General features: G+C 57.7%; 91 protein-coding genes and 1 pseudogene (2 of these 92 running past the window's edge). 48 read left to right on the forward strand and 44 right to left on the reverse strand.

Annotation, left to right across the window (positions count from 1 at the left end):
- The 3 genes in view from ACOYXH_RS12045 to ACOYXH_RS12055 are tightly spaced (at most 5 nt apart) and all read right to left on the reverse strand, a layout consistent with a single transcriptional unit that may run on beyond the window.
- Positions 1-1,648: the 5' portion of a hybrid sensor histidine kinase/response regulator gene (locus ACOYXH_RS12045; protein ID WP_460064682.1), read on the reverse strand. The gene continues 293 nt to the left of window position 1, outside the view; the window shows 1,648 of its 1,941 coding nt (coding positions 1-1,648); the start codon lies at positions 1,646-1,648; the stop codon falls past the left edge of the window.
- A 5-nt stretch (positions 1,649-1,653) separates the two neighbouring features.
- Positions 1,654-3,972: an ATP-dependent DNA helicase gene (locus tag ACOYXH_RS12050; RefSeq protein ID WP_095126050.1), complete on the reverse strand. Its 2,319-nt coding sequence runs from the start codon at positions 3,970-3,972 to the stop codon at positions 1,654-1,656.
- On the reverse strand, positions 3,969-5,621 hold the full coding sequence (locus ACOYXH_RS12055; protein ID WP_095126051.1) for a VRR-NUC domain-containing protein: 1,653 nt from the start codon (positions 5,619-5,621) through the stop codon (positions 3,969-3,971). Before ACOYXH_RS12055 ends, ACOYXH_RS12050 begins: the two co-directional genes overlap by 4 nt.
- A 194-nt stretch (positions 5,622-5,815) precedes the next feature.
- Here ACOYXH_RS12055 and ACOYXH_RS12060 point away from each other — a divergent pair, with 194 nt between their 5' ends.
- A complete protein-coding gene (locus ACOYXH_RS12060; protein WP_095049074.1) occupies positions 5,816-6,040 on the forward strand; it encodes a YgdI/YgdR family lipoprotein in 225 nt (74 codons plus the stop codon).
- 138 nt (positions 6,041-6,178) lie between these two features.
- Here the strand turns inward: ACOYXH_RS12060 and ACOYXH_RS12065 are convergent, their stop codons facing one another.
- From ACOYXH_RS12065 to ACOYXH_RS12135, 15 genes are all read right to left on the reverse strand, one after another.
- On the reverse strand, positions 6,179-6,553 hold the full coding sequence (locus tag ACOYXH_RS12065) for a hypothetical protein (protein WP_095049075.1): 375 nt from the start codon (positions 6,551-6,553) through the stop codon (positions 6,179-6,181).
- A 241-nt stretch (positions 6,554-6,794) separates the two neighbouring features.
- Positions 6,795-8,648 carry a polyurethane esterase gene (locus ACOYXH_RS12070; RefSeq protein ID WP_095049076.1) on the reverse strand — a complete coding sequence of 618 codons (1,854 nt, stop codon included), beginning with the start codon at positions 8,646-8,648 and terminating at the stop codon, positions 6,795-6,797.
- A 197-nt stretch (positions 8,649-8,845) separates the two neighbouring features.
- Entirely contained in the window at positions 8,846-10,534 is a 1,689-nt protein-coding gene (locus ACOYXH_RS12075) for a polyurethane esterase (RefSeq protein ID WP_460410749.1), read from the reverse strand.
- 55 nt (positions 10,535-10,589) lie between these two features.
- Positions 10,590-13,667: an autotransporter domain-containing protein gene (locus ACOYXH_RS12080; protein WP_460410750.1), complete on the reverse strand. Its 3,078-nt coding sequence runs from the start codon at positions 13,665-13,667 to the stop codon at positions 10,590-10,592.
- Positions 13,668-13,859: 192 nt separating this feature from the next.
- Positions 13,860-16,811, reverse strand: a complete 2,952-nt coding sequence (gene eprS, locus ACOYXH_RS12085; RefSeq protein ID WP_460410751.1) for an autotransporter serine peptidase EprS — start codon at positions 16,809-16,811, stop codon at positions 13,860-13,862.
- Between the two features lie 263 nt (positions 16,812-17,074).
- Positions 17,075-18,445, reverse strand: coding sequence for a TolC family outer membrane protein (locus ACOYXH_RS12090; RefSeq protein ID WP_095126057.1), 1,371 nt, complete (start codon positions 18,443-18,445; stop codon positions 17,075-17,077).
- Positions 18,446-18,447: 2 nt separating this feature from the next.
- Positions 18,448-19,797, reverse strand: a complete 1,350-nt coding sequence (locus tag ACOYXH_RS12095; RefSeq protein WP_460410752.1) for an HlyD family type I secretion periplasmic adaptor subunit — start codon at positions 19,795-19,797, stop codon at positions 18,448-18,450.
- The gene (locus ACOYXH_RS12100; RefSeq protein WP_095049081.1) at positions 19,794-21,569 is read right to left on the reverse strand and encodes a type I secretion system permease/ATPase; all 1,776 of its coding nucleotides are present in this window, start codon (positions 21,567-21,569) and stop codon (positions 19,794-19,796) included. The genes ACOYXH_RS12095 and ACOYXH_RS12100 overlap by 4 nt, the downstream gene beginning before the upstream one ends.
- 203 nt (positions 21,570-21,772) lie before the next feature.
- On the reverse strand, positions 21,773-22,201 hold the full coding sequence (locus ACOYXH_RS12105; RefSeq protein WP_460410754.1) for an AprI/Inh family metalloprotease inhibitor: 429 nt from the start codon (positions 22,199-22,201) through the stop codon (positions 21,773-21,775).
- Between the two features lie 93 nt (positions 22,202-22,294).
- The gene (locus ACOYXH_RS12110) at positions 22,295-23,740 is read right to left on the reverse strand and encodes a serralysin family metalloprotease (RefSeq protein WP_320413012.1); all 1,446 of its coding nucleotides are present in this window, start codon (positions 23,738-23,740) and stop codon (positions 22,295-22,297) included.
- Between the two features lie 455 nt (positions 23,741-24,195).
- The gene (locus ACOYXH_RS12115) at positions 24,196-24,615 is read right to left on the reverse strand and encodes a hypothetical protein (RefSeq protein ID WP_320413013.1); all 420 of its coding nucleotides are present in this window, start codon (positions 24,613-24,615) and stop codon (positions 24,196-24,198) included.
- A gap of 173 nt (positions 24,616-24,788) precedes the next feature.
- Positions 24,789-25,874 (reverse strand): polyamine ABC transporter substrate-binding protein, encoded by a 1,086-nt coding sequence (locus ACOYXH_RS12120; protein ID WP_258708275.1) that lies wholly within the window; start codon positions 25,872-25,874, stop codon positions 24,789-24,791.
- Between the two features lie 58 nt (positions 25,875-25,932).
- Positions 25,933-26,277, reverse strand: a complete 345-nt coding sequence (locus tag ACOYXH_RS12125) for a cupin domain-containing protein (protein WP_034154173.1) — start codon at positions 26,275-26,277, stop codon at positions 25,933-25,935.
- A 42-nt stretch (positions 26,278-26,319) separates the two neighbouring features.
- Positions 26,320-27,726 (reverse strand): NAD(P)/FAD-dependent oxidoreductase, encoded by a 1,407-nt coding sequence (locus tag ACOYXH_RS12130; RefSeq protein WP_095126060.1) that lies wholly within the window; start codon positions 27,724-27,726, stop codon positions 26,320-26,322.
- 52 nt (positions 27,727-27,778) lie between these two features.
- A complete protein-coding gene (locus tag ACOYXH_RS12135) occupies positions 27,779-28,594 on the reverse strand; it encodes a helix-turn-helix domain-containing protein (protein WP_095049085.1) in 816 nt (271 codons plus the stop codon).
- A gap of 263 nt (positions 28,595-28,857) precedes the next feature.
- Between ACOYXH_RS12135 and ACOYXH_RS12140 the strand changes: the two genes are divergently transcribed.
- A complete protein-coding gene (locus tag ACOYXH_RS12140) occupies positions 28,858-29,130 on the forward strand; it encodes a DUF1652 domain-containing protein (RefSeq protein ID WP_025109621.1) in 273 nt (90 codons plus the stop codon).
- A 49-nt stretch (positions 29,131-29,179) separates the two neighbouring features.
- On the opposite strand, the gene ACOYXH_RS12145 is transcribed toward ACOYXH_RS12140, so the two are convergent.
- The gene (locus tag ACOYXH_RS12145; protein WP_460410755.1) at positions 29,180-31,654 is read right to left on the reverse strand and encodes a UvrD-helicase domain-containing protein; all 2,475 of its coding nucleotides are present in this window, start codon (positions 31,652-31,654) and stop codon (positions 29,180-29,182) included.
- Between the two features lie 277 nt (positions 31,655-31,931).
- Between ACOYXH_RS12145 and ACOYXH_RS12150 the strand changes: the two genes are divergently transcribed.
- Positions 31,932-32,627, forward strand: coding sequence for a pirin family protein (locus tag ACOYXH_RS12150; RefSeq protein ID WP_258708277.1), 696 nt, complete (start codon positions 31,932-31,934; stop codon positions 32,625-32,627).
- 72 nt (positions 32,628-32,699) lie between these two features.
- Here ACOYXH_RS12150 and pgm read toward each other — a convergent pair whose 3' ends face one another.
- From pgm to ACOYXH_RS12170, 4 genes are all read right to left on the reverse strand, one after another.
- Positions 32,700-34,343 carry a phosphoglucomutase (alpha-D-glucose-1,6-bisphosphate-dependent) gene (pgm, locus tag ACOYXH_RS12155; RefSeq protein ID WP_095126062.1) on the reverse strand — a complete coding sequence of 548 codons (1,644 nt, stop codon included), beginning with the start codon at positions 34,341-34,343 and terminating at the stop codon, positions 32,700-32,702.
- A gap of 105 nt (positions 34,344-34,448) precedes the next feature.
- Complete coding sequence (locus tag ACOYXH_RS12160) at positions 34,449-35,849, reverse strand: aminotransferase-like domain-containing protein (protein WP_095050843.1); 1,401 nt, start codon at positions 35,847-35,849, stop codon at positions 34,449-34,451.
- 49 nt (positions 35,850-35,898) lie between these two features.
- Positions 35,899-37,365 (reverse strand): hypothetical protein, encoded by a 1,467-nt coding sequence (locus tag ACOYXH_RS12165; protein ID WP_460064706.1) that lies wholly within the window; start codon positions 37,363-37,365, stop codon positions 35,899-35,901.
- A gap of 547 nt (positions 37,366-37,912) precedes the next feature.
- Entirely contained in the window at positions 37,913-38,935 is a 1,023-nt protein-coding gene (locus ACOYXH_RS12170) for a zinc-dependent alcohol dehydrogenase family protein (protein ID WP_007914918.1), read from the reverse strand.
- A 270-nt stretch (positions 38,936-39,205) separates the two neighbouring features.
- Here ACOYXH_RS12170 and ACOYXH_RS12175 point away from each other — a divergent pair, with 270 nt between their 5' ends.
- The 8 genes from ACOYXH_RS12175 to ACOYXH_RS12210 all read left to right on the forward strand — a co-directional run bounded on the left by ACOYXH_RS12175 (position 39,206) and on the right by ACOYXH_RS12210 (position 50,328).
- On the forward strand, positions 39,206-40,120 hold the full coding sequence (locus tag ACOYXH_RS12175; RefSeq protein WP_093431295.1) for a LysR family transcriptional regulator: 915 nt from the start codon (positions 39,206-39,208) through the stop codon (positions 40,118-40,120).
- 338 nt (positions 40,121-40,458) lie between these two features.
- Entirely contained in the window at positions 40,459-40,956 is a 498-nt protein-coding gene (locus ACOYXH_RS12180; protein ID WP_007914923.1) for a PAAR domain-containing protein, read from the forward strand.
- A gap of 4 nt (positions 40,957-40,960) precedes the next feature.
- Positions 40,961-41,695, forward strand: coding sequence for an alpha/beta hydrolase family protein (locus ACOYXH_RS12185; protein WP_007914925.1), 735 nt, complete (start codon positions 40,961-40,963; stop codon positions 41,693-41,695).
- Complete coding sequence (locus ACOYXH_RS12190; protein WP_220556255.1) at positions 41,692-42,207, forward strand: hypothetical protein; 516 nt, start codon at positions 41,692-41,694, stop codon at positions 42,205-42,207. Before ACOYXH_RS12185 ends, ACOYXH_RS12190 begins: the two co-directional genes overlap by 4 nt.
- A gap of 242 nt (positions 42,208-42,449) precedes the next feature.
- Positions 42,450-44,189: a dipeptidase gene (locus ACOYXH_RS12195; protein ID WP_460410756.1), complete on the forward strand. Its 1,740-nt coding sequence runs from the start codon at positions 42,450-42,452 to the stop codon at positions 44,187-44,189.
- Positions 44,190-44,461: 272 nt separating this feature from the next.
- Positions 44,462-45,715, forward strand: a complete 1,254-nt coding sequence (gene mexE, locus ACOYXH_RS12200) for a multidrug efflux RND transporter periplasmic adaptor subunit MexE (RefSeq protein WP_077573018.1) — start codon at positions 44,462-44,464, stop codon at positions 45,713-45,715.
- Positions 45,716-45,730: 15 nt separating this feature from the next.
- On the forward strand, positions 45,731-48,910 hold the full coding sequence (locus tag ACOYXH_RS12205) for an efflux RND transporter permease subunit (protein ID WP_095126066.1): 3,180 nt from the start codon (positions 45,731-45,733) through the stop codon (positions 48,908-48,910).
- A complete protein-coding gene (locus tag ACOYXH_RS12210) occupies positions 48,907-50,328 on the forward strand; it encodes an efflux transporter outer membrane subunit (RefSeq protein WP_095126067.1) in 1,422 nt (473 codons plus the stop codon). The genes ACOYXH_RS12205 and ACOYXH_RS12210 overlap by 4 nt, the downstream gene beginning before the upstream one ends.
- Before the next feature lie 124 nt (positions 50,329-50,452).
- Here the strand turns inward: ACOYXH_RS12210 and ACOYXH_RS12215 are convergent, their stop codons facing one another.
- From ACOYXH_RS12215 to ACOYXH_RS12225, 3 genes are read right to left on the reverse strand one after another with little or no spacing between them, the layout of a single operon-like run.
- Entirely contained in the window at positions 50,453-51,397 is a 945-nt protein-coding gene (locus ACOYXH_RS12215; protein ID WP_095050848.1) for a biotin/lipoyl-binding protein, read from the reverse strand.
- A 4-nt stretch (positions 51,398-51,401) separates the two neighbouring features.
- A complete protein-coding gene (locus tag ACOYXH_RS12220) occupies positions 51,402-51,602 on the reverse strand; it encodes a DUF1656 domain-containing protein (RefSeq protein WP_007914938.1) in 201 nt (66 codons plus the stop codon).
- Entirely contained in the window at positions 51,592-53,727 is a 2,136-nt protein-coding gene (locus ACOYXH_RS12225; protein WP_258708282.1) for an FUSC family protein, read from the reverse strand. The genes ACOYXH_RS12220 and ACOYXH_RS12225 overlap by 11 nt, the downstream gene beginning before the upstream one ends.
- Before the next feature lie 170 nt (positions 53,728-53,897).
- On the opposite strand from ACOYXH_RS12225, the gene ACOYXH_RS12230 reads away from it, so the two are divergent.
- The 3 genes from ACOYXH_RS12230 to ACOYXH_RS12240 all read left to right on the forward strand — a co-directional run bounded on the left by ACOYXH_RS12230 (position 53,898) and on the right by ACOYXH_RS12240 (position 58,254).
- Positions 53,898-54,953, forward strand: coding sequence for a tetratricopeptide repeat protein (locus ACOYXH_RS12230; protein WP_220556259.1), 1,056 nt, complete (start codon positions 53,898-53,900; stop codon positions 54,951-54,953).
- Between the two features lie 131 nt (positions 54,954-55,084).
- Positions 55,085-56,587: an ATPase domain-containing protein gene (locus ACOYXH_RS12235; protein WP_093431272.1), complete on the forward strand. Its 1,503-nt coding sequence runs from the start codon at positions 55,085-55,087 to the stop codon at positions 56,585-56,587.
- On the forward strand, positions 56,584-58,254 hold the full coding sequence (locus ACOYXH_RS12240; protein ID WP_095050851.1) for an ATP-binding protein: 1,671 nt from the start codon (positions 56,584-56,586) through the stop codon (positions 58,252-58,254). The genes ACOYXH_RS12235 and ACOYXH_RS12240 overlap by 4 nt, the downstream gene beginning before the upstream one ends.
- Positions 58,255-58,355: 101 nt before the next feature.
- Here the strand turns inward: ACOYXH_RS12240 and ACOYXH_RS12245 are convergent, their stop codons facing one another.
- The 5 genes from ACOYXH_RS12245 to ACOYXH_RS12265 are packed head-to-tail and all read right to left on the reverse strand — an operon-like array spanning position 58,356 to position 64,900.
- Positions 58,356-58,733 carry a response regulator gene (locus ACOYXH_RS12245; RefSeq protein WP_003225116.1) on the reverse strand — a complete coding sequence of 126 codons (378 nt, stop codon included), beginning with the start codon at positions 58,731-58,733 and terminating at the stop codon, positions 58,356-58,358.
- A gap of 44 nt (positions 58,734-58,777) precedes the next feature.
- The gene (locus ACOYXH_RS12250) at positions 58,778-59,992 is read right to left on the reverse strand and encodes a hybrid sensor histidine kinase/response regulator (RefSeq protein WP_095050852.1); all 1,215 of its coding nucleotides are present in this window, start codon (positions 59,990-59,992) and stop codon (positions 58,778-58,780) included.
- A complete protein-coding gene (locus ACOYXH_RS12255; protein WP_220556262.1) occupies positions 59,986-60,579 on the reverse strand; it encodes a chemotaxis protein CheB in 594 nt (197 codons plus the stop codon). Before ACOYXH_RS12255 ends, ACOYXH_RS12250 begins: the two co-directional genes overlap by 7 nt.
- A complete protein-coding gene (locus tag ACOYXH_RS12260) occupies positions 60,576-61,409 on the reverse strand; it encodes a CheR family methyltransferase (protein WP_093431257.1) in 834 nt (277 codons plus the stop codon). The genes ACOYXH_RS12255 and ACOYXH_RS12260 overlap by 4 nt, the downstream gene beginning before the upstream one ends.
- Complete coding sequence (locus ACOYXH_RS12265; protein ID WP_095126069.1) at positions 61,409-64,900, reverse strand: response regulator; 3,492 nt, start codon at positions 64,898-64,900, stop codon at positions 61,409-61,411. Before ACOYXH_RS12265 ends, ACOYXH_RS12260 begins: the two co-directional genes overlap by 1 nt.
- A gap of 263 nt (positions 64,901-65,163) precedes the next feature.
- On the opposite strand from ACOYXH_RS12265, the gene ACOYXH_RS12270 reads away from it, so the two are divergent.
- Positions 65,164-65,523, forward strand: a complete 360-nt coding sequence (locus tag ACOYXH_RS12270; RefSeq protein WP_220556264.1) for a response regulator — start codon at positions 65,164-65,166, stop codon at positions 65,521-65,523.
- A gap of 192 nt (positions 65,524-65,715) precedes the next feature.
- Here ACOYXH_RS12270 and ACOYXH_RS12275 read toward each other — a convergent pair whose 3' ends face one another.
- Positions 65,716-68,055 (reverse strand): hypothetical protein, encoded by a 2,340-nt coding sequence (locus ACOYXH_RS12275; RefSeq protein WP_460410757.1) that lies wholly within the window; start codon positions 68,053-68,055, stop codon positions 65,716-65,718.
- Positions 68,056-68,326: 271 nt separating this feature from the next.
- On the opposite strand from ACOYXH_RS12275, the gene ACOYXH_RS12280 reads away from it, so the two are divergent.
- The 11 genes from ACOYXH_RS12280 (at position 68,327) to ACOYXH_RS12330 (ending at position 81,151) form a co-directional block, all read left to right on the forward strand.
- The gene (locus ACOYXH_RS12280) at positions 68,327-69,652 is read left to right on the forward strand and encodes a glycosyltransferase (protein WP_095050857.1); all 1,326 of its coding nucleotides are present in this window, start codon (positions 68,327-68,329) and stop codon (positions 69,650-69,652) included.
- A 103-nt stretch (positions 69,653-69,755) separates the two neighbouring features.
- The gene (locus ACOYXH_RS12285) at positions 69,756-70,640 is read left to right on the forward strand and encodes a PI-PLC domain-containing protein (RefSeq protein WP_095050858.1); all 885 of its coding nucleotides are present in this window, start codon (positions 69,756-69,758) and stop codon (positions 70,638-70,640) included.
- Positions 70,641-70,708: 68 nt separating this feature from the next.
- Positions 70,709-71,614, forward strand: coding sequence for an AraC family transcriptional regulator (locus ACOYXH_RS12290; protein ID WP_095050859.1), 906 nt, complete (start codon positions 70,709-70,711; stop codon positions 71,612-71,614).
- A gap of 346 nt (positions 71,615-71,960) precedes the next feature.
- Positions 71,961-73,271 (forward strand): ABC transporter substrate-binding protein, encoded by a 1,311-nt coding sequence (locus ACOYXH_RS12295; RefSeq protein WP_095050860.1) that lies wholly within the window; start codon positions 71,961-71,963, stop codon positions 73,269-73,271.
- Positions 73,272-73,425: 154 nt separating this feature from the next.
- Positions 73,426-74,352, forward strand: coding sequence for a carbohydrate ABC transporter permease (locus tag ACOYXH_RS12300; RefSeq protein ID WP_258708287.1), 927 nt, complete (start codon positions 73,426-73,428; stop codon positions 74,350-74,352).
- Between the two features lie 8 nt (positions 74,353-74,360).
- A complete protein-coding gene (locus ACOYXH_RS12305; RefSeq protein ID WP_034154211.1) occupies positions 74,361-75,191 on the forward strand; it encodes a carbohydrate ABC transporter permease in 831 nt (276 codons plus the stop codon).
- Positions 75,192-75,317: 126 nt separating this feature from the next.
- Positions 75,318-76,421, forward strand: coding sequence for an ABC transporter ATP-binding protein (locus tag ACOYXH_RS12310; RefSeq protein WP_095050861.1), 1,104 nt, complete (start codon positions 75,318-75,320; stop codon positions 76,419-76,421).
- Positions 76,422-76,436: 15 nt separating this feature from the next.
- Positions 76,437-77,912, forward strand: coding sequence for a mannitol dehydrogenase family protein (locus ACOYXH_RS12315; RefSeq protein ID WP_460410760.1), 1,476 nt, complete (start codon positions 76,437-76,439; stop codon positions 77,910-77,912).
- Between the two features lie 124 nt (positions 77,913-78,036).
- Entirely contained in the window at positions 78,037-79,533 is a 1,497-nt protein-coding gene (xylB, locus tag ACOYXH_RS12320) for a xylulokinase (RefSeq protein ID WP_320413023.1), read from the forward strand.
- Between the two features lie 13 nt (positions 79,534-79,546).
- On the forward strand, positions 79,547-80,485 hold the full coding sequence (locus ACOYXH_RS12325; protein WP_320413024.1) for a carbohydrate kinase family protein: 939 nt from the start codon (positions 79,547-79,549) through the stop codon (positions 80,483-80,485).
- 45 nt (positions 80,486-80,530) lie between these two features.
- Entirely contained in the window at positions 80,531-81,151 is a 621-nt protein-coding gene (locus ACOYXH_RS12330; RefSeq protein WP_007912129.1) for a transglycosylase SLT domain-containing protein, read from the forward strand.
- A gap of 143 nt (positions 81,152-81,294) precedes the next feature.
- Here the strand turns inward: ACOYXH_RS12330 and ACOYXH_RS12335 are convergent, their stop codons facing one another.
- Entirely contained in the window at positions 81,295-82,596 is a 1,302-nt protein-coding gene (locus ACOYXH_RS12335; RefSeq protein ID WP_095126077.1) for an OprD family porin, read from the reverse strand.
- Positions 82,597-82,970: 374 nt separating this feature from the next.
- Here ACOYXH_RS12335 and ACOYXH_RS12340 point away from each other — a divergent pair, with 374 nt between their 5' ends.
- The 9 genes from ACOYXH_RS12340 to ACOYXH_RS12380 all read left to right on the forward strand — a co-directional run bounded on the left by ACOYXH_RS12340 (position 82,971) and on the right by ACOYXH_RS12380 (position 93,170).
- On the forward strand, positions 82,971-85,262 hold the full coding sequence (locus ACOYXH_RS12340) for a type VI secretion system Vgr family protein (RefSeq protein WP_460410762.1): 2,292 nt from the start codon (positions 82,971-82,973) through the stop codon (positions 85,260-85,262).
- Positions 85,259-86,821 (forward strand): hypothetical protein, encoded by a 1,563-nt coding sequence (locus ACOYXH_RS12345; protein WP_460064734.1) that lies wholly within the window; start codon positions 85,259-85,261, stop codon positions 86,819-86,821. Before ACOYXH_RS12340 ends, ACOYXH_RS12345 begins: the two co-directional genes overlap by 4 nt.
- Positions 86,822-86,826: 5 nt before the next feature.
- Complete coding sequence (locus ACOYXH_RS12350) at positions 86,827-87,768, forward strand: PoNe immunity protein domain-containing protein (RefSeq protein WP_460064736.1); 942 nt, start codon at positions 86,827-86,829, stop codon at positions 87,766-87,768.
- 158 nt (positions 87,769-87,926) lie between these two features.
- On the forward strand, positions 87,927-88,868 hold the full coding sequence (locus ACOYXH_RS12355) for a PoNe immunity protein domain-containing protein (protein ID WP_460064739.1): 942 nt from the start codon (positions 87,927-87,929) through the stop codon (positions 88,866-88,868).
- Positions 88,869-88,873: 5 nt separating this feature from the next.
- Positions 88,874-89,653, forward strand: a complete 780-nt coding sequence (locus tag ACOYXH_RS12360) for a PoNe immunity protein domain-containing protein (RefSeq protein ID WP_460064741.1) — start codon at positions 88,874-88,876, stop codon at positions 89,651-89,653.
- A 200-nt stretch (positions 89,654-89,853) separates the two neighbouring features.
- Positions 89,854-90,627: a PoNe immunity protein domain-containing protein gene (locus ACOYXH_RS12365; protein ID WP_460410763.1), complete on the forward strand. Its 774-nt coding sequence runs from the start codon at positions 89,854-89,856 to the stop codon at positions 90,625-90,627.
- Between the two features lie 34 nt (positions 90,628-90,661).
- Complete coding sequence (locus ACOYXH_RS12370) at positions 90,662-91,453, forward strand: PoNe immunity protein domain-containing protein (RefSeq protein ID WP_460410764.1); 792 nt, start codon at positions 90,662-90,664, stop codon at positions 91,451-91,453.
- An 80-nt stretch (positions 91,454-91,533) separates the two neighbouring features.
- Positions 91,534-92,322, forward strand: coding sequence for a PoNe immunity protein domain-containing protein (locus ACOYXH_RS12375; protein WP_460410765.1), 789 nt, complete (start codon positions 91,534-91,536; stop codon positions 92,320-92,322).
- Positions 92,323-92,369: 47 nt separating this feature from the next.
- On the forward strand, positions 92,370-93,170 hold the full coding sequence (locus tag ACOYXH_RS12380) for a PoNe immunity protein domain-containing protein (protein ID WP_460410766.1): 801 nt from the start codon (positions 92,370-92,372) through the stop codon (positions 93,168-93,170).
- Positions 93,171-93,240: 70 nt separating this feature from the next.
- Here ACOYXH_RS12380 and ACOYXH_RS12385 read toward each other — a convergent pair whose 3' ends face one another.
- Together ACOYXH_RS12385 and ACOYXH_RS12390 are read right to left on the reverse strand one after the other, a co-directional pair.
- Positions 93,241-93,537 carry a hypothetical protein gene (locus ACOYXH_RS12385; protein ID WP_038368500.1) on the reverse strand — a complete coding sequence of 99 codons (297 nt, stop codon included), beginning with the start codon at positions 93,535-93,537 and terminating at the stop codon, positions 93,241-93,243.
- Positions 93,538-93,615: 78 nt separating this feature from the next.
- Positions 93,616-94,014, reverse strand: coding sequence for a hypothetical protein (locus ACOYXH_RS12390; protein WP_320413033.1), 399 nt, complete (start codon positions 94,012-94,014; stop codon positions 93,616-93,618).
- Positions 94,015-94,028: 14 nt separating this feature from the next.
- On the opposite strand from ACOYXH_RS12390, the gene ACOYXH_RS12395 reads away from it, so the two are divergent.
- Both ACOYXH_RS12395 and ACOYXH_RS12400 read left to right on the forward strand, forming a co-directional pair.
- A complete protein-coding gene (locus ACOYXH_RS12395) occupies positions 94,029-94,298 on the forward strand; it encodes a DUF2790 domain-containing protein (RefSeq protein WP_320413034.1) in 270 nt (89 codons plus the stop codon).
- 89 nt (positions 94,299-94,387) lie between these two features.
- Complete coding sequence (locus ACOYXH_RS12400) at positions 94,388-94,786, forward strand: hypothetical protein (RefSeq protein ID WP_095050875.1); 399 nt, start codon at positions 94,388-94,390, stop codon at positions 94,784-94,786.
- Here ACOYXH_RS12400 and ACOYXH_RS12405 read toward each other — a convergent pair.
- Positions 94,783-95,052 (reverse strand): DUF1652 domain-containing protein, encoded by a 270-nt coding sequence (locus tag ACOYXH_RS12405; protein WP_007912157.1) that lies wholly within the window; start codon positions 95,050-95,052, stop codon positions 94,783-94,785. The two genes, ACOYXH_RS12400 and ACOYXH_RS12405, sit on opposite strands and share 4 nt — an antisense overlap.
- Before the next feature lie 367 nt (positions 95,053-95,419).
- Between ACOYXH_RS12405 and eco the strand changes: the two genes are divergently transcribed.
- Together eco and ACOYXH_RS12415 are read left to right on the forward strand one after the other, a co-directional pair.
- Positions 95,420-95,905 carry a serine protease inhibitor ecotin gene (gene eco, locus ACOYXH_RS12410; RefSeq protein WP_460410767.1) on the forward strand — a complete coding sequence of 162 codons (486 nt, stop codon included), beginning with the start codon at positions 95,420-95,422 and terminating at the stop codon, positions 95,903-95,905.
- 21 nt (positions 95,906-95,926) lie between these two features.
- A complete protein-coding gene (locus ACOYXH_RS12415) occupies positions 95,927-96,232 on the forward strand; it encodes an NIPSNAP family protein (RefSeq protein WP_064362707.1) in 306 nt (101 codons plus the stop codon).
- A gap of 30 nt (positions 96,233-96,262) precedes the next feature.
- On the opposite strand, the pseudogene ilvA reads toward ACOYXH_RS12415, so the two are convergent.
- Positions 96,263-97,258: pseudogene (gene ilvA / locus ACOYXH_RS12420) on the reverse strand (threonine ammonia-lyase, biosynthetic); the annotation flags it as partial.
- Between the two features lie 389 nt (positions 97,259-97,647).
- Between ilvA and ACOYXH_RS12425 the strand changes: the two are divergent.
- The gene (locus ACOYXH_RS12425) at positions 97,648-97,986 is read left to right on the forward strand and encodes a DUF2834 domain-containing protein (RefSeq protein WP_095050878.1); all 339 of its coding nucleotides are present in this window, start codon (positions 97,648-97,650) and stop codon (positions 97,984-97,986) included.
- 120 nt (positions 97,987-98,106) lie between these two features.
- On the opposite strand, the gene ACOYXH_RS12430 is transcribed toward ACOYXH_RS12425, so the two are convergent.
- Positions 98,107-98,880 (reverse strand): class I SAM-dependent methyltransferase, encoded by a 774-nt coding sequence (locus ACOYXH_RS12430; RefSeq protein ID WP_460410768.1) that lies wholly within the window; start codon positions 98,878-98,880, stop codon positions 98,107-98,109.
- A 159-nt stretch (positions 98,881-99,039) separates the two neighbouring features.
- On the opposite strand from ACOYXH_RS12430, the gene ACOYXH_RS12435 reads away from it, so the two are divergent.
- The 4 genes from ACOYXH_RS12435 (at position 99,040) to pncA (ending at position 101,554) form a co-directional block, all read left to right on the forward strand.
- Positions 99,040-99,573 (forward strand): tetratricopeptide repeat protein, encoded by a 534-nt coding sequence (locus ACOYXH_RS12435; protein WP_460410769.1) that lies wholly within the window; start codon positions 99,040-99,042, stop codon positions 99,571-99,573.
- Positions 99,574-99,636: 63 nt separating this feature from the next.
- Complete coding sequence (locus tag ACOYXH_RS12440; RefSeq protein WP_460410874.1) at positions 99,637-100,122, forward strand: RNA polymerase sigma factor; 486 nt, start codon at positions 99,637-99,639, stop codon at positions 100,120-100,122.
- Positions 100,119-100,880 carry an anti-sigma factor family protein gene (locus ACOYXH_RS12445; RefSeq protein ID WP_460410770.1) on the forward strand — a complete coding sequence of 254 codons (762 nt, stop codon included), beginning with the start codon at positions 100,119-100,121 and terminating at the stop codon, positions 100,878-100,880. The genes ACOYXH_RS12440 and ACOYXH_RS12445 overlap by 4 nt, the downstream gene beginning before the upstream one ends.
- Positions 100,881-100,927: 47 nt before the next feature.
- Complete coding sequence (gene pncA, locus ACOYXH_RS12450) at positions 100,928-101,554, forward strand: bifunctional nicotinamidase/pyrazinamidase (protein WP_220556287.1); 627 nt, start codon at positions 100,928-100,930, stop codon at positions 101,552-101,554.
- A gap of 127 nt (positions 101,555-101,681) precedes the next feature.
- Here pncA and ACOYXH_RS12455 read toward each other — a convergent pair whose 3' ends face one another.
- The gene (locus ACOYXH_RS12455; RefSeq protein ID WP_460064760.1) at positions 101,682-102,983 is read right to left on the reverse strand and encodes an ATP-binding protein; all 1,302 of its coding nucleotides are present in this window, start codon (positions 102,981-102,983) and stop codon (positions 101,682-101,684) included.
- A 4-nt stretch (positions 102,984-102,987) separates the two neighbouring features.
- Positions 102,988-103,689 (reverse strand): response regulator, encoded by a 702-nt coding sequence (locus ACOYXH_RS12460; RefSeq protein WP_007912171.1) that lies wholly within the window; start codon positions 103,687-103,689, stop codon positions 102,988-102,990.
- Between the two features lie 266 nt (positions 103,690-103,955).
- On the opposite strand from ACOYXH_RS12460, the gene ACOYXH_RS12465 reads away from it, so the two are divergent.
- The 3 genes from ACOYXH_RS12465 (at position 103,956) to ACOYXH_RS12475 (ending at position 109,051) form a co-directional block, all read left to right on the forward strand.
- Positions 103,956-105,113 (forward strand): efflux RND transporter periplasmic adaptor subunit, encoded by a 1,158-nt coding sequence (locus tag ACOYXH_RS12465; RefSeq protein WP_095050885.1) that lies wholly within the window; start codon positions 103,956-103,958, stop codon positions 105,111-105,113.
- Positions 105,114-105,128: 15 nt separating this feature from the next.
- A complete protein-coding gene (locus ACOYXH_RS12470) occupies positions 105,129-108,227 on the forward strand; it encodes an efflux RND transporter permease subunit (protein WP_095050886.1) in 3,099 nt (1,032 codons plus the stop codon).
- 182 nt (positions 108,228-108,409) lie between these two features.
- Positions 108,410-109,051: a DUF1345 domain-containing protein gene (locus tag ACOYXH_RS12475; RefSeq protein ID WP_095050887.1), complete on the forward strand. Its 642-nt coding sequence runs from the start codon at positions 108,410-108,412 to the stop codon at positions 109,049-109,051.
- Here the strand turns inward: ACOYXH_RS12475 and ACOYXH_RS12480 are convergent.
- The gene (locus tag ACOYXH_RS12480) at positions 109,023-109,217 is read right to left on the reverse strand and encodes a hypothetical protein (protein ID WP_141231884.1); all 195 of its coding nucleotides are present in this window, start codon (positions 109,215-109,217) and stop codon (positions 109,023-109,025) included. The genes ACOYXH_RS12475 and ACOYXH_RS12480 overlap by 29 nt on opposite strands.
- Before the next feature lie 132 nt (positions 109,218-109,349).
- Between ACOYXH_RS12480 and ACOYXH_RS12485 the strand changes: the two genes are divergently transcribed.
- The gene (locus tag ACOYXH_RS12485; RefSeq protein ID WP_095126335.1) at positions 109,350-109,817 is read left to right on the forward strand and encodes a dimerization/docking domain-containing protein; all 468 of its coding nucleotides are present in this window, start codon (positions 109,350-109,352) and stop codon (positions 109,815-109,817) included.
- Between the two features lie 63 nt (positions 109,818-109,880).
- Here ACOYXH_RS12485 and ACOYXH_RS12490 read toward each other — a convergent pair whose 3' ends face one another.
- The 3 genes from ACOYXH_RS12490 to ACOYXH_RS12500 all read right to left on the reverse strand — a co-directional run.
- Positions 109,881-112,340, reverse strand: coding sequence for an autotransporter outer membrane beta-barrel domain-containing protein (locus ACOYXH_RS12490; RefSeq protein WP_460410771.1), 2,460 nt, complete (start codon positions 112,338-112,340; stop codon positions 109,881-109,883).
- 173 nt (positions 112,341-112,513) lie between these two features.
- Positions 112,514-114,661 (reverse strand): hypothetical protein, encoded by a 2,148-nt coding sequence (locus ACOYXH_RS12495; protein WP_320413043.1) that lies wholly within the window; start codon positions 114,659-114,661, stop codon positions 112,514-112,516.
- A 79-nt stretch (positions 114,662-114,740) separates the two neighbouring features.
- Positions 114,741-115,343: the 3' portion of a hypothetical protein gene (locus ACOYXH_RS12500; RefSeq protein ID WP_460410772.1), read on the reverse strand. Its footprint extends 204 nt past the window's final position; only the last 603 of its 807 coding nucleotides appear in the window; the start codon falls outside the window, past its right edge; the stop codon is at positions 114,741-114,743.

Below are 115,343 nucleotides of genomic sequence, written 5' to 3' on the forward strand. Positions count from 1 at the left end.
GGCCGAGGTCTTCGAGCAGTAGAATGGTGCTGTTCAATACCAGTGAGTCGTCATCCACCACCAGCACGCTGAGTCTTGGTACCACCACGGGCTCGGCGTGTGGCTGCAGCGAATTGCTGACGGTACCCTCGCCGGCCACCGGAATCCACAGTTCTGCCGTGGTGCCCTGGGCCTTTGCACTCTTGAGAATGAAACGGCCACCGAGTTGTTCCATTAAGCCGTGGACCATCGACAAGCCCAGCCCGGTGCCCTTGCCCAAGCCTTTAGTGGTGAAGAACGGATCTCTGGCCGACGCCAGCGTGTGATCATCCATGCCCTCCCCGGTATCGATTACGCTAAGGCAGACGTAACGCCCCGCAGGCAGGTCCGAATGCCCCAGTTCTAGCACCACTTGCGGTTCAGCGCTGATGCTCACCGTACCTCCATCGGGCATGGCGTCGCGGGCGTTGGTCGCCAGATTGAGCAAGGCCAATTCCAACTGATTGGTGTCCGCCAGCACCAGCTCGAGATCGTCGGGAAACCGCGTGTCGACACGGATACCCGGCCCGAGGGAGCTACGCAGCAAACCGCTGATGCCCTGAACCAATTGCGCGATATCGACCGACTCGGTCTTCAATTCCTGACGGCGGGCAAATGCCAGCATGCGCTGGGTCAGCGAGACGCCACGCAAGGCGCCTTGGGTGGCGTTTTCCAGCAGGCGGCTGATTTTCGCATCGTCGCCCACGCGCTTTTGCACGATCTCGAGGTTACCGAGAATCACCGTCAGCAGATTATTGAAGTCATGGGCGATGCCACCGCTGAGCTGACCGATGGCCTGCATCTTCTGCGCCTGGAACAGCGCTTCACGGGTTTTCTCCAGCGCCTGTTGCGCCTGGTGGGCTTCGGTGATGTCGCGGGTGATCTTGGCAAAACCGAGCAATGTGCCGGTGTCACCACGAATCGCATCGACCACCACATGAGCGAGAAACCGCGTGCCGTCCTTGCGCATGCGCCAGCTCTTGTTCTCGAAGCGGCCCTCGCGGGTGGCGATTTCCAGCGCCCGTTGCGGCTCGCCGAGTTCGCGGTCTTCGGGGGTATAGAACAGCGAAAAATGCTGACCGATGATTTCTTCCGGCAGATAGCCTTTGATCCGCTGTGCGCCCTGGTTCCAGTTGCTGACCCGGCCTTCGGGGCTGAGCATGTAGATCGCGTAGTCGGTGACGCCCTGCACCAGCAAGCGGAACTGCTGCTCGCTTTGCTTGAGGGTTTCTTCAGCCATTTTCCGGTCGGTCAGGTCGCGGGTGATCTTGGCGAAACCGAGCAATTTGCCGTCGGGATCAATGATCGGATCGATGACCACATGCGACCAGAAATTGGTGCCGTCCTTGCGCACCCGCCAGCCCTCGCCTTCGAAACGTCCCTCACGGATCGCCGTATCGAGCGCACGTTGCGGCAGACCGGCGGCGCGATCCTCAGCGGTATAGAAGCGGGAGAAATGTTCGCCGAGAATTTCCGCTTCTTCGTAGCCCTTGAAGCGTTTGGCGCCAGAGTTCCAACTGGTGATGATGCCGTCGGGATCGATCATGTAGATCGCATAGTCGACCACCGCATCGATCAGCAGACGAAAACGCATCTCTTCGATCGCCGCGGTCTTGTTTTTCTCGCTCATCACACTCACCAGCCATTGTCATGAGCAGAAGTATGCGGTAATCCGGCAAATTGGGAAGCGTCCGTCTCGTGATTGATTGCCCACCAGCGCGGCAGCAGCTGTTTGATCCGGCTCTCGGCAAAGCGATCGTCAATCAGCATCACCACGCCGCTATCCTCACGGGTGCGGATGACTCGCCCGGCGGCCTGTACCACTTTCTGCACGCCGGGGTACAGGTAGGTGTAGTCGTAACCGGCGCCGAAGATGGCGGCCATGCGGTGTTTAAGTTGTTCGTTGACCGGATTGAACTGCGCCAGCCCCAACGTGGCAATGAACGCCCCGATCAGCCGCGCACCGGGTAAATCGATGCCTTCGCCGAACGCACCGCCCAACACGGCAAAGCCGACGCCTTGGCTGTGCGCGGTGAACTGATCGAGAAAGGCCTGCCGCGCCCCTTCGAGCATGCCCCGCGATTGCTGCCACAGGGTGATGTGCGGGTAACGCTCAGCGAGTAACGACGCCACTTGTTGCAGATAATCGAAGCTGCTGAAAAACGCCAGATAGTTGCCCGGACGCTCGCTGAACTGCTGCGCGATCAATTCGACGATCGGCTCCAGCGAGGCCTGACGATGATTGAAGCGTGTCGAAATGCGGCTGACGATCTGCACCTGCAACTGCTCGGCGCAAAACGGCGATTCGACGTCGATCCACACGGTGTCGGCGGGCGTGCCAAGCAAATCGGCGTAATAGTGACGCGGGCTGAGGGTCGCGGAAAACAGCACGCTGCTGCGCGCCGCTTTCAGGCGCGGACCAATGAACGCGGCCGGCACCACGTTGCGCAGGCATAACTGCGACAGCGGCTTTTTGCGGTCGAGGTCGCGCTTGCTGATGTCGAACAGGTAATGCTCGTCGTACAGTTCGGCCACCCGGGCGAATTGCAGCAGGTCGAAATAGAAGTTCTGCACGGCGCTGTCGAGACCCTGCGGATGGTCATTGAGGTAATCGCCAATGGCCGCGCAACACAACGAGATCGCTTGCAGGAGTTTTTCCGGGGCCTTGTCGTAAGCCTGATACGCCGCCAGTTGCGGCGCATGCAGCGCGTTCCATTCACGGTTGATCCGTTGCAGGGAGTTTTTCAGCGGTGCCGGCGCGGTTTTGCGCACGCTGCCGAGGGTGAACTGATCAAGACTGGCGCTGTACATTTGCCGGCCGCGTTCGACCAGGTTGTGCGCCTCGTCCGCCAGCACCGCGACTTTCCATTGATTAAGCTGGGCCAGACCGAACAGCATGGCGCTGAAGTCGAAGTAATAGTTGTAGTCGGCGATCACCACGTCTACCCAACGGGCCATCTCCTGACTCAGGTAATACGGGCACACCGCGTGTTGCGCAGCGACCTCGCGCATGGCGGCTTGATCGAGCAGGCGGATTCGGCTGGCCGCTTCCCGCGCGGCCGGCAGGCGATCATAAAAGCCCTGGGCCAACGGGCAGGATTCGCCGTGACAGGCTTTGTCCGGATGTTCGCAGGCCTTGTCCCGGGCGACCATTTCCAGCACCCGCAAGGGCAAGGCTGGTGACTGATCGAACAACACCTGACTGGCATCCAGCGCCAGTTTGCGCCCCGGTGTCTTCGCGGTCAGGAAGAACACCTTGTCCAGTTGCTGCGGCGCCAGGGCCTTGAGCATCGGGAACAGCGTGCCGAGGGTTTTGCCGATGCCGGTCGGTGCCTGGGCCATCAGGCAACGGCCGGTGCTGACGGCTTTGAACACTGATTCCGCCAAGTGCCGCTGACCGGGACGAAAATCGGCATGGGGAAACGCCAGTTGCTGCGCGGCCAGATTGCGCGCCTCGCGATGGGCCATTTCCTGTTCGGCCCATTGCAGGAACAGCGTGCATTGCTGCTCGAAAAAGGCCTTGAGGGTTTCGGCGCTGAAGGCCTCGACCAGGCAGGTTTCCTTCTCGCTGACGATATCGAAATACACCAGCGCCAGATTGATTTGCTCAAGTTCGAGTTTGCGGCACATCAACCAGCCGTAGATCTTCGCCTGTGCCCAGTGCAACTGGCGGTGATTGGCCGGTTGCTTACTCAGGTCGCCACGGTAGGTTTTGACTTCTTCCAGGCAGGTTTGCGCCGGGTCGTAGCCGTCCGCCCTGCCCTTGACCTTCAACTGCAGAAACTCGCCTTCGAGCGCCACTTCGCTTTGATACTTTTCGCTGCGCCGCGAGGCCACAGTGCGGTGGCCGGCGATGCCTTCCAGCGCCGTGGGCGATGGGGTGAAGCGCAGGTCGAGGTCGCCGGTCTTGGCGGTGAACTCGCACAGTGCGCGCACGGCAATGCTGTAGCTCAAGCGCTCTGCTCCGCCCATTGCACGTAACACACCGCTACTGGCATCTGGTGTTGATGACAGAACTCCAGCCAGCGCAACTGGTTGTCCTGCAGGCGATCGCCGGGGCCTTTCACTTCAATCATTCGGTATGTTTTGTGCTGCGGCCAGAACTGGATCAGGTCGGGCATGCCGGCGCGGTTGGCCTTGATGTCGAGCAGCAAACGGTTGAACCAGTGCTTGAGATGTTCGGCGGGCAGACAGGCCAATGCCTGCTCAAGCAATAGTTCATTCACCGCGCCCCAGAATACGAATGGCGACTGGACACCCCATTTGTCGACAAAGCGCTGGCGAATGGTCGCGGCATAGCGGCCGTCGTCGAGTTCGCTCAGGCACGCCTGGAACAGCTCGGCGCGGCGTTGCTGGAAATCTTCGTTGAGCAGGTCCACCGGGCCGCGCTGGAACGGGTGAAAGAATGCCCCGGGCAATGGCGCGAAGATCGCCGGCCAGCACAACAAACCGAACAGCGAGTTGATCAGGCTGTTTTCCACGTAATGCACGGGGCCATCGTCATCGTGCAGATGCGCCTGCACGTAAAACTCCACGGACAAGGCTGGGTCGGTGCGCGGCAATTGCAGATCCAGCCGCTCGACCGGTCTGGCCGTTGTGCGCTTGAGTGGCGGGCCGCCGAGTTTGCGCCGCAGCCTTGGCAATATCCGTTGCAGGCCTTGCTGCTCGGCAGCGCTTTCCGGCGCCTGCTCCGCCAGCGTGGCGAGCTCCAGCGCCAACGAGTATTCGCCGCTGCGCTCCAGCACGCGGATCATGCGTAAACGGGCGCCGGGATAGGCGCAGTCGCGATAAATGCTCAGGGCCAGGGCAAACTCGCTGATGCGCTCGCAATACTGGCCGATCTGGAACAGCACCTTGCCACGCCGGCGTTGCAGCCACGGGTTGTCGAAGTGCAAGGCGCTGACCTGCGCAACAATGGTGTCCAGTGGCTCACCGGCCTCGAAACGCAATTGACAGTTGTGCAGGAACAGGCACGCATCGACGTCATCGCGACTGCGCAGGCCCCGCGAGTCGGCGCAGAATTCGACTTTTTCATAAGTGAAGATGCCAAGGTCGGCGAGGACGAATTCCGACCAGTCCTGATACAGGTTGCCGAAGAACATCAGCCGCAAGCGATCGCACAGGTCCATGATGGTCAGGCTGAACAAGCGATCATCGAGCAGCGGAGCCCAGTCGCGCAGGCTGCGAGCGTCTGCAAACTGCTCGGCGAGGAGCGGCAGCCAATCGTCCTTGCGGCCCTTGGGTTGCTCGATAAAGGCTGCGAACGCTTGCAGGATCTCGGCCTTGAGCAACACATCGAACAACTCGGCGAGGACCAGCGGCGCGTGTTCGTCGATCCAGCCGTGCTCCAACAAGGGCTGCGCGGCCTCGGCGATGTCACCGATTTCCACGTAATTGAGTTTGCCGGCACGAAAATGCACACCCTTGCGCATCACCATCCGCACCAGCAGCCCCTGACTCGGGCGGGGCAACGCGTTGAAGTCGCGGATGAATGCGTGTTCCGGCTCGCTCATTACATCGGCATAACGAAGCTCAAGCCAATCAAGCACTTGCCGAAAGTTGTTAAGGTAATAGAACGGGTCGTCGAGGGGATTGGCAGTCACGGGAATTCTGGGCCATGGCAAGCGAGTACTGGTTATGCGTACAGATACCAGCTGTGCCCCACCCGGTGCAAACGGAAAATGATCAATGGCATTTTTTCGCCGGGCTATCGAACTTTTCCCCCGGGGATGGCACCAACCGCGTTAGAGGGCCGACAATGCTCGGCATCACATCGAATGAGGATTTAGAGGTGGGTATGAAAATCAAAGCACTGGGCATCCCTTTCGCCATCGCCGCCGCGCTGGCACTGGCCGGTTGCTCGACCCCGACGGTGGTCACCCTGCAGAACGGCACCCAGTACCTGACCAAGGACATGCCGAAGACCAAAACCAAGGACGGCTTCTATGAGTTCGAGGATATTTCCGGGGCCAAGGTGAAGGTTCGCGCTGATGAAGTGGCCACAGTGCGCGAGGAAGACTGACTCACGGCGATCGATCGTTCCCACGCTCTGCGTGGGAATGCAGCCCGGGTCGCTCCGCGTCCCATCCAGAGCCGAACGCGGAGCGTCCGTTGAGGCATTCCCACGCGGAGCGTGGGAACGATCATCAAAGCAGCTTTTTTATTCGAAGGTAGGCATACCCGGAATGCTGCCGTCGCAAGGCATGTACGTGCCACCCCGCTTGACCACTTCCCCCTGCAAGCGCCGGCAGCGTTCCAGATCCTGCTGCGCCATGCGATCAATGCTCAGATTGCCGGTGGTTTGCGGCGGCTTGCCGTCACCCAGGCGCAGGGTCACGAACGGTTGTTCGGGCTGAATCTGAAAGCGGCTCTTCTCTTCGACCGGTTCGACCTCCGCGGTTTTCGGCGGGCTCGGCAGTTGGTCGGTGGTGACGCCGTAACGGCTCAGAATCGAGCTTTGAGGCAGATCGGCGCAGGCATTGGCCGAACACAGCGCCAGTGCGACGAACCCGACATACCCCTTGAAACCTTTCACGTTTGAATCTCCTGTACTCAATGGCGGCTAGCTATAGAACGTGTGCTCACGTGCTGGCTTTAGGCCGCATTTCCTGTTTTCGCAGGGGTTTGAGTCAGGGAGTGGCTGTCGAGTCACTTTTGAAACCGAGTTATCGTTCTTCGCGAGCAGGCTCGCCCCCACAGGGGATTTATAAACGACACAGATCCAGTGTGGGAGCCAGCCTGCTGGCGAAGAGGCCCTTACCGGCGCCCCATCAACCTCAGGCGATCACAACGCCGTCAGCACTCAAGCTGTTGAGCGACACCCCGACCAACGTCACCGAATCATTGCCAAACGTCAGCACCGTGTCCTGCCCGACGGTCGCAGCATGAGCCCGGAAATCCTCCGCCGGCAACACACCCTGCACACCAAGAAACACCAGTTTGTCATTGGACGTGAAACCGACCACCCGGTCCTGACCGAACGCACCGTTGAACAGGAACGTATCCGCCCCGCCCCCCGACTCCATCAGGTCATTGCCTGCGCCGCCAACAAACACGTCATTGCCCGCGCCACCCATCAGGTGATCGTTGCCGTCCAGCCCGAACAACCAGTCGCCACCGGCATGCGCCTTCAACGTATCGGCGCCGCTGGTGCCTTTGACGCTGGACTCGTACGCGGTGACGTTGTTGCCGACCTTCAAGCCGCTGGCCGTGACGCTGTGGGTCACATCGTCCTTGAACAGCCCCCAGAGAAAGCCCGGTTCCTTGGTGACAATGCTGCCTATGTCGCGGGTGATGCTGATCCCGCCGTTGGCGTCGCGAATGTACAGATTGCCGGCGCCGTCGTTGGCGAAGTCGAAGTTCTTCACCGCGCTTTGCAGATCGAGGGTGTTGTTGCCCTGCCCGCCAAGGATGACGTTGTAGCCACCGCCATCGCGGAAGGTGTCATTGCCGGCGCGACCTTCCAGGTAATCGTTGCCGCTGCCGCCCTGGATCAGATCGTTGGCGTCACTGCCAATGATGAACGTGCTGCCCTTATGGGTTTCGGCGTTGCGGTTGAGATCCTGTACCCAGGTGTTGGCCCGCGCCGGGTCCGAGAGGTTGGCGACAATGATCGTCGAGTCGCGGCTGGTCAGGTCGTAGAATTTTGAGTCGATCACCCGATTCATACCGTCGCCATACGCGGTCGGCAAGTGCGAGATCCAGGTGGGAATGTTGAGGATCGAGTACGGCAGCAGATTCCACGCGGTCGAGGCGTAGTGATCGTTGAAGCTGACGATGTTGTCGGTGGCCGAGACCTTGGGCGCATCGTGCACGCCGATCGAAGCTCCGGTGAAGGTCGAGCCGTCGAGGGCGCGGAACACCGGGTCGTTTTCGTAGCCGACGTTGAGCACTTTGTCGGTGCTGCTTTGCGTTGGCGAGGCGTAGGCGATGTAGTTGGAGTCGGCAAAGAAACCACCCCACTTGCCACCGCTCAGGTCGGCCATGCTGTTGACCGCCAGGCCACCGAGGCTGTGGCCACTGACGAGAACGTCCTTGCCGCTGAGGCCGTTGGCCTTGGCAAACGCCACCACGTCATTGAGCAGATTGCCGAAGGCTTCACCGACGTAATTCTTCGCATAATCCTTGGGGCCGAAGGCGGCGAGCAGGTCGTTGATCACGTCACCGATGGAGTCGAGGATCAGGTTCTCACGCGGGCCGCTGGTGCCGCGAAAGGCAACGCCGAGTTCGGTGAGATGGCCCTGGGCGTCGTACTTGCCGAGGATTTCCACTTGGGCGGTGGTGTAACCGGCCTTCTCGCCGAAGAAGGTACCCCGCGCATCGGTTTTGCCGTCGTAGCCCAGTTGCGAGGCGGTGATGGGCGTCCAGCCGGCCTTTTTCACCGCGTCGAGGGCGAGTTTTTCCGAGTCGGGATTCCACGGAATGCCGGGGATCACCCCCTGGGAATCGGTGCCGCCGAGCAGTGCCGTGACCAGCGTGGCGGGCAGGCCGAGGCCGAAGCCGTTGTGCTGATAACCGGCGGCAAAGCCGTTATCGAGGTTGTGGTAGGAATACAGCGTGATCGCCATGGCATCGCTGAACAACGCCTTGGAATCGGCTGTGCCGAAGTTCTTGTAGTCATACACACCCATTGCTATTGCCTCTCTCTTGTTGGAATTGTTAGAGATAGCTCACAGCCAGGGCGCCCCACGGGGACGCCCCGGAGCATTTCAGAATCTACATAGCTTTAAACTGTAGGAGTGAGCCTGCTCGCGATAGCGGTGTGCCAGATGAAAAAATGCAAACTGACACACCGCTATCGCGAGCAGGCTCACTCCTACAGGGGTTACTAGGCGAACACGAACGCCGAGTCCGACAGGTTAGCCACTCCCACCCCGATCAGGGTCACGGCAAAATCGCCAATCTTCAGCACGGTATCGTTGCCGGTCTGCGACGTGTGTTGCTTGTAGTCGTAGCCCTGCCCCGCGCCTTCGACGCCCATGAACACCAGTTTGTCGCTGCCCTGATAACCGTTGATGGCATCAAAACCGAACGCACCGCTGAACAGGAAGGTGTTGTTGCCACCCACGGCGGTCATCACGTCGTTACCGGCGCCACCGACGAAGGTCACATGGCCCTTGTCGCTGATCAACTTGTCATCGCCACCGAGGCCGAACAGCCAGTCACCGTCGGCCGTGGCGTGCAGCGCATTGCCGTAGCCGTCGCCACTGAGCGAGTGGTTGTACTGGGTCAGCTCGCTGCCGTTGGTCAAACCCTTGGCGGTGACGCCCCAGGTGATTTCCTTGCTGCCCCACCACGAACCCGACTCCTTGCTCACCAGCGCGCCAATGTCGCGGGTCATGCTGATGCCGCCGTAGGCGTCGCGCACGTACAGCGTGCCGTCACCGTCGTTGGCGCAGCTGAAGTTCTGCAACGGTTTCTGCAGTTCGAAGGTGTTGTGGCCCTGGCCACCGAGCAGGATGTTGTAACCGCCGTCATCACGGAACCGGTCATCACCGCCCAGGCCTTCGAGGAAGTCGTTGCCCGCGCCGCCCTTGAGCCAGTCGCTGCTCTGGGTGCCGATGATGAACGTGCTGCCGGTGTGCGGCTCGCCACTGCGGCCGAGATCTTCGACCCAGGTCTTGCCGCGAGAAGCTTCTTCCAGATTGGAGACGATGATCGTCGAGTCTTTATGCGTAAGGTTGTAAAACTTGGAATCGATGACCCGATTCAAGCCATCGGCATAGCCCAACGAGCTGTGGGCCGACCAGTTCAGCGGATTGACGATGCTGAACGGCACCAGGTTCTGCGCGGTGGACGCGTAGTTGTCGTTGAAGTTGACGATGTTGTCGGTGGTCGAATCGTGCGGCTTGTCGTGCTTGCCCATCGAGGCGCTGCTGAATGTGGTGCCATCGAGCACGCGAAAAACCGGGTCGTTTTCGAACCCGATGTTCAGCACGTTATTGCCGGTGCTGCTCTGAGTCGGCGAGGCGAAGGTGATGTAGTTGGCATCCTTGAAAAAGCCGCCCCAGTTGCTCGCGCTCAGTTCGGCCACGCTGTTGACCCCGAGCCCACCGAGGCTGTGACCGCTGAGCAGCACGTCCTTGGCGGCAATGCCGTTGGCAATGGCGAATGTGGCGACCGCCTTGAGCAAATTGTCGAAAGCGTTTTTAGCGTAATTGCTCGCGTAATCCGACGGCCCGATGGCGGCCAGCAGGTTGTTTTTCAGGTCGCCGAAGGTGTCGCTGTAACCCAGCCCGCCGGTGCCACGAAAGGCCACGCCGATGCCGATCAGTTTGCCGGCAGCGTCGTATTTGCCGAGCACTTCGGCCTCGGCACTGGTGAAGCCGTCCTTCTCGCCGAAGAACGTGCCCTGCGGCCCGACCTTGCCCTGATAGCCCAGCGCGGTTGCCGTGAGCGGTGCCCAAGCGGTGGCCGGCAGAGGCTTGCCGGTCGGCGTGTAGGCGTACAGCGTCAGTGCGATGGCGTCGCTGTACAACGCTTTGCCATCGGCATTTTTATAATCGAACAGTCCCATGTTGTGCTCTCTCTTCCTTCAAAAACCGGCAGCTCCGCAGAACTGCCGGTACGCCTTAGAACTGCCAGTCGAGGGTCAGACCCACACCGTGGTCCTTCTCGTTCGAGCCGATCAGTCCGTTGTAATCGAGGTTCACCCGCACATCGCGATTGAGCGCCAGACCCGCACGCACACCGACCACCGCCGCATCGCGATCCATCGACACGCTCTGCACGGTGAACGCGCTGTTGCCATTGGCAAACGCCAGATGGCTGTCGGCATCAACGTTGCTCAGGTTGTGCTGCCAGCCGAGGCTCGCGCCGAGTTCCAACTGATGCTGATTCGACAGCGCGAAGCTGCGCTTGGCGCGCACGCCGAGGGTCGACAGCACCACATCGCGGTTGTCCTCACCGCCCTTCAGCGCGGCGGCGTCACCTTTTTCGGTGAAGCTTTCGGTGTTCAGGTGCACATAGGACAGATTGGCGAACGGCTCCAGGTTCATCGGTTGCAGGCCCAGATCATAGGCGGCCTCGGTGAACACTTGAGTGGTTGCGGCATCGTGCTTGGTCTTTTGTTTTCCGCTGACGTCCCCGAACTGCAGGTCACGTTTGACGTCGACACGGTGCCAGCTATAGGCGCCACCGACGGTCAGACGCAGCGCATCGATCTGATGCCCCAGGTACGCACCCAAGTGGTAGCTGTCGACCGACGCCGACGAATGCGTGCCGCTGCCCATGCTCAACGAGCTGTCGCTATAACCGGTAACGAAACCGAGACGGGTATCTTCAGCGATCAAGCCATCGACACCGGCCAGCAGGCCACCGATGGAGCTGTTGGAGTCGGCATTGTCATGCCCGCCATCGCTCTTGCCCCACGAACCCAAGACCTTGACCCAGGCGTTGCTGCGGTCGTCGGTCGGTGCGCCGGCATTGAACAGATCACGCTCACGCAGACGCTCGCCCACCGCTTCACGCAGGTAACGGCTGTCGTTGATCAGCATCGTGCCAATGGCCGGATGGATTTCGCCGGACAACTGCTGGAAGGCTTGCTGCGCCGACGCCGCATTCGGCGACAGCAACAGGGTTTCAAACAGCGCGTTACCAGCGCCCAGACGCTCAGCCGCCGCACCGACCGCACGTTGGTTCGGCGTCAAACCGACGCTGGCGAACGAAGCGTCGTTACGCCCGACTGCCAACTGGATGCCATCGGCCGAGTACGCCAGCGTGCCGCCGAGAAAGGCGTAATCCGGCAACACCTGACCAAAGCGCCCTTCAATACCGCCCGCCGCTTGCAGGATGTTGTAGCGCGTGCCGAGCAGGCTTTGCACTTCATTGGTGGTCAGCAGCGTCGGGCTGTTTTCCAGCGACAGGCTCACCGTCGCGCCTTCGATGACCGCTTTGCCGGTAGCGATGATCTGATCGCTGCTGGTGGGCGACAACTCTACGGCGTAAGTCGAACCGGGGGCGAAGGTCACGTCACCGGCCACGTTCAGGGTGCCGATGGAATTACCCGGCGCGACCGTACCGCCGCTGTTCACCGACAGCGCGCCGATGTGGCCATTGCCGCCGAGGATACCGCCGTCATTCACCGTCACCGCCGATTGCAGCGAACCGTTGATGGCCAGGCGCCCCTGATTGACCAGGGTCGGGCCGCTGTAAGTGTTGTTGCCGGTCAGCACCAGCGTGCCGATACCTTGTTTGGTCAAACCGCCGTGACCGGAAATGTCGTTGCGCCAAGTGTCGAGGCCGCAGGTGATGTCGGTGCACACGCGCTCGGTCGGTTTGCCTTGATCGATGATCGCGCCGATACCCGGCAGATCCGCGACAAACTGGCCGGAGCCGTAAGCGCCGTCGATGCGGAATTCGGCCGGGATGTCCTGCTCGGTGACGAACATCGACGGGCCGTCGATGCCTTTGCGCAGGTTGATCATGCCCCAGCCGTACAAGGCGTCGATGCCCGGTGCGCCGAGGTCGGTGGCCGTAGTGCGCAAGACCGTGGCGACCTGATCACCGCTCATGTACGGGAAGCGTTCCATCAGCACCGCCATGGAACCGGCGACATGCGGCGCGGCCATCGAGGTGCCGTTGTAGTTTTTGTAGCCGGTGGTCAGGTTGTCGGCGTTGGTGCCTTCGATGATCGCGCTGAAAATCTTTGTGCCCGGCGCCGAGACGCAGAAACTCGCGGTGTAGCCGCAACGCGAAGAGAACGTACTCATGATGTACGGATTGGCGCTGGCCAGATCCGGGTTCTTCTGCAGCGCAGCGACGGTGATCCAGTTCGGCGCGATGTCCGGGACGAAATAGCCGAGGCCGGCGATGGCGTCCGGGTTGTTGAGGTTGTAGTCGTTGCCGGCGGCGAAGATCGTCACGATGCCACTGCGCGCGGCGGCAATCGCACCGTCGTAGGCGCCGCCGGGTTTGCTGCCGAGCAGCGTGCGGATTTCGTTGAACTGCACTTGCGCGTCATTGACGGTGAAGTGCGGGTACGCCGGATCGCGGCCGCCGAGGTCGAAACGGTCAGTGATGCCGATGCCCCAGCTGTTGTTGATGATCCGCGCGCCGCTGGCGATCAGTGCGTCCCAACCGGCCTTGTACACCGCGCCGTCGTTGCCACGAACGATGCCGTCCTCCGGGCCCGGGTCACCGTTGTCGGCGCTGATGATCTGCGCACCGAATGCCACGCCGTGCATCGGCCCGCCGTCGCGACTGCCGGCGGCGATACCGCCGACGTGGGTGCCGTGGGCGCCGAGTTTGCCGTCGGAACCGACCGAGGGCGAACCGTCATAGCGGAACGCATCGCCGGCTTTGACCGGGATGTACGGGTCGGTGTATTCGCGAATCCCGCTGGTGACCAGGGTGACGACTTTATTGCTGCCGGAGAACTCCGGGTGCGCGGCATACACCGGCTGATCAAAGATCCCCAGTTTCACGCCTTTGCCGGTATAGCCGGCGGCATAAGCGTGATCGGCACCGATCGCGCCCAGGCCCCAATCGGCCTGAAATTCGGCACTGCGCCAACTCGACGGATCGCCCGTACGACCGCTCTCCACGTAGGGCGCGGCGTGGGCTGTGCCAATGGCACAGAGCACGGCGAGCGTGAGGGTTTTCAGGGCAAAGCGGCCTCCCGTTTGCGCGGGGGTATTGTTGTTATTCATCCAGCGACCTTCCTTAGTGATGTTGCGAAAAATCCTGATCGTTGCCAGTGAGGGCGATGATCGTCGTTGATCGTTCCCACGCTCCGCGTGGGAATGCAGCCCGTGACGCTCCGCGTCACTGGACGCAGAGCGTCCCTAGAGGCATTCCCACGCGGAGCGTGGGAACGATCACCAGAAGCCGGGTTATCTTGCTTAGAACTGCCAGTTCAGGCTCAAGCCAACGCCATGCAGCTTTTCGCGACTGGCCAGTTGTCCGTTGTAATCAAGGTTGACCCGTACATCGCGGCTCAGCGCCAGGCTGGCCTGCACGCCGACCAACGCCGCGTCACGCACCAGCGCTGAACTCTCCACCGCGTACGGCGTGCCACCGCTGGCAAAGCGCAGATGCTGCTCGGAATCGATGTCGCTGAGGCTGTGCTGCCAGCCGAGATGGCCACTCACGTCGAGTGATTGCGCGGGCGAAAGATTGAACGTCTTGATCGCCCGCACACCGAGGGTGCTCAGCACCGCGTCACGTTGATCGCCGGAGCTTTTCAACGCCGCAGCGTCGCCCTTCTCGGTCAAACCTTCAGTGTCCAGATGCACGTAGGCCAGATTGGCGAACGGCTCCAGCGCCAGCGGTTGCAGGTGCAGGCGATAAGCCGCTTCGCCGAACACTTGCGTGGTCGCCGCGTCGACTTTGGCTTTCTGTTTGCCACTGACATCGCCGTATTGCAGATCGCGTTTCACATCGGCGCGATGCCAGCTATAAGCCGCGCCCGTGCTCAAGCGCCAGGCGCCGAGTTCACGGCCGGCGTACGCGCCGAGGTGATAGCTGTCGACCTTGGCCGAGGAATGCGTGCCCGAACCCATGCTCAGCGAACTGTCGCTGTAACCGCTGACCAGACCGATGCGCGTTTGCTCGTCCAGCGCGCCATCGACACCGGCCAGCAGCCCGCCAATCGAGGTGTTGTAGCCCGCCGTGTCGTGGCTCGAATCGGTCGTGCCCCAGGCGCCGAGCGCCTTGACCCAGCCATTGCTTTGCGCAGCATTGGTATCGTGCAGACGCTCGCCTACTGCGTCACGCAACTGGCGGCTGTCGTTGATCAGCATTGAACTCAACGCCGGGTAGATCTCGCCGCTCAACTGCTGAAACGCCTGTTGTGCGGAACTCGCATCGGGTGAACGCAACAGGCTTTCGTAGACCGAATTGCCCGCGCCCAGGCCTTCGACGGCAGCGGCCACCGAGCGCTGATTCGGCGTTTGCCCGACACTGGCGAAGGTGGTCGAGTTACGTTCGATATCGAGTTGAATGCCATTGGCGGCGTAGTCGAGGCTGCCGCCGATAAACAGGTAATCCGGCAGCACGGCACCGAACTGGCCCTGAATGCCGCCAGCCGCTTGCAGAATGTCGTACTGGCGACCGAGCAGGCTTTGCGCCTCGCTGGTGCTAAGCAGCGTCGGGTTGTTTTCCAGCGACAGGCTGACCGTGGCGCCGCTGATAGTGGCTGTGCCCCCGGCAACGATGCGGTCGCTGCTGGTCGGCGACAGTTCAACGGCGTAAGTCGAACCGGGCGCGAAGATCACGTCACCGGCCACGTTCAAGGTGCCGATGGAGTTGCCCGGCGCCACGCGAGCGCCGCTATTGGCGGTCAACGCGCCAATCCGGCCGGAACCGCCGAGGCTGCCGCTGTCATTCACCGTTACAGCGGAAGTCAGCGAGCCGTTGACCGTGAGCAAGCCGCCATTGACCGTGGTCGCACCGCGATAGGTATTGTCGCCCGTGAGGATCAACTGCCCGCCGCCGGACTTGATCAGGCTGCCTTGATACACCCGGCTCGCCGCTGCCGTATCACGGGCAGTGCCGACCGCGTAATCGGTCTGATCCTGCTGACTGGCGCCCGCAGCAACGCCGTTCTGCCAGCCCTTATCTTGCAGGGTTTGCTGCCAGGCACTGTGCTCAGCAAGGTCTTCAGCCTGCCGCTGAATCAGCGCCTTGTCGGAGATGTCATTGCTCCAGACATCGCGCTGCCCTGCCCCCAAGTTGGCATCAAACGCACCGAGCAATTGCCCTGGCCCGCGCATCGCCCGGTTCAGGTTGGCCACGCCCCAGCCGACCCGCTCGGTCGGCGCAGCGGTGACTGAGCCATCCAGTTGCGTCGCTGTAGTCAGCAGCACTTCGAGCGCCTGCTGATTGGTCATGTACGGGTAGCGTTCCATCACCAGCGCCAGTGCCCCGGTCGCATGCGGCGCCGACATTGAGGTGCCGGACTTGATCGCGTAATCACCACCGGGAATGGTGCTGTCGATCTTCGCCCCCGGCGTGGTGATGCACCAGTATTTGGCGAGGCCGCACTGGTTGTACTTTTGCTGATTGCTTTGATCGAGGCCCGACACGGCCAGCCAGTGGCCCTCCAGATCCGGCTGAAAGTACGGCAGCGCGGAACGCACGCTGGCGTTCGGATAGCCGCTGTTGCCGGCGCTGAATACGTTGATCACGCCGCGCCGGGAAACATCCGCTGCCGCGTCGAGCCAGGTGCCTTTATTCCAGTGCTGAGCGTACGCGGCGTGCAGATCAGCCAGTGTCCGGTAGCTGACATCCGGCGGCTGGCTGCCCCAACTGTTGTTGATCGCGCGCACCCCAGCATCGGCGAGGGCGTCGTATACCGCTTTGAAATAGCGCGGATCGGGGTTGGGGCCGAAGAGAAAACTGTCGTTTTTGTTGGTGTTGCCGACGTAGATTTGTGCGTTGTACGCCACGCCGTGCATGCCGGTACCGTCGCGTGAGGCGCCCATGGTGCCGACGACATGCGTGCCGTGGGAGTCGTTGTTGGGGTTGAGGGTGCCATTGACGTTGAACAGTGAACCGTCAATGTAGCTGCCGCTGGCCGGTACCGGGTGATAGCGGTCGCTGGCGAATTCCGGGTGGGCGGCATCGAAACCGGAGTCGAGGGCGCCGATTTTCACGCCTTTACCGGTGATGCCGGCGGCGTAGGCTTGCTCTGCCTGCATCCGGCTCAGGCCCCAGTCGCGGAGGAATTCGGCGCTGCGCCAACTGCCGGGATCGCCGGGTTGGCCGGTTTCGAGATATTGCGCCTGAACCTGTGTTGCGGAAATCACAAGCAGCAGGGTACCGACCGAAATTGGCTTGATGCGTACGTCCATGTTCACCACTCACTTTTATTGTTTTATGCAGGTTCTTTTGCGGTGTCGCCTGTTCCCCTCACCCCAGCCCTCTCCCCCAGGAGAGGGAGCTGACCGAGGTGTCTTGCGTCATGCATCGACGTGAAAAACCGCGTCGATTGTGGATTCAGCTGGTCTCGCATCGACCTGAAAAACCGGCTCGATGTTGGATTCGGTGCCGCTCGTTCAAGTCGGTGTACTTCTGCAATATCCCCGGATCAGTCCCCTCTCCCTCTGGGAGAGGGTTAGGGTGAGGGCTGTTGAGCGACCACAAATGCCTCATCCACCCGCGCCAGATCCTGCTCGTTCAAGGTCCCGGCGTAGTAATGCAACTTGGTCCAGGCCATCAAATAGTCGTACCGCGCCTGCGCCAGATCACGGCGCGTGGTGAACAACTGCTGCTCGGCGTTCAACGCGTCGAGGTTGGTCCGCTCACCACCGAGAATGCTCTGCTTGGTCGACACCACCAGCGCTTCCGCCGAGCTCAATGCCTTCTGATAAGCGCGCAATTTGCTCACCCCGGACAAACAGGCACTGAACTGCCGCCGCAGTTCGATCAGCGTCTCACGCGTTTTGCCGTCCAGTTCGTATTCGGCCTGCTCCATAGTGCGGCTGGCCTGACGCGTCGACGCCGACACCCCGCCACCGGCATACAGCGGCACACTGACTTCAAAACCGATGGTGTTGGTTTCGTAGCGCTGGTTGTAGGTGTTGCCGCTTTCCGATTCGTTCTGGCGCATCGAGGCGTAGGCATTGATTTTCGGCAGATGCCCGGCGCGATTGCGCTCCACTTCATAACGCGCGACTTCCACGGCCTGGCGTTGCGAAGCCAGATTCGGGTTATTGCTCACCGCCATTTCATGCCAGGTGTCGTAATTGGCAGGCATCAGCGCGAAGGTCTGGAAGTTCTGATCGAGCGGCGCCAGATCACCGATGTCCACCGCCGGCGTACCCACCAGCGCACCCAGCTCCCGCAGCGCGGCGTCCTGTTCGTTGCGCGCCTCGATCTCCTCGGCAGTCGCCAGTTCATAACGCGACTCAGCCTCGAGAATATCGGTACGCGTGCCCTCGCCTTGCTTGAACATGTGTTCGTTCTGCTGGAACTGCTGCTCGTACGCCTTTTTCTTCGCCTGAGCGATGTCGATCTGGTCCTGCGCGAACAGTGCCTTGGTGTAGTTGTCCAGTACGCGAACCAGCAACTCCTGGCTCTTACCGCGAAAGTTCTCGTCGGCAAACAACGACTGCGCGACACCTTTGCGATACGCGGCATAAGCCTCGTAATCGAGCAGCGGTTGTTGCAGGGTCAGCGCCGAGCCGTAACTGCTGTAGTTACGATCGTCGGTACGGTTACGCGCGCGCTCATCGAGAGACGTCGCTTTCGACGAGTTGCGCCCCTTGTTGTAGGTGTAACCGATGCGCGGCAACAGGCCGGCGCGGCCAATGGCGCGGTTTTCCAGGCCGGCATCGCGTTCCTTTATCGCGCCGAGGAACACCGGGTCATTGCGCAACGCCTGTTCGTAGATCTCGAACGGCCCCATGGCCGCCACTGCCGAGTGACTCGCGAGCAGCAAGAATGCTGCTGCGAGCGTGGAAAGCTTATTCATACAGCCGAACATCCTTATTCTTCGGTCAGCGCAGAGCCGGCCCGGTCAAGCAGCGGTTTGAACAGATAGTTGAGCAGTGAACGCTCACCCGTACGCACGAACATTTCTGCCGGCATGCCGGGCTTGATCACCAGACCGTTGAGTTTTTCCATGGCCTGATCGCTGACACTGCTGCGCAACACGTAGTACGGCACGCCGGTTTTCTCATCGACCATCTGGTCGGCGGAAATCAGGCTGACTTCGCCCGGTACACGCGGAGTTTTGCTCTGGTTGAACGCGGTAAACAGGATGTCCACCGGCAAATGCGCGCCGACCTTGTCGATCAAGTTGATCGGCAAGTGCCCTTCCACTTCCAGCGTGGTGCCTTGCGGGACAATCTCCAACAGCGTTTCGCCCTGACGCACGACCGCGCCTTCGGTATGCACGCCGAGATTGACCGCCACGCCATCGGCAGTGGCGATGATTTCGCTGTGTTGCAGATCGAAACCGGCGGAAGTCAGTTGCTCCGACAGAGTCACGCTTTTCAGCTGCGCGTCGGCCAGTTGCGTACGGACCTCCTTCTGATACTCCTCGGCGTGCTGTTGCAGTTTCAGCCGCGACTCGAGGATGCCCTGCTCGACCCGGCCGCTTTCGCCGGTGTTTTCCGCCAGTTGCTGCTGCACTTGCGACAGTTGCCGCTGGTACTCCATCAAGCGGTTACGCGGGATGTAACCGTTGTCGGCCAGCGGTTGCAAGTTGCTCAACTGCTGTTGCAGCGAGTCGGCCTGGGCATTGAGATCGGTACGGGCGCGGCGCATGCCGGCCAGTTGTGCGGTGGCGCCTTCGATGCTCGCACGCAGTCCGGCCTGCTCGCGGTAGTAAGCCTCGCGACGGCTGCTGAACAGTTGCCGCTGACCTTCCAGCACCAATGCCAGACGCGGATCCGGGTCGCTGCTCAGTTCTGCCGGAAAGGTCACTTGCTTGAGGTTGTCGCGCTCGGCCTGCCAGCGCGCAAGGCTGGCCCAGGCCATGCGGTATTGTGCTTGCAGCGACTGCACGTCAGCGGCGACTTGCGTCTGGTCGAGGCGGAACAGCGGCTGGCCCTGCTTGACGATTTCGCCTTCGCGCACCAGGATCCGGCTGACCACGCCGCTGCTCATCGACTGCACGGCTTTGCGCTTACCCGACACGACGACCGTGCCTTGCACCGGAATGCCTTGATCGAGCGGCGCCAGGGCCGCCCAAGTGAAGAAACTGCCGGCGCCAACGATCGCCAGAATCCAGCCCATGCGCGCGAAAAACTTCGCATCGCGTTCTGGGCGTTCGGTGATGTAGGCGTGTTCCATGCTCGCTTCGTTTTCAGTGTTCATGCTTACGCTGCTCATACACCCGAATTCCTTGTCGAGGGCTGATACTGTCGGCTCATGCTGAGCCCGCCCGGTGCCGGTGCAGCTTTTTCCCGTTGTTGTTCTTGCTGGCCGGAAAGTGCCTTGAGCACGTCCTGACTCGGGCCGAAGGCTTGCAGACGCCCGTCATTGAGCACCAGCAGTTTGTCGGCCTGGGCCAACACCGAAGAACGGTGCGTGACCAGCACTACCGTAGTGCCTTGGGCTTTGAGCGCGGCGATGGCGCTGGCCAATGCCGCTTCACCGACGGTGTCGAGGTTGGAATTCGGCTCATCCAGCACCACCAGACTCGGCGTGCCGTACATTGAACGCGCCAGTGCCACACGCTGCTTCTGGCCGCCGGACAAACCACTGCCGTCCTCGCCCAGTTGCGTGTCGTAGCCTTGCGGCAGGCGCAGGATCATTTCGTGGACGCCGGCCTGTTGCGCAGCGGCGACGACTTTCTGCGGATCGGCCTCGCTGAAACGCGCAATGTTCTCGGCGATGCTGCCGCTGAACAGCTCGATGTCTTGCGGCAGATAACCGATATAGGGACCGAGTTGGTCGCGGTTCCAGCGATGGATATCCGCGCCATCGAGACGCACGGTGCCGCCAAGGGTAGGCCAGACCCCGACCAGCACACGGGCCAGCGTCGACTTGCCGGAACCGGAAGCACCCAGCACACCCAGCACTTCACCGGCGCCCAAGTTGAAATTGACCATCTGCAAAGTCGCCGCACGTTGTCCCGGTGGGCCGGCGCTGACCTGTTCGAAAGTGATCTGGCCTTTCGGCGGCGGCAGCGCCATGGCGTCGTCGCTAGGCGGGAACGCTTGCAGCAAGGCATCGAGACGGCGGTAAGCCAGCTTCGCCCCGCTCCACTGCTTCCACACCGCGATCAATTGGTCGATCGGGCTGAGCACGCGGCCCATCAGGATCGAACCGGCGATCATCATCCCGGCGGTCATGTCGCCTTTGATCACCAACAAAGCACCCAGGCCCAACACCAATGATTGCAGGCACAGGCGCAGGGTTTTGCTCAACGAGCTGATCACCGCACCGGTGTCACTGGCCTGGTTTTGCAGGCCGAGGAAGCGCGAGTGCACCTGGAACCAGCGCTTGCGCAGGGAACCGAGCATGCCCATCGCCTGAATGGTTTCGGCGTTGTGCAAATGGCTGGTGGCCAACTGGCTGGACTTCTGCGAATAACCGGCGGCTTCGCCCAGCGGCTTTTTGGTCATGTATTCGTTCAGGCAGGCCAGGCCGATCAGCAGCAATGCGCCCGCCGTGGCGAGTACACCGAGCCAGACGTTGAACAGGTAGATCACGAACAGATAGACCGGGAACCACGGCGCATCGAAGAATGCAAACAGCGCCGGGCCGGTGACGAATTGGCGAATGTGCGTCAGATCGCCCAGTGATTGCCCAGCGTTGCCCTCGCCCTTGAACAGGTTGCGCTCGAACGCAGCTTGGTAGACGCGCAGGTTGAAGCGGCGCTCCAACTGGCTGCCGATGCGAATCACGATAAAGCTGCGCACCACTTCCAGCAGGCCAATAAAGGCGAAGAAGCCGACCACCATCAGCGAGAGCATCGCCAGGGTCGTTTCGTTCTGCGACGACAGCACCCGGTCATAGACCTGGAGCATGTAGATGGAGGGCACCAGCATCAGCACGTTAATCAGTGCGGTAAAGCAGCCGACGCTGATCAGAATACTTTTATAGTCAGCCAATGCCTTGAATAAGGGAGCGGTGGCTGGGGCCTTCGCCATCTTCATCGATTCTTCCTGAAATGATGGGTCCCGCCGCACTTGGGCGAGGCTTCAATTAATGTTCCGCTTACCTGCGAAAGATGACTTGCAAGTACCCGCTTACACTTTCATAACAACTTGCGTAATTAATTGCGGCGCAGTTGTCAGTTCGCGCTTCTTATAACCATAGCGTGGCGCTTTATATTAAAACTTTGTCGCGTTCTGGATAATCAAGGTTGTTGCGCCACGCGCTCAAGGGTAATCACCAAGCCAGACTTCAAAGTCGTCTGATAAAACCCGTCACGTTGTCGACTGAAAAACTGGATTCTTGAACCTTCCTTGCCGGTGATCGACAGGCCGTCGGGGTCGGGAAACCAGCCGATCGGGGTTGCTTCAAGCCAGGCACCCAGGCAGTCGGCGCCTTGGCCCAGGGTTTGGTTTTTAGCCAGATCCAAGAGGCAAGTGTTCGAAGGCTTGTCCTGGTGCTTTTGCGCTTTTGCATCATCAGAACGCTCTGACAATGTCGCTTGCCACTGCCCCGCAAACACCGAGGGTTCTTCAAGTCTGAGGCTGCTTGCCATACCGGTTTCTCCTGAAATCATGATGAGCGCCGCCGAGAGCCACGCCATTGCCTTGTAGGTAAAAGCTTTACAGATCATAGGAATATTCGCTCCGGCGTGTAGCCTTGCTTACAGAGCAACACGATGCAAGTGGAGAAAGCGACGTATCACACGCCGCTTTCCACTTCTACATCACGCCACGATGTCGCTGGTCGCTGCCTGGCCAACGGTGCTGACCTGGAAGTCCGCCACGCCGTGCCCGGAGAAGTCCACCGACAGCAAGCTGTTACCACCCGACGACGTCAGGATTGCGTCACCGGCGGCACCGGTGAAGCTGCTGACGAAGTGCAGGCCGGCACCGTTGGTGATACCGGTCAGGTCGATTTTGTCCAGACCGCTGACGAAATCGAGGATCTGATCAATCGCACCTGGCTTGGAGTCCGAGCTGGCAGCGAACACAAAGGTGTCCGAACCGGCGCCGCCCCACAGCTTGTCGGCCCCACCGCCACCCCAGAGGATGTCGTTGCCGGCACCGCCCTTGAGTTCGTTGGCCACGCTGTTGCCGATTAACAGATCGTTGCCGGAACCACCGATAGCGTTCTCGATGATCGCGCCTTTGGCGATGGATACGTTACCCACCATGCCGCCAACGTCGGAGAACGAGGCGTCTTTGAGGTTGATCTTCTGGTTCTGGGTGAAGCCCGAGAAGTCCAGAGTGTCCTTGCCGCCCGCGTCCCACACCGAGAACACCACTTTGTCACTCGACGACGAAGCGCTGAGGAAATCACGGCCAGTGTTGGAGTTGAAGCCGTAGGTGGTGTCACCGGTACGGGTGGTGGTGTTGGCACCGTAGAGCTTCTGGATGGCAGCGATATCGTCCATCAGCGGGCCGGACGAATACGCTTCGACACCACCCTTGCTGAAGTTCTGACTGGTGTTGCTTTCGCTCCAGTAGCTCATGACGCTGTAGCCGCGGGTGTCTTGGCCGTAGGACGCGTCGTTGTAGGTCGGATTGCCATTCCCGGCGTTGTAGTCACCAGGGTGAGCGAGGCCCAGGCTGTGGCCGATCTCGTGAGTCAGGGTCTGACGACCGTAGTTGTTCAGATCCGGATTCTTGTTCTGCGTGTAGCCACTGTTGATCAGGTACCACGAGGTGCCGTCATAACCGGCGCCGGTGCCTGGCAGGTAGGCGAACGCTGCAGCGCCATCCTGGCCACCGCTGTAGTTACCGAAGGTCATGTGGCCGTCACCGCCCGAGGCTTTCTCGGTGAAGGTCACGTTGGCCACGTCAGCCCAGGATTGCATGGCGAGCTTGGCCTGAGCTTGTTGTTGTGCACTGAATTGACTGAACCCAGTGATCCCATGCTTGTTCATCGTGCTGGACGATGCCGAGGTCAGGAACGTATAGGTGAGTTCGATCTTGCCGCTGCCATCCTTGTCCTGGTAGGCAGCGCCGTCGCGCAGCAACTGGGTTGCGGCCTGGTCGACGGAAAAGGAGGGTTTGCCATTGACCGTGAGGTTGCCGCCACGATCGTATTGATGGCTGAAGCTATTGATCTGGTTGTACGCCGAGCTGAAGGCTGACAGCTGGAAAGCCTGTTCGGCGGTATCAATAGCATTCGTTTTAACTTTCGACATAAACACACTTCCTTGTTTAGCAATGGAACAGTTTTTGTCCGATAGGACTCTCTCTGGCGAGATCGTCCTATCACTCGCCCAATGAAGGCGTAAGAAACCTGACACAATTTGAAATCTGCCGTAAAGGATTTTTTTGAGATCAAATCGGGCTGTTTCGTAAAACTGCCGTAAACAAAGCGTGCGGAGGTGGAAGAATGTTTTAGTTGCGAAGCTTTTGCCTAATTGTCTGACGATTTTCTATTTAAATATTAAATATGGGTAAGTTGTTTTTTGTTAGGCGCGTCTCACTTTTCTGCACTTTATTAGTGCGATGCCAGTGTATTGATATCAACCGTTAATCAGCCATCCGGAAACAAATGTGGGAGCGAGCTTGCTCGCGAAAGCGGCGGAGCAGTCGAACTGTATGTCGGATACCCCACCAACCTTGCGAGCGAGCCCTACCCATATCGAGGTTCTTAAGCACTCAACGCAAAAACCACATCGATCACGTAGTCGTTTCCGTCGTTTTTTTCAGTTGTAAAGTGCAGACGGCCGTTAATTGCATTCTCTGGCTGCCGCCGCAGCAGGATACTGCCAGACAAGGAAGCGAACTCATCCCAATGTGATGTGTCCCTGAATTTGCGTCTGTATACGAGGTAAAGCACCCTCGAATCCGGCAGATTGATGGTACCGCTAGGCTCCTGACTTTCGCTGAGCTGAAGCGTTATCTGCTCTCGATTATCCATCACCCCGTGAAAGTACAGACTGCCCTGGCGCTCATCCCGATAGATGAAGGTGGCATTGAACGAATGCTCCGTCCCTGTACCCCGATGAGTGATGGTGCCCTTGATGGCTTCTGCCGGCAGTTCTTCTACGTCAACAACCTTACTGTTCATGGTCAATCTCCTGGATCAGAAAATTTGGGGACCCAAACTTCCGCGCCCGGTTATTGAACAGGAATCTATCAATCTTGAGACCTGTCAGATATGACAGGTATAAAAACCAAGCTCGTTATTCCATAGCCGAGAAAAATAAAGCCCGCCAGACATCAATGCCCGGCGGGGCCTTATCAACTCCCCGTGCGGATCTTGTTCCACACCCGCGTGCGGATCCGGTCAATGTTCAACGGCATCGCCTCCAGCGCGAACAGCTTGCCCATCATTTCCGGGCTCGGATACACCTTGGTGTCGTTCTTGATCGCCGGGTCGATCAGGCTGTCCGCCTGCTCATTGCCATTGGCGTAGTGCACATAGTTGCTGATGCCGGCCATTACGTCCGGGCGCAGCAGGTAGTTCATGAACGCATAACCGGCCTTCTCGTCCGGCGCATCGACAGGCATGGCGACCATGTCGAACCAGATCGCCGCGCCTTCCTTGGGAATTGCGTAGCCAATGTCGACGCCATTTTTCGCTTCTTTGGCGCGGTTCTCGGCCTGCAGGATGTCGCCGGAGAAACCGACCGCCACGCAGATGTCGCCGTTGGCCAGGTCGCTGGTGTATTTCGAGGAGTGGAAATAGCTGACGTAAGGCCGGACTTTCATCAGTAGCGCTTCGGCTTTTTTATAGTCCTCGGGATTTTTGCTGTGGTGTGGCAGACCCAGGTAGTTGAGCGCCGCCGGCAGCAATTCCGGGCCGTTGTCGAGGATCGCCACACCGCACTTCTGCAGTTTTTCCATGTACTCGGGCTTGAAGATCAGGTCCCAGGAGTCCACGGGTGCGTTGTCGCCCAGCACGGCTTTGACCTTGGCGATGTTGTAGCCGATGCCGGTGCTGCCCCACAGATAGGGGAAGCCGTGTTCGTTGTTCGGGTCATTGGTCTGCAGGGCTTTGAGCAGCACCGGATTGAGGTTCTTCCAGTTCGGCAGCTGACTCTTGTCGAGCTTCTTCAGCGCCCCGCCCTGAATCTGCCGGGCCATAAAGTGGTTGGACGGAAACACCACGTCGTAACCGGATTTACCGGTCATCAACTTGCCGTCGAGGGTTTCGTTGCTGTCGTAGACGTCATAGGTGACCCCCATGCCCGTCTCTTTTTCGAAGTTCTTGGTGGTGTCCGGCGCAATGTAGTCGGACCAGTTGTAAACCTTGACCGTTTCCGCTGCCTGAGCAAGGGAAACGGCGAGCATCAGCGGTGCCAGAGCGAGGGTCTTGCGGATCATGGATCGATTCCTGTGTGGGTTTTCTTTTTTGTTGGCAGGCAATCAAAGGATCAAACAATCAGAAAATCAGCACGTAACTCTTGCGCACGGTTTCCTGGATATCCCAGACACCGAGCGTGTTGGCCGGCAACATCAGTGCGTCGCCACCTTGTATGTGCAGGGTTTCGCCGCCACCGTCGGGGGTGAACGTGCAGCGCCCGGAAATGAAATGGCAGAACTCTTGCGCGGTGATTTGCCGACGCCAGCGCCCGGGCGTGCATTCCCAGACGCCGGTTTCGACGCCGTCATCGCGCTCGACGCTGGTGGTCGAAGCAATCGCCACCGGCTCGCCGAGGGGCACGGCCACCGGGTTGGACTCGTCAAGTTGCAATGTCGCGGTGTTTTTGAACTGGGTAATGCTCATGGTCTGACCTGTCTTTTGGGCTTTCTTAAAGTAAATCGACGTTCAATGCATGAAGCCTTCCATGAAACCCGCCACTTGGCTGGCGAGTTTGCGCCGCCAAGGCGCGGTCGCCGGGTTGGCCAGGGTCTGGTCTTCGTGGACGAAACTTTTGATGATCGCGTTGTAGCCCAACCAGCGGCATGGCTCCGGCTCCCAAGCGCGCAGCGCATGAATGCCACCATCCGGCAGCACCCACGGTTGCTGGGTCAGTTCGCTGTCGCGCTCAAGAATCAAGTCCGCCAGGGTGCGCCCGCCGAGATTGCTCGCGCCGACGCCCTCCCCGCCATAACCGCCGGACAGCGCGATGCCATTGGCGCGATCGCAAAGCATGTGCGGTTTGAAGTGCCGGGACATCCCGAGGTTGCCGCCCCAGGCGTGGGTGATCTGCACGTTTTTCAGCTGCGGGAACAGTTCGCCGAACAGATAACGGCGCAACTCGACTTCATCACGAGTCAGATCAAAGTTATGGCGCAGCTTGCCAGCGAACTGGTAACCGCCACGGGCGCCGAAGATCAGCCGATTGTCGGCGCTGCGCTGGCCATAAGTGACCTGACGGCTGAATTCGCTGAACGCCTGACCCCGGCTGAGGCCAATTTCGTCCCAAGTCGCGGCAGACAATGGCTCGGTGGCGACAATCAGGCTTTGCACCGGTAGCTGATAGCGGCCCAGCGGTGGCAAGGTCACCGAATAACCTTCGACGGCTGGCACGATCCAGCGACTGCGCACGCAGGCTTTCGCCGTGCGTAGACTGCCCGACTGCCAATGGGTAACCGGGCTGTTTTCGTAGATCTTCACGCCCATGCTCTGCACGGTGCGCGCCAGGCCGCGTACCAGTTTCGCCGGGTGGATGGTCGCCACGTGCGGCGCGTAAATCCCGCCATAAGGCTTGGCGACGCGGATCTGCTGCGCCAGTTGCTCGGGGCTGAGCCAACGATAATCGTCGTCGGTCAGGCCTTGGGCGTGCAGTTTGCCCAAGTACTCGCGCAGAGAGGCTTCTTGTTCCGGATAACGCGCCGCGCAGTACAACACGCCGCCCTTGCGGTAATCGCAATCGATGCCTTCGCGTTCGAGGACGACTTCCACTTCATCGGGAATGCTGTGCAGCAGATCAAAGGAAGCGCGGCGCTGTTCCGGCGAGAGGCCGGCCAACAAACGATCTTCGCCGAGCAGGTTGCCCATCAACCAGCCGCCATTGCGACCGGAAGCGCCGAAACCGGCGGTCTGTGCTTCGACAATCGCGATGTCGAGTCCCGGCGCGAGTTTCTTCAGGTAGTACGCGGTCCACAGGCCCGTGTAACCGGCGCCGATGATCGCCACGTCGACGTCCAGATCACGCTCAAGCTCGGGCCGCGCGGTCAGCGGCTCATCGAGTTGGTCCATCCACAAACTGATAGTGCGCCACGCCGGCATGCAAGACTCCGCCACTGAAAACCTTCGATGGCGTCGATCCTAGTGGCTGTGCTCAGTGGATGTCTTGCGCGCGTGCCCGCAAAGAAATTTGTTTCGCGTAAGCCTTGGGCGACTGACCGGTGTGCTGACGGAAACAGCTGTAGAACGCCGATAACGAATTGAAACCCGCAGCGAAAGCCAGTTCATCGATGCGCACCGGCGGCGCGGCGTTATCGAGCGAGCGCAGCAGATGTTGCAGGCGCGCCTGATTGACGTAGCGATAGAAACTTTGCCCGAGCACCTGGTTGAGCAGATAGGAAATCTGATTGCGGCTGTACCCGCACTCCTTCGCCACCCGCTGCAAATCGAGTTCGGGATCAAGATACGGCTGTTGCTTTTCGAAATACTGCTGCAGGTCTTCGGCCATAAAACTCAACTGACGCGGCGACAAGCCCAGGCGACTGACTGCCGGGCGCTGACTTGACGAGGCCTTGCCAGCAGTTTGCGTGCGCACCAGCGAAGCGTATTCGTTGACGCGCCAGATCAGCCCGTCCCTGACCGTGAGCGCCTCGCTGGAGCGAAACGACACCAGACCGTCGCCGCCGCGCAAGGTCACTTCGTATTGGATGAATGCGGTGTTGCCGTCGACGCGAATGCGGTCGCAATGCTCAAGCAGTTCGTCGGATTCTCGCGGCATACTGACGCGCACGTACTCGCGTAACTCGTTGAGGCCGAGCACGCGGTTCTGGAAAAAATCGTTGTACTGAATGTCCGGGTGGTACAGCGCCATGACGCTGTCGAGGTCGCGGTGTTTCCAGCTCAGGTGATAGCGCATGACCGTTGCAGCCGTGGCTTGGGTCTGTTCAGGGCCGTCGTCGTCGGCGTGCATAAAGGGCTCGGCGCAAAAAACCCGAGCTTGCCCAAGTTCGCCACAGGCTTCAATGACTAATCCATAGTGGCGTTTTGGCGATGATTGCGTAGGCCGTGACTTACATCAAAAAATGCGAAGCAATCGCAAAATGAACTGAAAAATCTCACAGGAATTTCACATGCGGATGCTACTTTTAATGTCAGTCACCGGTTGAGCCAATGAAGGCTCTTCCCACCTAACATGAGCAAACGGAAGCGCTCGATGAAGAAGGCGGGCAACATATGAATAAAGGGTCAAGCAAAGTCACGTTTCCCAACGCATGCCAGTTGATGCGCTGGCATTTCCATCCGATGGGTTTCGAGGCAACGATGGACGCACCGGGCAGTATGATCGCCCGACTGTTCGATCGTGCCAGCGGCGAAACCATGATCGCTATCGCCGGGATCCCGTGCGCGACGGTGATGAATGCAGCGGATGTCGAGCGAATCATCGAGGCTGTGGAGGACGAGCTGGAAGCGTTCATTCCTCCGGAGTCTCTCAAGAGTTACGCATAAGTTTATGATTTAAAACGAAAAGCCCGCAGCGATGCGGGCTTTTTTGTGCTTACGCGGTTTGCTTGGCGGCGCGGTGATCAACGAAGAACGGTTTGCCTTTGGCCACCCGGTCGGACGCCCGGGGCATGTTCACCGCTTGCGCTTCCTGCGGTTCGACATACCAGTAGCAATGGCTGACCGCCCGCGTGATGCCGACATACGCCAAGCGCAGGATTTCGTCTTTTTGCGCCGTGTCGTAGGGCTCGCTGTCGCCCGACTTGCCTAGGCCCGCCATGCGATAGACCTGATTCTTGTAGGGCGAACTGGTCAGATGCTGGCAATCGCCGAGCAGAAACACCGCGTCAGCCTGCAAGCCTTTGGCGCTGTGGTAGGTCAGTTGCTTCAGGCGTCGCGCTTCGTACGGCAAGCTCGAATCAACATTAACTACAGACTGAATATGCTCTTCTATCAATAACTTATCGCTGCTTCTTCGATAAAGCATCAAGATTGAGTGACCTTGACGATAATGTTCGGCAAGGCGCTGGCCCAAGCCCTGATCGTCGCGCTCCAGCACATTGACCGGTTGCAACGGCTTGGGTGCGCCGCTGGCCTTGGCTTTTTTGCCCGGGATCGCCGGTGCCGCGCGAACGATATGTTCAGCGGCATCAATGATGTGCTGGTGACTGCGGTAGTTATCACTGAGCATTACCCGCGTAGTGCTCGGCGACGGGAACTCCTTGTCGAACGCCATGAAATAACTCGGCGAACTGCCGCGCCAACCGTAAATCGACTGCCAGTCATCACCGACGCACAGCAACGACGAACGCTGCGCGCCCCGCCCGACGTGCATGGCCGGGCCACGACTGCGGATTTCCGTCAGACTTGCGCGAATCCACGAGACGATCTGTGGCGAAACGTCCTGAAATTCGTCGATCATCAAGTGCGACAACGGCCTGAGTAACTCGTCGCTCAACAGCTTGAGGTTCTCCGGCGAATGCTCGCTGAACAGCGCGAACATGCGGTTGTAGGTCATGATCGGCGGTTTCTGATCGAGCAAATGATCTTCAAAGGCGCGCCAGAACAGACTCAAGGCTTCAAAGAAGAAACGATCCGGGTCGTCCTTGGCGAAACTCATGCGACCGACCGCGTCAGGCACATCCAGGCCGAGGTTCTCGATGAAGCCTGCCGCCGCCACAAAACAGTCGAGCAATGGCGCGGAAGCCAGCTCACCCTTGACCTTGTAATCGAAGCCCGGCCCGGCACTGGCATCGCCTGCCAAAGTAGCCAGAACACGTTTTGATGACTCATAACTATCAAGCCAAATCAAAGGCTTACGACAGAAAGCTTGAAACAGGGTGCGCTTGACTGCCCACTCTGCGCGCACGCTGAGCTTGGCGTTTGGCCGACTGACCTGCGGGTTTTCCCGCGGATCGAAACCGAGCACCACCCACGCATCCAGGCTCGGAATGTAACCATGACAATGAAATTTCGCGCCGTTGATATCGAAACTCTGCCGATTCGGCTCAATGCCCTTGATCGGCCAAGCACCCGCGCGGAACCACAGATCTTCGATGGCGTCGCACAGCTCTTCGTCGCGCCGGGATGCCAGCTCCGTTACCGCGACGCGCTTCTGCACATCCGGGTGATCACGCTCCAGCTCCTTGAGCTGCAAACCCGCGCGCGACAGTGGCTGAATCAGATGTCGAAAACGCTCGTCCTCGTTGAACAAGCGGTGATAGCAGGCGTTGAGTTGCTGACGTTGCGCATCGTTGATGCGCAGGTCGAACGGATTACTGTCGACCTCCTCCTCAGCACCCTGAACTCGATGACTGAGGTTTTCAAAGGCCTGCAAGCGCTCGAAACCCGGCAAGCTGCGCACCATCGGCAGAATGCGCGAGTGGAAGGTACGCACCAGTTCGCGTGCCTGGCGCAGGTTCAGCGCGTGCCCCCAGAGCGCGAACAGCTCGATCAGTTTGTTGATGAAATCCTTGCGCGACTCGCGGGTGAAGGTCACTACGGTCATCGAATCCAGCTCAAAACCCAGATAGTGGTTGAGCAACAGAATACGCAGAACCAGCGTGGTGGACTTACCCGCGCCCGCGCCGGCAACCACTGAGGTTGACGGGGTTTCGCTGAAAATCATCTTCCATTGCGCGGTACTTGGCTGAGCATGCTCAGGCAACAAACGGGCAACATCGGCCTTCATGCGTTTTTTCAGCTCGGCCGTCAACGGCAGGCGCCAATCATCGAACAGATGATTGTCGACGTTGGGCGGGCGATGCTCGGTGTTGCGACTGTCACGGATCAGCAGCACCTGCCGGCCCTCTTCCAGCCCCTCAAGCTTGCCTTCCTTAAAGCCATATTCGACGCCAGCGGTATGGCCACTGCGGAAACCATCGGCCTGACCGTGCAACCACGACGCACGGTGCTGCGCGCGCAGTCGGGTCAAACCGTGGCCGAAGAAGCGTGCAGCCAGGCGTTTGAACCATGGCATCTCGGCCAAGGGGCGAAGTTCGGGAGGAAGATCGGGGGTGTGTTGCGCCACGCTGACGGGCTCCAGTGTGTGAGGCTGTTGCGGCTATGGTGTCTGTATTTGCCGCTCAGTTCTAGCGAAATGCTTTCAGGTCATTGGTTTAGGCGATGAACTGAAGGTGGGATGAGATGCTTCACAACTATTTTCTTATCGAGTATTTCGATTATAACGCCGCACTTTTTACGCTTTTTATCGATTATTGACTGATAGATGATGGCCGTCATAAACCACCGGTCCCGCGTCGGGTGCGCCCTTCACACCTCGCGTCGAACCTTTTGAGGAGACGATCATGCTTGAACTCAGACCCTTCAGCTCGCTGGGCGGCGCCCATCACGGCTGGCTGGATGCCCATCACCACTTTTCGTTCGCCGAGTACTACGACCCGCAGCGCATGAGCTGGGGCAACCTGCGGGTGTGGAACGATGACGTGATCGCAGCCGGCACTGGCTTTCCCCAGCATCCGCATCGCGACATGGAAATCATCACGTATGTTCGTGAAGGTGCTATCACTCACCAGGACAACCTGGGCAACAAAGGCCGCACCGAAGCTGGCGACGTGCAGGTAATGAGCGCGGGTACCGGCATCGCTCACAGCGAATACAACCTGGAAGCCAAGGACACCAAGATCTTCCAGATCTGGATCCTGCCAACGGAAACCGGCGCACCGCCCTCCTGGGGTGCCAAACCGTTCCCGAAAGGCCAGCGCGAAGGTTTTGTCACCTTGGCCAGCGGCAAGGACGGCGATGACCAGAGCCTGCGGATTCGCGCTGATGCGCGATTGGTCGCAGCCAACCTCAAGGCGGGCGAAACTGCCGAATATCATCTGGATGCAGGCCGTCGCGCCTATCTGGTGCCGGCCACTGGCCTGATTGAAGTCAACGGCTTGCGCGCACAAGCTCGAGACGGCGTGGCGGTAGCGCAGGAACGGGTGCTGAGCGTTACGGCCCTTGAGGACAGCGAAATCGTCCTGGTGGATCTGGCCTGATGGCTTGAATGGCAGGCAAAAAAAGGGGCAACCATCACGGTTGCCCCTTTTTTCATGCGCTCGCCAACATCATCAGCCTGCGATTGCGCCATCCACCAGCGCCTGCGCTTCGACGACCAATTGCTTGAGGTGGTCGTCACCGATGAAGCTTTCGGCGTAGATCTTGTAGATGTCTTCAGTGCCCGACGGACGCGCGGCGAACCAACCGTTTTCCGTCATCACTTTCAGACCGCCAATCGCCTGATCGTTGCCCGGTGCATGGCTGAGAATGCTCTGGATCTTCTCGCCAGCCAGTTCGGTCGAGGTGACCTGTGCAGGCGACAACTTGCTCAGCAACGCTTTCTGCTCCGGATTGGCCTTGGCGTCGACACGTACCGAGAACGGCTCGCCCAGCTCATCGGTCAGAGCCTTGTAGGCCTGGCTCGGATCGCGACCGGTGCGTGCGGTCATTTCAGCGGCGAGCAACGCAGGGATCAGACCGTCCTTGTCGGTGCTCCACACGCCACCGTCCTTGCGCAGGAACGATGCGCCTGCGCTCTCTTCGCCACCGAAGCCGAGCGAACCATCGAACAGGCCGTCGGCGAACCATTTGAAACCGACCGGAACTTCGTACAGACGACGCCCCAAGCGCTTGGCCACGCGATCGATCAGACCGCTGCTGACCACGGTTTTACCCACGCCGGCATCCGCACGCCATTGCGGGCGGTTCTGGAACAGGTAATCGATCGATACGGCCAAATAGTTGTTCGGCGCAAGCAGCCCACCGGACGGCGTGACGATACCGTGGCGGTCGTGATCCGGGTCGCAAGCGAAGGCCACGTCGAAACGTTCTTTGAGACCGATCAGGCCTTGCATCGCGTGGCTGGACGACGGATCCATGCGAATCTGGCCATCCCAGTCGACGGTCATGAAACGGAACGTCGCGTCGACTTCCTTGTTCACCACTTGCAGATCGAGGCGGTAATGCTCGGCAATCGCCGACCAGTAGCGCACCCCTGCTCCACCCAGCGGATCAACGCCCAGACGCAGCTTGGCGTCACGGATGGCGTCGAAGTCGATCACGTTGATCAGGTCGGCGACGTAGGTGTTCACGTAGTCATGACGATGCGTGGTGCTGGCCTTGAGCGCCTGTTCGTAGCTGATGCGCTTCACACCGGCCAGCTTGTTGGCCAGCAATTCATTGGCTTTGGCTTCGATCCACTTGGTGATGTGGGTATCGGCCGGCCCGCCGTTGGTTGGGTTGTACTTGTACCCACCGCTTTGTGGCGGGTTGTGCGACGGCGTGATGACGATGCCGTCAGCCAGGCCCGAAGTACGGCCACGGTTGTAGCACAGAATGGCGTGGGAAATGGCGGGTGTCGGCGTGTACTCATCACCTTCGGCAATCATCACGGTCACACCGTTGGCGGCCAGGACTTCCAGCGCGCTGGCGCCGGCCGGAGTCGACAATGCGTGGGTGTCGATGCCGACAAACAGCGGCCCGGTGATCCCTTGGGCTTCGCGGTACAGACAGATCGCCTGGCTGATGGCCAGAACGTGCCACTCGTTGAAACTCAAGTCGAACGAGCTGCCCCGGTGCCCGGACGTACCGAACGCCACACGCTGAGTGGAAATCGAGGCGTCGGGCTGTCCAGTGTAGTAAGCCGTTACCAGTCGCGGGATATCGACCAACAATTCTGCCGGTGCCGGTTTGCCCGCAAAAGGACTGAGTGTCATGCAAAACCTCTGAAATAGAGTGGTTCAGGAATAGAGCGCAGTTTACTGGCAGTTTGACCGCAGTGCGATGCGATCTATCCGGGACTCTCCCGATGTTTTTTAACGTTAGTCAGCAGGTGCAAGGCGCAAGGCGTCACCGATTAGCCCGACCACACTGGCCAGGTCATGGTCACCATGGCTCAGCGGGCTCAACCGCAGATGGTGCGCATGCAGGCTTTGCAGGCTGAATAGCTCGCCAGGTGCAATAACGATCTGCTGCCTGAGCAATCGCTGGAAGACCTGCGCCATGTTCACTGGTCGCAGCGAATGTACCCACACGGTCGCGCCACCCTCGGGCTCGACAACCTGCATCGCATCGCCAAGACGTTCGCGCAACAATTCGATCAATTGCGTACGACGCTCCTTGAGCATTCGCCGCAATACCAATAAATGCTGATCCAGTCGGCCGCCCCCCAACAACCTGGCAATGGCTTTCTGGCGAATCGGCGACAACCGAAACGCGCGCAACAGGAAATGCCGCTGCAACTCACTGCGCCAATGACGCGACAGCACATAACCGAAAGGCGCCTCGGCCCCGACGAACTTTTCGAACGTGGAAAACACCACTAAACGATCGGGGTCCAGCCAGTCGCGCATCCGTTGCGCGTCATTGCCTTCATGGAGTTCGCTGTAACAATCGTTTTCCAGCACCCAGGTACCATGACGTCCAAGCAAATGCGCGACTGCCTGCTGGTTGCTCAGCGGTAGAAGACTGCCCCGGGGCATGCTCAGCACTGACGACAAAAGCATCAAACGTACCGTCTCGCTCTTGAGCACCGACTCCAGCCGCTGAAGATCAATCATGCCCCCGGGGAGCAACGGCAACTCGATGACCCGTACTTCGGCGGCCTCAAGCAGACGCAGGATCACCCAGTCACAGGGCGATTCGACGACCACGGTGGCCCGACGCAACTCAAGCACGGAAATCAGAATTTCCAATACACCGCGCAGGTCTGCGCCGATATAGACGTCATCCGCACGCCAGTAATTGGCCGTGGATGAGGTGTAGCGGGCGGCCAGCACCGTGCGCAACTCCAGCTCTCCACAAGGTTGCACCAACGCATGTGGCTGACGCGGATATTGACGCAGCAATTCCCGCTCCAACATCAATAACGGGCTGTCCAGTGGCTGTAGCGAGGCCGGCTCATCGGCGCTCAGCACGCACATGCCCGGGCGCCTGGCATTGACGTAAACGGTTTCCAGCAGATCACTGCCGCTATCCGGCGAATCCATCATGTGCAGCGCTTGCGCGTAGTACCCGGACTTGGCAATTGAATAGACTCGACCTTCCTTTTCCAGCAGCGAGTAGGCGTACTGGACGGTCGAGATCGACACATTGAGTCGGTCAGACAATTGCCGGAGTGAGGGCAGGCGCACCGCCCCGCTGTTCCCCGCCTCATCTATCAGCAGCGTCAGGTATCGATAAACCGCCTGATAAACGAAGTCATTCTCCCTCGACCCCTTCACAACCCCGTATCCGTGGGCATGGGTTCATCTCCAGGCAAGCGGCTCACGATCAACCTTCCGCCGATCGATCAGCGGTCGGCTCGGCCGCCGCGTCAACCGCATCGACGCTCTGCGCGGCCGATTCTCCAGGCGCAGACATACGAACCGGCCCCATTGCATACAAACGCACAATCAACCTGACCGGCAGCCCACTGACATCCGTCATCCATTTCATGACCTGTTCCGGCGCATGCAGGCCCTGCATCGCCCGGTGCAGATCCGGCAATGCCACCAACATGCCGGGGTGACAATTGCGCAAGAATCGCTCAAGTCCGGCCCCCGCATTAATGAACGGTGAAAACAACAGGCACGTCAGCTGGATTTCATTCAGTTCAAAACTGGCCAGCAGAGAGCTTTCCGCCTGGGCGCGCAGATTCCCGGGCTCCTGCAGATTGTCGAAGCTGACCAGCAACTGTTCGCATACCGGTTCAGGGACCTGTTTTTGCCGCATCGTTATCAGGCTGCTTTTGAGGTAATCACCGACGCCGTCCTCATAGTTTCGCTCCTCGATGAGTTGCGCCTGCAAACCTCGTAAATGCGCAGCCACCTTAGGCTCTACGTGTTCGTCATCACCTTGATAAAGCGTCAGATCGTCAACCTGAAACCCCAGAAAATCACTCAACAAAGGCCAGCGCTCTTCGAGCTTGCCAACAATCATGTCGTTGATACTGATAAAGCTGGTACGCCGACAGGCCTCGAATTGACCCTCCGGACGCCACGCCACCCGCTCCTCTTCGGGATAAAACTCACGGTAATAATCACCGCCCAGCCCGTCGAGCAGCGTAAACAGCATTTCAAAGCCGCAAGAACTCACCGGTGGCGCGGCAATCTCAGCCTTCTGCGCGGCACGCCCCAGCCCTTCGAGGAAGATGCTCTGTCGACGCGGGGACTCACTGCCGACCATGGCATCGACGCCATTGTTCCAGCGGGCCACCTGACCATAGAACTCGGCAGTTGCCAGATAAGCGTCATCCCATAGCTCAAGCGGTTCATTCCAGGTTCTGCGATGCCCGATCAGCAGCAGGTTGATACGGTTGGCCTCGCGACCGGCTTCGCTTATGGGTAGCTGGTGATCAAACGGCAATACCTCGCGGTGGTCGACCATCACCAGTTCTACCCGGGGATCGTCATACAGAAACAGTGCGCTGTAGCTGCGATGCATGTTTTGCAGGGACACCTGGCTGCTGCCGTTCCAGCGCAGATTGGCCACCCGCAACTGAAAGGTCGCGGGTGAACGGCCAGCGATGGTCAACTGCGCCGCCCGCAGTAACGCCAGCGTGTAACAACTGTCGCGCGACCCTGACTGGTTCACCAGCACCTTGAAATGACCGATGTTCTCCATGCCGCCGGCGGCCACTGCCAGTCGCTGGATCAGCAGCTGCAGCGCCGTGCGTTCTGCGCGCGAGAAGAAACTCAGCAAACGTTGCAATACTTGCTGGTAGACATAGTTCATTGCCTGATCATGGATCGTGCTCATCGGTATTTACCCGGTATAAAAAGTTTCATGCCGCGCAGACTGACACATCAGCCAAGCGACAATTGATCAATAAGTAATAGACGCTCAGATGCTAACACTTACAAGTTTGAAGTTATTTGAAACACTTGAACTGACAAAGCGCCTTCAGTCGTCCAAAAACAGCCTCAAACCACTGTAATTGTTGGAATATTTTTTTCGGAACGCAGTCCTAGGAAATTTCCCACAGGGTCCCACGCCAAGTGAGCACAAGAAAAAGAGAAGCAGTTTCCGAATAGCCCTACAACAATTAAACAGAAGTTGCCGCGATCAACGGTTTTCGACGCGTTATATCGAACAGGACAAATTGAATGCACAGACATGGCTCATTCCTTGAGATGAAAGTAATCATTCAATTATCAGGGCTTATATTGTGATTAGAAGATACAGATAGAGAGCAAAAACCAGTTCAGTTGCTGAACGGACCCGGGCATCGCGCCAGGGAGCGGTTTTTCAGGGGGAAGGTAAACGCACAAGAGTCCGTGGGGCCACGGACTCTGATTAAAGGGGCTTACGCCGGTTCGACCTGCAGAGCGACCCGTTCGCGGCATGGGCATTCGTCCATGTAACGATGCGCTTCGACGAACTCGTTGAACGGAAATACACGCGTCTTGAGCGGCAGCAGCACGCGGTCAGCGGTCAACTGGTTGATGTCACGCAAGGCACGTTGCAAAGCGACGTGATCCTGAGTGATGCCCAATTCCGGTTTGCCGGTGAAGTTGCCGATGCAGTGCACAAAGAACTGGATGTTCTTCTGGAACGCTGCGCAGGCTGGGAACGGCGTCTGGTTGCCGCCTTGCAAGCCGTATAACACCAGGCTGCCACGTGGCGCCAGCACATCGCCCAACAGCGACATCTGCGGGCCGCCGAGACCGTCGAACACCACGTCGACACCACGGTTGTCGGTGATCTTGTTGATTCGCATCAACAGATCTTCCTCTTCGGTGACGATGACCTTTTCCGCACCAAGGGACAGCAGGTACTCGCGTTCCTCGGCTTCCTTGGTCGCGGCAATCACCCGTACGCCCATCGCCTTGCCCAACTGGACAAACGAAGGACCGGCGCAATGGCTGGCGTCAGTAACCAGTGCGAACTGCCCCGGCTTGACCCGCGCCAGATCGGCGTAGGCAAAGTAGGCGATCAGCAGCGGCGTGTAGTGCACGCTGGCTTCGATCGGGCTGAGCACATCCGGATAACGGGTCAGCGCGGTACGTGGCAATACGATCGACTCGCCGTAAACCGGGTAGTCGTTCGGGCTTTCAGCCGGGAAACTGGCAACCTTGTCACCAACGGACAGGTCCTCGACATCGGCACCGACAGCAGTGACGACACCGGCCATTTCATGGCCGAGGCCCGATGGCAGACGTGCCTGGGACGAAGCCAGGTTCTGACGCCAGAGGGTGTCGTACCAACTGATGCCGATCGCCTCGACACGCACCTGCACTTCGCCAGGACCTGGCTGAGCGGCCGCATGCTCTTCGCATTTGAGCACCTCGGCCGGACCAAACTTGTGAAAACGGATCGTGCGGGACATCGCAAACCTCGTCAAAGTAACCTCTAATGCCCTGAACTCTATCTGGGCTTTTGACCCAAGACTATCAGTGGCTATTAATAGTCGACATGCCTGTCATTGATTCCGCACCAGGGGCGGCATTGGCAAAATCCATGAAAAAACTGCTGCCAACGTCTCACTCAAGCTGAATTTTCCGGTGCAGAGTACCAGCCTTTCCCCGTAAGATTCATGCCGGCCATTGTTCTCATATGGCCGCTCTCGTCAAGCTTGATGACTCTGCCAGGACTCCAGATGAATCGTAATGACCTGCGTCGTGTCGACCTGAACCTGTTGATCGTATTCGAAACATTGATGCACGAACGCAGTGTGACCCGGGCGGCAGAAAAGCTCTTTCTCGGTCAGCCAGCAATCAGTGCGGCCCTTTCGCGCCTGCGCAGCCTGTTCGATGACCCGCTATTTGTACGCACCGGGCGCAGCATGGAACCGTCCGCCCGCGCGGTGGAAATCTTCGCCCTGCTCTCGCCGGCCCTCGATTCGATTTCGACCGCCGTCAGCCGTGCGGCCGAATTCGACCCGGCGACCAGCACCTCGGTATTTCGCATTGGCCTATCCGACGACGTCGAATTCGCCCTGCTGCCGATGCTGCTCAAGCGCCTGCGCGCGGAAGCACCGGGAATCGTGCTGGTGATCCGTCGCGTCAATTACATATTGATGCCGGGCCTGCTGGCCTCCGGCGAGATATCCATTGGCGTCAGCTACACCACAGACCTGCCGGCCAACGCCAAGCGCAAGGTCCTGCGCCGCAGCGCGCCAAAATTGCTGCGCGCCGATACCGTGCCGGGCCCGTTAAGCCTGGATGACTACTGCGCGCGCCCGCACGCGCTGGTGTCGTTTGCTGGCGATCTCAGTGGTTTCATTGATGAAGAGCTCGAGAAACTGGGGCGCAAACGCCATGTGGTGCTGGCCGTGCCGCAGTTCAACGGATTGAGTACGTTGCTGGCGGGCACTGACATCGTTGCGACCGTGCCGGATTACACGGCGGACGCGTTGACGGCGGCTGGTGGGGTTCGGGCGGAAGATCCGCCGTTGCCGACGCGCACATTTGAACTGCACATGGCGTGGCGTGGGTCGCAGGATAATGATCCGGGTGAGCGGTGGTTGCGGTCGCGGATTCAGATGTTTTTTGGCGATCCAGATAGCCTGTGAATCCGCGCTGGCAGTTCTGAATATTATTGAACGCAAGCGTAGCTTGCGGCATTCTTCGCAACGAAATTTCCAGGGACGGTAAAATTTGATGCGTACTTCACGTATGCAAGCGCTTGTGCCCCTCGCCTCTTCAAACACCACCGGTGTGATTGAAGGCGAACACTCGCATCCGTCCGGATGCACATGGGGTCAATGTCTCGCAGAGCTGACACCACATCCTCACCATTCCCGATTACTACGACCACCAAGGCTGTCGATCCAGCGAACAGCCCTGGCTGTTCTACGATACGGCTATTCATCACGGCTGCCCGATCTGACCTCTTGAAACGGAACTTCGCATGAGCGGAAAACCTGCTGCACGCCTCACGGACCCCACTAGCTGCCCTCTTCCGGGACATGGCACGAATCCCATTGCCAGTGGCTCGCCCAATGTGAACTTTGACGGGCTTGCTGCCGCCCGGATGACCGACAAATCCGCTTGTGGCAGTCCGATCACGGGAGGCGTCAGCTCGACCGTTTTCATCAATGGTTTGAATGCTGCGACGATCGACAGCACGGGCGGACACGGCAACATCGTTGTGGGCGGTTCCGGAACAGTCATCATCGGCGACACCTTCGTCTCGGCACCTTTCAGCGGTCTGCTGCCGATGCCGGTGCACTTCAGCGACAAGATCAAATTGATCGACGAAAGCACCGGTGAGCCCATGCCTAATCATGCCTACGCGATTCAGCGCGCGGACGGCAGTTTCGAGTACGGCACCAGTGATTCGCTGGGGTTCACGCACGTCGTGAGTTCACACGTGGCAGAAACCTTCAAACTATTTCTGGAAGATTGAAAACATGCCGGCAGAGCAAATCCAGCTTCCCAATGGAAATACCGCGAGTCTGGCCGTCACGCCGACGTTAACACTCGTGAAGGATCAGTCGGTAAAGACGGCTCCCGTTCCCGTAAAGAAGGCGATCGTTTTTTTCATTGGTGGGGCTGCCGACCAAGAGAAATACTATTTTCAAGGCGCGTTCCACAATATCGACGACGCAAAAAAACAGCTCGACGGCAAAATTGCGGGCAGCGCCAAGCTGCCGGCGAAATACACGGGGTTCCCTAAAAGTTATAAGGATGCAAGGGGTTCCGGCGATATCCAGACTCACTTCATCGACAACATTCCCAGCAAATCCTGTCCGGTTTACATCGTCGGCCACAGCCTCGGCGGATGGAACGGCGCACATCTGTCACAGATTCTTTCCGAAGCCGGTTACACCATCAAATATCTGGTGACACTCGATCCAGTGGGTGAAGGATTCCTGGTATGGCTGGGTTCCGACATCTATTTTTCGGAGCCAACGCCTGTCGCTGAAACATGGATCAACATCCGGGCCAACGCCAGTACACCTGACCAATCTGACGGTGTCGCAGAATTCGGGGAGCGTTGGATGATCGAGTCTGGTCCGACCATCAACAAGACCATTGATAGGCACCATGCATCTGCTGACTGGATGTTTATAGAACCTGTGCAAGGGACGAAGTCCGCCTGCGATCTGATTTTTGACTCAATCAACGGTATTTTCGGCCAATGAACAGCTTCCGCGCGGTCATATACCTCGGTGTTCTACTCTGCACCGGCTGCGTAAAAACGGCCAGCATTCCGCCCGCCGACCTCACGCTATCGTCGTTTGAGCTCGGCCCCGCCAATCTGTTCACGGCACACTTCAACTCCACTGTGGATTTGCAGAACGCATTCAATGATTACGAAAACTCCAACCAGCTCAACCCTACCCTGATCTGCTCTCTCAATCGCGACATGGAGTTCTCATCCGAGCATTCAATCGCGGTAAAAGCTGAAGGGCGAGTGAACGCAAGCGATCAAGCCAGGCCCAATTACAAGTTTTCCTCCGACCTGATCTTCTACTACACCAATCCGGATGGTACGCAACGCGACTTGAATGACTACGACGCCATCAAACCGTTGCTGACGTCGCAAACTTCGATCCCGTGCAAAGTTCGCATAACCGCCTATGGGTATGAGGCCTATTACACGAATACGTTATTCATCCCCTCCAGGATCATGATTGAACAGATCTTCAGATAGCCGCGCTTTGCTGAACCTGGCGCAAGGATTTGGAGAAGAGCTGGTCGTCAGGTGAGCCCCCATAAAAAAGCCCGGAAACCTTCCCCGGGCTTTTTTATTTGTGCGCCTCTTTTGCATTTTTGTGCGACACATCCCCTTTCAGGACTCCCGCAAGGCTCTGGCACGGTGTTAGCTTGTAAGCGTATGTGTCTCAACCTTGAGGCACGCCTAACTCACTGCCCTGCAAAGGAATGCCCTTCGTAATGAATGTCCCTTTCAAAAAACTGGCTGCCACCACGTTGATGCTGGCCGGTCTTGCCGTGTTCACGGCGCCCGCGCAAGCCAATATCACCCCGCAGCAGAGCGCTGAAATTCTCAAGACTTACAGTGCAGACAAAGCCACAGACTTCCGCCAGTTCCTCGGCAACTTGGGCAAGAGCGATCTGGCGAAAACCGCTGACATTGGTCCGGCGATTGGCGCCTATCTCGATAACAAGACTTTAAACGCCGAGCAGCAGAACGAAATCTATCGTCTGCTGGGTATCTACACGCGAGCGAAATACAGCGCTGCCGCCACTGAAACCCTGCGCGAACTGGTGGAAATCCCGACCTTTCGCAAGGACGGCGTTGAGCAGCACGACAATCCGGAATTCATCAAGATAGCGGCGAAGATCAAAAGTCTCGCCGAGTCGTTCAATCTGAAATTCCGCAACATCGACAACCGCGTCTACGAGATTTCCCTCGATGGCAGTGGCGATGAAGTGGTTGGTATTCACGCGCATGCCGACGTGGTGCCGGTGACGCCGGAAAACTGGGTGCTCAAGGATGGCACCCGCCTCGACCCGTTCAAGATCACCCTGATCGGCGATCGCATGTACGGTCGCGGCACCGAGGATGACAAGAACGGTATCGTCGTCACGCTGTATGCCATGAAAGTCATCAAGGAAGAAAAACTGCCGCTGGTGCGCAACTTCAAGTTGCTGGTCGACACCACCGAAGAAACCACGGGCGACGCGATCCCTTACTACTTCGAACGCAACCCGACGCCAAACTACAACCTGGCGCTGGATGGTGGTTACCCGGTGGTGATTGCCGAGAAAGGCTACGGCACCGTCATGGCCAACTTTGCCAAGCGCAAAGGTGAAGGCAAAGGCGCGGAAATCATCTCGATGACAGGTGGCCTGGCGACTAACCAGATTCCATCGGCGTCGGTCGCCACGCTGGTCACCGACAAGCCTGCGGAACTGGCCGCCAGTCTGCAAAAGGCCGGTGACGAGTTTGCCAAGCGCAATGGCGGCGATTTCCAGGTGAGCGCCAAGGTCGACGGCAAAGACGTCAAACTCACCGTGACTGGCGTATCTGCGCACTCCTCCGAGCCCGAATCCGGGGTCAACCCGGTCGCGCGGATGCTGGTCTTTATCAATAGCCTTGATGGCAAAGTCGCGTTCAAGCACAACCACATCACCGATGCCGCGCGTTACGCTGCCGACAATTGGGGTCTGGATTACCTGGGCAACAAGTTGAATGTCGGCTTCTCCGATGCCTTCATGGGGCCGCTGACGACCTCGCTGACCTACGTCGGCATGGACGAAAAAGCTTTCAAACTCGCAGTCAACCTGCGCGTTCCGAAAGGTAAGTCGCCGGAGAAGCTCAAAGCTGAAATCGCTGAGAAACTGGCGGCGTGGAGCAAAAAGAGCCATGTAGCCGTTGCCTTCGACTATTCGATCGCCGAGCCGATGTACCGCAACCCTGAAGGTGAGTGGGTCAAGGCGCTGCTGGCGGTATCGACTGAAAATCTGGGCATGAAACACGAGTTCGGCACCTCCGCTGGCGCCACCTCGGTGCATGAATTGCCGAACGGTGTGCAGTTTGGTCTGGCCATGCCGAACGTGAAATACACCGGTCACACCGATGGCGAGTTCAAGACTGTGGAGCAATTCCAGCTGGATCTGCAGATCGTGACTGAAATGATCGGACGCATCGGCCAGTTGCCGAAACTCTGACCGTATTGTCGAACCCGCCGCCATGGCGGGTTCGGCATATTTAATCCGCGCATAATCCCCGCCGCGCAGCTTCTCTCCTGACTTTTGCACACCGGGCAACACAGAATTGCCCTCAGAGAGATTGATAGCCACCTAACGAAAGGTGCATGCTAGAGGGCTCGTTCGGGCCTTATATCATTCCGAATGATAGTTACCTTTGCTTCATTCGATTCGTGCCATCACACCCCGCCGAGCATCATCCGCCCATCTTCAATACATTGGCGGATGCATCCATGGAACAGTCACTCAAACATTTGCGCTTCCCGTTGGCCATGTTGGCCGTACTGGTGATGAGCGCCTGCGGCAAGACTCCGGAGACTGCCGCCACTATGCCCGCTGCGAAAGTCAGCGTGGCCAAGGTGCTGGAACAACCGGTCAACGAGTGGGACGAATTCACCGGGCGCCTAGAAGCGCCGGAAACCGTTGAAATCCGTCCACGGGTCTCCGGCCAGATTGATGACGTCGCTTTCACTGAAGGCGCACTGGTCAAGAAAGGCGACCTGCTGTTCCAGATCGATCCGCGTCCATTCCAGGCTGAGGTACGCCGCCTCGAAGCCCTGGTTGCTCAATCCCGCGCCAACGCCACCCGCAGTGAAAACGAAGCCGGTCGTGGTGAACGCCTGCGTGCCAGCAACGCCATTTCCGCCGAACTGGCCGACTCGCGCACCAGCGCCGCTCAAGAAGCCCGCGCCGCCGTCGGTGCCCTGCAAGCGCAACTGGATCTGGCCAAACTGAACCTCAGCTTCACCCGTGTCACCGCGCCGATCAGTGGCCGCGTCAGCCGTGCCGAGATCACCGCCGGTAACCTGGTGACCGCCGACACCACGCCGCTGACCAGTGTGGTTTCCACCGACCGTGTTTATGCCTACTTCGACGCCGACGAGCGTGTGTTCCTCAAATACACCCAACTCGCCCGTAACGGTCAGCGCGGCGCGACCACCCCGGTGTACATGGGCCTGTCCAACGAAGACGGCAACCCGCACCTCGGTCAGATGAACTTCGTCGATAACCAGGTCAACCCGAAAACCGGCACCATCCGTGGTCGCGCGGTGTTCGACAACAGCGATGGCACCTACACCCCGGGCCTGTACGCACGCCTGAAACTGGTCGGCAGCGGCACCTACAACGCCATGCTGATCAACGATGAAGCGGTCGGCACTGACCTGGGCAAGAAGTTCGTACTGGTGATGGATGCGGACAACAAAACCGCATACCGCGCCGTTGAACTGGGTCCGAAGATCGAAGGCCTGCGCATCGTCCGTAACGGCCTGAACAAGGACGACACGATCATCGTCAAGGGTCTGCAACGGGTTCGTCCTGGCTCCCCGGTTACCCCTGAAGTGGTGCCGATGGCCAGCGAACAGACCATCGCGGCACTCGCTCAACAACGTCAAGCGCTGGAAGCCAGCAACCTGCCCAAAGTCGCCCCTGCCAAAGGCGCGTCCGGTTCGGTTGTGAAGCTGGCTGCTACGACCCCACGCGGTTAAGGGACGACAACTCCGATGAATTTTTCCCAATTCTTCATTTCACGGCCGATCTTCGCAGCGGTGCTGTCGCTGTTGATCCTGATCGCCGGTGCGATCTCGCTGTTCCAGCTACCGATCAGCGAATACCCGGAAGTCGTGCCACCGACCGTGGTGGTGCGTGCCAACTTCCCGGGCGCCAACCCTAAAGTCATCGGTGAAACCGTGGCCGCTCCGCTGGAGCAAGCCATCACCGGCGTCGAGAACATGCTGTACATGTCCTCGCAGTCGACCGCCGACGGCAAGATCACCCTGACCATTACCTTCGCTCTGGGCACTGACCTGGACAATGCGCAGGTGCAGGTGCAAAACCGGGTGACCCGCACCGAGCCGAAGCTTCCCGAGGAAGTGACGCGCATCGGTATCACCGTCGACAAAGCGTCGCCCGACCTGACCATGGTTGTGCACTTGACCTCCCCGGACAAGCGCTACGACATGCTCTACCTGTCCAACTACGCAATCCTCAACATCAAGGATGAGCTCGCTCGTCTGAACGGTGTCGGCGACGTACAGCTGTTCGGTATGGGCGACTACTCGCTGCGTGTCTGGCTTGACCCGAACAAGACCGCTTCGCGCAATCTGACGGCGACTGATGTGGTCACGGCAATTCGTGAACAGAACCGTCAAGTCGCGGCCGGTCAACTCGGTGCGCCCCCTGCCCCGAATGCCCAGAGCTTCCAGCTGTCGGTCAACACTCAGGGCCGACTGGTCAGCGAGGAAGAGTTCGAGAACATCATTATTCGCGCAGGCGACAACGGTGAAATCACTCGCCTCAAAGACATCGCTCGCGTCGAGCTGGGCTCCAGCCAATACGCGCTGCGTTCGTTGCTGGACAACCAGCCGGCAGTGGCCATTCCGATTTTCCAGCGCCCAGGCTCCAATGCCATCGACATCTCGAACGAAGTTCGCGGCAAGATGGACGAGCTGAAGAAAAACTTCCCGCAAGGCATGGACTACAGCATCGTCTATGACCCGACGATCTTCGTGCGAGGCTCGATCGAGGCGGTGGTTCACACCCTCTTTGAAGCGCTGATTCTCGTGGTGCTGGTAGTGATCCTGTTCCTGCAAACCTGGCGTGCCTCGATCATTCCGTTGGTGGCGGTACCGGTGTCGTTGATCGGTACGTTTGCGGTGATGCACCTGTTCGGCTTCTCGCTCAACGCTTTGTCGCTGTTCGGCCTGGTACTGGCGATCGGTATCGTAGTGGACGACGCCATCGTGGTGGTGGAGAACGTCGAACGGAACATCGAACTCGGACTGACACCGGTCGAAGCAACCAAACGGGCGATGCGTGAAGTGACCGGCCCGATCATCGCGACGGCGCTCGTGCTGTGTGCGGTGTTTGTTCCGGCAGCGTTTATCTCCGGCCTCACCGGGCAGTTCTACAAGCAGTTCGCACTGACCATTGCAATCTCGACCGTGATTTCGGCGTTCAACTCGCTGACCCTGTCGCCAGCACTGGCCGCCGTGTTGCTGAAAAGCCATGACGCACCGAAAGACCGCTTCTCCAAAGTGCTCGACAAGATCTTCGGTGGCTGGTTGTTCCGTCCGTTCAACCGTTTCTTCGACCGTGCCAGCCATGGCTATGTCGGCACCGTGCGCCGGGTTATCCGTGGCAGCGGCATCGCCCTGCTGCTGTACGCAGGCCTGATGGTGCTGACCTTCTTCGGTTTCTCCAGCACCCCGACCGGTTTCGTACCCGGCCAGGACAAGCAATACCTGGTGGCTTTCGCGCAATTGCCAGACGCTTCTAGCCTGGATCGCACCGAAGACGTGATCAAGCGCATGTCTGACATGGCGCTGAAACAGCCAGGCGTGGAAAGCGCCGTAGCGTTCCCGGGCCTTTCGATCAACGGCTTCACCAACAGCCCGAACGCCGGCATCGTCTTCGTGACGCTGAAACCGTTCGACGAGCGTAAAGACCCGAGCATGTCCGCCGGTGCGATTGCCGGGGCCTTGAACGGCCAGTACGCGAACATTCAAGAGGCGTACATGGCGATCTTCCCGCCACCGCCGGTACAAGGTCTGGGCACCATTGGTGGTTTCCGCCTGCAAATCGAAGACCGGGGCAACCTGGGCTACGACGAGCTGTACAAAGAAACCATGAACATCATCAACAAGAGCCACAGCGTGCCGGAACTGGCCGGGCTGTTCACCAGCTACACCGTGAACGTGCCTCAGGTCGATGCCGCCATCGACCGTGAAAAAGCCAAGACTCACGGCGTGGCTGTCAGCGACATCTTCGACACCCTGCAGATCTACCTGGGTTCGCTGTATGCCAACGACTTCAACCGCTTCGGGCGCACCTATCAGGTCAACGTTCAGGCCGAGCAACAGTTCCGCCTCGAATCCGATCAGATCGGTCAGCTGAAAGTACGCAACAACAAGGGCGAAATGATCCCGCTGGCGACCTTCATCAAGGTCAGCGACACCTCGGGTCCGGATCGCGTGATGCACTACAACGGCTTCATCACTGCAGAAATCAACGGCGCGGCTGCCCCGGGCTACAGCTCCGGCCAGGCCGAGAAAGCCATCGAGAAACTGCTGAAGGATGAACTGCCAAACGGCATGACCTACGAGTGGACCGACCTGACCTACCAGCAGATCCTGTCCGGCAACACCGCGCTGTTCGTGTTCCCGCTCTGCGTACTGCTGGCGTTCCTGGTGCTCGCCGCTCAATACGAAAGCTGGAGCCTGCCACTGGCGGTGATCCTGATCGTACCGATGACCCTACTGTCGGCCATCACCGGTGTGATCATCTCGGGCGGTGACAACAACATCTTCACCCAGATCGGCTTGATCGTACTGGTGGGACTTGCCTGTAAGAACGCGATTCTGATCGTCGAGTTCGCCAAGGACAAACAGGAAGAAGGTCTCGATCCGCTCGCGGCGGTACTCGAAGCCTGCCGTCTGCGTCTGCGGCCGATCCTGATGACTTCCTTCGCGTTCATCATGGGTGTGGTGCCACTGGTGTTCTCCAGCGGTGCCGGTGCCGAGATGCGTCACGCCATGGGTGTGGCGGTGTTCTCCGGCATGCTCGGGGTGACCTTCTTCGGTCTGTTGCTGACGCCAGTGTTCTACGTACTGATCCGTAACTTCGTTGAACGCAGTGAGGCCCGCAAAGCGGCCAAGGCCATGAAACTGGAGGCGCAACAATGAGTCTGAAAGTCTTCCTGCCGAGTTTGCTGGTGCTGGCCCTCAGTGCCTGCGCCGTCGGCCCCGACTACAAGACCCCCGCCACGGAGGCGGCCAATATCACGGCCGCCACCGACGGCGCCGCCGGGCAAAAGAACTTCGACCGTTCTAAATTCGAAGGCATCTGGTGGCAGCAATTCGACGATCCGACCCTCAACCAGTTGGTGACCCAATCACTGCAAGGCAACCGTGAACTGCGCGTGGCGTTCGCGCGCTGGAAAGCCGCCCGGGCGATCCGCGACGACGCCAGCAACGATGCGATGCCGACCATCACCAGCCGCGCCAGCAGTGATCTGGCCAAGGGGCAAATCCCTGGCCAGACCACCGACCGGGTCAATAGCGAACGCTATGACCTCGGTCTGGACATGGCCTGGGAGCTGGACCTGTTTGGCCGCATCCAGCGCAATCTGGAAGCCAGCGACGCCGACCAGCAAGCGGCCGAGGCCGATCTGTACCAACTGCAAGTCACCATGATTGCCGAACTGGTGGACGCTTATGGTCAACTGCGTGGTGCGCAACTGCGCGAAAAGATCGCCGTGGCCAACCTGAAAAACCAAGAAGAGTCGCGCAAGATCACCATCAGCCTGAGAGACGCCGGTGTCGGTGATCAGCTCGATGTCGAGCGCGCCGATGCGCGTCTGGCCAACGTTGAAGCCACCGTGCCGCAGTTGCAGGCGGAACAGGTTCGGCAGAAAAACCGCATCGCCACCCTGCTCGGTGAGCGTCCGGACAAGCTGACCGTTGATCTGAGTCCAAAAGACTTGCCAGCGATTGCCAAAGCCTTGCCGATCGGTGACCCGGGCGAACTGCTGCAACGTCGTCCGGACATCCTCAGCGCGGAACGCAACCTGGCTTCGGCCACAGCGCGCATCGGCGTCGCGAAAGCCGATCTGTTCCCACGGGTCAGCCTTAGCGGCTTCCTAGGCTGGACAGCCGGGCGTGGTTCGCAAATCGGTTCCTCGGCGGCCAACGCCTGGGCACTTGGCCCTAGCATCACATGGGCCGCGTTCGACCTTGGCAGCGTACGCGCGCGTTTGCGTGGCGCCGATGCTGAAGCCGAAGGCGCATTGGCGACTTACGAGCAACAAGTGCTGCTGGCACTGGAAGAATCGGAAAACGCCTTCAGCGATTACGGCAAGCGTCAGCAACGCCTGATCTCGTTGATCCGTCAGAGTGAATCAAGCCGCAAGGCGGCTGACCTGGCTGAAATCCGCTATCGCGAAGGCACCACGGACTTCCTAGTGCTGCTCGACGCTCAGCGTGAACGTCTGAACGCCGAAGACAGTCAGGCCCAGGCCGAAGTTGACCTGTATCGCGGCATTGTCGCGATCTACAAGGCCCTTGGCGGCGGCTGGCAACCGGAGACTGTCGCCAGCAAGTAATCGATTGTTAAAGAGCTCCTTTGGTTGGCCGCAACCAACCAAATTTTTTGCCCCGCGTATCATTCGGTCGCGGGGCTTTTTTATGCCTCGCCACATCACCCGAACGCCACTGTTCCTAAAGGGATCAGTTCTCCAGCACAGTGACGGTCGCTGTGGTGCCCGCACGCAGGCGGTTCTTGCCGGCATAGTCGCCATCAATGTCGATCCGCACCGGCACCCGTTGCGCCAGTTTCACCCAGGTGTAACTCGGGTTGATGTTGGCCAGCAGCCGACTGCCCGGCGCGTTTTCGCGGTCGGCAATGGCGAAGGCAATGCTCTGCACCGTGCCGCCGAAAATCTCCCCGCTCATCAATTGCACGCGGACCCGATCGCCCTCGCCGATTCGTGGCAGTTTGGTTTCTTCGAAATAACCACTGATGTAGAACGAGTCACTGTCGACCAGCGCCAACAAAGCACCGCCGCTCACCGCGTAGTCACCTTCACGGGTCAGGAGGTTGGTCACGTAACCGCTGACTGGCGACTCGACGCGGGTGCGCTGTAAATCCAGTTCGGCCTGGGTCAGTGCGGCAATCGCCAACTGCACGTTGGCCTCAGCGAGGCCGAGATTGGCTTGATTGCGCAGCAGATCCGCCTGGGCCACCGCCACATCGGTACTGGACTTCTCCCACTCCTCCCCGGAAATCGCAAAACCCTGCTTGAGCGTACGCCGTCGACGTTCTTCGCTTTGCCGCTGCTTGAGTAAGGCTTCGCTGGCAACAATGGCCGCTTGCGACTGCCCCAGCGTTGCCTTCGCCACTTCCACCGAACGCCGCGAGTGCTCCACCGCGAGGCGATAGCGCGCCGGGTCGATCTCCATCAACAGTTGCCCCTTCTGCACATGCTGGTTGTCCTGCACCGCCAGACTGACAATACGCCCCGACACATCCGCCGACAGCGTCACCACGTCTGCCCTGACCCGGGCATCGCGAGTCCATGGCGCGCGCGTGTAATGTTCCCAGGCAAACCAGCCGAGGACGATCGCCAGCAGCACCACCGCCAACGTGATCAATCGCGTGAATAGCACTTTCAAGGCATCAGGCTCCCATCAGCAAAATCAGCGTGGCACACACACAGGCATACAAGGCGCCCTCGAACAGCGCCTCATGCCAGACCAGACGCAACACGCCCAAACGCCGCAATCCCCAGTCCAGCAGCATGAATATCGGAATGGCCAACAATAACGCCTGAGCAATGGGCGGCAGATAGACACCGCCAATCTCGAAATCAATGGGCAAGGGCTGCTTCTCCTTCCGGAACAGAATGCTGGATGGCGTCACCGTGGCGCTGCAGGAATGACACCACGATCAGCAGGGCCACACGCATACGAAACAGCGACCACACATGCTCATGGCTGGCGACGTGCAGTTCATCCAGCTCGTCGCCCAATGTGTGCAGGGTGGCCAGCAATGGCGCCAATTGAACGTCCTGCCGCCCGGCGACAAAGCGCCCGGTCTTGCGCACGGCCGAAGCCAGACGCTGATTGAAAGCGTCCGTCAGCAATGCATTGTTGTGTGCCTGCTGCCTCAATTGATGCATCGCTACACCCAGAGCTACGCAAGCCAGGCTGATTTCATACAGTTGCTGCATGGGCCGGCTGTTCACCGCCGGCAGCAGGCCGAGCATGCTGGTCAGGCGATCGACCATGCGGCTTTCAAAGGCAAACTGTTGCTCATCGGTCGCGGGCGTTTTGGTCAGCGCATACACCTGCTCGCGCGCTTCGTTATACAAACGGCGAAGGCGCCACGCCGGGCGAAACGGGAAAATCCACGCATAAACGATCAGGGCAAGCATGGCCGCACTGACATAGGCGCCGGCAAATTCGAACCATTGAATCGCCGTGTTCTGCCCGGTACCGACATTCTGCGGGCCGAGCATCAGGAAACTCGACAACCCCAGCCCCATGCCGATGCCTGCCGTCGCCGGGCTGGCCAGACCGATTGCGATCACATACAGCAGCGGCGCCAGCAGCATTGCCAGCAGCTCGAAATCACTGATCGCCGGCACCAGCATGAATTGGTAGAACGCCGAGACCACCAGCGCCAGCCCCAGGCCACGGGCGTAACTCTGCGCGGCCATCAGCGGACGCGGGAACGTCGCCATCAGCGAGCAGAGGATTCCCACCAGAATCATCCCGCCCCGCGCGCCGTCCCACGCGGTTTCGATCCAGATCAATCCGGCGACCAGCAGCGCGGTGAACGCACGGATCGCATTCATCGACGCCAGGGTGAAATCCAGATGCAGAGGGCTGACCTGACCGCGATAAAGACAACTGGCCTCACGCCCTTCCTGAATCGCATCGCTCAGCTCAAGGATTTGCTCCAGTTGCTGCAATAGCCGCGCCTGTTCCCAGCGCAGCGCCCAGGCCAGCGAGCGCAAGGTGGCGCTCATGTTTTCAGTCAACTGCTCGGCCTGATACGCCAACGCCTCGAACTGTTGTTGCAGCTTGACGAAGTGCTGGCGTGCGGGTTCGGGTAGCGCTCGCCCTTGCTCTGCCAACTGATCGAGCAGCGCTAGCTCTTCGGCGCGCAAGCGCTGGATATCCAGCGGCAGATCGCCTTCCCAGCGTTCGGTAAGCAGTTCGCGCTGATGACGTAATGCGGTCAACCGAGAGGTCAGCAGCATCAGTTGGTTGCCCAACAGCAGCACCAGATGGCTGGCACTGCGTAAGCGCGGCGCATCGAAATACAAGTGCCGCCGCAGGCCTTCAAGGGCGCTGATCTCGCCGAGCAGTTGCATTTGCCGGTGCTGGAACTCCGCTTCGCTTTCTTCCGTACGAAGCACGGCGGCGGCATGGCTGGCGGCCAGTTTGATCACCTGATCGACTTTGGCGAAATACCCCTTGGCCACCGCTTGCGGCCTCGCCGTCAGCAGACTGACCACACATACACACGCCACGGCCAGCAAGGTTTCCGTGACGCGGGTTACCGCCAACAGAAACGTGCCGTCCTGGTCGGGAATTGCCAATAGCGCCACGACCACAGCGGTGTAACCACTGAGCACAAACGCTTGCGAGCTGGTGTAGCGCAGCAACGTGCCGCCGGCCGTGCACAGCGCCAGCCACAGTGCCAGAGTGGTAATGAATGGCAGCGGGGCCTGGGGAAAGATCGCCATGATCACTACCGCCACCGCTGCCCCAAGCGTCGTGCCGATCACCTGGCCGAAACTGCGTGCCAGCGCCATTCCGGCCAACGGCTGGCTGACAATGACCACCGCCATGATCGACCACTTGGGCTGATCGAGATCGAACAGAAACGCCAGATACAGCGTCAGCAACCCCGCCGCAATGGTCCGCAGGGCAAACAGCAGGACGGCCTGACCGGGGTGGATCACGGCCTTGAAGTAATTGAACAGGGCTTGCATGGGTAGACTCATCGAAGCAACTTCTGCAAGCGTAGACACTGCAACGAAAGCCTGACGGGTAACTGAGTCGACGCAGTTTGTAGGGCGATTCGCATGCAAGAGTTTGACTCATGGCCGAAGCTGACCGAAGCTTGCCGCTCTGCTCAAGAACGCCTGTTTCGGAAACCTGCATGCCTCAGTCTCGCCGCTACTTGCTTATCAGCCTGGGCCTTGTGCTTATCGTCATTGTCGCGTGGTTGTCCGTGCGCAGCACCGTGCCGGTCATACCCGATGCGATCAAACACGGCTATAGCGAGGCGTTGGATGCCGCGCGCAAGGGGCAACCGGGCGCGGCGCGTCAGTTGTATCAACAACTGGGCCGTCCGGACATTTCGGTCAAGCGCCGCGTGTGGCTGCATGGCGAGCTGCCTAACTATCCGAGTCCACAGGCGTTGAAGCTGGCCGACACAGACCTGCAAAACGAATCCCCCGCCGTGCGCCTGGCGGCGATCAAAAGCGTGGTCGGACTGGTGCCAGGCGGGCAACGAAGCCTGTTGCTCGGGCCAATGCTCGAGGATGAGGATCAAACTGTTCGCTTCGCCGCGATCAACGCCCTGCTTGGCTTGACCCCGGATGAGCTGGGGCTGTATTTCGCGCCGCTGCAACAAGCGATCGACGGTTGGGAGCAAACGCTCAAGGCCCTGCCGGAAAGCGCTGCCAACTACGCGCAACTGGCCCGACTGCATCTACACAACGCCGAACTCAAGGAGGCACAGGTCGCGCTTGAGAATACCCTGCGCATGGAACCCGGCAATCTGCAGGCGCTGGTGATGCAGATCGATGTCCTCGATCGCCAGGGCCAAACCGATGCCGCCCGCCAATTGCTGGGCCAGCAACTCAAGGCACAACCTGACTCGGCTTATCTGCAACATGCCTTGGGCCTTTGGCTGTTGCACCACGATCAGCGCGAATACGCCCTGCTCGGTTTGTCCAAAGCGGTGGAGCTTGAGCCGGACAACAAGGATTATCGCTACGACCTCGCCACCACCCTGCACAGCGCCGAAGAACTGGAAGCGGCGCAGAAGCAGTTGCAGGAAATCGTCCAGCGCCACCCCGCCGACCGCAAGGCGCGGGTCTTGCTGATCAATTACTGGAAGGAAAGCGGACAACTGCAGAATGTGCAGATCCTGCTGGCGCAACTGGAACAGCTGAACCCCGATGATCCTGCGTTACAGCAAGGCCTCTGAAGTACTTTTGACCGCTCGTTGGACACATCCGGCAAGGAATTTCGGAACTGCCATCACGCCATAGGGTCAAGTTAATCAGGCCGCTCAATTAGTTGGCGGCCTCGCTTCCCTTAGTCATGAGAGGGCATTTTTTGTCTACTTCTAACGAGTTGATCAGTGCGAAAGCCGCTACCGGCATTGTGGGTCTGGATGACATCCTGGCCGGTGGTTTGTCTCGCGGTCATGTTTTTTTGCTGGAGGGTGAGCCCGGAACCGGCAAAACCACGGTCGCTTTGCATTTTCTCCTGGCCGGCGCGAAAGCCGGCGAACGCTCGTTGTACATCACGCTCTCGGAAACCGAGCGCGAACTGAGGCAAGGGGCGTCGTCCCACGGCTGGACGCTGGATGACAACATCAAGATCTTCGAGCTGACGCCCCCGGAAAGCCTGCTCAATGCTGAGCACCAGCAGAGCCTGCTGTATTCCTCCGACCTGGAACTGGGCGAAGCCACCAAGCAGATTTTCGAAGCGGTCGAACGTTTCAAGCCCACGCGTGTGGTGCTCGACAGCCTGTCGGAGATCCGCTTGCTGGCACAAAGCTCTTTGCGTTATCGCCGGCAGATTCTGGCCATCAAGCATTACTTCGTGCGCTACAACGCCACGGTACTGCTGCTTGACGACTTGACCACCGAATCCCTCGACAAAACCGTGCACAGTGTGGCCCACGGGGTGATCCGCCTCGAAGAGCTGACGCCTAACTACGGCGCCGAGCGGCGACGCGTGCGAGTGGTCAAGTACCGGGGCCAGAAATATCGCGGCGGTTTCCACGACTTCACCATCATGGGCGACGGCGTGCACGTATTCCCGCGTCTGGTGGCGGCTGAACACCGTGGCGACTATGCGCGTTTGCAACTGTCCAGTGGCATCCCGGAAATGGACGCCCTGCTCGGCGGCGGCATCGAGACCGGCTCCAGCACGCTGATTCTCGGCCCTGCCGGTACCGGTAAATCGCTGATCTCGATGATCTTCGCCGCCGCTGCGGTGCTCCGTGGCGAGAAAGCCGCACTGTTTATCTTCGATGAAGAACTCGGCCTGCTGTTCGAGCGCATGAAAAACATCGGCATCGACCTCAAGGCCCTGCAGGCGACCGGCAATCTGTTGATCGAACAGGTCGACGCCGCCGAACTGTCACCGGGCGAGTTCTCCCACCGCGTGCGGCGCTGCGTCGATGAAGGTCAAATCAAAACCGTGGTTATCGACAGCATCAACGGCTATCAGGCAGCAATGCCGGAAGAGAACGCGCTGGTGCTGCACATGCACGAACTGTTGCTGTACCTCAACCGCAAAGGCGCGGCGACGTTCATGACGGTTGCCCAGCATGGTCTGGTCGGCGACATGCAAGCGCCGGTCGACATTACTTATCTGGCTGACACGGTGATTCTGTTGCGCTACTTCGAAGCACTAGGCAAAGTCCGCCGCGCGATCTCGATCATCAAGAAACGCACCGGCAGCCACGAATCGACCATTCGTGAATACCGCATTTCCACGCAAGGCATGACCATCGGCGAACCGCTGGAGGCCTTTCAGGGCGTACTGCGCGGTGTCCCGACATACCTCGGCGCGAGTAATCCGTTACTGCAGGAAGAGCGCTTGTGACGGTTCAAGTGCCGCTGGCCGAACGGGCGCTGATTCTGGCGCCCGTGGGTCGCGACAGCCAGATTGCGCTGATGATCCTCAACGAGGCGGGTTACGGCGGAGTCGTCACGCCAAGTCTGGGTGCGCTGTGCAAGGAAATCGAAATCGGTGCCGGCCTGGTGCTGGTCGCCGCCGAAGCCTTGCGCGGGCCGGAACTGGAAGCGCTGTTCCTGTATCTGGAAGAGCAACCTGCCTGGTCGGATCTGCCGATTGTGCTGTTGACCCATCACGGCGGTCAGGAACAGGGCCCCTCCTCACGCCTCAGCGATCTGCTGGGCAACGTGACGTTCCTTGAGCGACCGTTTCATCCGGCGACGCTGGTCAGTATGGTTTCCGCCGCATTGCGCGGCCGCCGACGACAATACGAAGCCCGCGACCGGCTGATCGATCTGAGTGAGAGCGAACGGCGCCTACAATCGACGCTGGAAACCCTTGAGCAACAGGTCGAAGAGCGCACCGCACAACTGCGCCACAACGAAGAAGCGCTGCGCCAATCACAGAAAATGGAAGCGGTCGGCCAACTCACCGGTGGTATCGCCCACGACTTCAACAACATGCTCACCGGCATCATCGGCAGCCTTGAATTGTTGCGTCGACGGTTGGCCCGTGGTCGCACCGATGACCTCGACAGCCTGATTGATCTGGGCGTGACTTCGGCCAATCGCGCCGCCGGCCTGACCCACCGCTTGCTGGCTTTTTCGCGCCGACAGTCGCTCGACTCCAAAGCAGTGCAGATGAACACCCTGGTGCAGTCCATGGGCGAGTTGCTGCAACGCAGCCTCAACGAAAGCATTCAGCTGGACATGCGCCTCAACGACAATCTGTGGGTTGCGGAGGCGGATCCCAATCAACTGGAAAGCGCCCTGCTCAACCTGGTGATCAATGCCCGCGACGCGATGCCCGACGGCGGCAAACTGGTGGTCGAGACCAGCAACCAGGTGCTCAAGCGCGAATTCACCGAGGCTTACAACAACCTCGAACCCGGTGATTACGTGATGCTCAGCGTCACCGACAACGGCAGTGGCATGCCACAAAGTGTCATCAACCGTGCGTTCGATCCGTTTTTCACCACCAAACCGATCGGCCAGGGCACGGGACTGGGCCTGTCGATGATCTACGGTTTCAGCAAGCAGTCACGCGGCCATGTCTCGATCGACAGCGAGATCGATGAAGGCACCACAGTGAGACTGTACTTGCCGCGCTTTCGCGGCGAAGAACTGGCCAGCCCCGTCGCCGATATTCCGCAATTGCCGGATGCGCTTGACGGCGAAACCGTGCTGATCGTCGAAGACGACCCGGCCGTGCGCGTGCTGGTTTGCGCGGTACTCGGTGAGTTGGGTTATGCCTTTGTCGAGGCCTGGGATGCTGACAGCGCGGTGCCGATTCTGAACTCGACGCAGCGCATCGATCTGCTGATCAGTGATGTCGGTCTGCCGGGCATGAACGGCCGGCAACTGGCGGAGGTTGGTCGACAATATCGGCCAGGTCTGAAGGTCCTGTTTATCACCGGATACGCCGAGCACGCGGGAGTGCGTGGCGGGTTCCTCGATTCGGGGATGCAGATGATCACCAAACCGTTCACGTTTGACCTGCTGACCGCCAAGGTGCGGGAGATGATCAAAAGCTGATAATACTGAAACTGTAGGAGCTGCCGCAGGCTGCGATCTTTTGATGTTGATCGTTAAAAAAGATCAAAAGATCGCAGCCTGTGGCAGCTCCTACACAGATATCAGGCGAGCAATTCCTGAATCTTTTCCTGCAACACATCCAGGTCGAACGGCTTTTCCAGGATCGGCGCCTTGCGCGTGATCGGGCTGCCGGTTTCGCGGATTTCCTGCGGATAACCGCTGATGAAAATCACTTTAAGGTCCGGGCGCAGCTTAACGGCCGGCTCGGCGATCTGCACACCGGAGATCCCGCCGGGCAAGCGGAAATCGGTGATCAACATGTCCAGATGTGGCTTGCTCGCAAGAATTTCGAACGCCTGCTCGCCGTTTTCGGCCTGCAACACGCGATACCCCTGCCCTGACAGGTAATCCGTCAGGACCATCAAGATAACCGGTTCGTCCTCGACGACGAGTACTACATCTTGTGCATCTACGCTCATGGGAAGCCTTTGTTCGGTCAATAGCTGCTGATACGACCGTGTGGTCACTCAGAGGTTGCGTCGGATTTGCCGTTTTCCTGGATTGGCAGACAAACGCGAAACAGGGCGCCTTCGTTGATTTCACTCTCGACGACGATGGAGCCGCCATGGGCGGCGACGATCTGCTCGGAAATGAACAGACCCAGCCCGAGCCCGGCCACTACCGTCTTGGCGGAAACCCGTTCGAACTGTTGAAAAATACGCTTCTGGTTGTCCTGGCTGATGCCGATGCCACGGTCCTGCACCTCGATCCGCGCTTCATCACCTTCACAGTAAACCCGCACCTGGATCGGGCTGCGACCGCCGTAACGCAGAGCGTTAGTCAGCAGATTGGTGACTACCTGCTCGATGCGGAACTCGTCCCAATGGCCTTCCACCGGTACTGGCGCGGTAAACGACACTTCGGTTTCAGCGGCTTCGATCTGTTGCGCAAAATTTTGCAGCAGGTTGCTGACCAGTTGCACCAGATCGAAACGACTCGGTCGGATCGACAATTTGCCGGTGCGAATGCGCGAGACGTCGAGCATGTCTTCGATCAAGCGGATCAGGCTTTTGATCTGCCGCTCATCGCGGTCGACCATGGCGTGCATCTTGTCGAGGGTGAACGCGGCGGCGTTGTCACGGGCCAGGTGCATCTTGCGCAACTGGGTTTCGAGGATCAGGCCGTTGAGCGGCGTACGCACTTCATGGGCAACGATGGACATGAAGTCATCACGCATGCGCACGGCCTGCTCCAGCTCCAGCTGGGTGTTCTGCAGTTGTTGCAGCAGCGCTTCCTGCTCGCGACGGGCCTGCTCCAGGGCTTCAAGCTGTTGCTTGAGCGCTTTGCTCTGGCGGTACAGATCGACGAAGACATTGACCTTGCTTTTGACCGCATGGATATCCAGCGGTTTGTGCAGAAAGTCCACCGCCCCGCTCTCGTAACCCTTGAACGCGTAATTCAGTTCACGGCCGGCGGCGCTGACGAAAATAATCGGGATATTCTTGGTTTTCTCGGTACCACGCATCAACTCGGCGAGTTCGAAGCCATTCATGCCCGGCATCTGCACGTCGAGGATGGCCATGGCGAACTCATGTTGCAGCAACAACGACAGCGCTTCATCCGCCGATAGAGCTTTATAGACGGTACGGTCTTCGCGCTTGATCAGCGCTTCGAGCGCCAGCAGGTTCTCCGGCAGATCGTCGACGATCAGCAGTTTGGCTTGGATATTACTCAGCATGCGATTCGTTCCAGCTCGACAAGCAGACGGCCGATGCCGTGAATGGATAGGACATGATCCGGCTGCTGAATCTTCAGGGCAGCCAAGGGCATGGTGGCGACTTGCGCGTCTTCGGGGTCCTGGACGATGGTCAAACCGCCGCAGCGCTTGACCTCGGCCAACCCGCGCGCGCCATCGTGATTGGCGCCGGTCAGCAGTACAGCGGCCAAGGAAGAACCGTAGGCGTCGGCGGCCGACTCAAACAGATAGTCGATCGATGGCCGTGAGTAATGCACGCGCTCCTCGAGGCTCAACGAGAGGCTGCGATCCTGCTCCACCGACAGGTGATAACCCGGCGTGGCGAAATACACGTTGCCGGCAACGATGTCCTGTTTGTCGGCAGCCTCGTGCACCGGCATCTCCACACGCCGGGAGAAGACCTCGGCCAATTGGCTGCGGCGCTCTTCGGGCAGGTGCAGGACCACAATGATCGGCAACCTGTAGCCTCGGCGTAGCGGTCCGAGCAGGCTCAGCAGCGCCTCGACGCCACCGGCGGAAGCTCCGACCACTATTGCGTCGACGCGAGGTAAATCCACGGCCTCGTTCATGTTTTGCGGTAGATCCGTTCTTGTTTGACCAGCGCTTCGAACTGATTCGCGTAACCGGAGAAATCCAGCGTTTCCTTGCTGCCCAGTACTAGAAAGCCGCGGTGGCACAGCGATTCATGAAACAGACCAAAGGCGCGGTCCTGAAGTTTCTTGTTGAAGTAAATCAGTACGTTGCGACAGGAAATCAATTGAGTTTCGGAGAACACGCTGTCCGTCGCCAGACTGTGGTCGGCGAAGGTCACGTTCTCACACAGGCTCTTGTCGAAAATCGCGTAACCGTACGCTGCAGTGTAGTAGTCGGCAAACGATCGCTGGCCACCAGCTTGCTGATAGTTGGCGGTGTACGCACGAACATTCTCCATCGAGAAAATCCCCTGCTTGGCCTTGTCCAGCGAGCGTGGGTTGATATCGGTGGCATAGATGATCGTGCGATCGAGCAGGCCTTCCTCGCGCAACAGAATCGCCATCGAATAGACCTCCTCGCCCGTGCTGCACCCGGCGATCCAGATCTTGATCGACGGATAAGTGCGCAGCAGCGGCACCACTTCCCGGCGGATCGCGAGGAAGTGCGACGGGTCACGAAACATCTCGCTGACCGGAATCGTCAGCAATTGCAGCAACTGCATGAACGCTGTCGGGTCATGCAGAACCTTTTCCTGCAATGCCGAAATGGTCGCGCACTCGAACTGGCTCAGCGCGTGCTGCACCCGGCGCTTGATCGAAGCGCCGGAGTAATCGCGAAAATCGTAGCTGTACTTGAGGTAGATCGCCTCAATCAACAAGCGCAGTTCGATTTCACTGTTTCGTTCGGCTGGCGTACTGCGTTCCACTAAATGCGTTCCATTTTTGGTAACCACACGCGAATCAGCGAGAACAGGCGATCCAGGTCGATAGGCTTGGCCAGGTAATCATTGGCACCCGCCTGCAGGCAGCGCTCCTGATCGTCTTTCATGGCCTTGGCCGTCACCGCGATGATCGGCAACTTGCGCCAGCGCGGATCCTTGCGGATTTCAATGGTGGCTTCAAAACCATCCATTTCCGGCATCATCACGTCCATCAACACCAGATCGATGTCCTCGACCTCATTGAGTCTTTCAATCGCCTCACGCCCGTTACGGCCGATGACCACGACTGCGCCTTTGGTCTCCAGGGCGCTGGTGAGGGCGAAAATGTTACGCACATCGTCGTCCACCAACAGCACTTTGCGACCCTCGAAGACCTTGTCGCGGCTGCGCGCGGTCTTGAGCATCTTCTGCCGTTCATGGGACAACTGCGATTCGACTTTGTGCAGAAAGAGTGTGACCTCGTCCAGCAAGCGCTCTGGCGAACGTGCGCCCTTGATGATGATCGAGCGCGAGTACTTGCGCAGTTCGGCCTCTTCATCGCGGGTCAGGTTGCGCCCGGTGTAGACGATAACCGGCGGGAACGAGCAGATGTCTTCGGTGGACATGCGCTTGAGCAGGTCATTGCCGAGCATGTCCGGCAACTTCAGGTCGATCACCATGCAGTCGTAGATCGTCGTGCGCAGCAGCTCCAGAGCATCCTGCGCGAGGCCGACGGCGGTGATTTCGATGTCTTCGTCACCGATCAGACGGGCAATGCTTTCGCGCTGCAAATCGTCGTCCTCGACCAACAGCACGCGTTTGACCTTTTGGGTCAGCTTGGCTTCGAGACGGGCGAACACGTCCTTGAGCTCTTCGCGGGTGGTCGGTTTGACCGCATAGCCGATCGCGCCCATGTGCATTGCCGCTTCGACACGGTCCTCGACGGAAATCACATGCACCGGGATGTGCCGGGTTCCGGCGTGTTCCTTCAGGCGTTGCAGCACGGTGAGGCCGGAGTGATCCGGCAGGCGCATGTCGAGCAGGATCGCGTCCGGCACGAACTCTTTGGCGAGGTCGTAACCTTCGTCCGCGCCATGGGCCACCAGGCACTGATAGCCCAGTTCATGCGCCAGATCGTAGAGGATGTGCGCAAAGTTCGGCTCGTCTTCCACCACCAGAATGCAGCGCGTGGCGAATGGAGCCTTGTTGCGGTCATCGGCGAAGCGCGGAATATGCACCGGCGCCAACGGCGAAACAACCGGCGCCAGTGGCGCGCTGGCCACCGCCGCTGGCGGGGTAAAGGTCAACGGTGCGAACGCAACTTCATTGGACTCGTTGAACTGCTGCGGCAACAGCAATGTGAACACACTGCCCTGCCCCGGTGTGCTGCTGACGCTGATCGAACCGCCAAGCAAGGTCGCCAGATCCCGCGAAATCGACAGGCCCAGACCGGTGCCGCCGTACTTGCGGTTGGTGGTGCCGTCGGCCTGGCGGAAGGCTTCGAAAATGCTTTCCTGCTGGTCGGCGGCGATGCCGATACCCGAATCGCGCACGATGAACGCGACCCGATCATCCGGCTGGCCAGCGACGGTCAGGCTGACCGCGCCCTTCTCGGTGAACTTCACGGCGTTGGACAGCAGGTTCTTGATCACCTGCTCCAGCCGCTGACGGTCGGTGTAGAGCATGCCCGGTGCGCCAGGTTGCACATCGACGCTGAAGGTCAGCTGTTTGTCTGCCGCCAAAGGTTCGAACACGCTGCGCAGACCATCGGCCAGACGCGCCACGCTGGTGTTCTCCGGAATCACTTCGAGCTTGCCCGCCTCGACCTTGGAGATGTCCAGAATGTCGTTGATCAGGTTGAGCAGATCGTTGCCGGCGGAGTAAATCGACTCGGCAAACTTGACCTGTTCGGCGCTGAGGTTGTCCTGTGGGTTCTCCGCGAGCAACTTGGCCAGAATCAGCGAACTGTTCAGCGGCGTGCGCAGTTCGTGGGACATGTTGGCGAGGAATTCGGACTTGTACTTGCTCGAGCGTTGAAGCTCTTCGGCGCGCTCTTCGAGTTGTACCTGAGCCTGATTGAGTTCGGTGTTTTTCAGATCCATGGCGTCGCGTTGTTCGGCCAGCGTCTGCGCCTGTTCGGCAAGTTGCTCGTTGGTCTGTTCCAGTTCGACTTGCTGGGTTTCCAGATGCGCCTGGGATTCCTTGAGAATCCGCGACTGCTCTTCCAGTTCTTCGTTGGCGGTTTTCAACTCTTCCTGCTGCACCTGCAACTCTTCGTTGAGTTGCTGGGTTTCCGCCAGCACTTCCTGCAAACGCTGACGGTAGCGCGCAGCTTCGATGGACGTACCGATGTTGGCGGCAATCAGCTCCAGCAGTTCGATATCGCGATCATTGAGCGGGCGCAGGAAACCCAGCTCGATCACACCATTGACGCGGTCGTCATCGCTGGTCGGCACCACCAGCACACTGTGCGGCAAGCCTTCGCCCAGCCCCGAGCTGACTTTGAAGTAGTCCGACGGCACCGAATCCAGACGGATCAACCGCGCCTGCTGCGCCACTTGGCCAACAATACCTTCGCCGCTGTAGATCGACTGATCTTGTTCTTCCTGCTCGCGGGAGAAACCGTAAGTAGCCACCCGCTTGAGGCCGCCGTGTTCTTCACGCACATACAGTGCGGCCACGGCGGTGCCCAGATACTGCGCGCAGAACTGCAGAATATTGCGCCCCAGCAGATTCAGCGTCAGTTGCCCCAGCACCTGCTCGGCCAGCTCGGTCTGACCATTGCGCAACCAGGCCTGCTGCTCGAGACGTTCGGCACTGGCTTGCTGCGCGGCAAGGTTGGCGCTGTAGTTGGTCGACAGGTTGACCAGATCACGCCGGCCGATATAGGCCAGCAAGCCACTGATACCGGCAATGAACACCAGATAGAGGCTGATGCTCCAGATCGTGGTGCGGCGCACGTCTTCATTGCGCGTGGTGCGCAGGACCTGTTCGGTCTCGATGACGTCTTCGAATTGCTTGCGGATCTCGTCCGTCAGGCGTTTGCCGCGTCCGGCCTTGACCGCGCCCCGGTAGTCGCCACTGGAGCGCTGCAGATCGATCATCGACTGGGCGTAATTGGACCACTCAACCTGCAAGGCTTGCAGACGGCGCAGACGATCGGTTTGTACAGGGTTGTCGGCGGTCAGTTCGAGCAAGGTACTGAGGGCCACCGCGATGCGCGGCTTGGCCGTTTCGTACGGGTCGAGGAAATGCTCGTCGCCGCTGAGCAGGAAACCACGCATGCCGGTTTCAAGGTCCACGGTCAGCTTCACCGCTTCGTTGGCGTTATTGATCACCCGGTCGGTGTGCTCCACCCACTGGATTACCGACAGCAGATAAGTGATCAGCGACACGAAGAACACGGCACTGAGCACACCGACGCCCAAAGGCAGACTGATGTTGCGACTCAGGAGTTTGCGAAACCGTTGCTCATCAACCGTAGACGGAGAGGACATGGGGCAGCCTTGTCGAACTGTTGAAAAACCGGCAGTTTGCCCCAAAACGACGGCGTGGATCCATTTTTCTCACATCTTTCGCCGCAAATTCCTACATGCACCAGCACCTTTACAGCCTTGAACAGTTATCCTTGCGGTCCCGTCTGCGGCTATGCTTTTTTTGTCCCAGGCAGGGAACTTGTGGCACTGCGCCACTTACTGATGAAAGAGCCCGGCACTTTTGATCGACCGGCGACCCTGAACTGACTTTCGAGAGCCTTAATATGTCTACCCCCGCCCCCACCATCCTTGTCGTAGAAGACGACGACATCGTGCGCATGCTGATCGTCGATGTGCTGGAGGAGCTGGAGTTCAAGGTGCTCGAAGCAGATGGGAGCGAACAGGCTCTGGAGGTTCTCAAGGACGCCACCAAAGAGGTTGACCTGATGATGACCGATGTCGGCTTGCCTGGCATGGATGGCCGCGAACTGGCAGGCGAAGCACGAAAACTGCGCCCCGCCCTGCCGATTCTGTTTGCCAGTGGTTATGCCGAAAACATTGACGCCCCTGCTGACATGCATGTTATCGGCAAGCCATTTTCCATCGATCAATTACGCGACAAAGTCAAAAGCATTCTTCAATAGGTACATCAAGCGTATCGCTCACGGAATAGCTTTGTGCGACTCCTGCATATTGATATTTGCTTACCTCAGCCGTTGCCAGTGCCCCCGCAACACTCGTTTTTGTCGAGCCCATGGATGCCAGTCCGGCGCACGATTGCCATTTCTTCATCGGCAAAATGCTTTACCGCGAACTGGCAGAGGTTTCCTGAGGTGTCAGTTTCTCGCGTTCAAGCGATCTCGTTTAGCGTTCTGTCGCTCCCGGAAGGCACTGATATCACTGCTATCAACCTTCCCTGTCGCAGGTCGCATGCCCTCCGACGCAGACTGAGCCGCCATCACAAGCGCTTCCTGCGCGTTCAGCGCTTCGTTGCCGAAATCGACGGGGGACAACAACTCTCCGTCAGCAAATGGCTGACGTAATTTGTTGCCCACATCCCGGCCCGCTCCCGCCAGCGGGTTGATTTCACTCGCCGCAATGGCCCGATTGATCGCTTTGGGATTGGCGATGAAGTTGCCGGCCGGGTCATAGGCGCCCAGAATCAGACCCGGTGGTAGGTCAACGCCATAATTGATCTCCAGCGGTGGCAGGGTTTTCAAGCCTGAGTTGGGGCGAAAAGCCAGTTCGGTGTTGGCGTATAAATGAAAGCCTTCCACTTGCCGTGCGTCGATGAAATAGGTAAATCCACCCTTCTGTCCCCCATAGACAAAGGCTCCCGCCCCGTCCTTTTTATAGAATGCCGAGGTGGAAATACCCGCGCCATCAGGACTGAGTGCGTCATGAGCGCCGCCATATCCCCCCTTCAAACCGTTGATCTGATCGAGGTGCTTGATCGGTGCGCGCTGGGTAAACCCCTTCTGAAAGATGAGTGAAGGGTCTCGCATGTCTCCCCGAAAGACGAATCCCTGATAAACAAAGCCCTTTTCGGGACCGGACAAGCGGATGACCCGCGTCTCCGTTGCCAGCTTTTGCGCTACGTTCGGGCCGCCTGACAACTCGGCGAGATAACCGGCAACTAGCAAGCCTTTGGCTGCGTCTGGAATCTCTTTTCCTGTCGTGCTCGCCAACTGTTGACGCAGCCGTGTCGCCGAGCGGCGAAAGACCGAAGGCCGATTGCTGTTTTTGAGCGCCTGGAGCACCCGGCGCCCCACGTCTCTCTTGAGCGCAAGCGACAATGTCTTGCCGATCAGCCTTTCGGCTATCGGGCCTGCAAGTTCGGCCAGCAAACCGATCGCGGCGTTGATCCGCAACCGCTCGGTCTCGGAAGGATCATCCGATATCTCTGCACGAATCAAATCGGTCGCGGAAGCCCCGAGTCCCAGGAGAAAAGGAATCAGCATGCGAATCGGAGCAGACGCGAATGCCGCCGTTCCGCCGTAAGGCAACGAGGCGGCAAACGCAACACATTGCAGGAGATAACCGGCCGCCTCCAATGCAAAATCGGTCCAGCGTTCGGCTTCCGTTGAAACGAGCGTATCGATGTCGGCAAGTGCCCGCGCGATTTGACGATCGAACAAATCCTGACCGATATCCGAACTGGATCGAAATACCAATTCCCGATAGTTGGCACGGGTGACGAACACGGGAAATTCTGCGCCGCGATATTTGAAATCACGAACATACGGTTTCTGTTGATCGCGTAACGGCACGCGCTTGAGCAGGCGCTTCTGGAAGTCTTGGTTATTTTCAACAAAACGCCCACGGGCATCATGTCCGGCGGGAAACTCGAAGGCCGCACTGTCTTCCCCTAGGAAAAACACCAGGCCACGGTCCAGATTGCTTCGTCCGATAAAAACAGCGTTATCTACATTCAAATCAGGATCGCTGTGCAAGTTAAGCAAGCGTGGTGGAATCATGCCTTTGAGATACTCGAAAGCGATGACTTGATCATCCAGGGAGCGATCACCACTCTTGATGAATTCCACGACCAACTTGTTCAGCTCTGTTTTTTTCAATAAGCGGCCAAATGCGCTAACCGCAGGCGATCGCAAGTTATCTTTTACATACTGTTTAAAGTCCTCTTGATAATCCGCATCATTGAACACCTCCCTGAGTTTCTGCGGATAATAGGAAGGCCACTGTATGGTCACTCCATAGAGTCCTTTGAGAACACGCACGTGATAGTCAGTGCAGATTTCTGCGAGAGTGAATGCTTTTTCTTTCCAGACAACCGCTTTTTTCTCTCCTTGGAGCGAGTCGCTGCGCTTGGGCGCTTCCAACTCGTAATACTTAACGCTGACAGCGCAATCATGCTGAATACGCTTGCGAACATCGTCTTCAATGACAACTTCCAATACAGTTTCATCAATACGCTCGCGAATGAAATGAGCAGGATCAAAACTCACCTCATCCATAACTGCGGCACACCCTTGCAGTATCTCCTGAGCCAGCTCTTTTACATTGACGCCTTCCACGACATCCCCTGACGACAAGACCGAACTGGCGTTTCTCGCCCTCGACAATACTGGCGTCTCATCGGCATCTGCCAAAGGGTCCAGCAACCACAATAACGATTCTTCGGAGCCGGCATAAAGCCCGGATAGTTGATTGTTCATATAGTCTCCTGCGCACAATACTAAAACGCGGACCGCATCTTTCAACGACTGTGGCGCAAGCGAAACTATCAATACTGCCGCACACTTATAAAGCTAATAACCATTAGCAAATCTTGCACAACAATTACATTAATCAATAGCAGAACAACCCTCTCACCTGCATTTTTACCGTAAAGCCCAAGCATATTGATAACAGTGTTAAATACCGCCCCTGCCATGGTTTAATTGCGCCTTCATCGCATCCCTCGTTTGCTGCACAGGAAAAACTCGCATGATTCAGCCTCCCGCCACCAAAGTCCTGGTCATCGGATACGTCTGGCCAGAACCGCGCTCCTCAGCGGCGAGCGGGCACGTCATGCAGATCCTCGAAACCTTCCTGCAACAAGGCTGGGACATTACCTTCAGCAGCCCGGCCGGCCCCGGCGAGCACAAAGCAGATCTTGCTGCACTCGGCATCTGCGAAGTGGCCATCGAACTCAACAACAGCAGCTTTGACCACTTCATCAGTGAACTGGCGCCGGACATTGTGTTGTTTGACCAGTTCATGATGGAAGAACAGTTCGGCTGGCGGGTTGAAAAACAATGCCCTCAGGCACTGCGCGTGCTGGAAACTTCCGACCTGCAAAGTCTGCGGCATGCGCGCCACCAACGGCTCAAGTCTCGCCTCAAGGTCAATCCGGACCAGAATGATTTCAGTGATGTATTTGCCCCGGCCCTGCGCGACGAGTTCGAACTGATGGCCGAGAGCGATCTGGCCAGACGCGAAATTGCCGCGTTGTATCGTTGCGATCTGAACCTGATGATCTCCGAAGTGGAAATCGAACTGCTGATCGAGCAGTTCGGCTTGCCTCGGCAATTGCTGCACTGGTGCCCGCTGATGATCGACCCGCCGACGGCTGAGCCGGTAGCATTTGCAGAACGGGCGAACTTCTTGAGCATCGGCAACTTCCGCCATGCGCCCAACTGGGATGCCGTGCTGTGGATGAAGAGCACCATCTGGCCGCTGATTCGCCAACAGTTGCCCCAGGCCCAATTGCACATCTACGGCGCCTACACGCCGCCCAAAGCCACGGCGCTGCATAACGCCAGCGAAGGCTTCCACATCATGAACTGGGCCGAAGATGCGTTGCAGGTGATGTCTGCTGCGCGGGTGTGCCTGGCGCCTTTGCGCTTTGGTGCCGGGATCAAGGGCAAACTGGTCGACGCCATGCTGTGCGGTACACCCAGCGTCACGACGCCGGTTGGTGCTGAGGCAATGCAGGGTGATCACACTTGGCCCGGCTCCATTTCAAACAGCGCAATCGAGCTCGCCAACACTGCCGTGGCGCTTTACAAGGACGAGGCGCGTTGGCAAGAAGCTTGTCTGGCGGGAACCCAGCTACTCACCGAGCGCTACCAACAAGCGATACACGGACCGGCACTTATTGAGAAACTTCGTCACTGCCAACAGCACTTGCAAACACTCAGAAACAACAACTTCACCGGCAGCATGCTGCGCCATCACGCGCACAAAAGCACTCAATATATGGCGCAATGGATTGAAGCAAAAAACCGCAACACCACAGCAAACCAAGACTTAAACCGGGCCTCTACATAACTTGCATTCAAACAGCGATTGGCCAAATACGAACTTGACTCTATAAACATCCTGCGCGCGCACTCATATAACTTTAAATCACTATCCACGCAGGATATACACCATGAACTTTCATGATTTCCAACCCCATCAATGGATGGTCAACACACCACAGATTGATAACTTGTCTCTCAATGAGTTGACCTTACCGGGCACACACAATGCAGGCTGCGACCTGGAAGCCTCCTACGCTCAGCTTCCCGGGAGCCTCTGGCTGGCATGCCAGGACATCCCCTTTTATGCGCAACTCAATCGCGGCTCCCGGGCACTTGATGTACGCCTGCTGTACGACGCTCAGGCACAAGGGCTTGAGAGATTTCGCTTCCAGCACAACGGCTTTACATCTTCGCGCCATCTCGGCGATCTGATCCGCGACGTCAAGGCATTTCTTGAGCGCAGCTTCGATGAGTTCATCATTCTTGACTTCCACGAATTGACAAATGGCAACGCGCAATTCAACCACGCTGAATTCAAACAGTTGATGCTCGAGCATTTTGGCCAACACATGATTCCTGCCGAAAACCGCCACCTGACACTAGGCCAACTTAAAAAAGTCAGCCGACTACAGCGAGTCCTGGTTGCCGCGCCGATGACATGGGAAACCCGAGACAGCCGGTTCCAGGCACAAATCAATCATAAATGGATCAACCAGACCTTGGTGACCACCCACCAGTTGCACGGCTATATAAAAGAAGTCATGGGCACTTCCATCAGCCACTTGCGTCCTTGGTCTCTGAGCGCAACTTGTTATATCGCCAGCGGCCCTTTGCGCATTCTCAACAATCTGGACAACTGGTTTGATCCCGTAAAATCAGACTGGGCAAAAAAGTGCAATATCATTAACTTCGACTTCATTAAAAACTCGAAAGTGGTGTTTTTTTGCCAACAGGCCAATGTGGAGAAAGCCATCGAGAAGTCCAGAATGCCCCTCCACCAACAGCCGGCTTGAACGAGGCTGGCGCACCACACGGCAAACGAGGCATGATCACCTGGCGATCATGAAAAAGTACTCAGGCCATGACCCGAACCGCCCGCGTGACCGACCCCTCGTACGAGTTGATGGATGACCATAACGGGTTGTCCATCATCTACCGCCAGCACGGTTTTCCGTGCCCACTGGTGCGCTGGCATTTCCACAAGGAATACGAACTGCACTTGATCGTGGCCAGCTCAGGCAAGGTGTTCATCGGCGACTACATCGGCAACTTTTACCCCGAAACCCTGTTTCTCACCGGCCCCAACCTGCCGCATAACTGGATCAGTCAGGTGGCCGAAGACGAGGTCGTGGAGAAGCGTGACATGCTGGTGAACTTCACTGACGAGTTGTTCGAGAGTGGCCACCAGGTGTTCGCCGAACTGAAAACCCTGGCGCCCTTGCTGGAGCGCGCGCAGTACGGCATCGAATTTCGCTGCAAGCGCACGATCCGCCAGGCCATGACGCTGATGCAGCGCATTGCCGACAGTAAGGGCATCACCCGCCTCGGGCACTTTTTTATCCTGATGGAGCTGCTGGCCGCCAGTGATGATTTCCAGCTGTTGTCCGGCGCCACCACCCCGCAACTGGCCGACGAACACAATATCGATCGCACCAACCGGGCCGTCGATTACATCTTCAGTCATTACGCCCGCGACATTTCGCTGGAAGAAGTCGCCGAGCACCTGGGCATGACGCCGACCTATTTCAGTCGCGTATTCAAACAGGCCACCGGGCGCAATTTCATCGAGTTCGTCAATCGGCTGCGTATCAGCAAGTCTTGCGAATTGCTGGCTGATGGCGACAAACCGGTGACCGACGTGTGTTTCGAGTCCGGATTCAACAATATTTCCAACTTCAATCGGCGCTTTCAGCAGCTCAAGGGTATGACGCCCTCGCATTACCGACGGCTCGCCGTGCAGCGCCTGACTGAACAAAACCACCATTGACAACGCAATTCCCCCCCCTATGGGAGCGAGCCTGCTCGCGAAGGCGGAGGATCAGTTGGCAAATCTGTCGCTGACACACCGCTTTCGCGAGCAGGCTCGCTCCCACAATGGACCTCGCAATGCTGTGAAACCTGTACGCATTCGATAGCGCCCCCTCGCTGAAAAGCCCTGCCCTGCGTTCGCCCCACAAATGCCCAGTGCAAAAAAGTATCGATAAAAGTGCTAGGGATGATTTGTCAGTCCTGCGATTGAAGGCTGTAATCAGCGCACATTCTTCCTGCACAGGAAGACACAAAAACAATAACTGTCCTTCTGTAACCCTCCGGGTGCAGAAAAGGAGTGCACGATGCAACCGACTGCAAAAGCTCTGCTTGCCCTCACCTGCATGACCCTCAGCAGCGTCAGCCTTGGCGCCCAGACCCTGACCATCGCCACCGTCAACAACAGCGACATGATCCGCATGCAAAAGCTCTCGAAAACCTTCGAGACCGAGCATCCGGACATCAAGCTCAACTGGGTGGTGCTCGAAGAAAACGTCCTGCGCCAACGCCTGACCACCGACATCGCCACTCAGGGCGGTCAGTTCGACGTGTTGACCATCGGCATGTACGAAGCGGCACTGTGGGGCGCCAAAGGCTGGCTCGAACCGATGAAGGATCTGCCGGCCAGTTACGCCCTCGACGATGTGTTCCCGTCGGTGCGTGAAGGCCTGTCGGTCAAGGGTTCGCTGTACGCCCTGCCGTTCTACGCGGAAAGTTCGATCACCTATTACCGCACCGACCTGTTCAAGGATGCCGGCCTGACCATGCCCGAGCGTCCGACCTGGGAAGAGATTGCCGGTTTCGCCGAAAAGCTCACGAAAAAGGACAAGGAACAGTACGGCATCTGCCTGCGCGGCAAGGCCGGCTGGGGCGAGAACATGGCGCTGATCACCACCGTCGCCAACGCCTATGGCGCGCGCTGGTTCGATGAGAAATGGCAGCCTGAATTTACCGGGCCGGAATGGAAAAACGCGCTGAATTTCTACGTCGACACCATGAAGAAATCCGGCCCGCCGGGCGCCTCCAGCAACGGTTTCAACGAAAACCTCGCACTGTTCAACAGCGGCAAATGCGCGATGTGGGTCGATGCCAGCGTCGCCGGCTCGTTCGTCACCGACAAGACCCAGAGCAAGGTTGCCGATCATGTCGGCTTCACCTTCGCCCCGCATCAAGTGACTGACAAAGGCTCGGCCTGGCTGTACTCGTGGGCGCTGGCGATTCCGACCAGTTCCAAAGCCAAAGACGCCGCGAAGCAATTCAGCGCCTGGGCAACCTCCAAAGAATATGGCGAGCTGGTAGCCAAAACTGACGGCATCGCCAACGTACCGCCAGGCACCCGCGCCTCGACCTACAGCGATGCCTACATGAGCGCCGCGCCGTTTGCCAAGGTCACGCTCGAATCGCTGAAAGCGGCTGACCCGAGCAAGCCAACGCTGAAACCGGTGCCGTACATCGGTATTCAACTGGTGACCATTCCTGAGTTCCAGGCGGTGGGCACCCAGGTCGGCAAGCTGTTCTCGGCAGCGTTGATCGGCCAGACCACGGTGGATCAAGCCTTGGCTGCTGCACAGCAAACCACTGAACGCGAGATGAAGCGCGCCGGTTATCCCAAGTAACCCGCAAAGCTCGCTCCTGCCTTTTGTAGGAGTGAGCCTGCTCGCGATGGCGGTTTTCAATCTGAAACAGACGGTGACTGACACACCGCCATCGCGAGCAGGCTCACTCCTACATTAGATCTCCATAGGTCTGTATGACTCGGTTGTGATCGCCATGAATACTTCAACTGCCAAAGCCCACATCGACCTGTCGCAGCCTGCGCGCAAAGTCCGCGTACGCAATCCCGGCTGGTTTCTGGTCAGCCCTTCGGTGGCCCTGTTGCTGCTGTGGATGATCGTGCCGCTGGGCATGACCATTTACTTCTCGATGATCCGCTACAACCTGCTCTACCCCGGTGAAAACCAGTTCGTGGGGTTGGAGAACTTCACATACTTCCTGACAGATTCGGGTTTCATGCCCGGTGCGACCAACACCTTGCTGCTGGTCGGCAGCGTGTTGTTGATAAGCGTGGTGCTCGGCGTACTCATCAGTGCGTTGCTTGAAGCGAGCGAATTCCTCGGTCGCGGCATCGTCCGGGTCATGCTGATTTCGCCGTTCTTCATCATGCCCACGGTCGGTGCGTTGATCTGGAAGAACCTGATCTTCCATCCGGTCTCGGGGATCCTCGCTTACGTCTGGAAGCTGTTCGGCGCGCAACCGGTGGACTGGCTGGCACACTACCCGCTGCTGTCGATCATCATCATTGTCTCGTGGCAATGGCTGCCCTTCGCGATCCTGATTCTGATGACGGCCATGCAGTCCCTCGACCAGGAACAGAAGGAAGCCGCACGCCTTGACGGCGCCGGGCCGGTCGCGATCTTCTGGCACCTGACCCTGCCGCATCTGGCGCGACCAATTGCCGTGGTGGTGATGATCGAAACGATCTTCCTGCTGTCGGTGTTCGCCGAGATTTTCACCACCACCAACGGCGGCCCCGGCTACGCCTCGACCAACCTCGCCTACCTGATCTACAACCAGGCGCTGGTGCAGTTCGACGTCGGCATGGCCTCGGCGGGCGGGCTGATTGCCGTGGTCATCGCCAACATCGCCGCGATCATTCTGGTGCGGATGATCGGCAAAAACCTGACTGACAAAGCCTGAGGCCTGCCATGACTCTTCAACAATCCCGCCGGCTGCAAAGCCTGCTGCTCGGCACCCTGGCCTGGGCCATCGCGATCGTGATTTTCTTCCCGATCTTCTGGATGGTGATGACCAGTTTCAAAACCGAAATCGACGCGTTCGCCACGCCGCCGCAATTCATCTTCACGCCGACGCTGGAGAACTACCTGCACATCAATGAGCGCAGCGATTACTTCAGTTTCGCCTGGAACTCGGTGGTGATTTCTTTCAGTGCTACGGCCCTTTGTCTGCTGATCGCGGTGCCGGCGGCGTACTCGATGGCGTTCTACGAAACCCAGCGCACCAAAGGCACGCTGCTGTGGATGCTCTCGACCAAGATGCTGCCGCCGGTGGGCGTGCTGATGCCAATCTACTTGCTGGCGAAAAGCTTCGGCCTGCTCGACACGCGCATCGCACTGATCGTGATCTACACGCTGATCAACCTGCCGATCGTGGTGTGGATGGTTTACACCTACTTCAAGGACATCCCCAAAGACATCCTCGAAGCCGCCCGCCTCGACGGCGCCACGCTGTGGCAGGAAATGGTTCGCGTGCTGCTGCCGATCGCCAAGGGTGGCCTCGCCTCGACCGTGCTGCTGTCGCTGATTCTGTGCTGGAACGAGGCCTTCTGGTCACTGAACCTGACCTCGTCGAAGGCCGCGCCGTTGACTGCGCTGATCGCCTCGTATTCAAGCCCGGAAGGTTTGTTCTGGGCCAAGTTGTCGGCGGTCTCGACCCTGGCATGTGCGCCGATCCTGATCTTCGGCTGGATCAGCCAGAAGCAACTGGTGCGCGGCCTCTCGTTCGGCGCCGTGAAATGAAGATTGAAAAGCAAAAGATCGCAGCCTTCGGCAGCTCCTACATAAAGCATGCCGTCCTCCTGTAGGAGCTGCCGCAGGCTGCGATCTTTTGATCTTAAAAAAACAACAATGCGGAGGCCCATCATCATGGCCAACCTGAAAATCAAGAATCTGCAAAAAGGCTTCGAAGGTTTCTCCATCATCAAAGGCATCGACCTTGAAGTGAACGACAAGGAATTCGTGGTCTTCGTCGGCCCGTCGGGTTGCGGCAAATCCACCCTGCTGCGCCTGATCGCCGGTCTGGAAGAAGTCAGCGACGGCACCATCGAACTGGATGGCCGTGACATCACCGAAGTCAGCCCGGCCAAGCGCGATCTGGCGATGGTGTTCCAGACCTACGCGCTGTACCCGCACATGACCGTGAAAAAGAACATGTCGTTCGCCCTCGATCTGGCCGGCGTGCCGAAAGCCGAAGTCGAGAAGAAAGTCGGCGAAGCGGCGCGGATTCTCGAACTCGGGCCGATGCTTGAACGCAAGCCGAAGCAGCTCTCCGGTGGCCAGCGTCAGCGCGTTGCGATCGGTCGCGCCATCGTGCGTAATCCAAAAATCTTCCTCTTCGACGAACCGCTGTCCAACCTCGACGCCGCGCTGCGCGTGCAGATGCGCCTGGAACTGCTGCGCCTGCACAAAGACCTGCAAGCGACGATGATCTACGTGACCCACGATCAGGTCGAAGCGATGACCATGGCCGACAAAGTCGTGGTACTCAATGGCGGCAAGATCGAACAGGTCGGCTCGCCACTGGACCTGTATCACAACCCGGCGAACCTGTTCGTCGCGGGGTTCCTCGGCACGCCGAAAATGGGTTTCCTCAAAGGCAAAATCGCCCGCATCGATGGCCAGAGCTGCGAAGTCTCGCTGGATGCCGGCACGCGCATCACCCTGCCGTTCAACGCCGGCAATCTGAGTGTCGGCAGCGCCGTGACCCTCGGTATTCGCCCGGAGCATCTGGAGCTGGCGCAACCCGGCGATTGCAGCCTGCAAGTCACCGCCGACGTTAGCGAACGCTTGGGCAGCGACACCTTCTGCCACGTCACCACCAACGCTGGCGAAGCCCTGACCATGCGCGTGCGCGGGGATCTGGCCAGCCGTTACGGCGAACAACTGAGCCTGCACCTCGACGCGGCCCAGTGCCATTTATTCGATGCCGAAGGTGTCGCATTGACCCGTCCGCTGCGCGCTGCGGCCTGACTTCGAGAATTCCCGATGAAACTCAACCAACAGAATCTCCATCGTCTGGCCGCCGAAGTACAACTACCGGCCTACAGCCTCAGCGACACTCGCCAGGGCATCGCCCACATCGGCGTCGGCGGCTTCCATCGCGCACATCAGGCGTATTACACCGATGCCTTGATGAATACCGGCGAAGCGCTCGACTGGGCGATTTGCGGCGTCGGCCTGCGCGCCGAAGACCGCCGCGCCCGCGACGATCTCAACGAGCAGGATTACCTGTTCACGCTGTTCGAACTCGGCGACAGCGACGACACCGAAGTCCGCGTGATCGGCGCGATTCGCGACATGCTGCTGGCCGAGGACGGTGCTCAGGCATTGATCGACAAACTCGCCGATCCGCAAATCCGCATCGTCTCGCTGACCATCACCGAGGGCGGTTATTGCATCGACGACAGCAACGGCGAGTTCATGGCGCACTTGCCACAGATTCAACACGACCTGGCCCACCCAGAGGACCCGAAAACCGTGTTCGGCTTCTTGTGTGCAGCCCTGGAAAAACGCCGCGCGGCGGGCATTCCGGCATTTACCGTGATGTCCTGCGATAACCTGCCGCACAACGGCGCCGTGACCCGCAAGGCGCTGCTGGCCTTTGCCACTCTGCGTAACAGCAATCTGTGCAGCTGGATCGACGCCAACGTCAGTTTCCCCAACGCCATGGTCGACCGCATCACCCCCATGACCAGCACCGCGCATCGCCTGCAACTGGCCGATAAACACGGCGTCGACGATGCTTGGCCGGTGGTCTGCGAGCCGTTTGTGCAATGGGTGCTGGAGGATAAATTCGTCAATGGCCGCCCGGCGTGGGAAAAGGTCGGTGTGCAGTTCACCGACGATGTTTCGCCCTACGAAGAGATGAAAATCAAACTGCTCAACGGCAGCCACCTGGCGCTGACCTATCTGGGCTTTTTGAAGGGTTACCGGTTTGTTCACGAGACCATGAACGACCCGCTGTTCGTGCGCTACATGCGCGCTTATATGGATCTGGACGTGACCCCGCAACTGGCGCCGGTGCCCGGCATTGATCTGACGGATTACAAAAACACGCTGGTGGCGCGGTTTTCCAATCAGGCGATTGCCGATCAGTTGGAGCGAGTGTGTTCGGACGGCTCGTCGAAGTTTCCCAAGTTCACTATTCCTACCATCAACCGCTTGATTGCTGATGGGCAGGACACTAAACGTGCGGCGTTGGTGGTGGCGGCGTGGGCGTTGTATTTGAAGGGGGTGGATGAGAATGGTGACACCTATTCGATTCCTGATCCGCGCGCGGCGTTTTGTCAGGCGTTGGTGGCGGACGATGCTTTAATCACTCAGCGGTTGTTGGCGGTCGAAGAGATTTTCGGCACGGCGATACCGCGTTCGGCGGAGTTTGTCGCGGCGTTTGAGTGGTGCTGCGACAGCTTGCGTGAAGAGGGTGTGACGCGGACGCTGGAAAAGATTCTCGCAGCCTGATCGTTCCCACGCTCTGCGTGGGAATGCAGCCCGGGACGCTCCGCGTCCCATCCAACAGCAGACGCAGAGCGTCCAATGAGGCATTCCCACGCAGAGCGTGGGAACGAGCGGTCCTGGAGTGCTAATGACAAAACAACAACTCTTCCTAGGCATCGACTGCGGCACCCAAGGCACCAAAGCCATCATCCTCGACGCCGCCAGCGGCCAAGTGCTCGGCCAGGGCGCCGCCGCCCACACGATGATCAGCGGCGCCAACGGTCGCCGCGAACAAGACACCCAGCAATGGCTGGACGCCTTCGCCATCGCTACCCGCCAGGCATTGCTGGCGGCGAATGTCGACGGTCAGGCGATCCTCGGCATCGGCGTCTCCGGCCAGCAGCACGGTCTGGTCCTGCTCGATGATCAAGGTGAAGTGCTGCGCCCGGCCAAGCTCTGGTGCGACACCGAAACCAGCGCCGAAAACGAGCGTCTGCTGACTCATCTGGGCGGTGAAAAAGGCTCGCTGGAACGCCTCGGCGTGGTCATCGCGCCGGGCTACACGGTGTCGAAACTGCTCTGGACCAAAGAACAGCACCCCGTGGTGTTCTCACGCATCGCACGCATTTTGCTGCCGCACGACTACCTGAATTTCTGGCTGACCGGCCGCGCCTGCAGCGAATACGGCGATGCCTCCGGCACCGGCTATTTCAACGTGCGCACTCGCCAATGGGACTTGCAATTGCTGCGCGACATCGACGCCAGCGGACGCCTGCAAGCCGCATTGCCTGAGCTGATCGATGCACATCAATCGGTCGGCACCCTCCTCCCGGCCATCGCCGAACACCTCGGCATCAACCCCAATGCGCTGGTCTCCAGCGGTGGCGGCGACAACATGATGGGCGCCATCGGCACCGGCAACATTCAGCCCGGCGCGATCACCATGAGCCTCGGCTCTTCCGGCACGGTCTACGCCTATTCCGAGGTACCAAAAGTCAGCCCGGACGCTTCGGTCGCGACGTTCTGCTCGTCCAGCGGCGGATGGTTGCCGCTGATCTGCACGATGAACCTGACCAACGCCACCGGCGCGATCCGCGAGCTGTTCGACCTCGACCTGCAACAGTTCAACGACCTCATCGCCCAGGCTCCCATCGGCGCTGACGGCGTGAGCATGCTGCCATTCCTCAACGGTGAACGGGTGCCCGCCTTGCCCCACGCCACCGGCAGCCTGCACGGCTTGACGCTGGACAACCTGACCCAGGCCAATCTGTGCCGCGCCGCCGTCGAAGGCACCACCTTCGGTTTGCGCTACGGGCTGGATTTGCTCCGCCAGAATGGTTTACAAAGCCGCAGCATTTGCCTGATCGGCGGCGGTTCGAAAAGTGCGGTGTGGCGGCAGATCGTCGCCGACATCATGAACACCCCGGTGATCTGTACCGAACAAAGTGAAGCCGCAGCCTTGGGCGCAGCGATTCAAGCGGCGTGGTGCAAATCCTGGTCGAACGGCCACGAAGACACCCTCGCCGATCTGTGCCAGCGCTGCGTGAAACTCGATTCAAGCAGTGAAACCCTGCCGATTGCCGCCAACGTCGCGGCGTTCCAGCAGGCCTATGAACGCTATCAACAGCATGTCGCAACCCTATAAAGAGCAAACAATTATGTATTTGGTGTGTGGCGAAGCCCTGTTTGATTTTTTCAGTGAAGACGACGCCAGCGGTCTGGCCTCGAAAGTGACTTTCAAGGCGATTGCTGGCGGCTCGCCGTTCAACGTCGCCGTCGGTTTGCGCCGCTTGGGCGTGGACTCAGCCTTGTTTGGCGGGCTGTCCACCGACTACCTCGGCCGCCGCTTGCAGCAAGTGCTGCAGGATGAAGGTGTGTGCCCGGACTATCTGGTGGATTTCGCCGCACCGACCACGCTGGCCATGGTCGCCGTCGGTGCCAATGGCTCGCCGCATTACAGCTTTCGCGGTGAGGGCTGTGCCGATCGGCAACTGAGTCTTGCGCATCTGCCGGTGTTGGGCCCTGAGGTGCGCGGCTTGCACATTGGCTCATTCTCGCTGGTGGTGCAGCCGATCGGCGACACCTTGCTGACCTTGGTGCAGCGCGAGAGCGGCAAACGCCTGATCACCCTCGACCCCAACGTGCGCCTCAACCCCGAGCCGAACATCGACCTTTGGCGCGAACGCATCGCGACGCTGGTACCACTGGCCGATCTGATCAAGGTCAGCGACGAAGACCTGAGCCTGCTCTACCCCGAACAAGACCCGCAACGGGTGATCGAAGGCTGGCTCGAACACCGCTGCCAGGTCGTCTTCCTCACCCGTGGCGGCGACGGCGCCAGTGTGTTCAGCCGCCAGCATGGCAACTGGTCAGTGCCGGCGGCCTCGGTGAAGATCGCCGACACCGTTGGCGCCGGTGACACCTTCCAGGCCGCGCTGATCACCTGGCTGACCGAGCACGGTCTGGATTCGGTTGAAGGCGTGCAGCAACTCGCTCGCGAGCAGATCGACGCCATGCTCAGGTTCGCCGTGCAAGCCGCCGCGCTGACCTGTAGCAAGACCGGCCCGGATCTGCCCTATCGTCATCAATTGAGCTGAGCGCGTAAACTGTCGGCCTTTTTGCGCACGACGGGATAACGGCTTTTGAATTACAGGCAGACGCTTGGACTACTGACACTGGCAACGCTACTGAGCGGGTGCGGCACCTCGCCGCCCCGTTCGCCGGAAGACATCTGTGAAATCTTCCGCGAAAAAAGCGACTGGTACGACGCTGCGCAAGTCACGCAAAAACGCTGGGGCGTACCGATTCAGGTGCCCTTCGCGATCATGTATCAGGAATCCGGCTACCGCTACGACGCCAAGACTCCGCGCAAATATTTGCTCTGGGTAATCCCGTGGGGCCGCGTCTCAACCGCCTCGGGTTATGCGCAAGCCAAAGATGAAGTCTGGGCCGACTACCAGAAAAGCACCGGCCGCAGCGGCGCCGACCGCGAAGACTTCGACGACGCCATCGACTTTGTCGGCTGGTACATGGACAAGACCTATTCGATCAACGGCGTGTACAAGTACGACGCCTACAACCAATACCTCAACTACCACGAAGGCTGGGGCGGGTTCCGCAACAAGACTTACGCGAGCAAAGCCTGGCTGATGCCGACGGCGCGCAAAGTGCAGAACCGTTCGGATGTGTATGCGCGGCAATATGCCGGGTGCAAAGAGGATTTGAATCGGGGGTTCTGGAGCCGGTTCTGGCATTGGTTGTAACGGTGACTTCAAGGGCCTCATCGCGAGCAGGCTCACTCCTACAATGGATCAATGTTGAACACGATATCCGCGTCCACTGAAGGTCCCCTGTAGGAGTGAGCCTGCTCGCGATAGCGCCCGATCAAGCACTACACATCCAAGACCTACAACACCGAAAAGCTATAACTCACAATCAACCGTGTCTCATCCACATCCCGCGCAAACTTCTCATAATTGGTGCGATACGTAGCATTCCTCAATCGCAGACTCACATCCTTGAACGTGCCCGTCTGAATCACATACTTCAACTCGCTGTCGCGTTCCCACTCCTTGCCCTCCTGATCACTGCCCAACACCTTGATGTGATCACCGTTCACATAGCGCGTCAGGAAACTCAAACCATTAATGCCGATGGCTTTGAAGTCATAGTCATAACGCAACTGCCACGAGCGTTCCTGCGCAGCGGCGAAGTCGTTGACCTGCACGTAGTTGACCAGATACGGATTGCTGCCATCGAGGTACGGCATCGAGTTATCGCCATTCATGCGCTGCCAACCGGCGCTGAACGTGTGGCCGCTGTGCGCATAGGACAACATGCCGCTCAACGCCCGGTTATCGATGGAACCGGCCTTGGCATCACCGCTGTCGGCACTTTTCAGCACACGCAGATCCGCTTTAAGCACACCGCCAGCTAACGGTTGATTACCCAACAGCCCGACAAAGTGCTGACGATAAATGTCTTCCAGTTCGGCGTAGTGATACTGCGCAGTCAGGCGATCATTGATCTTGTAGTCGAAGCCATACATGTCGAAATGGTCGGCGGTGGTGTTGCACGCGTAGCGCTTGTTCTTGCAGTGCACGCGGATGTCTTGCGAATCGGTGGAATCGCGCGCGGTGTACTTGTCCAGACGCGCGGCCATGAAGGTCAGGTCTTTCAGCTCTTTAGAGGTGAGCATGGCGCCGTTGAACATCGTCGGCAGCAAACGACCGTCGTTGTATTTCAGCAACGGCAGATCCGGCAGCAGCGCGCCGTACTTCAGCACCGTGTCCGAGACCTTGACCTTAGCGGTCAGGCCCATTTTCGCGTACTGACCTTTCGAGCCGCGCGGGTCGTTGCCGCTCGATGGCAACAAGCCGCTGTTGCTGCGGTCCGGGCTGGAATCGAGTTGAAAGCCAAGCATGCCCAGCGCATCAATACCAAAACCCACGGTACCTTCGGTGTAGCCCGATTGCAGGTTGAGAATAAAGCCCTGTGCCGACTCTTCACGCTTGGAGGCGCCCTGATCGTTCGTGGTGTGCCCATCACGGAAATCGCGGTTGAAGTACACCGTGCGCGACTCGATTTTCGCCGTGGTGTCTTCAAAGAATCCGCTGGCCTGAACCTGTGCGGTAAAACCTGCGCACAGCACAAAGGCTCCGAAGCCAAACGACTGGCGCGGGGTGATGAGGGGAAATGGGGGACGCATGAAAAACTCCAACAATGCAGCGTTTGCGCAAGCGCGCAACAAGCCAGAAAAATAGCTCCCGTCCCGGGTCGAATTGAACCAGGAGAAAGTGAACACGCAGGGGTGAACGGCAATGATGGCAGATGGCTTTGACGTTCTACAGGCGACTTTAGTCTGAATCTGACTGAGGATTCTTCAACGCCGGGTCGTGGGAAAAGTTGCCGGCAATGAACGCCAATTCGCACCAAATGCCCGGTTTCATTGGGCCAAACACCTCATCTAAGGGTTTTCCCTATACCGCAAACCTGCCAGACCTACGGCTTTTGTGCCTTGAACGAGGCGGCTGAATCCTCCATCATCCGTCACCTGCTTATTCAATGGACGGAATTCAAGGCATGCTGGACGCCAACGCAACCCACATTACCCTCACGCTTGAAGGCGCCAACGCCGACCTGCAAGTCCTCAGCTTCACCGGTCGCGAAGCCCTCAACGAACCGTTCCGTTTCGACCTCGAACTCGTCAGCGCCCGCCCCGACCTCAAACTCGAAGAGCTGTTGCACAAACCCGGCGTCCTGACCTTCGGCCCGACCGGCGAAGGCAAGATCCACGGTCTGGTCTATCGCATCGAGCAAGGCGACTCCGGCAAGACCCTGACCCGTTACAGCCTCAGCCTGGTGCCACAACTGGCCTACCTGCGGCACAACCACGATCAGCAGATTTTCCAGCAATTGACCGTGCCGAAGATCATCGCTCAGGTCCTGGAAGATCGCGGCATTCTTGCCGACGCCTACAGCTTCCAGCTCAACGCCGAATACCCGGAGCGTGAGTACTGCGTGCAGTACGACGAATCCGACCTGCATTTCATCCAGCGCCTGTGCGAGGAAGAAGGTATCCACTTTCACTTCCAGCACAGCAGCAGCGGCCACAAACTGGTATTCGGCGACGACCAGACCGTGTTCCGCAAACTCAAAGCCGTGAGCTACCAGCAAGACTCCGGCATGGCCGCCGACAAACCGGTGATCAAACGCTTCAACCTGCGCCTGGAAACCCGCACCACCCGCGTCAGCCGCCGCGATTACGACTTCGAAAAACCGCAGATCCTCCCCGAAGGCACCGCGAAAAGCACCTTTGCCCCGGACCTCGAGGACTACGACTACCCCGGCCGTTTCACCACCCGCGAGCGCGGCAAGTTCCTTTCCACCCGCGCGCTGGAACGCCATCGCAGCGACTACAAACTCGCCGAAGGCAAAGGTGACGAACCGACCCTCACCAGCGGCCATTTCCTCACGCTCGCTGAACACCCGCGCGCCGAGTGGAATGAACTGTGGCTGCTGCTGGAAGTTTTCCACGAAGGCAAACAACCGCAAGTCCTCGGCGAAAACGTCACCAGCGACGTCACCGACAACAAAAGCGATTTCCACCAGGGCTACCGCAACAGCTTCCTCGCCACCCCGTGGGACGCGCACTACCGCCCTGCCCTTGAACACCCGAAACCAAAAGTCCTCGGCAGCCAGACCGCTGTGGTCACCGGCCCCGCAGGCGAAGAGATCCACTGCGACCAGTACGGCCGCATCAAGGTGCAATTCCACTGGGACCGCGACGGTCAGTCCAACGACAAAACCACCTGCTGGATGCGCGTCGCCAGCGGCTGGGCCGGCGCAGCCTACGGCGGCATCGCCATCCCGCGCATCGGCATGGAAGTCCTCGTTACCTTCCTTGAAGGCGATCCCGACCAGCCGCTGGTCACGGGTTGCCTGTACCACAAGGAAAACGTCGTCCCCTACGACCTGCCGGCCAACAAGACCCGCAGCACCTTCAAAACCCTGAGTTCACCGGGCGGCAAGGGCTACAACGAATTCCGTATCGAAGACAAAAAAGGCGTCGAGCAGATCTACATCCACGCCCAACGCGATTGGGACGAAAACATCGAGCACGACCAGAAAATCCGCGTCGGCAACGAACGGCACGACACCGTCGAAGCCAACACGCTGAGCGAATTCAAGGTTGAAGAACACCGCATCACCCATCTGGACCGCATCAGCGAAATGCGCGCCGACGAGCACCTGACCGTCGGCGTGACCCAGCACGTAAAAATCGGCACCGCTCAATTCGTCGAAGCCGGCAGCGAAATCCACTACCACGCCGGCGACAAGGTCGTGATAGACGCCGGCATGGAACTCACCGCCAAGGCTGGCGGCAGTTTCGTCAAGGTCGACGCCGGCGGCGTGACCATCAGCGGCGCAGAAGTGAAGGTCAATACCGGCGGCGCGCCTGGCGTGGGCACCGGGATCGGGATTTTGGTGCCGTTGATTCCGGGGTTGGCAGCGGCGGACATCGCCGGAAGGCTGATGGAAAAAGCCAAGGCCAACCCGACTTGGCTTGAGTTGAATTTGCACTACGACAATCTGGAACCGGTGCCGGGCGCGCCTTATCGCGTTGATTTTGCCGATGGTTCGACCCGTGAAGGCGTGCTGGACGATGACGGCTTCGCCCGGTTGGAAGACGTGCCGAAAGGACCGGCCAAAGTCTATTACGGCGAGGATCCACGGCCGTTCAGCCGCGAAAGTGTCGCGGTGGTGCAGAACTCGGACGAAAAAGTTAACGAAGATTTACGCAAGCTCGGCCTGGACCCGAACCAGGTTGATTTACAAGCATTAGTGGAGAAAGCCGCAGGGAGGCTGACATGAGCGAGGCAGTAGCTGAGAGCGCAAACGACGGCGGCGAAGACCGTAGCGCCGCCTATCAAGAAGCCGCCGTTGAGCTGGCAAAAGGCATCGCGCTAGGCGCAGTGCCGTTCCTGGGGCAAGCCATCGATGCCTACGACACCATTGAATCCGCGATCGTCCTCTACAACGCAGAGTCGACCGATGGCAAGGAAGACGCACAGTTTGACCTGCTGATGGCCGTCATCGGCTGGATTCCAGGCCCCGGCGACGGCCTGAAAAAAAGCCTGCGCATCGTCAATAAAGACCCGCAGCGCTATGCCCCGGTACTGTTCGACCTGCTCCGCTTCGTCCTGCAAGAGTGCGGAATCAAAACCAGCCCCGAAGAACTGCTCAAGCAGATATTCAACGCTGGCAAGCTACGCGGCGAACTCGATGAAATCATCACCGGCGTCAAAGGCTCCTCGACGTTCCAGAGCCTGCCCAACTGGGCAAAAACCTCCGTCGTCACCGTCCTCGCCTCCTCCCGCGACAACATGCCGGCCATGGTCGGGATCGTTGAAAAGCGACTGGTGAAATGGAAAGGCATGCAGCGCAATAGCTCGGCAGCCGGCTCCGGCTCCAGCCACCCGAAAAGAGCAGAAAAACCCGCCAACAAAGACTCCTCGGTTGCAGCGAAAGGCACCGATGGCGCCAGTGGCACCCACTCCAACCAGGTCGAAGCCTCGAAAATGGGCCTTCAGGCCCCTTCCAGCATTTTGAACGAGGGTTTGGGAGTGAGCGGCGAACACATTGCGGACTACATCTGTGCAGTGGAGTTTGGCTGGGGCAAGGATTGGGATGGGCATGACAAGGGTGCTGATGGGAAGTGGCTTGAGGGTGAACCTAGTGCCAGTAAGTTGGGGAAACTTTCCGCAGGCGGAAGTCCTAAGGCCAACCATATCCTTTATAAATTAACTGACGGTGCTAACGGAACAGGCATCGATGCTATCTGGAGAGCAAAACCAGAAAATAACGGCGGGAAGAAATTTGCGATCGTCGAAGCGAAAGCGAGCCGTGATGAAGATGCACCAAAGTTTATGCGCAAAAAAAATAACACACGCCAACCAGGAATCAGCTCAAAATTGGGGGTATCCGGGGCGGTGGAGCCAAGCGAATTAATTGAGCCCATCGAACAAGAGACGCCTACGTCTCCGGAAAAAAGATCCCTAAATTCTGGAAGACGCCAACCTTCGTCCGTAAAAGCAGTAAAAGCACCGACCGACAAAGCCGTCTTGTTATTCGTTCAAATGAGCAGACAGTGGATTGATAAAAATATTAAGAAATCTATTTATGGGCCGACACTTACTCTTTTAATCAAGAGTTCGTACAGCCGCCATCTTTTTTATTGTCCTTTATACCACCCTAGCTTGAGTCCTAAAGAACATGCAAGCGCTAGGCTAAGCAGCGCTAGCGAGGAGACTCATAGGGGCCACCAGGCATTCCATTACGGCGAAGAAGAAGTTAAAAAATTTGTTAATAAGCGCAAAAAATCGCTAATCAAAAAGCACGGGAATTTAGCTTCCCTCGCGCTAGAGGCATAAAGACTATGAAACAACGGCAAAAATTTTACAGCGAGAACCAGTACAAAAATTTCCTGAAGGAATATAACGAGGTTCTTGAACTATGCAAAACAATCAGGTTTGAATCAGACTCCCCAGAAGAAGAGGCCTCACTAAGAGCAGGACATCTGCAAAACCTGCTGCTTGATAAAATATTCGCTTCTTATACCGCCGGGGAAGATATCGAGAGCCTGATACCTTTATTAGAGGAACTTATTGAAAAATATGAAATATGGCAGAAAAATCTCGCCATTTCCGAGGCAATCCCCAATATTTCACCTCTTTCCATTGAGGAATGGCCCGACCAATATGAAGAATGCGTTCAAGTTATAAGTCTATGTATACTATTACATCGCCCAGACCTGTTAAAACGCTTCGTCCACATCACAGACAATGCGGGTTTTGCAGGCGATGATACATTATATGAAGATCTATTAAAAAAGGTGCTACCGGGAAGACACGATATCGACCAATGGTACCATGATGTTTATACACTCCTAATCCAGGCAACATATTCTGACAACAAAGAGAAAGCCTCCGAACTACTGAGCAATTACTGCAAACAATGGTATCCCGCATTTAAGCAGGCGCCGTGGCATGACACTCACTTGCAAGGTGAAAAAGGAAGTTATGTTGGGTATTGGGCGTTAGAGGCCGGAGCAATTGCTTTTCTTTATGGAATCGATGACAGCAAAATCAACCATATGGTCTATCCAAAAGATTTAGTGGAGTATGCGAGAAACCAAACACCAACTAATGCAGCTGAAATCTCCAGAATAGACGCAGGTCAACCATGTAGTAAGACAGGTTTTTGGTTCTCTCCTGCCCAAGCAGACTCCCGTAGGCATTTTAATCAAGGGGAAATCATGCCTAAGTTTGATGAATCCACTTGGGGAGATACGATTTGGTATTGGTCAGGCGAAGAATAAAGCTGCTTCCTGTTCGCTCAGTAATTGGCCAACAGTTCTGAGCGAAGTATTCATAGTACATTATTACAATCTCCCAAAGACAAAATGTGCCTCTGCGTCAGGCATCACATACTACAATTACTTCGCATCATACTCGCTCAAGATTGAGACTGGCCTACGTGAAAATAAGACAAGGTTATTTTAGCGAAATCCATTATAAAAATTTTTTAAGAGAGCTCGACGAGATAATCGAGTTCTTCAAGAACAATAAATTCAAATCCGACACTGCCGAGGAAGAAGCATCACTTCGCTCAGCTTTTTTTCAGACTCTAGCTCTTGACAAGCTTCTTGCCAGCTATACCGCAGGGGAAAACATAGAGAACCTCGTCCCTCTGTTGGAGGATCTAATTGAAAAATACGAGATCCGTCAAAAGACTCTAGCCGAATATGAAAAATCACCAAAAATATCGCCATTGACACTAGATGACTGGCCGGATCAATACGAGGAAGCCGTTCAAGTTATCAGTCTCTGTATCTTGTTGCATCGAACTGACCTATTACCTCGCTTCGTAAAACTCATTGACCAAGCAGGGTATGCTGGTGATGACACTCTTTACGAAGACTTATTGAAGAAAGTTCTGCCAAACCGCCACGACGTCGATCGTTGGTATCACGACGTATATACACCACTTGTACAAGCCCTATACATTAACAATAAAGAAGAATCTTCAAAGCTTCTAAAAAAATATTGCCAACAATGGTACCCAGCCTTTAAACAGGCTCCTTGGCACGATACTCATTTACAAGGAGAGGATGGTAATTATGTCGGGTACTGGGCCATCGAAGCAGCAGCTATTGCATTTTTATATGGCATAGACGACAGCAAAATAGACCATATGGTCTATCCCAAAGACTTGGTCGAGTACGCTAGAAATTATCGACCGACAAATGGGTCACAGGTTGCTCGTGTTGACGCTGGTCAGCCATGTAACAAAACTGGCTATTGGTTTACCCCTGCCAAAGCTGAGTCTCGTCCTCACTTCACTCAAGGTGAGGTTATGCCTGACATCAAAGACTCTCATAAGGGGGACACTATTTGGTATTGGTCAGGCGAAGAATAAAAGATATGCGAAAAAGACAAAAACTCTTCAGTGACGCCCATTACGAAAATTTCTTGAGAGAGCACGGCGAAGCTGTTGAAATTTTAGAAACCACCAAATTCAAGTCCGACACCCCCGAAGGTGAAGCGACACTGCGCTCAAGATTTGCTCAGCGCTTAGCACTTCGAAAGCTAATGGTGATGTATACAGCAGGCGAAGAAATATCCTTGCTGATTCCTGAACTAGGATATCTTGTTGAAAAATATGAAATCCGGCAGACAGCACTAGCCGCATCTGAACAATCTCCAGAAATTTCACCACTCGCAATAGACGATTGGCCGCACGAGTATGAGGAATGCGTGCAAGTTATAGGCCTTTGCATTCTATTACATCGCACAGACCTGCTTAAGCGCTTTGTTAAGTTGATAGATAATGCTGGATATGCGGGCGACGATACACTGTACGAAGATCTACTCTGCAAAATATTACCTGGTAGAGCTGATATAGACCAATGGTACCACGATGTTTATTCTCCGCTAGTGCAAGCCATATATGCAAAAACCAAAGAAGAGGCCACAAACTTTCTAAAAGAATATTGCACCCAATGGTACCCGGCCTTTAAACAAGCTCCTTGGCATGATACTCATCTGCAGGGCGAAGAAGGAAACTATGTCGGATACTGGGCAATCGAGGCCGGGGCTATCGCCTTTTTGTATGGCATCGATGACAGCAAAATCGATCATATGGTTTATCCAAAAGACCTCGTCGAATACGCCAGGAACAATCAACCTTCCAATAAATCTTAGGTTGCTCGTACAAACGCTGGTTAACCATGAACCGTTGCTGGTTATTCGTTCACGCAGCCCTTGAAAAATTACGCCGACATTTTAGAAGGTAATATTCTATGCTAAATCACATACTACCACTGGGGCCTCGCTTGTATTGATCGAGAGAGAAAGCTGTCTTACGACTTCGACAAAACCGACTGACACGGATCTGGCAAAAAATGAGTATCAGACAGAAATTCTTCAGCGATTATCAATATAGAAAATTTTTGAAGGAGCATGACGAAGTCATTGAATTCTTCAAAACAAAAAACTTTCAGTCTGACTCGCAGGAAGAAGAAGCGTCGCTGCGTGCAACATTTTTTAAGCAACTCGCGCTGGATAGAGTTTTTGCCGCGTACACAGCCGGAGAAAACATCGAATCCCTAAAGCCATTACTTGAGGACCTAATAGCGAAATACGAGATAAGGCAAGCGACACTTGCCACATATCAAAAGACAACAGATATTTCGCCGCTAGCGATAAGTGATTGGCCTGATGAATATGAAGAATGCGTTCAAGTTATAGGACTATGCATACTCTTACATCGCAGAGACCTACTTGAACGGTTTGTAAAACTGATAGACCAAGCTGGTTACGCCGGGGATGACACCTTATACGAGGATCTCCTCTCAAAGGTACTTCCGAATCGACACGATGTGGATCAATGGTTTCACGATATGTATTCACCTTTAATACAGGCCATATACGCAGACAGCGGAGAGAAAGCAGCGAAATTTCTGAGAAAATACTGTAACAAATGGTACCCCGCTTTTAAGCAGGCCCCATGGCACGACTTGCACTTACAAGGCGAAGATGGAAATTACGTAGGGTATTGGGCCTTTGAAGCAGGCGCTGCTGCCTTTCTGTATGGCATTGACGACAGCAAAATCGATCACATGGTCTACCCCAAGGATCTGGTCGAGTACGCGAGATCGCAAACCAAAGAGCCTTAACTCTAAACTACGATATTCGTCACGGACATGACACTTGAAAATACGGCAGAAATACCTTACTGAATTACGTTACGAAAACTTCCTGACAAACTACGACGAAGAATTTGAATTCTGGAAGGACAAACTATTCACAGCAGACTCTCCCGAACAAGAGAAGTCTCTACGAGCCAGGAACTTTAAAAACCTCCATTTGGAACATGTCTTTATGCTCTACACTGCCGGAGAGGATATACAAACTCTGATGCAGCCTCTGGAAACGCTGATTGCCAGCTATGAAGAACTCCAGAAATATCAGGCCACTTATGAGCAGATACCTAACATTACTCCTCTGATTATTGATGACTGGCCAGATGAATATGAAGAGTGCCTGCAAGTCATAAGCCTGTGCATCTTGTTGCATCGCACTGACTTGCTAAAACGCTTTGTCTTTTTAATCGATAGTGCAGGATATGCCCATACGGATACTCTGTACGAGGACTTATTGATCAAGGTTTTACCTGAGCGAGCGGATATCGATCAGTGGTATCACGATGTCTCCACGCCGCTGATACAGGCCATTTACGCTGAAGATAGTACAGAGGCTTCCAGATTTCTAAGCAATTACTGCGAAACCTGGTATTCCGCCTTTGAGCAGGCGCCATGGCATGACACACACCGAGATGGCGAGGAAGGCAGTTACGTCGGATATTGGGCTTTCGAAGCCGGTGCTATTGCTTACTTATACAACATCGATGACAGCAAAATAGACCACATGATCTACCCTAAGGATTTGGTCGAATACGCCAAAAACCATCAAATTTCTAATAAGCTAGGGTCGCTCGTTTAGATGCTGGCCTACCCAGTAGTCATGACAGGAATTGGTTTACGCCGGCGCAAGCCGACTAAAGCAAGCGGAGGTGTAGAGGCGTGAAAAAGAGACAAAAATTCTTCAGCGAGGCTCATTATAATAACTTCCTGAGAGAGCACGACGAAGTTATAGATTTCTTAAAAACAAACACCTTTGAGTCAGACTCCCCCGAGGAAGAGGCTTCACTTCGAGCCGAGCAACTTCAAAGCCTCCTACTTGACAAAATGCTTGCCTGCTACACCGTAGGAGAGAAAATAGAATTACTCATTCCGCTACTGGAGGAACTGATAGAAAAATACGAAATATGGCAAGAAAAGTTATCCATTCTTGAACAGACACCCAAAATATCGCCTCTCGCTATAGATGATTGGTCTTACCAGTATGAGGAGTGCGTTCAGGTCATAGGCTTGTGCATTCTCCTGCACCGAATCGACCTTTTGCAACGTTTCGTAGCGTTCATAGATGAAGCCGGATATGCCGGCGATGACACACTATATGAAGATTTATTAAAAACCGTATTGCCGAATAGGCACGATGTCGATAGATGGTATCACGACGTATACACACCACTCATCCAGGCCATATACTCGAAAACTAAAGAAGCATCATCCAATATCCTGAATGACTATTGCAAACAGTGGTATCCCGCATTCAAACATGCTCCATGGTATGACACTCACCTACAAGGCGAAAAGGGAAGCTATGTAGGTTATTGGGCTATCGAGGCTGGAGCTATCGCCTTTCTGTATGGCATTGACGACAGCAAAATCGATCACATGGTCTACCCGAAGGATCTAGTCGAGTATGCAAGAAGCCAACGGCCCACCAACAACGTTCAACCTTTGTAGCGGATATCTCAAAAAGACTTTTCAGTTCTCGATCTTGAGCAGGTGTTATGGAAAAGGAAGATCCCCTAGTGCGTAAACGCCAAGCGTTTCTCACTGACTCGTACTATCGAAAATCCATCCGACTCTATGATGAAACCGAGTCCCGCTGGGTGGGCGAGACCATGCAGGCGGATAGCGCTGCTGAAGAGCAGGCGTTACGCACTACTTATTTCAAAGATGCCGCGTTCAACGCTTTGTTGGTCAGTTACACGGCAGGCGAACCGATAGCCTCTTTGGTTCCGCGACTGGAGAAGCTCGTAGATCACTATGAAATCAATCAGCAAGCGCTTGCTCTGAACGATGAACCCAACGTTTCGCCTTTGGCAATCGATGATTGGCCGGAGCAGTACGAAGAATGCGTCCAGGTCATGAGTTTGTGCATCCTGCTGCATCGCATCGACTTACTGGCCAGGTTCTCCGCCCTGATTGACCGAGCCGGCTACGCAGGCGAGGACACGTTATATGAGGATCTGCTGCGCAAGTGCTTGCCCGGGCGAGCTGACCTTGATGAGTGGTATCACGATTTGTACACGCCGCTGGTTCGGGCGATTTACGCGGAGAGCGCTGAAGAGTCCAGCGAGCTACTTGAGCAATACTGTGACGGTTGGTACCAAGGCTTCGAAGACTTGCAAACTAACTGGCATGACAGTCATCTCGACATTGAAGACGATGACGGCAATTACGTTGGTTATTGGGCTTTCGAGGCTGCTGCCATCGCGTTTTTATACGGTATAGACGACAGCAAAATCGATCACATGGTCTACCCCAAGGATCTGGTCGAATACGCTCGCAACCTGCAACCACAATGAGCTTGTGCATCCGCCACCCCCACCACTCAGCCTGCCCTCTTTCGACGGCAGGCTTTTTTGAGGGATGAACTCAGGCAGGCGCTTTCCAGTTCAACATCTGCTGCTGCGCCACCTGCAGCAAGTCATTGCCATCCTGCGTCAGCAGGTAAAGCGCATGGGTAATGTGTGGAATGTCTTGCACGTCGGCGTGCTTGAAGCACAGGCAATGCAGGGTTTCGAGCAGGTCGGCGGCGGCCCGGATGCGCTGGACGGCAGCTTCGAGGATGTCTTTCGGGTTGGCTTGGGTGTCGATGAGCAGTGTCGGGGTTTCGGTGACGTTGCTGCTGAGGGGGAGATAGCGGTTTTGTAGCAGTTTGATTATTGGCATATTGATTACTCGATTGTTTCAAAAGTAACCGCCGACACCGTGACCAAACGGTGGGAGGCGGACCGTGTACAGGCTTGGTCAACCGAGAACAATCAACTCAGCTCGCCCGAAGGCGTCCCGCACACGGCCGCCACAGCTATGCACTTCACGGTCAAAGAACTCCGCGGTGCAAATGATGGCACATATGCAATCGATTATTCCCGGGTGACCAAACCCGAACCACTGATTTTGCAGCGGCAACCGACAATAACCGCCCCGCTCCAGCCGCCGAAAGCAGACAAGGCACCAGCCTTTGTAGGAATTCGCCAAACCTTCCAAAGAAAACCGCCGCACTCCCTGACAGCCGGCGTTCAGCTCGGTTAACCATCCCTTAACGCCGTGGTCAAAAACTCTACTGAACCGCACGCCCTCAGCCATTCTGGCTGTTGCCCAGTGCGGCAGGTTCGGGTGAATCACGCCGAACGCTAGAACCGTCACTCGGGAGTCCTTTCATGAACATTCGTCCTTTATTGCTCACTGCCGCCCTCGCCTGCACCGCGTTTACCGGGCTGGCCCAGGCCAACGACACTTCCGCCACGTCCAAAGCCGTGCCGTATGAGTACGGTATGCCGCTGCATGTGGCCAAAGTGGTGTCGTTGACCGAGCCGCCAACGCAACTGTGCAAAGTGGTTACGGCCGACATGAAATACATCGACAACGCCGGTAAGCCTGAGGAAATCAGCTATCGGAAATTGTCTGACGCGTGCAACTTCCAGAACTGACAGAAACGTCTGATTTGCGGGTTTGCGGTAGGCGTGGGGAGTTTCGGCGGTTATGCTCGGAGCCCTCCTCACTGCCGCAAGGATTCGCCATGCAGTTGTCGTTTCGCACGTTGTCGGGCTTCACGTGTTCGTTGTGTTTTTTGCTGGCGCTGGCCTGGGGCGTTTTCCCGCAGAGCCTGCTGGCGATCTGGAGCATCGAGTATTCCGACGCTGCAGGGTTTGTCGCGCGGCGCAGTGCGGTGTTGTTTGCGGCGTTGGGGGTGATGTTTTATCTGGTGCGCAACGCACCGCCGTCGCTGGGGCGCAATGCGCTGAGCAACGGGTTTATCGTCGGTTGTTTTGGTTTGGCGGTGCTGGGTTTTGCGGAATGGCTGAACGGCCATGCCGGCCCCGGGATTTTGCTCGCGGTGCTGGTCGAGTTCGCGCTGGGCCTTGGTTTTGTGCAGGCCCGGCGCGTGACGGTCGAACTGGGTGAAACGGTGCGTTAAACGACTCTGGAGCGTGGGCTGTAGTGATGTTGCACAGTTTGCTGGTTCAGATCCGAGCGCAGCCCGGCGATCAGTTCGTTGATTTCACGACAGCCATTGAGGTGGCTGGCGTCGATGCCACTGACCAACAGATCGACTTGATCGGTCTGGTGATCGCCGAAAACCTTGACGGTCATCGACAAGTCCGGCGACAGCGTGCACTGGCAGCGTTTCGGCAGAAAACTGCTTTCAATGATATTGCGTAGTTCCAAGGCAGACAGAAACATGGCGAAACCCTCTCCTTACTGTGAGATGCCAATCAAGTATTCACGCTGACCGTTGCTGCCCCTGCACGGGTGTGTCCCCGCTGTTTCCCTGGTGCGACAAGCGGTGGTACTGCGAAATGCCCATTGGAGTGTAGGCGCCCAAGGCCGGTGCGCCGCACTGAAAAGACGCATAAAGCGTGCCTTTCATCGGTTCATTTTCACCCTCATGAAATCAAGCACTTGGCGGCGGTGCCAGTATTTGGCTACTTGCAATTTGCAAGAATGGCCTCGGCGGGTACTGCAATTTGCAACTCGACGCTGGTTTGCAATCACGGCCCATGACGGTAAGAATGCCCGTTATCCACCCTACACCCGCACGGAGGCTTCCATGGGTTCTTTCCGCGTTTACGCGACCACCGGGCTGTTCATCGCCAGCCTGTCCACCCTCGCCCACGCCGCCAAGCTTGAAGACGTCGCGCCATTCCCGAAGGCTGAAGCCGGCTTCACCCGCCAGGTCATTCACTTGCCCAAGCAAGAACAGGAAGACAACTTCCAGGTTGAAATCCTCGCCGGCAAAACTTTGGAAGTGGACTGCAACCGCCAGCGTTTGGGCGGTGTTCTCGATGAGAAGAATCTTGAAGGCTGGGGTTATCCGTTCTATCGACTGGAAAAGGTCATCGGCCCGATGAGTACGATGATGGCCTGCCCGCCCGGCAGCCAGAAGAAACGCGCCTTCGTGCCGGTCGTTGGTGACGGTTTCATGCTGCGGTACAACAGCAAGTTGCCGGTCGTGGTGTATGCGCCGTCGGACGTCGAAGTGCGTTATCGCATCTGGTCGGCGTCGGACAAAGTCGGTACCGCCCTGCAGGAATAACCCGAACAAGGAGTGCGTTGCTTGATTACCTGCCACGTCCGATATGTCATTGATCCCTACCAATTGCCTGAGTTCGAGGCCTACGCCAAGGCCTGGCTCGGCATCGTCGAGCGCTTGGGCGGCACGCATCACGGCTACTTTTTGCCGTCCGAAGGCGCGAGCAACATCGCTTATTGCCTGTTCAGTTTTCCGTCACTGGCGGATTACGAAAGCTATCGGCACATCGCGATGACTGACCCGGAAAGCACCGCACTGGTCGCCAGTCTGGTCGAGAAAAAGTTCATCGTCAGCTACGAGCGCAGCTTCCTGCGCCCGTTGCTGCCGTAAGCCGCTTCACGCCGAGACGCTGCAGACTGCGGCGCGCTCGGCGACATGGCGCAGGCTGTCGAAGTTGATATTGGCGCCCGAGTCGATTGCCACGAATGTCTGCTCTTTCGCCCCGGTTCGCGCTACGTATTGCTTGATGCCTGCAACGGCCAGCGCGCCGGAAGGTTCGGTGATCGAGCGGGTATCGTCGTAGATATTCTTGATCGCTGCGCAGAGGTCGTCATTGCTGACGGTGATCACTTCGTCGACGCAGAAACGGCAAACCTCAAACCCGAACGCACCGATCTGCGCTACCGCCACGCCATCGGCGAACGTCCCCACAGTGGGCAGCACGACGCGTTGATCAGCTTCGAGCGCAGCCTTCAGGCACGCTGAATGTTCCGATTCAACCCCGATGATCCGCACTTCCGGGCGCAGGTATTTGACGTAGGCCGCGATGCCGGCGATCAGACCGCCACCACCTACCGGGATAAAAATCGCATCCAGCGAACCTTGATGCTGGCGGAGGATTTCCATCGCCACGGTGCCCTGCCCGGCGATCACCTCCGGGTCATCGAACGGTGACACGAAGGTGCGTCCGCTCTGTTCTGCCAGTTGCAGCGCATGCGCCAGGGCGAACGGGAAACTCTCGCCATGCAGCAGCGCTTCAGCGCCACGACTGCGCACACCCAGCACTTTCAGTTCCGGCGTTGTCGCTGGCATGACGATGGTCGCCGCAATCCCCAGCTCGCGTGCTGCCAATGCCACTCCTTGCGCGTGATTGCCGGCCGAGGCGGTGATTACCCCGCGCGCCTTTTGCTCTTCACTGAGCTGCACCAGTTTGTTGTAGGCGCCACGGATCTTGAAAGAGAACGTCGGTTGCAGGTCTTCGCGCTTGAGCAGAATCCGGTTGCCCAGCGCCTCCGACAGCGCCGGTGCCGCTTGCAAAGGCGTGCGCACCGCGAGGTCGTACACTGGCGCGGCGAGGATCTTTTTCACGTAGTGCTCAAGCAGGGTTTGCTGATCGTATGTGTAACTCATGAACATCTCCTTGGCAGAATTTCACACGGTCCCTGTAGGAGCTGCCGAAGGCTCGGGCCGCGATCGGACGATCTTTTGACTTTGGTTTTTCTAAATCAAAAACAAGATCAAAAGATCGTCCGATCGCGGCCCGAGCCTTCGGCAGCTCCTACATGAGCCACACTTCAAAAACCCCGGAGACAGAAAGTAAAAACCCGCCTCTAGGGCGGGTTGGGTGCTGCAGTCGTGAGCTAGCCCGCCAAATGAGGAATGGCGGTAATAATCATTGGCTGGCAGCGCGATACAGTCGAAGTCATGGGCTGGAAATTAGCCTGTGCGCTATTGCCGAGTCAATGGCCAATTTTGCGCGGCAGCGTTAGTCTGGCGACTCTCTCATCACACCACGGAAGGAATGCATGATGTCGATCGCCCTGCCCCTCGCGGCTTTGCTCGCGTTTAGCGGTTACACCGTTTCGGTGATGCTCCAGGCTGAACAGTCGTTGATCGACTTTGGCATCAGCCTGATGTCGCGGCCCGATACCGCGCAGGTGGTGATTGATCTGTATCTGCTGGCCACGCTGGCGGGCGTGTGGATGGTCAAGGATGCCCGGTCGCGTGGGCAGTCGATTTGGTCGGTGCTGCCTTATTTGTTGTTGACGGCGGTTTTCGTATCGATCGGGCCGTTGTTGTATCTGGTGGTGCGTGGGGTTCGCGAACGGCGCAAGGCGGTGGCAAAGTGCAGCCAGATACTATGAACACCTGAAAACCCTGTAGGAGTGAGCCTGCTCGCGATAGCGGAGTGTCAGCCAAAAATGAGGTAACTGACACTCCGCTATCGCGAGCAGGCTCACTCCTACACTGGAATGTCGTGGCATTCAGCCCTTTTTTACGGCGACGAACGCCGCCGTTTCATACGGCACCGTCACCACATCCCTGCCACGCAGTTCCGGCTCTGTGGCGATTAACGCACGAATCTGCTGATCGACCTTCGCCCGCTGCGCCTCCGGCAGCGCGGCGATGAAACTGGTCGAGCGCACTCGATTGAAGATCACGTCTTCCGGCGAGCCGGTATGGCCATGGTGAAACCGCTCGACCTGCAGAGGCGCGAACGCCGGGTGCGGAAACGCTGTGCGCCAGACGCCGGTGTAATAGCGTGGCGTGTCACCCTCCAGCGCGTTGACGATGGCGTCCAGTTTCGGCACCCAACTGACCTGGGTGTCGCGCAAATTCCAGATCAACCCCAACTTGCCACCGGGCTTGAGCACCCGGGCGATATCCGTCAGCGCCTCGGCACTGGCGAACCAGTGAAACGCTTGCGCGCAAATCACCACATCCACGGAAGCGTCGGGCAACGGCAAGTCAGTCGCGGTGCCGCTTACGGTCAGCACATCGGGCCAGGCGTCCGAGAGCTTTTCCAGCATTTGCGCCACCGGCTCAACCGCGATCACTTGCGCACCGGTCGCCACCAGAAGTCCGGTGAACTTGCCAGTACCGGCGCCCAGATCGATTACAGTCTTGTGCCCATCCAGGCCCAGAGTCGCGGCCAACCACCCACTGACCTGCGGCGGATAGTCCGGCCGACCTTTCACATAGGTGTCGGCAGCCGTTTTGTAGCCGGCAGCGGCTGAGTGATGGACGTGGTCGGTCATGGCAACGCTCCTTACGGCAAAACATCGGATCGACGGCAGACGCTGACGAGCATAGCGCTTGAATTTACGCTGAACTTGAACAGTCACTGATAAAGCAATGAATAAAAATTCACCCTGTAGTGTTCAAAGTGAAACATAACTTTCTGTGGAGCCTTGCCCATGACTATCCGTTCCGTTATGTTCGCCGCCCCGTTGTTACTGGTCGCGGCGATGTCCAGCCAATTAGCCCTGGCCAATGGCGATGAAGACGCGCCGGTGCAGAAGCCGGAATGCCCGAAAGGCCAGGTCTGGGACAGCAAAACGCAGAAGTGCGTACTGCAAACCAGCAGCCTGCTGCCGGACGCTGACCGTACCGATTACGCCTATCGCCTCGCCAAGGCCGGTCGCTACGATGAAGCCCTGGCACTGCTCGATACGCTCAAGCAACCGCACACCGCCAAGGCCCTCAACTATCGCGGTTACGCCACGCGCAAGCTAGGGCGCACTGACGAGGGCATCGGTTATTACCTGCAATCGGTGAAACTCGATCCGCAGTACGCGCAAGTGCGCGAATACCTCGGTGAGGCCTATGTGATCAAAGGCCGCGTTGACCTGGCGCAGGAGCAGTTGCAGCAGATCCAATCGATTTGCGGCACGTCCTGCGAGGAATACCAGGACCTGGCCGAAGCCATCAACGACTCATCGAAAACCTGAACACTTATAAGGGCCGCCATCATCGTCAACGATCAGGCATTCAGAGCAGAACTCGGACAGCATCTGGCGCGATTGTGGCGCTACGGTTTGTTGCTGTCGCGCAATCGGCATTTGGCCGAGGATCTGGTGCAGGCCACGTGTGTGCGAGCGCTGGAGCGCGCCGGTCAATACCTCGACGGTACGCGCATGTATCGCTGGTTGCTGAGCATTCTGCATTCGATCTGGCTCAATGAAGTACGCGCTCGTCGCGTGCGTCAGGGGACGGGGCAGGTCGATGCCGATGGTCAACTGGCGTTCGATGGTGAGTACGCCGCACAAACGCATGTGATGGCCGCGCAAGTGATTCGCCGCGTCGACGCGCTGCCGGAAACCCAGCGCGAAACAGTGTATTTGGCCTATGTCGAAGGCTTGTCCTACCGCGAAGTCGCTGAAATCCTGCAAGTGCCGATCGGCACGGTCATGAGCCGTCTGGCCACCGCCCGCCTCAAACTCGCTGAATACCCACCGCTGCAGACCGTGCCGAAATCCACCGAAGGAGACCGATCATGAACCCACCTTCGGATGAGCAACTGGTCGCCTACCTCGACGGCGAACTCGACGGCGACTATCGCCATCAACTCGACAACGCCATTGCCGAAGACTCACTGCTGAGTCTGCGCGTGCAATGGCTCAGCCGCAGCAACCTGCCGTACAAGAACGCCTATGACGAGCTGGCGCAACAGGCCCCGCTGGAGCGTCTGCAAGCGCGGCTGGACGCCATTCCAGCGCCGCAGCCTCCGGGCTTCAATCGCCGCTGGTTTATCGGTGGCGCCGCCGCTGCGCTGTTGGCCGGTGGCGTGTTGGCCGACCGGTTATTCCTCGGCTGGCACGCCGCGCAATCGAACAACTGGCGGGCATTGGTGGGCGATTACATGGTGCTGTATGTGCCGCAAACGCTTGATCACCTGCCCACCGACGAAGCCTCCCAACGCGCGCAACTGCGCACGGTCGATGCGCGCCTGGGCCTGAACCTTGCGCCAGCCACTTTGAAGCTGCCTGATGCCGAATTCAAACGGGCGCAGATGCTGGAGTACGACGGCGTACCGATTGCGCAGATCGTTTATCTGGATGCGAAACATGGGCCATTGGCGCTGTGTGTGACCCGCTCGAACAGCGGCAGTCAGCCGTTGGCCCATGAGCGTCGGCGTGAGATGAACGTGGTGTATTGGACTGAACGTGAACACGCCTGGATGCTGATCGGACACGACGCCCCGATAGCGCTGGAAGACAAGGCAAAACTGTTAAAAAGCCGCTTAATCACCAGCTAGTTCCTGCACTATGCTCAGCGCGTATTTTTTCCGAGGATGCCTCCACGATGCCAGATTCATCCCGTTCTGCCTTACTGGTGATCGACGTTCAAAACGACTTCACCCCCGGCGGTCGATTAGCGGTCCCCGAAGGAGACCTGATTGTACCGCTGATCAACCGGCTCGCCCGCCAGTTCACCCAGGTTGTCGTCGCACAGGACTGGCATCCGACCGGTCACGCCTCATTCGCGTCCAGTCATCCCGGGCACCAGCCCTACGATGTCATCCAGTTGCCTTATGGCGAGCAGACGCTCTGGCCCGACCATTGTGTGCAATCGACACCGGGGGCCGAGTTTCACCGGGAACTTGACCTGCCTCACGCCCAACTGATCATTCGCAAGGGCTGCAATCCGGATATCGACAGCTATTCGGCCTTTCTGGAGGCCGATCGTCATACCACCACGGGGCTGTCCGGCTACCTGAAAGAGCGCGGGATCGATACGGTCTACATGGTGGGGCTGGCACTGGATTTCTGCGTGATGTTTTCGGCGCTGGATGCGCGGGCGGCGGGGTTCAATACTTATGTGGTGATGGATGCGTGCCGGGCGATCGATCTGAATGGATCACTGGCGGCAGCGATTGAGCGGATGCAAAGTGCCGGGGTCGGGTTGATTCAATCCACAGAGCTGGTCTGAACAACGCAATTCCCTGTAGGAGCGAGCCTGCTCGCGAAGGCGGTATGTCAGCCAAGTATGCGTTGACTGACCCGACGCTTTCGCGAGCAAGCTCGCTCCCACAGGTACATTTTCAGAGTCACGCAGCTCAGGCGTTATTGGGCAACCACAGCCGGAAACGTGCCCCGCCCAACGGTGAAGACTCAACGGTCAGTGTGCCGCCCTGTGCTTCCAGCGCGCGACGGCTGATCGCCAGACCAAGACCAAACCCACCCGTAGCCCGATCCCGACTGCGATCAAGTCGATAGAACGGCTCGAAAATCCGCTCTCGCTCATCATCGGGAATACCGATGCCGTCATCATCGACCCAGATCTCACAGCCCTCGGCATTGACCTGCACGCCAATCTGAATGCGTTTTTCGCAATAGCGCATGGCATTGCGCAGCAGGTTCTGGATCGCCCGCGCGGTCAGGCGTGGATCGAGCGAGAAGCGTTCGAGCTGACCGTGCAGCAACACATCGATGACGATCTCCGGCGACTCCAGCTCTTCATCGACACTGCCCAGAATGCTGTCGATGAACTCATCCAGCGACACCTCGACCTGCTCCGGCAGTTGCGCCGGGTTCTGCAAACGGCTGTAAGAGAGCAATTCCAGTACCAACTCATCCAGCTCACGAATGTGCGCGACCAGGCCCAACAAGCGCTCGCGGCTGGCGCTCGGCAAGTCATCGGACAGGGCGAGAGCCAGGCCGAAATCCAGACGAGTCAGTGGCGTACGCAGTTCATGGGACACGGCGTTGAGCAGGTCACGCTGCTGATTGAGCAGGTTTTCGATATCGCCCGCCATGGTGTCGAAAACATTGGCGAGGCTGCCGATGTTGGAGCTCGGAGCGATTTTTGTGCGCTCGCTCAAGTGACCTTTACCGAAGCGTTCGGCAGTGCCTTTGAGGCGTTCCAGATCACGCCAATGCGGGCGCAGCCACATCAACAGGCAGGCGAGCAGACTCGCGCCGATCAGGACGTTGATGCTCCAGTACAACAGATTGACGTCCAGCGGATCCGGCGGCACGACCATTTGCACGGCGGTGGTGTCGTCCAGCGGCGTCACCGCCAACGTGCGCCAGCCCCAGTCGCCAATGCGTACGACGTTTTCACCACGGCGCAGGCGTTCCTGCTCGAGAGCGGTGAACCCGGCATCGTCGATCCGCGCGAGGGCGATGTGCAGCGGCTGGAAATCCTTGTCCATCGACGCCGCCAGCGCCGGCCACTGCTCGTGCGGCACGGCGTGAAACTGACGGGTAATCAGCGATTGCAGACCGCGCGAATAATCGAGGTTGTAAGTGACGAAGCGATCCCGGAACGCCATGACCACCAGATCCGGCACCAGATAGATCGCCGCGCTGTAGGAGACGATCGTCACCAGATACAGGCGAAACAGGATGCGAAACATCAGCTCAGCATTCCCACTCTGAGCGGCTGAACAGATAGCCCTTGCCCCACACGGTCTTGATCTTGCGCGCCTCGCCCGCATGGTCGTCGAACTTGCGGCGCAGCTTGGAAATCGCCACGTCCACCGAGCGGTCGGTGCCGTTGAATTCGATACCGCGCAGGCGTTGCAGGATCTGATCGCGGCTCAACACTTCGCCGGCATGGCGAGCCAGCACCACGAGCAAGTTGTATTCGCCGCTGGACAGCTCGACCGGCTGATCGCGCCACGTCACGGTGCGCTCGGACAGGTCGATGCACAGATTGCCCATGAGAATGCGGTCATTGGCGGTCAGCGGTTCGCCGAGGCTGCTGCGGCGCAACAAGGTGCGCACCCGTGCCAGCAACACGCGCGGTTCGCAAGGTTTTGTGACGTAATCGTCGGCGCCCATTTCCAGGCCCAGCACTTGATCGTGACTGTCATCGCGAGCCGTCAGCATCAGGATCGGCAGCGTCGCCGAATCGGCGCGCAATAAACGGCAGACTTGCAGGCCATCAAGGCCGGGCAGCATCAGGTCGAGGATCACCAGATCCGGCGGATTGACTCGCGCCCGCTCGCGCACATGGTCGCCACGGCCGATCACGCTGACGGAATATCCGTTGCGCTCCAGGTAGCTGGAAATCAGTTCGGCGAGGGCGGTGTCGTCTTCGACCAGGAGGATGTTGGGCATGGGGTGATCCAGAAAGTGCTGTGGCGACTGATAAGGCCCATTCGCGAGCAGGCTCGCTCCCACACTTGGAATGCGATCCCCTGTGGGAGCGAGCCTGCTCGCGAAAGCTATCTATCTGTCGCAATAAATTTCAAGACCTGAAGGATATACGCCCTCGCCCATCCCTGAGCAAAACCCTTACACAATTTCACACAGCGCCTACAAAGCTTCACCGCTAATCTCGGCGTCTGCCCGTAGGATGCGGACATCAATATTGGGGGTTGTACATGTCGAAGAAACTGCTGGCCGGACTCGGCCTGATCGCGATGGCGCTGACACTGAGCGCCTGTGATTCATCCTCGAAAGCCGAGGATCAGGCATCACCGGCCACGGTGCGCATCGAGACGCTCGAAGCGCATCCCCTGACGATCAGCAGCGAACTCAGCGGCCGCATCGCCGCGCCACGCATCGCCGAAGTGCGCGCACGGGTGGCCGGTGTGGTCTTGCAACGCACCTTCCGCGAAGGCAGCGACGTGAAAAAAGGCGATGTGCTGTTCCGCATTGACCCGGCGCCGTTCAAGGCTGACCTCGACAGCGCCGAAGCTGCGCTGCGCAAGGCAGAAGCCAATGCCTTTCAAGCGAAACTGCAAGAGCAACGCTACGCCCAGTTGATCGATGACAAAGCCATCAGCGCTCAGGACTACGACAACGCCCGCGCCAATGCCCGGCAAACCGCCGCTGACGTTGCGGCCAACAAGGCTGCCGTCGAACGGGCGAAACTGAATCTGGGTTATGCCACCGTCACCGCGCCGATTTCCGGTCGCGTCGGCCGTGCGCTGGTCACCGAAGGCGCACTGGTCGGGCAGAACGAAACCACACCGTTGGCACTGATTCAGCAGCTCAACCCGATTCACGCCGACCTCACCCAGTCGACCCGTGAACTCAACGAGTTGCGTCGCGCGTTCCGTTCCGGGCAACTGCAGGAAGTCGGCCAGGATCAGGTCAAAGCCACGCTGATTCAGGATGACGGCAGCCTGTATCCGCTGCCAGGCAAATTGCTCTTCAGCGACATCACCGTCGACCCGGGCACGGGTCAGATCATCCTGCGCAGCGAATTCCCAAATCCGGATCTCGACTTGCTGCCGGGCAGTTTCATCCGCGTGCGTCTGGAACAGGCAACCATCCAGAACGGCATTACCGTGCCGCAGCGTGCCGTGCAGCGTGACAGCGCCGGCATTGCTCAGGTGCTGACCGTCGATGAGCAGATGCGCGTCGCTGAGCAACCGGTGCAACTGGGCGCGGTGCAGAACAATCGCTGGATCGTCACCGGCGGCCTCAAGCCCGGCGACCGCATCGTCATCGAAGGCCTGCAACACGCCCGCCCCGGCGAAACCGTGCAGATCGACAACACCCCTCTTCCACTTGCCCAGACCTCTGGTCAGTAAGCAGGACGCTTTTCTATGCCGCAGTTCTTTATCGACCGCCCGGTGTTTGCCTGGGTCGTCGCGCTGTTCATCCTGTTGGCCGGTGCGCTGGCCATCCCACAGTTGCCGGTGGCGCAATACCCCGACGTCGCCCCGCCGCAGATCGAAATCTACGCCGTGTATCCCGGCGCCTCGGCGCAGACCGTCGATGAAAGCGTGGTCAGCCTTATCGAGGAAGAGCTCAACGGCGCCGATCACTTGCTGTATTTCGAATCGCAAAGCAGCCTCGGCAGCGCGACGATCAAAGCCACGTTCCAGCCGGGCACCAACCCGGAGCTGGCGCAAGTCGACGTGCAAAACCGCCTCAAGGTAGTCGAGTCGCGCCTGCCGCAAGCGGTCAATCAGCAAGGTTTGCAGGTCGAAAAGGTTTCGTCCGGTTTCCTCTTGCTGATCACCCTGACCTCCAGCGACGGCAAGCTCGATGACGTGGCGCTCAGTGATTATCTGGCGCGTAACGTGATGAACGAGATCAAACGTCTGGAAGGTGTCGGCAAGGCGCAGTTGTACGGCGCCGAACGGGCCATGCGCATCTGGATCGATCCGCAGAAGCTGATCGCGTTCAACCTGACACCGGCTGACGTCAATGAAGCTATCGTGGCGCAGAACGCCCAGGTGTCCGCTGGCAGCATCGGCGATCTGCCCAATCCGTCCAGCCAGGAAATTACTGCGACCATTCTGGTGAAGGGGCAGTTGTCGACGCCGCAAGAGTTCGCCGACATCGTGCTCAAGGCCAATCGCGACGGCTCCACCGTGCGCATCGGTGACGTCGCGCGGGTCGAGATCGGCAGTCAGGAATACCAGTTCGGTACGCGTCTCAACGGCAAACCGTCGACCGCTGTCGGCGTGCAGTTGTCGCCGGGCGCCAACGCGCTGAACACCGCGACCCTGGTGCGGGCGAAGATGGATGAGCTGTCGCGCTACTTCCCGGCGGGCGTGGAATACAAGATTCCGTACGACACTTCGCCGTTCGTCAAAGTCTCGATCACCAAAGTGATTTACACCTTGGGCGAAGCGATGCTGCTGGTGTTTGCGGTGATGTTCCTGTTCCTGCAGAACGTGCGCTACACGTTGATCCCGACGCTAGTGGTGCCGGTGGCGCTGATGGGCACGTTCGCGACCATGCTCGCGCTGGGCTTCTCGATCAACGTGCTGACCATGTTCGGCATGGTCTTGGCCATCGGTATTCTGGTGGACGACGCCATCGTCGTGGTGGAGAACGTCGAGCGGATCATGGCCACCGAGGGCCTGTCGCCCAAGGAAGCCACACGCAAGGCGATGACACAGATTACCGGCGCGATCATCGGTATCACGCTGGTGCTGGTCGCGGTGTTCATTCCGATGGCGTTCATGCAAGGCTCGGTCGGGGTGATTTACCAGCAGTTCTCGCTGTCGATGGCGACATCGATTCTGTTCTCGGCGTTCCTCGCCCTGACCCTCACGCCGGCACTGTGCGCGACGCTGCTCAAGCCGATTGCCAAGGGCGAACACCACGAAAAATCCGGCTTCTTCGGCTGGTTCAACCGCCGCTTCGAGCACCTGACTGATCGCTATCAGGGCTGGGTCGGCTATGCGCTGAAACGCAGCGGCCGTTACCTGCTGATCTACGCTGTGCTGCTGGTTGGACTGGGCCTGTGCTTCGCGCGTCTGCCCTCCTCGTTCCTGCCGGTGGAAGATCAGGGCTACACCATCACGGATATTCAACTGCCGCCCGGCGCTACCAAGAACCGCACGGTGGCCGTGGCTGAACAGCTTGAGGCACATAACGCCAGCGAGCCGGGGATCAGTGACACCGTGGTGATTCTCGGTTTCAGTTTCTCCGGGAGCGGCCAGAACGCAGCCTTGGCGTTCTCGACGCTGAAGGACTGGTCGCAGCGCAGCAGTGATGATGCCGCCAGCTCGATTGCCGATCGCGCCAATATCGCACTGACTGAAATCAAGGACGCCATGGCGTTCTCGGTGCTGCCACCGCCCGTGGATGGCCTCGGCACATCGAGCGGTTTCGAGTTCCGCTTGCAGGATCGCGGCGGCCTCGGCCATGCGACCTTGATGCAAGCGCGCACCGAACTGCTCGCAGCCGCCGAGAAAAGCCCGGTACTGATGAACGTGCGTGAAAGCGCGCTGGCCGAAGCGCCGCAGGTGCAGTTGGTGGTCGACCGCAAGCAGGCCAATGCCCTGGGCGTATCGTTCGCCGATATCGGCAATGTGCTGTCCACTGCCGTCGGCTCCAGCTACATCAACGATTTCCCCAATCAGGGGCGCATGCAGCGTGTTGTCGTGCAAGCCGAAGGCGATCAACGCAGCCAGGTGGCCGATCTGCTGAAAATGCATGTACGTAACAACACCGGGCACATGGTGCCGCTGTCTGCGTTCGTGCAGGCCAACTGGATTCAAGGCCCGGCGCAGTTGACCCGCTACAACGGCTATCCGGCGATTGCGATTTCCGGCGAACCGTCGCCGGGGCACAGCACGGGTGAGGCCATGGCGGAGATTGAACGTCTGGTGGCGCAGGGGCCGAAAGGTCTGGGCCAGGAATGGACAGGGCTGTCGTTGCAGGAACGCTTGTCCGGCAACCAGGCGCCGATCCTGCTTGGGCTGTCGTTGCTGGTGGTGTTCCTGTGTCTGGCGGCGCTGTACGAGAGCTGGTCGATTCCGACCTCGGTGTTGCTGGTAGTGCCGCTGGGCGTGCTCGGCGCGGTGCTGGCGGTGACATTGCGCGGCATGCCCAATGATGTGTTCTTCAAGGTTGGCCTGATCACCATCATCGGTCTGTCGGCGAAGAACGCGATCCTGATCATCGAGTTTGCCAAGAGCCTGTATGACGAAGGTCACGACCTGATCGATGCGACGTTGCAGGCCGCGCGTTTGCGTCTGCGACCGATCGTGATGACTTCGCTGGCATTCATTCTCGGCGTGGTGCCACTGGCCATTGCCACCGGCGCCAGCTCGGCGAGTCAGCAGGCGATCGGCACCGGCGTGATTGGCGGGATGATCACCGCGACGCTAGCGGTCATCTTCGTCCCGGTGTTCTTCGTCGTGGTCATGAAGCTCGTACAACGATTCACCAAACCCCACTGATACCAATTGTGGGAGCGAGCCTGCTCGCGAAAGCGTCCGGTCTGCCAACATCTATGTTGAATCTACCGACGCCTTCGCGAGCAGGCTCGCTCCCACAGGGTTCTTCATAAACTCGAGTCAGTGGGTCATATCCTGCATCGCTGGGCTAAGGTGTCTGAACTACCCTGGCCCATCGAGTCCCCATGCGCTTCCTCGCCCGCACCCACCCTCGCCTGTCTGCCGCCGCCCTCTTCGGCCTCGCCACTGGTCTGTTGGCCCCCGCCGATTCCATCGTCAGCAAAATCCTCATCGGCTGGAACGCCGGTGTCTGGACTTACCTGATCCTGATGTTCTGGCTGACCGTGCGCGCCAAGGCGCCGGACGTCAAACGTATCGCTGAAGTCGAAGACGAAAATGCCGGGCTGGTGCTGTTTGTGGTGTGCATCGCTGCCCTCGCTAGTCTGGCGACCATCACCTTCGAACTCGCGGGCAGCAAAGATCTGGAAACCACGCGCAAGCTCCTGCACTACGGCTTTACCGCCCTCACGGTGATCGGTTCGTGGCTGCTGATCGGAGTGATTTTCTGCGTGCACTACGCGAGGTTGTATTACACCTGCGATAGCAAGGAGCCGGCCCTGCGTTTTGCCGAAGGTCTGACCACGCCCAACTACTGGGACTTCTTGTACTTCTCGTTCACCATCGGTGTGGCAGTGCAGACAGCGGATGTAGGCGTGGCGACACGGGATATACGGAAAATCGTGCTGGCGCAGTCGTTGATCGGATTTGTTTTCAACACAGCAATCCTGGGGTTTTCGATCAATATTGCAGCGGGGTTGTTCGGCTGACGGCGGTGCGAAGCCTTTCAGGATTACCGCCTGCAATTTGATTACCATACGAGCCAGCGAACGATGGTTTGATACGCTTTCCAACATGGGAAATCAGGGCATCACGCTTTAAAGTATAAAAACCGTACTGCATATAAAGAAACACCCTTGCAATCTGCAGAAGCATAAAACTACCCGCCTGTACACCTGTCAACTCTGACAGTATACAAAGTTGCGCACACACGTTTATATGTGACATCCATGCATTAAGCTGGATCTGGCTTATGGATAGGTACCCAACTAAATTCGGAGAACGTTCATGAATGCGCCGCTCAATGTAACCATCCAAACCATAAATTCATTCACTGCCCAAATCTTGCGCAATAACGACGTAGTAAACTTTAACGCCAATTACTTCAATCTGAAACTGGAAGACTACCCGGAATTAGGTGGCAAACAATGGGTATTCACAGCCGAGCACATTGTTAGAGTAGATGAAACCCGAATCGACACGAAAACGATTACCCTGCTTTTCCCTGAAGGCACTGAAGGCGGAACTTTCTTCATTCCCGCTACAACCAAGGGACTCAAAATTGACTACATCGACACAGCTGATGCCGAGCCTCATATTTATTCTGCCATCCAAGGCACAGTATTTCTGAACCTAATACGCAAAGGTGATGAAGTCAGCAAAATCGATGGGAATTTTGATATAACCGTTAGCGACACCGAAGGCAGCTCATTCAAAATCTCCGGCCAATTAAGTTACGACACCGCAATCATTTGAAAAATAGCGAACAATAAAAAGGAAGCCTGGCTTCCTTTTTATTTTATGATTCTTATACAAACATTAGAAGTTATAACTCACTCCGACGCTAGCGCTCCAATCCTGGCTGACGGTTTTACTCGTACTGGTATTGACCTCACTGTAAACCTGCCAGGCTTTTTTCGTCGGCGTCCAGTTTATTCCTGCGCCCAACTCCACAGCAGTAGCCGACAGATCATCATTAAATTGAGTGTCATTCACAGTGACCTTGTTATTTTTTATAAATTCTTGTGAAAGTGCGACTTTTAATCGGGGTTGCAATTTTCCACCATTGGCCAAGGCCATTTCGCTGCCGACCGTGGTACCGACCTTGCCGACCAGTGAGCGGGTGTGATCATTACTGACGCGCAAGCCATTATCAAGCGTGTAGTCCTTGCCCTGAGCGATGGCAGCCGCGACTTGGGTAAAGGGTTCCAGGAACACGCCATTTTCAAAAGCGATATGTTTGCCAACCTCGACCGAACCACTGAGTGCCAGATTCTTATAATCACCTTTGGTTCGTGTTCCATCGCTCATAGTGACTTTGGCACTGTTATCGAACTGGTTGATTTTGGTGACCGTATCAACGTAAAAGCCCGTCGCTGCGTCGTACCAGGTTAGATAGCCGCCAAGATATCCGCTGTTGACAGTCGCGTTGCTCCCTCGTTTCAGATCCATCTCGGTTTTGCTATAACCGACAAAGCCTCCCGCCAGCCATTGGCCATCTCCTATCGGTAAAGGTGCGTCTGCCCCCACCGATACACCTTTCTGGCTTTGTGAATAACCGTCACCATAGGCATTGTCAACATTGTATTGATTGCTAGAGGTTCGGATCCAGACCCCGGCTTGAGATTGTCCTGTCGATCGGGCGCTGACACTCGGCTCAGCGCCATTCAAACGTCGATCACCGAGCCGATTATTCAACGTAGTCATTTCTGCATAGAGAATAGTCGGTGCAGTTGCAGCAATTGCCAGGGCCGTATTGGTACCTGTGCTGACCGTCTCTTTGTCCGGAGCAAGGTACAACCCCTCCCCTTCCTTTAACAGTTTATAAGTGAATGCTCCCGCATCCACAGAACCATTCAGTAAAGAGAAAGCGGCATCGCCAGTCGCAATGCTACCGATTTTCAAAGGATTACCCGAAGCTGGATCGTTGGCACTGGCAGCTATCAATAACTGGTGGCTCCCTGTAGCCGTACCGGAAACATTCAAAAAATCACTTTCATCAGCGGCAAGATCTGCTCTCATCGCAAAAATACCAGTGCCCGACAGATTGACGATATCAACACGATTAAACGCATCACCGCCAGTCAAATCAACAGTGCCGCCATTAAGATGCAGTTTACTGACCAGGTTGTTTCCGGTCATTTTCCACTGAGCGCCATTATTCACATCGACGCTCGTGGAGTTGTAAATATTCCCCTGGATGACAGACGCAGAGTCAATTACTACAGAAGCACCGCCAGGCACATCGTTAACAATATCCCCTTTGAGAAAGCTTCGGTTATTCACATTAACTGCTGCCGCATTGTGAAGATTACCGGACAACGAGCTATCATTTTGCAATGTGATATTGGCAGACGCGCCATTTGCAATTTCGACGTTTCCAGTGAGTGCGCTGTTATCAACAGTCAGGTTAACTAATCCACCGTTGCCAACCTCTAACAAATTGCCATTTCCGCTAACCAGATCGGCACCATTGCGTACGTGTACGTTAGTAACAATCGAACGCCCGGCGCTATCGACCGCTATAGCGGCACCGCTGCCTCCCGACACGCGCGTGCCATCCAGCACCAGGGTATTGGCGCGATTGATAAAATTATCCCCGCTCAGCAAGATGCCATTCATTCCTCCGACGATACTGCCGCCTTGTGCGAAAACATCGCCGCTGGCCAAGCGTAAACCGTAACCATTGGCGCTATTGGAAATCAGATCAGAACGGGTCAGGTTGAGTGTAGTTTGCGCGCTGACGACCGCTGCTTCTATACCGCCGGTAACCGTAGTTCCAATCAGGGACACCACTGTCTCACGAGGCGCGCTAGGTATACGCCCAACCTGCAACCCTGTGGTATCACTGGTAATCGTGCTGTTTGTGATGACAGCGGTTGAGTTGGTAATGGTGACAGCCGGCTGATTTGCACGCGCCGTGACCGTGGCACGATCGAGCGTCACTGTCGAACCGTTAGTTGCTCGAATATCTTGCAAGGTTCCGGCATTAACAACCAGCTTTGAAGCATTCGAAGAAATATTTAATGTCTCAGCATTATTCACGGTCAACGTAGCACCCCGCCCAATAATAAAGTCCTCCACTGGCGCACTATTATTGATCGTTTCATCGGTGATGATGGCGCGAGCATGAGCCATCGATGTGGACAATACGGAAAAAGCGAGAAACCAGAATTTTCCTGCACGACCCGCCATCAGTTTTTTGTCAAAACAATGCAAAGGCATAAGAATTACCACCCAAAAATAAATCAACAAGGATAACTTGGAGGGGCTTCCCATTAAAGTTTCCTCCCCCAGAATGGCCAGAAGGCTACAGACCAAGTTCTCGCTTTTCTGTAGGACTAATCCTTAACTACTGAAAGAAAAATCTGCGCCGTTGAAAAAACCAAACGGGAAGGCATTTCTCATGCCTCCCGTTTAATCGGACCCGGTTTTCTTGACTCTCCCTCTAATCACCTCACTTCATGACAGAACTCACGGTTCCCATTGACCAGAGAAATAATCTTCACTGTGGCATTCGATGTTGCTCGAGTACCATCGGTCCACACCACCGTGTACTTGAGTGATGCATAAGTAATCGCCGGCGCAGGTACAGGGAAAGGATCCGGGCGCGTCTGGATCGGTACAATCTTGGTCAGATATTCCGCGATCTGACCCGTGATGCCCGTCGTGGCTTCGGTTCCGGTTACAGTAATAGGCACATCTTGATCGGTATCAGTGATTGGCGATTGTCCGGCAGCATCAGTAGTCCCAACCCAATGGGCGGTAATGCTTTGCAAGCCAGCCAGAACAGGATTCGCCGCGACCCTGAAAGTCAAAAACGGCAGAGGTGGTTTGACGCCTCGGATGAATCCAACGGTTGGGCAGTTGATAATCGTGCCGTTGTCGAACAACCTGTCAATGACCGGGTCAGGCACTTCCTTCGCGACAGTTGTCACCGTGACCGTTTCATCCAGAGACCGTTGCGGGTTGATACCGCCGATATACGAGAAGCTCCAGTAGGTCAATTTGTCCCCGGCTTGACCATCAACCACTCTCTGGGCGGGCAAAGTACCTTTGTATTCTGTCAAACCTTCCGGTGAAAACTCATTGACGACAAGTCCGTTGTAGAACCACTTACAAACAACGTCGTTACCCAATGGCTCGGTGGTCGGCAATGGAATAATGACCTCCGGATCTGTCAGCAGATCCGGAGGATTCAGTGTATTCAGAATCTTGTCGACCCCACGAAGTTGCACTTTCGCCAGCAATTTATTGATTTCATCAGGCTCATCCGGGTTTTCCTCACCTGGGTAGGAGAAATCCAGATCGGGAGTTGCCGCCGGGGAGTCTTTCGGAGTGAGACCACGCATCCAGGTCCACACGACACGCGTGCCAACTTCACGAACGTCAGGGTCTCCTCCAGCAAGAGAGGCGTAAATCGTTTTCAAGTCAATCCATTTAATCCTGAAGGTCAACTCGGTATTGGTTCCAAACTCTTGCACCGGAGGATCAAGGTCAATTGTTTCAAAATTCTCGAAAAACACAGTAGCCTTGTCGGTGTCTTGCGTATTTAGAGGACGTAAAACTCTAATCGGTACCCCTGAAGTTCCGTAGAACCTCACATCGGCGAGGTCAATGACGTTATCGCCGGCGGTGTTGGCAGCGTCAATGATCGGAGGAGCGGGGACAGGAAGTGGGACAAATTCGACGATTCGACTGTAGGCGAGCATATCTGCGCTGCGGTTACCCGCCGCATCTTCATAGGCCATGATCAGCCACACGGTACCGTTTGCCAGTTTACTGATGTCCAGCATCGGGATAGACACCTTCCCATCCGCTGGTACAGGATCAACAGTCAAAGTCGGGGTGAGCTGACGTGTAGGCCTTAGCGTTGGGCTCAAGTAAATAAAGCATTTATCTGTAGCTTTAATTTCCCACTTGCCATCTGTGACCGGCAACGTGAACTCCATCCCGGTAGTTCGAATGGTTTCAAGATAGGCCGTATCAATTTTAGCGTTCGCAGGCAGTGGAAAGTCCACTCGGGTGGGAGCCAGAACACGGACATCGCCCTTGTTGTGGAAAGGCGCGAAAGTATCCACGAAACAAGTGGTGATTTCAGAGTATTGAGGGTTGCCGTCCAGTTGTCCCGAACTTTGGATTTTCCACTGGGTAGGTGAGGCAGAACCCGTCGTGAGAATATCCGTGAGCCTGCCCGCAGGCAACGTGACATTCCATTGAGTAGGCCGACCGGAAACAGCGGGGGCCGGTTGACGCAGCCACTCCACCCATGCCCAGCTATCAGGAGCATCCGGGTCGTCGATACCCTCCTGAAAGGCATAGCCCTCGATAACTACTTCGTCTCTGTCACTCGGAAACTCCCATGCGAAAACAGTAACCGTAATGGGAAGATCGGGCTGGCGTGCAACTGTTGTAGTCGCCGCCTGTGCCGCGGCGCTTTTCAATATCGTAACGGGCACTACTCCACCATCTGCCACACCCACAATCACAGGTTTTGGCGAATCTGCCGAAACGCCTATATTTAATCGATTTTTTCTGAGTTCTTTCCGAGAGTTCTCCGCGGCCTGTTGTACAGCGCTTAGCTTCATATCGATTGTCATGTTAACAGCTCCCTTCCGTTTATTAACGACGCCAGCAAAAAAACAACGCAATCCAGCAAGTTTCAAAAAACAACAACAATCAAGGTTCACAGCTGCGATTTGTTCCAGGAATTATCCTGTCTACCTTAATAAGCCCAGGAGATGACTTCGCAAAAGGCACACCGTTTCGGTATATCGAATAGACCGCCAACGCCGAGGAATTTTTTTCCAACGGTTTTACATATTGCTCATAATCGGTTATCAAAAAATCATATCCCTCTACCACTTCCTGAGCGGTCAATACCTTCTTCAGTTCGTGGGTAAACAGCACTGGACCGGAAGCATTCAAACTTGCATACCCGGTCCACTCCAAACGCAACTCGTCGTTCTCGAACCAATCCACCAGCGTTGGCACTGGAATGCGCACGATCACCTTCTCCCATAACCTGGGAGTCGAACCGCAATTCAAATATCCCTGCAGACTTCTACTCGGAAATTCAGGTTCAACCAATAAAACAGGTGGCGTGCGTCTAACGACAAGAATTGTGTCGCCCGAGTAAGCGGGATTTCCTTCCGTGATGGTCTCGTAATGCAAACGGTACGTTCCATCGGCGGCGAAGAACCTAGGCGCAATGACTGGCCGATAATCTGGCTCGGTTAGTGGACTCGGATAGTTTTGATTAAAAACCTCGTCCCCCTCCAA

The organism is Pseudomonas sp. Mb7 (assembly GCF_054790525.1).

Excerpts from the sequence above, each read along its gene's own strand:
- ACOYXH_RS12060 (WP_095049074.1), top strand. The coding sequence starts at position 5,816 with ATGAAAATCAAAGCACTGGGCATCCCTTTCGCCATCGCCGCCGCGCTG.
- ACOYXH_RS12070 (WP_095049076.1), bottom strand. The coding sequence starts at position 8,648 with ATGGGTGTGTATGACTACAAGAACTTCGGCACAGCCGATTCCAAGGCG.
- ACOYXH_RS12075 (WP_460410749.1), bottom strand. The coding sequence starts at position 10,534 with ATGGGACTGTTCGATTATAAAAATGCCGATGGCAAAGCGTTGTACAGC.
- ACOYXH_RS12080 (WP_460410750.1), bottom strand. The coding sequence starts at position 13,667 with ATGAATAACAACAATACCCCCGCGCAAACGGGAGGCCGCTTTGCCCTG.
- eprS (WP_460410751.1), bottom strand. The coding sequence starts at position 16,811 with ATGGACGTACGCATCAAGCCAATTTCGGTCGGTACCCTGCTGCTTGTG.
- ACOYXH_RS12090 (WP_095126057.1), bottom strand. The coding sequence starts at position 18,445 with ATGTTCGGCTGTATGAATAAGCTTTCCACGCTCGCAGCAGCATTCTTG.
- ACOYXH_RS12095 (WP_460410752.1), bottom strand. The coding sequence starts at position 19,797 with ATGAGCAGCGTAAGCATGAACACTGAAAACGAAGCGAGCATGGAACAC.
- ACOYXH_RS12100 (WP_095049081.1), bottom strand. The coding sequence starts at position 21,569 with ATGAAGATGGCGAAGGCCCCAGCCACCGCTCCCTTATTCAAGGCATTG.
- ACOYXH_RS12105 (WP_460410754.1), bottom strand. The coding sequence starts at position 22,201 with ATGATCTGTAAAGCTTTTACCTACAAGGCAATGGCGTGGCTCTCGGCG.
- ACOYXH_RS12110 (WP_320413012.1), bottom strand. The coding sequence starts at position 23,740 with ATGTCGAAAGTTAAAACGAATGCTATTGATACCGCCGAACAGGCTTTC.
- ACOYXH_RS12115 (WP_320413013.1), bottom strand. The coding sequence starts at position 24,615 with ATGAACAGTAAGGTTGTTGACGTAGAAGAACTGCCGGCAGAAGCCATC.
- ACOYXH_RS12120 (WP_258708275.1), bottom strand. The coding sequence starts at position 25,874 with ATGATCCGCAAGACCCTCGCTCTGGCACCGCTGATGCTCGCCGTTTCC.
- ACOYXH_RS12125 (WP_034154173.1), bottom strand. The coding sequence starts at position 26,277 with ATGAGCATTACCCAGTTCAAAAACACCGCGACATTGCAACTTGACGAG.
- ACOYXH_RS12130 (WP_095126060.1), bottom strand. The coding sequence starts at position 27,726 with ATGCCGGCGTGGCGCACTATCAGTTTGTGGATGGACCAACTCGATGAG.
- ACOYXH_RS12135 (WP_095049085.1), bottom strand. The coding sequence starts at position 28,594 with ATGCACGCCGACGACGACGGCCCTGAACAGACCCAAGCCACGGCTGCA.
- ACOYXH_RS12140 (WP_025109621.1), top strand. The coding sequence starts at position 28,858 with ATGAATAAAGGGTCAAGCAAAGTCACGTTTCCCAACGCATGCCAGTTG.
- ACOYXH_RS12150 (WP_258708277.1), top strand. The coding sequence starts at position 31,932 with ATGCTTGAACTCAGACCCTTCAGCTCGCTGGGCGGCGCCCATCACGGC.
- pgm (WP_095126062.1), bottom strand. The coding sequence starts at position 34,343 with ATGACACTCAGTCCTTTTGCGGGCAAACCGGCACCGGCAGAATTGTTG.
- ACOYXH_RS12165 (WP_460064706.1), bottom strand. The coding sequence starts at position 37,365 with ATGAGCACGATCCATGATCAGGCAATGAACTATGTCTACCAGCAAGTA.
- ACOYXH_RS12170 (WP_007914918.1), bottom strand. The coding sequence starts at position 38,935 with ATGTCCCGCACGATCCGTTTTCACAAGTTTGGTCCGGCCGAGGTGCTC.
- ACOYXH_RS12175 (WP_093431295.1), top strand. The coding sequence starts at position 39,206 with ATGAATCGTAATGACCTGCGTCGTGTCGACCTGAACCTGTTGATCGTA.
- ACOYXH_RS12180 (WP_007914923.1), top strand. The coding sequence starts at position 40,459 with ATGAGCGGAAAACCTGCTGCACGCCTCACGGACCCCACTAGCTGCCCT.
- ACOYXH_RS12185 (WP_007914925.1), top strand. The coding sequence starts at position 40,961 with ATGCCGGCAGAGCAAATCCAGCTTCCCAATGGAAATACCGCGAGTCTG.
- ACOYXH_RS12190 (WP_220556255.1), top strand. The coding sequence starts at position 41,692 with ATGAACAGCTTCCGCGCGGTCATATACCTCGGTGTTCTACTCTGCACC.
- ACOYXH_RS12195 (WP_460410756.1), top strand. The coding sequence starts at position 42,450 with ATGAATGTCCCTTTCAAAAAACTGGCTGCCACCACGTTGATGCTGGCC.
- mexE (WP_077573018.1), top strand. The coding sequence starts at position 44,462 with ATGGAACAGTCACTCAAACATTTGCGCTTCCCGTTGGCCATGTTGGCC.
- ACOYXH_RS12205 (WP_095126066.1), top strand. The coding sequence starts at position 45,731 with ATGAATTTTTCCCAATTCTTCATTTCACGGCCGATCTTCGCAGCGGTG.
- ACOYXH_RS12210 (WP_095126067.1), top strand. The coding sequence starts at position 48,907 with ATGAGTCTGAAAGTCTTCCTGCCGAGTTTGCTGGTGCTGGCCCTCAGT.
- ACOYXH_RS12225 (WP_258708282.1), bottom strand. The coding sequence starts at position 53,727 with ATGCAAGCCCTGTTCAATTACTTCAAGGCCGTGATCCACCCCGGTCAG.
- ACOYXH_RS12230 (WP_220556259.1), top strand. The coding sequence starts at position 53,898 with ATGCCTCAGTCTCGCCGCTACTTGCTTATCAGCCTGGGCCTTGTGCTT.
- ACOYXH_RS12245 (WP_003225116.1), bottom strand. The coding sequence starts at position 58,733 with ATGAGCGTAGATGCACAAGATGTAGTACTCGTCGTCGAGGACGAACCG.
- ACOYXH_RS12250 (WP_095050852.1), bottom strand. The coding sequence starts at position 59,992 with ATGCTGAGTAATATCCAAGCCAAACTGCTGATCGTCGACGATCTGCCG.
- ACOYXH_RS12255 (WP_220556262.1), bottom strand. The coding sequence starts at position 60,579 with ATGAACGAGGCCGTGGATTTACCTCGCGTCGACGCAATAGTGGTCGGA.
- ACOYXH_RS12265 (WP_095126069.1), bottom strand. The coding sequence starts at position 64,900 with ATGTCCTCTCCGTCTACGGTTGATGAGCAACGGTTTCGCAAACTCCTG.
- ACOYXH_RS12270 (WP_220556264.1), top strand. The coding sequence starts at position 65,164 with ATGTCTACCCCCGCCCCCACCATCCTTGTCGTAGAAGACGACGACATC.
- ACOYXH_RS12275 (WP_460410757.1), bottom strand. The coding sequence starts at position 68,055 with ATGAACAATCAACTATCCGGGCTTTATGCCGGCTCCGAAGAATCGTTA.
- ACOYXH_RS12280 (WP_095050857.1), top strand. The coding sequence starts at position 68,327 with ATGATTCAGCCTCCCGCCACCAAAGTCCTGGTCATCGGATACGTCTGG.
- ACOYXH_RS12285 (WP_095050858.1), top strand. The coding sequence starts at position 69,756 with ATGAACTTTCATGATTTCCAACCCCATCAATGGATGGTCAACACACCA.
- ACOYXH_RS12290 (WP_095050859.1), top strand. The coding sequence starts at position 70,709 with ATGACCCGAACCGCCCGCGTGACCGACCCCTCGTACGAGTTGATGGAT.
- ACOYXH_RS12295 (WP_095050860.1), top strand. The coding sequence starts at position 71,961 with ATGCAACCGACTGCAAAAGCTCTGCTTGCCCTCACCTGCATGACCCTC.
- ACOYXH_RS12300 (WP_258708287.1), top strand. The coding sequence starts at position 73,426 with ATGAATACTTCAACTGCCAAAGCCCACATCGACCTGTCGCAGCCTGCG.
- ACOYXH_RS12305 (WP_034154211.1), top strand. The coding sequence starts at position 74,361 with ATGACTCTTCAACAATCCCGCCGGCTGCAAAGCCTGCTGCTCGGCACC.
- ACOYXH_RS12310 (WP_095050861.1), top strand. The coding sequence starts at position 75,318 with ATGGCCAACCTGAAAATCAAGAATCTGCAAAAAGGCTTCGAAGGTTTC.
- ACOYXH_RS12315 (WP_460410760.1), top strand. The coding sequence starts at position 76,437 with ATGAAACTCAACCAACAGAATCTCCATCGTCTGGCCGCCGAAGTACAA.
- xylB (WP_320413023.1), top strand. The coding sequence starts at position 78,037 with ATGACAAAACAACAACTCTTCCTAGGCATCGACTGCGGCACCCAAGGC.
- ACOYXH_RS12325 (WP_320413024.1), top strand. The coding sequence starts at position 79,547 with ATGTATTTGGTGTGTGGCGAAGCCCTGTTTGATTTTTTCAGTGAAGAC.
- ACOYXH_RS12335 (WP_095126077.1), bottom strand. The coding sequence starts at position 82,596 with ATGCGTCCCCCATTTCCCCTCATCACCCCGCGCCAGTCGTTTGGCTTC.
- ACOYXH_RS12340 (WP_460410762.1), top strand. The coding sequence starts at position 82,971 with ATGCTGGACGCCAACGCAACCCACATTACCCTCACGCTTGAAGGCGCC.
- ACOYXH_RS12345 (WP_460064734.1), top strand. The coding sequence starts at position 85,259 with ATGAGCGAGGCAGTAGCTGAGAGCGCAAACGACGGCGGCGAAGACCGT.
- ACOYXH_RS12350 (WP_460064736.1), top strand. The coding sequence starts at position 86,827 with ATGAAACAACGGCAAAAATTTTACAGCGAGAACCAGTACAAAAATTTC.
- ACOYXH_RS12360 (WP_460064741.1), top strand. The coding sequence starts at position 88,874 with ATGCGAAAAAGACAAAAACTCTTCAGTGACGCCCATTACGAAAATTTC.
- ACOYXH_RS12365 (WP_460410763.1), top strand. The coding sequence starts at position 89,854 with ATGAGTATCAGACAGAAATTCTTCAGCGATTATCAATATAGAAAATTT.
- ACOYXH_RS12380 (WP_460410766.1), top strand. The coding sequence starts at position 92,370 with ATGGAAAAGGAAGATCCCCTAGTGCGTAAACGCCAAGCGTTTCTCACT.
- ACOYXH_RS12385 (WP_038368500.1), bottom strand. The coding sequence starts at position 93,537 with ATGCCAATAATCAAACTGCTACAAAACCGCTATCTCCCCCTCAGCAGC.
- ACOYXH_RS12395 (WP_320413034.1), top strand. The coding sequence starts at position 94,029 with ATGAACATTCGTCCTTTATTGCTCACTGCCGCCCTCGCCTGCACCGCG.
- ACOYXH_RS12400 (WP_095050875.1), top strand. The coding sequence starts at position 94,388 with ATGCAGTTGTCGTTTCGCACGTTGTCGGGCTTCACGTGTTCGTTGTGT.
- ACOYXH_RS12405 (WP_007912157.1), bottom strand. The coding sequence starts at position 95,052 with ATGTTTCTGTCTGCCTTGGAACTACGCAATATCATTGAAAGCAGTTTT.
- eco (WP_460410767.1), top strand. The coding sequence starts at position 95,420 with ATGGGTTCTTTCCGCGTTTACGCGACCACCGGGCTGTTCATCGCCAGC.
- ACOYXH_RS12425 (WP_095050878.1), top strand. The coding sequence starts at position 97,648 with ATGATGTCGATCGCCCTGCCCCTCGCGGCTTTGCTCGCGTTTAGCGGT.
- ACOYXH_RS12430 (WP_460410768.1), bottom strand. The coding sequence starts at position 98,880 with ATGACCGACCACGTCCATCACTCAGCCGCTGCCGGCTACAAAACGGCT.
- ACOYXH_RS12435 (WP_460410769.1), top strand. The coding sequence starts at position 99,040 with ATGACTATCCGTTCCGTTATGTTCGCCGCCCCGTTGTTACTGGTCGCG.
- ACOYXH_RS12445 (WP_460410770.1), top strand. The coding sequence starts at position 100,119 with ATGAACCCACCTTCGGATGAGCAACTGGTCGCCTACCTCGACGGCGAA.
- pncA (WP_220556287.1), top strand. The coding sequence starts at position 100,928 with ATGCCAGATTCATCCCGTTCTGCCTTACTGGTGATCGACGTTCAAAAC.
- ACOYXH_RS12455 (WP_460064760.1), bottom strand. The coding sequence starts at position 102,983 with ATGTTTCGCATCCTGTTTCGCCTGTATCTGGTGACGATCGTCTCCTAC.
- ACOYXH_RS12460 (WP_007912171.1), bottom strand. The coding sequence starts at position 103,689 with ATGCCCAACATCCTCCTGGTCGAAGACGACACCGCCCTCGCCGAACTG.
- ACOYXH_RS12465 (WP_095050885.1), top strand. The coding sequence starts at position 103,956 with ATGTCGAAGAAACTGCTGGCCGGACTCGGCCTGATCGCGATGGCGCTG.
- ACOYXH_RS12470 (WP_095050886.1), top strand. The coding sequence starts at position 105,129 with ATGCCGCAGTTCTTTATCGACCGCCCGGTGTTTGCCTGGGTCGTCGCG.
- ACOYXH_RS12475 (WP_095050887.1), top strand. The coding sequence starts at position 108,410 with ATGCGCTTCCTCGCCCGCACCCACCCTCGCCTGTCTGCCGCCGCCCTC.
- ACOYXH_RS12480 (WP_141231884.1), bottom strand. The coding sequence starts at position 109,217 with ATGCTTCTGCAGATTGCAAGGGTGTTTCTTTATATGCAGTACGGTTTT.
- ACOYXH_RS12485 (WP_095126335.1), top strand. The coding sequence starts at position 109,350 with ATGAATGCGCCGCTCAATGTAACCATCCAAACCATAAATTCATTCACT.
- ACOYXH_RS12490 (WP_460410771.1), bottom strand. The coding sequence starts at position 112,340 with ATGGGAAGCCCCTCCAAGTTATCCTTGTTGATTTATTTTTGGGTGGTA.
- ACOYXH_RS12495 (WP_320413043.1), bottom strand. The coding sequence starts at position 114,661 with ATGACAATCGATATGAAGCTAAGCGCTGTACAACAGGCCGCGGAGAAC.